At 46.2% G+C, this 115,343-nt stretch carries 104 protein-coding genes (1 of these 104 cut by a window edge); 58 read left to right on the forward strand and 46 right to left on the reverse strand.

All coding sequences use genetic code 11. The features are described from left to right. The first annotated feature begins 21 nt into the window (after positions 1-21). Positions 22-996, forward strand: a complete 975-nt coding sequence (locus tag ICN23_RS02520; protein ID WP_216230777.1) for a homoserine kinase — start codon at positions 22-24, stop codon at positions 994-996. Next, entirely contained in the window at positions 993-1,772 is a 780-nt protein-coding gene (locus tag ICN23_RS02525) for a BPSS1780 family membrane protein (protein ID WP_216230778.1), read from the forward strand. The genes ICN23_RS02520 and ICN23_RS02525 overlap by 4 nt, the downstream gene beginning before the upstream one ends. Positions 1,773-1,781: 9 nt before the next feature. Here ICN23_RS02525 and ICN23_RS02530 read toward each other — a convergent pair whose 3' ends face one another. Further along, complete coding sequence (locus tag ICN23_RS02530; protein WP_216230779.1) at positions 1,782-4,148, reverse strand: UvrD-helicase domain-containing protein; 2,367 nt, start codon at positions 4,146-4,148, stop codon at positions 1,782-1,784. Positions 4,149-4,172: 24 nt separating this feature from the next. Between ICN23_RS02530 and ICN23_RS02535 the strand changes: the two genes are divergently transcribed. Both ICN23_RS02535 and galU read left to right on the forward strand, forming a co-directional pair. Beyond that, positions 4,173-7,064: a valine--tRNA ligase gene (locus tag ICN23_RS02535; RefSeq protein ID WP_216230780.1), complete on the forward strand. Its 2,892-nt coding sequence runs from the start codon at positions 4,173-4,175 to the stop codon at positions 7,062-7,064. 31 nt (positions 7,065-7,095) lie between these two features. Continuing rightward, entirely contained in the window at positions 7,096-7,980 is an 885-nt protein-coding gene (galU, locus tag ICN23_RS02540; protein ID WP_216230781.1) for a UTP--glucose-1-phosphate uridylyltransferase GalU, read from the forward strand. Positions 7,981-8,044: 64 nt separating this feature from the next. Here the strand turns inward: galU and ICN23_RS02545 are convergent, their stop codons facing one another. Next, positions 8,045-8,272 carry a sulfurtransferase TusA family protein gene (locus ICN23_RS02545; protein ID WP_216231882.1) on the reverse strand — a complete coding sequence of 76 codons (228 nt, stop codon included), beginning with the start codon at positions 8,270-8,272 and terminating at the stop codon, positions 8,045-8,047. Between the two features lie 14 nt (positions 8,273-8,286). Continuing rightward, positions 8,287-10,911 carry an alanine--tRNA ligase gene (alaS, locus tag ICN23_RS02550; RefSeq protein ID WP_216230782.1) on the reverse strand — a complete coding sequence of 875 codons (2,625 nt, stop codon included), beginning with the start codon at positions 10,909-10,911 and terminating at the stop codon, positions 8,287-8,289. Positions 10,912-11,033: 122 nt separating this feature from the next. On the opposite strand from alaS, the gene ICN23_RS02555 reads away from it, so the two are divergent. The 3 genes from ICN23_RS02555 to ICN23_RS02565 all read left to right on the forward strand — a co-directional run bounded on the left by ICN23_RS02555 (position 11,034) and on the right by ICN23_RS02565 (position 14,874). After that, positions 11,034-11,495: a tripartite tricarboxylate transporter TctB family protein gene (locus ICN23_RS02555; protein WP_216212359.1), complete on the forward strand. Its 462-nt coding sequence runs from the start codon at positions 11,034-11,036 to the stop codon at positions 11,493-11,495. A 19-nt stretch (positions 11,496-11,514) separates the two neighbouring features. Further along, on the forward strand, positions 11,515-13,017 hold the full coding sequence (locus tag ICN23_RS02560; RefSeq protein WP_216230783.1) for a tripartite tricarboxylate transporter permease: 1,503 nt from the start codon (positions 11,515-11,517) through the stop codon (positions 13,015-13,017). 84 nt (positions 13,018-13,101) lie between these two features. Next, entirely contained in the window at positions 13,102-14,874 is a 1,773-nt protein-coding gene (locus ICN23_RS02565; protein WP_216230784.1) for a glutamine--tRNA ligase/YqeY domain fusion protein, read from the forward strand. Here ICN23_RS02565 and ICN23_RS02570 read toward each other — a convergent pair. Further along, positions 14,855-15,751 (reverse strand): SDR family oxidoreductase, encoded by an 897-nt coding sequence (locus tag ICN23_RS02570; RefSeq protein ID WP_370624747.1) that lies wholly within the window; start codon positions 15,749-15,751, stop codon positions 14,855-14,857. The genes ICN23_RS02565 and ICN23_RS02570 overlap by 20 nt on opposite strands. Before the next feature lie 27 nt (positions 15,752-15,778). Here ICN23_RS02570 and ICN23_RS02575 point away from each other — a divergent pair, with 27 nt between their 5' ends. Continuing rightward, positions 15,779-16,819: a 2Fe-2S iron-sulfur cluster-binding protein gene (locus tag ICN23_RS02575; RefSeq protein ID WP_216230785.1), complete on the forward strand. Its 1,041-nt coding sequence runs from the start codon at positions 15,779-15,781 to the stop codon at positions 16,817-16,819. A gap of 72 nt (positions 16,820-16,891) precedes the next feature. After that, positions 16,892-18,085, forward strand: coding sequence for an acetylornithine transaminase (locus ICN23_RS02580; protein WP_216230786.1), 1,194 nt, complete (start codon positions 16,892-16,894; stop codon positions 18,083-18,085). 25 nt (positions 18,086-18,110) lie between these two features. Here ICN23_RS02580 and ICN23_RS02585 read toward each other — a convergent pair whose 3' ends face one another. From ICN23_RS02585 to ICN23_RS02615, 7 genes are all read right to left on the reverse strand, one after another. Beyond that, positions 18,111-18,827, reverse strand: coding sequence for an ABC transporter ATP-binding protein (locus ICN23_RS02585; protein ID WP_216230787.1), 717 nt, complete (start codon positions 18,825-18,827; stop codon positions 18,111-18,113). Further along, on the reverse strand, positions 18,824-19,603 hold the full coding sequence (locus ICN23_RS02590) for an ABC transporter ATP-binding protein (protein ID WP_216230788.1): 780 nt from the start codon (positions 19,601-19,603) through the stop codon (positions 18,824-18,826). Before ICN23_RS02590 ends, ICN23_RS02585 begins: the two co-directional genes overlap by 4 nt. Continuing rightward, positions 19,603-20,691, reverse strand: coding sequence for an ABC transporter ATP-binding protein (locus ICN23_RS02595; RefSeq protein ID WP_216230789.1), 1,089 nt, complete (start codon positions 20,689-20,691; stop codon positions 19,603-19,605). Before ICN23_RS02595 ends, ICN23_RS02590 begins: the two co-directional genes overlap by 1 nt. Next, entirely contained in the window at positions 20,684-21,619 is a 936-nt protein-coding gene (locus tag ICN23_RS02600) for a branched-chain amino acid ABC transporter permease (protein WP_216230790.1), read from the reverse strand. Before ICN23_RS02600 ends, ICN23_RS02595 begins: the two co-directional genes overlap by 8 nt. Positions 21,620-21,694: 75 nt before the next feature. Continuing rightward, a complete protein-coding gene (locus ICN23_RS02605; RefSeq protein WP_216230791.1) occupies positions 21,695-22,873 on the reverse strand; it encodes a branched-chain amino acid ABC transporter substrate-binding protein in 1,179 nt (392 codons plus the stop codon). 29 nt (positions 22,874-22,902) lie between these two features. After that, positions 22,903-23,844, reverse strand: a complete 942-nt coding sequence (ispH, locus tag ICN23_RS02610; protein WP_216230792.1) for a 4-hydroxy-3-methylbut-2-enyl diphosphate reductase — start codon at positions 23,842-23,844, stop codon at positions 22,903-22,905. A 3-nt stretch (positions 23,845-23,847) separates the two neighbouring features. Then, positions 23,848-24,294, reverse strand: a complete 447-nt coding sequence (locus ICN23_RS02615) for a peptidylprolyl isomerase (RefSeq protein WP_216230793.1) — start codon at positions 24,292-24,294, stop codon at positions 23,848-23,850. A 30-nt stretch (positions 24,295-24,324) separates the two neighbouring features. Between ICN23_RS02615 and radC the strand changes: the two genes are divergently transcribed. From radC to rpmG, 3 genes are all read left to right on the forward strand, one after another. Then, positions 24,325-25,020 carry a DNA repair protein RadC gene (gene radC, locus ICN23_RS02620; RefSeq protein ID WP_370624748.1) on the forward strand — a complete coding sequence of 232 codons (696 nt, stop codon included), beginning with the start codon at positions 24,325-24,327 and terminating at the stop codon, positions 25,018-25,020. Between the two features lie 144 nt (positions 25,021-25,164). After that, positions 25,165-25,398 (forward strand): 50S ribosomal protein L28, encoded by a 234-nt coding sequence (rpmB, locus tag ICN23_RS02625; RefSeq protein WP_011903570.1) that lies wholly within the window; start codon positions 25,165-25,167, stop codon positions 25,396-25,398. Positions 25,399-25,409: 11 nt separating this feature from the next. Further along, complete coding sequence (gene rpmG, locus ICN23_RS02630) at positions 25,410-25,577, forward strand: 50S ribosomal protein L33 (protein WP_015421876.1); 168 nt, start codon at positions 25,410-25,412, stop codon at positions 25,575-25,577. A 63-nt stretch (positions 25,578-25,640) separates the two neighbouring features. On the opposite strand, the gene ICN23_RS02635 is transcribed toward rpmG, so the two are convergent. Genes ICN23_RS02635 through purN form a run of 3 tightly spaced genes read right to left on the reverse strand, consistent with a single transcriptional unit; the run spans position 25,641 to position 29,048 of the window. Beyond that, positions 25,641-26,834, reverse strand: a complete 1,194-nt coding sequence (locus ICN23_RS02635; protein WP_216230795.1) for an acyl-CoA desaturase — start codon at positions 26,832-26,834, stop codon at positions 25,641-25,643. 28 nt (positions 26,835-26,862) lie between these two features. Continuing rightward, positions 26,863-28,422 carry an RsmB/NOP family class I SAM-dependent RNA methyltransferase gene (locus ICN23_RS02640; protein WP_216230796.1) on the reverse strand — a complete coding sequence of 520 codons (1,560 nt, stop codon included), beginning with the start codon at positions 28,420-28,422 and terminating at the stop codon, positions 26,863-26,865. Beyond that, on the reverse strand, positions 28,419-29,048 hold the full coding sequence (gene purN / locus ICN23_RS02645) for a phosphoribosylglycinamide formyltransferase (RefSeq protein ID WP_216230797.1): 630 nt from the start codon (positions 29,046-29,048) through the stop codon (positions 28,419-28,421). The genes ICN23_RS02640 and purN overlap by 4 nt, the downstream gene beginning before the upstream one ends. A gap of 39 nt (positions 29,049-29,087) precedes the next feature. On the opposite strand from purN, the gene ICN23_RS02650 reads away from it, so the two are divergent. From ICN23_RS02650 to ICN23_RS02675, 6 genes are read left to right on the forward strand one after another with little or no spacing between them, the layout of a single operon-like run. Continuing rightward, the gene (locus ICN23_RS02650; protein ID WP_216230798.1) at positions 29,088-30,038 is read left to right on the forward strand and encodes a bifunctional riboflavin kinase/FAD synthetase; all 951 of its coding nucleotides are present in this window, start codon (positions 29,088-29,090) and stop codon (positions 30,036-30,038) included. Continuing rightward, complete coding sequence (gene ileS / locus ICN23_RS02655; RefSeq protein ID WP_370624775.1) at positions 30,013-32,892, forward strand: isoleucine--tRNA ligase; 2,880 nt, start codon at positions 30,013-30,015, stop codon at positions 32,890-32,892. The genes ICN23_RS02650 and ileS overlap by 26 nt, the downstream gene beginning before the upstream one ends. An 11-nt stretch (positions 32,893-32,903) precedes the next feature. Next, positions 32,904-33,395 (forward strand): signal peptidase II, encoded by a 492-nt coding sequence (gene lspA, locus ICN23_RS02660; protein ID WP_216230800.1) that lies wholly within the window; start codon positions 32,904-32,906, stop codon positions 33,393-33,395. A 9-nt stretch (positions 33,396-33,404) separates the two neighbouring features. Continuing rightward, positions 33,405-34,616 (forward strand): bifunctional phosphopantothenoylcysteine decarboxylase/phosphopantothenate--cysteine ligase CoaBC, encoded by a 1,212-nt coding sequence (gene coaBC, locus ICN23_RS02665; protein WP_216230801.1) that lies wholly within the window; start codon positions 33,405-33,407, stop codon positions 34,614-34,616. A gap of 47 nt (positions 34,617-34,663) precedes the next feature. Beyond that, positions 34,664-35,113, forward strand: a complete 450-nt coding sequence (gene dut / locus ICN23_RS02670; RefSeq protein ID WP_216230802.1) for a dUTP diphosphatase — start codon at positions 34,664-34,666, stop codon at positions 35,111-35,113. A 4-nt stretch (positions 35,114-35,117) separates the two neighbouring features. Continuing rightward, entirely contained in the window at positions 35,118-35,663 is a 546-nt protein-coding gene (locus ICN23_RS02675; RefSeq protein ID WP_216230803.1) for a nucleoside deaminase, read from the forward strand. A gap of 58 nt (positions 35,664-35,721) precedes the next feature. Here ICN23_RS02675 and ICN23_RS02680 read toward each other — a convergent pair whose 3' ends face one another. Genes ICN23_RS02680 through clpS form a run of 3 tightly spaced genes read right to left on the reverse strand, consistent with a single transcriptional unit; the run spans position 35,722 to position 38,654 of the window. Then, positions 35,722-35,955 carry a hypothetical protein gene (locus ICN23_RS02680; RefSeq protein ID WP_068320954.1) on the reverse strand — a complete coding sequence of 78 codons (234 nt, stop codon included), beginning with the start codon at positions 35,953-35,955 and terminating at the stop codon, positions 35,722-35,724. Between the two features lie 39 nt (positions 35,956-35,994). Then, complete coding sequence (gene clpA, locus ICN23_RS02685; protein ID WP_216230804.1) at positions 35,995-38,301, reverse strand: ATP-dependent Clp protease ATP-binding subunit ClpA; 2,307 nt, start codon at positions 38,299-38,301, stop codon at positions 35,995-35,997. After that, a complete protein-coding gene (gene clpS / locus ICN23_RS02690; protein ID WP_216860565.1) occupies positions 38,298-38,654 on the reverse strand; it encodes an ATP-dependent Clp protease adapter ClpS in 357 nt (118 codons plus the stop codon). Before clpS ends, clpA begins: the two co-directional genes overlap by 4 nt. Before the next feature lie 276 nt (positions 38,655-38,930). Here clpS and ICN23_RS02695 point away from each other — a divergent pair, with 276 nt between their 5' ends. Both ICN23_RS02695 and ICN23_RS02700 read left to right on the forward strand, forming a co-directional pair. Continuing rightward, the gene (locus ICN23_RS02695; RefSeq protein WP_011903586.1) at positions 38,931-39,134 is read left to right on the forward strand and encodes a cold-shock protein; all 204 of its coding nucleotides are present in this window, start codon (positions 38,931-38,933) and stop codon (positions 39,132-39,134) included. Positions 39,135-39,218: 84 nt separating this feature from the next. Beyond that, positions 39,219-39,671: a DUF192 domain-containing protein gene (locus tag ICN23_RS02700; protein WP_216230805.1), complete on the forward strand. Its 453-nt coding sequence runs from the start codon at positions 39,219-39,221 to the stop codon at positions 39,669-39,671. 64 nt (positions 39,672-39,735) lie between these two features. On the opposite strand, the gene ICN23_RS02705 is transcribed toward ICN23_RS02700, so the two are convergent. From ICN23_RS02705 to argF, 3 genes are all read right to left on the reverse strand, one after another. Beyond that, positions 39,736-40,041 (reverse strand): pyrimidine/purine nucleoside phosphorylase, encoded by a 306-nt coding sequence (locus ICN23_RS02705; protein ID WP_216230806.1) that lies wholly within the window; start codon positions 40,039-40,041, stop codon positions 39,736-39,738. 54 nt (positions 40,042-40,095) lie between these two features. Continuing rightward, positions 40,096-41,328: an argininosuccinate synthase gene (locus ICN23_RS02710; protein WP_216230807.1), complete on the reverse strand. Its 1,233-nt coding sequence runs from the start codon at positions 41,326-41,328 to the stop codon at positions 40,096-40,098. Between the two features lie 100 nt (positions 41,329-41,428). Further along, a complete protein-coding gene (gene argF / locus ICN23_RS02715; RefSeq protein WP_216230808.1) occupies positions 41,429-42,376 on the reverse strand; it encodes an ornithine carbamoyltransferase in 948 nt (315 codons plus the stop codon). Between the two features lie 152 nt (positions 42,377-42,528). Between argF and ICN23_RS02720 the strand changes: the two genes are divergently transcribed. Beyond that, on the forward strand, positions 42,529-42,843 hold the full coding sequence (locus ICN23_RS02720; RefSeq protein ID WP_068320842.1) for a DUF3579 domain-containing protein: 315 nt from the start codon (positions 42,529-42,531) through the stop codon (positions 42,841-42,843). A 73-nt stretch (positions 42,844-42,916) separates the two neighbouring features. On the opposite strand, the gene rpsT is transcribed toward ICN23_RS02720, so the two are convergent. Then, a complete protein-coding gene (gene rpsT, locus ICN23_RS02725; protein WP_062310407.1) occupies positions 42,917-43,183 on the reverse strand; it encodes a 30S ribosomal protein S20 in 267 nt (88 codons plus the stop codon). 151 nt (positions 43,184-43,334) lie between these two features. Here rpsT and murJ point away from each other — a divergent pair, with 151 nt between their 5' ends. Together murJ and ICN23_RS02735 are read left to right on the forward strand one after the other, a co-directional pair. Further along, a complete protein-coding gene (gene murJ, locus ICN23_RS02730; RefSeq protein ID WP_216230809.1) occupies positions 43,335-44,888 on the forward strand; it encodes a murein biosynthesis integral membrane protein MurJ in 1,554 nt (517 codons plus the stop codon). 5 nt (positions 44,889-44,893) lie between these two features. After that, positions 44,894-45,736 carry a SirB1 family protein gene (locus tag ICN23_RS02735; protein ID WP_216230810.1) on the forward strand — a complete coding sequence of 281 codons (843 nt, stop codon included), beginning with the start codon at positions 44,894-44,896 and terminating at the stop codon, positions 45,734-45,736. 8 nt (positions 45,737-45,744) lie between these two features. Here ICN23_RS02735 and ICN23_RS02740 read toward each other — a convergent pair whose 3' ends face one another. Next, positions 45,745-46,389 (reverse strand): VTT domain-containing protein, encoded by a 645-nt coding sequence (locus tag ICN23_RS02740; RefSeq protein ID WP_216230811.1) that lies wholly within the window; start codon positions 46,387-46,389, stop codon positions 45,745-45,747. Positions 46,390-46,447: 58 nt separating this feature from the next. On the opposite strand from ICN23_RS02740, the gene miaA reads away from it, so the two are divergent. Beyond that, positions 46,448-47,452: a tRNA (adenosine(37)-N6)-dimethylallyltransferase MiaA gene (miaA, locus tag ICN23_RS02745; RefSeq protein ID WP_216230812.1), complete on the forward strand. Its 1,005-nt coding sequence runs from the start codon at positions 46,448-46,450 to the stop codon at positions 47,450-47,452. Positions 47,453-47,469: 17 nt separating this feature from the next. On the opposite strand, the gene purM is transcribed toward miaA, so the two are convergent. Continuing rightward, entirely contained in the window at positions 47,470-48,522 is a 1,053-nt protein-coding gene (purM, locus tag ICN23_RS02750) for a phosphoribosylformylglycinamidine cyclo-ligase (RefSeq protein ID WP_216230813.1), read from the reverse strand. A gap of 73 nt (positions 48,523-48,595) precedes the next feature. On the opposite strand from purM, the gene ICN23_RS02755 reads away from it, so the two are divergent. The 6 genes from ICN23_RS02755 to panB are packed head-to-tail and all read left to right on the forward strand — an operon-like array spanning position 48,596 to position 53,864. Continuing rightward, the gene (locus ICN23_RS02755) at positions 48,596-49,585 is read left to right on the forward strand and encodes an AI-2E family transporter (protein ID WP_216230814.1); all 990 of its coding nucleotides are present in this window, start codon (positions 48,596-48,598) and stop codon (positions 49,583-49,585) included. 11 nt (positions 49,586-49,596) lie between these two features. Further along, positions 49,597-50,352 carry a DnaA regulatory inactivator Hda gene (gene hda / locus ICN23_RS02760; RefSeq protein ID WP_216230815.1) on the forward strand — a complete coding sequence of 252 codons (756 nt, stop codon included), beginning with the start codon at positions 49,597-49,599 and terminating at the stop codon, positions 50,350-50,352. A gap of 18 nt (positions 50,353-50,370) precedes the next feature. Next, complete coding sequence (locus tag ICN23_RS02765; protein ID WP_216230816.1) at positions 50,371-51,051, forward strand: HAD-IB family hydrolase; 681 nt, start codon at positions 50,371-50,373, stop codon at positions 51,049-51,051. Then, positions 51,048-52,448, forward strand: coding sequence for a polynucleotide adenylyltransferase PcnB (pcnB, locus tag ICN23_RS02770; RefSeq protein ID WP_216230817.1), 1,401 nt, complete (start codon positions 51,048-51,050; stop codon positions 52,446-52,448). The genes ICN23_RS02765 and pcnB overlap by 4 nt, the downstream gene beginning before the upstream one ends. Before the next feature lie 52 nt (positions 52,449-52,500). Beyond that, positions 52,501-53,028, forward strand: coding sequence for a 2-amino-4-hydroxy-6-hydroxymethyldihydropteridine diphosphokinase (folK, locus tag ICN23_RS02775; RefSeq protein WP_216230818.1), 528 nt, complete (start codon positions 52,501-52,503; stop codon positions 53,026-53,028). A gap of 17 nt (positions 53,029-53,045) precedes the next feature. After that, on the forward strand, positions 53,046-53,864 hold the full coding sequence (panB, locus tag ICN23_RS02780) for a 3-methyl-2-oxobutanoate hydroxymethyltransferase (RefSeq protein ID WP_216230819.1): 819 nt from the start codon (positions 53,046-53,048) through the stop codon (positions 53,862-53,864). A 26-nt stretch (positions 53,865-53,890) separates the two neighbouring features. Here the strand turns inward: panB and dnaJ are convergent, their stop codons facing one another. The 5 genes from dnaJ to hrcA form a co-directional block, all read right to left on the reverse strand. Beyond that, positions 53,891-55,027 (reverse strand): molecular chaperone DnaJ, encoded by a 1,137-nt coding sequence (dnaJ, locus tag ICN23_RS02785; RefSeq protein ID WP_216230820.1) that lies wholly within the window; start codon positions 55,025-55,027, stop codon positions 53,891-53,893. A 100-nt stretch (positions 55,028-55,127) separates the two neighbouring features. Further along, positions 55,128-57,065 (reverse strand): molecular chaperone DnaK, encoded by a 1,938-nt coding sequence (gene dnaK, locus ICN23_RS02790; protein WP_216230821.1) that lies wholly within the window; start codon positions 57,063-57,065, stop codon positions 55,128-55,130. Between the two features lie 156 nt (positions 57,066-57,221). Further along, on the reverse strand, positions 57,222-57,770 hold the full coding sequence (gene grpE / locus ICN23_RS02795; RefSeq protein ID WP_216230822.1) for a nucleotide exchange factor GrpE: 549 nt from the start codon (positions 57,768-57,770) through the stop codon (positions 57,222-57,224). A gap of 66 nt (positions 57,771-57,836) precedes the next feature. Then, positions 57,837-58,931 (reverse strand): ferrochelatase, encoded by a 1,095-nt coding sequence (hemH, locus tag ICN23_RS02800; protein ID WP_216230823.1) that lies wholly within the window; start codon positions 58,929-58,931, stop codon positions 57,837-57,839. A gap of 40 nt (positions 58,932-58,971) precedes the next feature. Then, positions 58,972-59,982, reverse strand: a complete 1,011-nt coding sequence (hrcA, locus tag ICN23_RS02805; protein ID WP_216230824.1) for a heat-inducible transcriptional repressor HrcA — start codon at positions 59,980-59,982, stop codon at positions 58,972-58,974. A gap of 37 nt (positions 59,983-60,019) precedes the next feature. On the opposite strand from hrcA, the gene ICN23_RS02810 reads away from it, so the two are divergent. Beyond that, positions 60,020-60,925, forward strand: coding sequence for an NAD kinase (locus tag ICN23_RS02810; protein ID WP_216230825.1), 906 nt, complete (start codon positions 60,020-60,022; stop codon positions 60,923-60,925). Between the two features lie 26 nt (positions 60,926-60,951). After that, positions 60,952-62,622, forward strand: coding sequence for a DNA repair protein RecN (recN, locus tag ICN23_RS02815; protein ID WP_216230826.1), 1,671 nt, complete (start codon positions 60,952-60,954; stop codon positions 62,620-62,622). A gap of 27 nt (positions 62,623-62,649) precedes the next feature. Here the strand turns inward: recN and glnE are convergent, their stop codons facing one another. Further along, entirely contained in the window at positions 62,650-65,463 is a 2,814-nt protein-coding gene (glnE, locus tag ICN23_RS02820) for a bifunctional [glutamate--ammonia ligase]-adenylyl-L-tyrosine phosphorylase/[glutamate--ammonia-ligase] adenylyltransferase (protein WP_216230827.1), read from the reverse strand. A 79-nt stretch (positions 65,464-65,542) separates the two neighbouring features. Here glnE and ICN23_RS02825 point away from each other — a divergent pair, with 79 nt between their 5' ends. The 4 genes from ICN23_RS02825 to ICN23_RS02840 are packed head-to-tail and all read left to right on the forward strand — an operon-like array spanning position 65,543 to position 73,203. Continuing rightward, complete coding sequence (locus ICN23_RS02825) at positions 65,543-69,697, forward strand: YhdP family protein (protein ID WP_216860533.1); 4,155 nt, start codon at positions 65,543-65,545, stop codon at positions 69,695-69,697. Positions 69,698-69,703: 6 nt separating this feature from the next. Beyond that, positions 69,704-70,537, forward strand: a complete 834-nt coding sequence (locus ICN23_RS02830; protein ID WP_216230828.1) for a carbon-nitrogen hydrolase family protein — start codon at positions 69,704-69,706, stop codon at positions 70,535-70,537. A 20-nt stretch (positions 70,538-70,557) separates the two neighbouring features. Next, positions 70,558-72,048 (forward strand): metalloprotease TldD, encoded by a 1,491-nt coding sequence (gene tldD / locus ICN23_RS02835; RefSeq protein ID WP_255532682.1) that lies wholly within the window; start codon positions 70,558-70,560, stop codon positions 72,046-72,048. 30 nt (positions 72,049-72,078) lie between these two features. Beyond that, complete coding sequence (locus ICN23_RS02840) at positions 72,079-73,203, forward strand: 3-deoxy-7-phosphoheptulonate synthase (RefSeq protein WP_216230829.1); 1,125 nt, start codon at positions 72,079-72,081, stop codon at positions 73,201-73,203. A gap of 42 nt (positions 73,204-73,245) precedes the next feature. On the opposite strand, the gene ICN23_RS02845 is transcribed toward ICN23_RS02840, so the two are convergent. Next, on the reverse strand, positions 73,246-73,815 hold the full coding sequence (locus ICN23_RS02845) for a cob(I)yrinic acid a,c-diamide adenosyltransferase (protein WP_068320888.1): 570 nt from the start codon (positions 73,813-73,815) through the stop codon (positions 73,246-73,248). 42 nt (positions 73,816-73,857) lie between these two features. Here ICN23_RS02845 and ICN23_RS02850 point away from each other — a divergent pair, with 42 nt between their 5' ends. From ICN23_RS02850 to proC, 5 genes are read left to right on the forward strand one after another with little or no spacing between them, the layout of a single operon-like run. Beyond that, on the forward strand, positions 73,858-75,348 hold the full coding sequence (locus tag ICN23_RS02850; protein WP_216231887.1) for an FAD-linked oxidase C-terminal domain-containing protein: 1,491 nt from the start codon (positions 73,858-73,860) through the stop codon (positions 75,346-75,348). Beyond that, the gene (glcE, locus tag ICN23_RS02855) at positions 75,348-76,493 is read left to right on the forward strand and encodes a glycolate oxidase subunit GlcE (RefSeq protein ID WP_216230830.1); all 1,146 of its coding nucleotides are present in this window, start codon (positions 75,348-75,350) and stop codon (positions 76,491-76,493) included. Before ICN23_RS02850 ends, glcE begins: the two co-directional genes overlap by 1 nt. A gap of 8 nt (positions 76,494-76,501) precedes the next feature. Beyond that, positions 76,502-77,779 carry a glycolate oxidase subunit GlcF gene (gene glcF, locus ICN23_RS02860; RefSeq protein WP_216230831.1) on the forward strand — a complete coding sequence of 426 codons (1,278 nt, stop codon included), beginning with the start codon at positions 76,502-76,504 and terminating at the stop codon, positions 77,777-77,779. Continuing rightward, positions 77,776-78,501, forward strand: a complete 726-nt coding sequence (locus ICN23_RS02865) for a YggS family pyridoxal phosphate-dependent enzyme (RefSeq protein WP_216230832.1) — start codon at positions 77,776-77,778, stop codon at positions 78,499-78,501. Before glcF ends, ICN23_RS02865 begins: the two co-directional genes overlap by 4 nt. Beyond that, positions 78,498-79,367, forward strand: a complete 870-nt coding sequence (gene proC / locus ICN23_RS02870) for a pyrroline-5-carboxylate reductase (protein ID WP_216230833.1) — start codon at positions 78,498-78,500, stop codon at positions 79,365-79,367. The genes ICN23_RS02865 and proC overlap by 4 nt, the downstream gene beginning before the upstream one ends. On the opposite strand, the gene ubiA is transcribed toward proC, so the two are convergent. Beyond that, positions 79,364-80,227, reverse strand: coding sequence for a 4-hydroxybenzoate octaprenyltransferase (gene ubiA, locus ICN23_RS02875; RefSeq protein WP_216230834.1), 864 nt, complete (start codon positions 80,225-80,227; stop codon positions 79,364-79,366). The genes proC and ubiA overlap by 4 nt on opposite strands. Positions 80,228-80,237: 10 nt before the next feature. After that, entirely contained in the window at positions 80,238-82,325 is a 2,088-nt protein-coding gene (gene recG, locus ICN23_RS02880; protein WP_216230835.1) for an ATP-dependent DNA helicase RecG, read from the reverse strand. 30 nt (positions 82,326-82,355) lie between these two features. Between recG and queA the strand changes: the two genes are divergently transcribed. The 5 genes from queA (at position 82,356) to secF (ending at position 87,893) form a co-directional block, all read left to right on the forward strand. After that, on the forward strand, positions 82,356-83,402 hold the full coding sequence (gene queA / locus ICN23_RS02885; RefSeq protein ID WP_216230836.1) for a tRNA preQ1(34) S-adenosylmethionine ribosyltransferase-isomerase QueA: 1,047 nt from the start codon (positions 82,356-82,358) through the stop codon (positions 83,400-83,402). After that, complete coding sequence (tgt, locus tag ICN23_RS02890; RefSeq protein WP_216230837.1) at positions 83,399-84,556, forward strand: tRNA guanosine(34) transglycosylase Tgt; 1,158 nt, start codon at positions 83,399-83,401, stop codon at positions 84,554-84,556. Before queA ends, tgt begins: the two co-directional genes overlap by 4 nt. 134 nt (positions 84,557-84,690) lie before the next feature. Then, the gene (gene yajC, locus ICN23_RS02895) at positions 84,691-85,017 is read left to right on the forward strand and encodes a preprotein translocase subunit YajC (RefSeq protein WP_068320905.1); all 327 of its coding nucleotides are present in this window, start codon (positions 84,691-84,693) and stop codon (positions 85,015-85,017) included. Positions 85,018-85,055: 38 nt separating this feature from the next. Further along, the gene (secD, locus tag ICN23_RS02900) at positions 85,056-86,915 is read left to right on the forward strand and encodes a protein translocase subunit SecD (RefSeq protein ID WP_216230838.1); all 1,860 of its coding nucleotides are present in this window, start codon (positions 85,056-85,058) and stop codon (positions 86,913-86,915) included. Positions 86,916-86,918: 3 nt separating this feature from the next. Further along, a complete protein-coding gene (gene secF / locus ICN23_RS02905; protein ID WP_216230839.1) occupies positions 86,919-87,893 on the forward strand; it encodes a protein translocase subunit SecF in 975 nt (324 codons plus the stop codon). On the opposite strand, the gene ICN23_RS02910 is transcribed toward secF, so the two are convergent. Both ICN23_RS02910 and purB read right to left on the reverse strand, forming a co-directional pair. Next, positions 87,890-89,251: a 3-deoxy-D-manno-octulosonic acid transferase gene (locus ICN23_RS02910; protein ID WP_370624749.1), complete on the reverse strand. Its 1,362-nt coding sequence runs from the start codon at positions 89,249-89,251 to the stop codon at positions 87,890-87,892. The genes secF and ICN23_RS02910 overlap by 4 nt on opposite strands. After that, the gene (gene purB / locus ICN23_RS02915) at positions 89,248-90,627 is read right to left on the reverse strand and encodes an adenylosuccinate lyase (protein ID WP_215347678.1); all 1,380 of its coding nucleotides are present in this window, start codon (positions 90,625-90,627) and stop codon (positions 89,248-89,250) included. Before purB ends, ICN23_RS02910 begins: the two co-directional genes overlap by 4 nt. A gap of 95 nt (positions 90,628-90,722) precedes the next feature. Here purB and ICN23_RS02920 point away from each other — a divergent pair, with 95 nt between their 5' ends. Next, positions 90,723-91,337: a glutathione S-transferase N-terminal domain-containing protein gene (locus tag ICN23_RS02920; RefSeq protein ID WP_216230840.1), complete on the forward strand. Its 615-nt coding sequence runs from the start codon at positions 90,723-90,725 to the stop codon at positions 91,335-91,337. 66 nt (positions 91,338-91,403) lie between these two features. Here the strand turns inward: ICN23_RS02920 and mnmA are convergent, their stop codons facing one another. Next, on the reverse strand, positions 91,404-92,516 hold the full coding sequence (gene mnmA, locus ICN23_RS02925; RefSeq protein ID WP_216230841.1) for a tRNA 2-thiouridine(34) synthase MnmA: 1,113 nt from the start codon (positions 92,514-92,516) through the stop codon (positions 91,404-91,406). 178 nt (positions 92,517-92,694) lie between these two features. Here mnmA and ICN23_RS02930 point away from each other — a divergent pair, with 178 nt between their 5' ends. From ICN23_RS02930 to ICN23_RS02945, 4 genes are all read left to right on the forward strand, one after another. Beyond that, positions 92,695-93,825: a Re/Si-specific NAD(P)(+) transhydrogenase subunit alpha gene (locus tag ICN23_RS02930; RefSeq protein ID WP_216230842.1), complete on the forward strand. Its 1,131-nt coding sequence runs from the start codon at positions 92,695-92,697 to the stop codon at positions 93,823-93,825. 25 nt (positions 93,826-93,850) lie between these two features. Next, positions 93,851-94,189, forward strand: a complete 339-nt coding sequence (locus ICN23_RS02935) for a proton-translocating transhydrogenase family protein (protein WP_011903634.1) — start codon at positions 93,851-93,853, stop codon at positions 94,187-94,189. Positions 94,190-94,222: 33 nt separating this feature from the next. Then, entirely contained in the window at positions 94,223-95,590 is a 1,368-nt protein-coding gene (locus ICN23_RS02940; protein WP_216230843.1) for an NAD(P)(+) transhydrogenase (Re/Si-specific) subunit beta, read from the forward strand. A 342-nt stretch (positions 95,591-95,932) separates the two neighbouring features. After that, entirely contained in the window at positions 95,933-96,487 is a 555-nt protein-coding gene (locus ICN23_RS02945; protein ID WP_216230844.1) for a hypothetical protein, read from the forward strand. Positions 96,488-96,502: 15 nt separating this feature from the next. On the opposite strand, the gene ICN23_RS02950 is transcribed toward ICN23_RS02945, so the two are convergent. Next, on the reverse strand, positions 96,503-97,216 hold the full coding sequence (locus ICN23_RS02950; protein WP_216230845.1) for a hypothetical protein: 714 nt from the start codon (positions 97,214-97,216) through the stop codon (positions 96,503-96,505). A 388-nt stretch (positions 97,217-97,604) separates the two neighbouring features. Between ICN23_RS02950 and ICN23_RS02955 the strand changes: the two genes are divergently transcribed. Next, positions 97,605-98,066, forward strand: coding sequence for a DUF5672 family protein (locus ICN23_RS02955; protein WP_216230846.1), 462 nt, complete (start codon positions 97,605-97,607; stop codon positions 98,064-98,066). Positions 98,067-98,416: 350 nt separating this feature from the next. On the opposite strand, the gene ICN23_RS02960 is transcribed toward ICN23_RS02955, so the two are convergent. Next, positions 98,417-99,256, reverse strand: a complete 840-nt coding sequence (locus ICN23_RS02960) for an alpha-1,2-fucosyltransferase (protein WP_216230847.1) — start codon at positions 99,254-99,256, stop codon at positions 98,417-98,419. A gap of 88 nt (positions 99,257-99,344) precedes the next feature. On the opposite strand from ICN23_RS02960, the gene ICN23_RS02965 reads away from it, so the two are divergent. Both ICN23_RS02965 and ICN23_RS02970 read left to right on the forward strand, forming a co-directional pair. Further along, positions 99,345-100,178 (forward strand): hypothetical protein, encoded by an 834-nt coding sequence (locus ICN23_RS02965; protein WP_216230848.1) that lies wholly within the window; start codon positions 99,345-99,347, stop codon positions 100,176-100,178. Positions 100,179-100,191: 13 nt separating this feature from the next. Continuing rightward, a complete protein-coding gene (locus ICN23_RS02970) occupies positions 100,192-100,995 on the forward strand; it encodes a DUF5672 family protein (protein WP_216230849.1) in 804 nt (267 codons plus the stop codon). 83 nt (positions 100,996-101,078) lie between these two features. On the opposite strand, the gene groL is transcribed toward ICN23_RS02970, so the two are convergent. Both groL and ICN23_RS02980 read right to left on the reverse strand, forming a co-directional pair. Then, positions 101,079-102,731: a chaperonin GroEL gene (gene groL, locus ICN23_RS02975; RefSeq protein ID WP_216212525.1), complete on the reverse strand. Its 1,653-nt coding sequence runs from the start codon at positions 102,729-102,731 to the stop codon at positions 101,079-101,081. A 28-nt stretch (positions 102,732-102,759) separates the two neighbouring features. Further along, positions 102,760-103,050 carry a co-chaperone GroES gene (locus tag ICN23_RS02980; RefSeq protein ID WP_072582790.1) on the reverse strand — a complete coding sequence of 97 codons (291 nt, stop codon included), beginning with the start codon at positions 103,048-103,050 and terminating at the stop codon, positions 102,760-102,762. A gap of 316 nt (positions 103,051-103,366) precedes the next feature. On the opposite strand from ICN23_RS02980, the gene ICN23_RS02985 reads away from it, so the two are divergent. Genes ICN23_RS02985 through dacB form a run of 4 tightly spaced genes read left to right on the forward strand, consistent with a single transcriptional unit; the run spans position 103,367 to position 108,826 of the window. Beyond that, on the forward strand, positions 103,367-104,209 hold the full coding sequence (locus ICN23_RS02985) for a diguanylate phosphodiesterase (protein ID WP_216230850.1): 843 nt from the start codon (positions 103,367-103,369) through the stop codon (positions 104,207-104,209). Beyond that, a complete protein-coding gene (locus ICN23_RS02990) occupies positions 104,209-104,832 on the forward strand; it encodes a response regulator transcription factor (RefSeq protein ID WP_215347694.1) in 624 nt (207 codons plus the stop codon). Before ICN23_RS02985 ends, ICN23_RS02990 begins: the two co-directional genes overlap by 1 nt. Before the next feature lie 6 nt (positions 104,833-104,838). Further along, a complete protein-coding gene (locus ICN23_RS02995; RefSeq protein WP_255532683.1) occupies positions 104,839-107,271 on the forward strand; it encodes an ATP-binding protein in 2,433 nt (810 codons plus the stop codon). A gap of 25 nt (positions 107,272-107,296) precedes the next feature. Further along, on the forward strand, positions 107,297-108,826 hold the full coding sequence (dacB, locus tag ICN23_RS03000) for a D-alanyl-D-alanine carboxypeptidase/D-alanyl-D-alanine-endopeptidase (protein WP_216230851.1): 1,530 nt from the start codon (positions 107,297-107,299) through the stop codon (positions 108,824-108,826). On the opposite strand, the gene ICN23_RS03005 is transcribed toward dacB, so the two are convergent. The 7 genes in view from ICN23_RS03005 to ICN23_RS03035 are tightly spaced (at most 60 nt apart) and all read right to left on the reverse strand, a layout consistent with a single transcriptional unit that may run on beyond the window. After that, positions 108,772-109,860, reverse strand: coding sequence for an L-threonylcarbamoyladenylate synthase (locus tag ICN23_RS03005; RefSeq protein WP_216230852.1), 1,089 nt, complete (start codon positions 109,858-109,860; stop codon positions 108,772-108,774). The genes dacB and ICN23_RS03005 overlap by 55 nt on opposite strands. Before the next feature lie 2 nt (positions 109,861-109,862). Then, complete coding sequence (locus ICN23_RS03010) at positions 109,863-111,047, reverse strand: 5-(carboxyamino)imidazole ribonucleotide synthase (RefSeq protein WP_216230853.1); 1,185 nt, start codon at positions 111,045-111,047, stop codon at positions 109,863-109,865. Positions 111,048-111,051: 4 nt separating this feature from the next. Further along, positions 111,052-111,546, reverse strand: coding sequence for a 5-(carboxyamino)imidazole ribonucleotide mutase (gene purE / locus ICN23_RS03015; RefSeq protein WP_216230854.1), 495 nt, complete (start codon positions 111,544-111,546; stop codon positions 111,052-111,054). 41 nt (positions 111,547-111,587) lie between these two features. Then, positions 111,588-112,484, reverse strand: a complete 897-nt coding sequence (locus ICN23_RS03020; RefSeq protein WP_216230855.1) for a phosphoribosylaminoimidazolesuccinocarboxamide synthase — start codon at positions 112,482-112,484, stop codon at positions 111,588-111,590. A 7-nt stretch (positions 112,485-112,491) separates the two neighbouring features. Beyond that, a complete protein-coding gene (fba, locus tag ICN23_RS03025; protein WP_215347708.1) occupies positions 112,492-113,556 on the reverse strand; it encodes a class II fructose-bisphosphate aldolase in 1,065 nt (354 codons plus the stop codon). 60 nt (positions 113,557-113,616) lie between these two features. Then, positions 113,617-115,053 carry a pyruvate kinase gene (gene pyk / locus ICN23_RS03030; protein ID WP_216230856.1) on the reverse strand — a complete coding sequence of 479 codons (1,437 nt, stop codon included), beginning with the start codon at positions 115,051-115,053 and terminating at the stop codon, positions 113,617-113,619. Positions 115,054-115,055: 2 nt separating this feature from the next. Further along, positions 115,056-115,343: the end of a phosphoglycerate kinase gene (locus ICN23_RS03035; protein WP_068319438.1), read on the reverse strand. 924 nt of this gene lie beyond the right edge of the window; 288 of the gene's 1,212 nt are visible here — the last part of the coding sequence; its start codon lies beyond the right edge, outside the window; its stop codon occupies positions 115,056-115,058.

Below are 115,343 nucleotides of genomic sequence, written 5' to 3' on the forward strand. Positions count from 1 at the left end.
CTTAGTTAATTAATCTAGTTTATGGCCGTATTTACTCCAATCGCGCTTGAGGATATTTCTCAATGGATTGATCAAGATTTCGATATTGGCCAAGCCACTGAAATACGCGGTATTCATGGCGGTATTGAGAACTCAAATTTTTTCCTAGACACCACCAAAGATGGTAAGAAGCAAGAATATGTTTTAACCATCTTTGAGAGATTGTCAGCAGAGCAGCTTCCTTTTTACTTGGAGCTCATGCGCCACCTGGCAAACAAAAACGTCCCGGTTCCTAAGCCGATTGAAAACAATCAGGGCAACATCCTCTTTGCCTTAAAAGGTAAGCCAGCAGCCATTGTTACCAAGCTTCCAGGTCTTTCCAGACTGCAACCCGAAGCCAATCATTGCGCGCTAGTAGGTGAGATGTTGGCAAAGATGCATCTTGCTGGAAAAGATTTTCCAAAGAGCCAAGAAAATCTTCGTAGTCTTGCTTGGTGGCAAAAAACCATCCCTTCAGTACTGCCCCATTTAAATACTTCTCAAAAAGAATTGATTATTCATGAGCTCAAAACTCAAGAAGAATTCTTTTCTTCAGGCGCCTATGATGGTTTGCCACAAGGCGCCAGTCATTGCGACCTCTTTCGTGACAATGTTCTCTTTGATCCTAAGGGATCAAATGCATCTCAAGATCAATTGGGCGGCTTTTTTGATTTTTACTTTGCTGGCACTGATAAATGGTTATTTGATATTGCCGTCACCGCCAACGATTGGTGTCTTGCCGACAACAAACAAGATTTGGATCCTGCACGCTTAGATGCATTTATGAAGGCCTACCAATCTGTTCGCCCTCTGACTAAAGAAGAGCAAACGAGCTGGCCTCTCATGCTACGTGCAGCAGCATTACGCTTCTGGGTTTCTAGATTGTGGGATTTCTATTTACCTCGCGACGCTCAAATGCTGACACCACATGATCCCATGCACTTTGAACGCATTCTTTTAAGTCGTCGATCCCTATGAAACTAAATTATGTAGCTCCAAAAGAAGGCTATACCTGGATTAGACAGGGTATTTGGCTTTTCAAACAGAACCCTTTGGGATTCTTAATGCTCGTATTTATGTATGTATTCGCCGCTCAGCTGGCAGTCATCATCCCAGTCATTGGTGTGTTTGCAGTGTTACTGCTGACGCCGACCTTATCAGTAGGATTCATGACAGCTTGCCGCCAAGCCATTCAAAAAGAGCGCATTAAACCTTCGGTTTACATAGTCGCCTTAAAGTCAGGGCAAATGATTCGTAAAAGAATTTTGCAACTAGGCTTAGTGTATGCAGCCATGATTGTTTTACTGAGCTTTATCTTAAGCCTCTTAGTTGACTTTGAGCTGCTACTTCCACTGATGACTACTGATAAACCCATTACTCCAGAAGCACTCCGTCAGGTTTACTTAGTGCTCTTCTTTGGCGCGATGCTATATGTACCAGTGGCAATGCTAATGTGGTTTTCACCAGTGCTAGTTGCGTGGGAGGATATGTCAGTGCCTCAAGCCCTATTCTCAAGCGCCCTAGCGTGCTGGTCCAATAAAGCCGCATTCTTTTTGTACCTGTCGATTTGGAGCGCAATTCTGATTGCCATCCCATTAACTATTGGCATGATCTTTGATGCCATTAATTTGGGGCAAGTAGCCTCGTACATCATTGCGCCCATCTCTATGGCGGGACTCACCATGATGCACTGCTCTTTTTATGCGACCTGGAAAGCTTGCTTCACTGACAATGAAGTCGTGATGCCTGTTTAACTAAATTCTTTAGTCAATCGCAGCAAGCTTCGCAATACTCAACTGTAGCCATTTAATGCCGTGACGCTTGAAATTCACTTGCGCTCTTGCATCAGCATCAACACCTTCTAAGCCCGTAACACGCCCCTCACCAAACTTAGTGTGGAACACATTTTGTCCGATAGTGAATGGGTAATTTCCACGCGGAGGTGAGGCTAATCTTTTCACTTCCATTGAAGCAGAGCCAACACGCTTAGCAGGTCTCTGACGTTCAGACCCAGAATCAAAGAAGTCATTGGATTCGTATTCGCGCTGACGGGTATATCCATCTTGCCAAGTAGATCCAGTTCTGGAATTGCCTCCACCCCAGCGAGCGTCTCTTGCCTTAGGGGTGAGCCACTTCAATGAATCAGAAGGAAGCTCTTCAAGGAAGCGAGAAGGCATGTTGTAGCGAACCTGCCCATGCAACATACGTGATTGGGTATGTGACAAGTACAGACGCTCTTTGGCACGGGTAATTGCCACATACATCAAGCGACGCTCTTCCTCTAAGCCATTTTGTTCGTTTACGCTGTTCTCGTGGGGAAATAAACCCTCTTCTAGGCCGGTAATAAAGACAGAGGTGAACTCTAAGCCTTTAGCTGAATGCACAGTCATCAGCTGGACTGCATCCTGACCTGCTTGAGCCTGGTTATCCCCAGCCTCTAATGAGGCATGGGATAGGAACGCAGCCAGTGGAGAGACCTCCACAACGCCAGGAGCATTCTCACCTGGCAACATTGCAGCAGCCGCATCTTGGCCATAGCCTTCTTCGGCAATAAATGCCGTTGCTGCATTGATCAATTCCTGCAAGTTTTCTACACGGTCTTGGCCTTCGCGCTCTGAAAGGTAGTGCTGAATCAAGCCGCTATGCTGAATCACAAATTCAACAGTTTCTGGCAGGGTATTGTGACGCGTTGCTTCACGCATGTGATCCACTAAGCGTACAAAACCACCAAGCGCTGCACCCGCCTTACCTTCTAGAGAGGAGGCTGCTAAGTACAAGGAGCATTGCTGTGCTCTGGCAGCATCTTGTAAGGCCTCAATTGAGCGCGCACCAATTCCACGGGTTGGGAAATTCACCACTCGTGAGAAAGAGGTATCGTCATTTGGATTCTCAAGCAAACGGAGATAGGCAAGCGCATGTTTAATTTCAGCACGCTCGAAGAAGCGTAAACCACCGTACACACGATACGGAATACCTGCAGAAAATAAAGCGTGCTCAATGATGCGTGACTGAGCGTTACTACGATAGAGCAAAGCTACTTCAGTACGTTTAATGCCGCTATTTACTAAAGTCTTGATCTCATCTACCAACCAAGCAGCCTCGGCATGATCGCTAGGGGCCTCATAAATTCGGACCGGCTCGCCATGACCAGCATCGGTGCGTAGGTTTTTGCCAAGACGCTCTGAGTTATTGGCAATTAGATGGTTTGCAGTGTCCAGAATATGGCCGTGTGATCGATAGTTCTGCTCAAGTTTCACCATTAGTGGGTGATATTGCTTTTCATAAAGACGCATGTTTTCCACATCTGCGCCGCGGAAAGCATAAATACTTTGATCATCATCACCTACAGCAAATACGGAGCTGCTGCCCATACCACTGACATTGATACGGCTAGCATCATGACCTGACAATAATTTAAGCCATGCATATTGCAAGGCATTGGTATCTTGGAACTCATCAATCAGAATATGACGGAAGCGCTCTTGGTAATGCGTACGAATAGCTTCACTATGTTTAAGCAATTCATAACTACGTAGTAGGAGTTCAGCAAAATCAACGACGCCTTCGCGTTGACATTGCTCATCATAAGCAGCATAGAGTTGCGCCATCTTGGCTTGAAAGTCATCCCCCACCGATAAATCTTTTGCACGTTGACCGCGCTCTTTGGCATGAGCAATAAAGTATTGCAATTGCTTTGCAGGATATTTTTCATCATCAACCTTTAGGCCCTTTAAAAGGCGCTTAATTGCCGAGAGTTGATCTTGGGTATCTAGAATCTGAAAAGTGGATGGTAAGCCTGCTTCTTTATGATGCGCCCTTAATAATCGGTTACACAGGCCATGAAAGGTGCCAATCCACATCCCGCGAGTATTAATAGGCAACATGGCGCTAAGACGCAGCAGCATCTCTTTAGCAGCCTTATTGGTAAAGGTCACCGCTAAGACGCCAATAGGGGATACCTGGCCAGTCTGTATCAACCAGGCTATACGGGTGGTGAGTACGCGGGTCTTACCGCTCCCTGCCCCAGCCAAAATCAAGGCAGATTGGGCTTGGCCATTTTCATTTACGGGCGGGAGGGTCACTGCCTCGCGCTGTTCTGGATTGAGGTTCGCGAGCAAGTCTGAGTACATCAGCCCAATTATAATTTGCCTCTTATGCCAAACGCCTCAAATACCCCTAATTCACCAGCGGCCAGCTCTGCGGACGAGCTCGCTAAATCCTATGAACCCGCCCCGATAGAGGCCTACTGGGGTCCAGAGTGGGAGCGTCGCGGTATTGCCGATGCCACGATGGATGAGGGTAAGGGTGATTTCTCCATTCAACTCCCCCCACCAAATGTCACAGGTACCCTGCACATGGGTCATGCCTTTAACCAAACCATCATGGATGGCCTGGTGCGCCATGCTCGAATGTCTGGCAAAAATACCCTCTGGGTGCCTGGCACCGACCACGCTGGCATTGCTACTCAAATTGTTGTTGAACGCCAACTCGACGCCCAAAAAGTATCTCGTCATGATTTAGGCCGTGAGAAATTTTTAGAAAAAGTATGGGAGTGGAAAGAAACTTCTGGCAATACGATTACTAGACAAATTCGTCGTCTCGGGGCGTCGATTGATTGGGGTAAAGAATATTTCACGATGGACAGCAAAATGTCCAAGGCAGTAGTTGAAGTATTTGTCCGCCTACACGAACAAGGCTTGATTTATCGCGGCAAACGTTTGGTGAACTGGGATCCAGTTTTAGGCACCGCAGTTTCCGATCTGGAAGTGGTGAGCGAAGAAGAAGATGGCTCAATGTGGCATATCCGCTACCCATTGACCGACGGCTCAGGCCATCTCACTGTTGCTACCACTCGCCCTGAAACCTTGCTGGGCGACGTTGCCGTCATGGTGAACCCAGAAGACGAGCGTTATAAACACCTCATTGGCAAGTCCGTTAACCTGCCATTGTGTGATCGTGAAATTCCGATCATTGCAGATGACTATGTTGATTTGAACTTTGGCACTGGCGTTGTAAAGGTGACTCCTGCGCATGACTTTAATGACTATGCAGTAGGTCAACGTCATCAACTACCAATGATTAACATCCTCACATTGGATGCCAAGATTAATGAGAATGCTCCTGCTGCCTATCAAGGCATGGAACGTTTTGCAGCACGCAAACAAGTAGTTGCTGATTTGGAGTCTGCTGGCTTATTAGAAAAAGTGCAGCCGCATAAGTTGATGGTGCCACGTGGTGACCGCACCCAAACCATCATTGAGCCAATGTTGACTGACCAATGGTTTGTGGCAATGTCCAAACCAAGTCCAGACAATAAATATCAACCAGGCTCATCAATCGCTGGCGCTGCTTTAGATGCTGTAACTAAGGGCGACATCAAACTTGTGCCAGAAAATTGGATTAATACCTATACCCAGTGGTTAGCTAATATTCAAGACTGGTGTATCTCTCGTCAACTCTGGTGGGGCCATCAAATCCCCGCTTGGTATGGCGATGACGGGCAGATTTTTGTAGGACGTTCTGAGGAAGAGGCTAAGGCTAAGGCTGCAGCAGCGGGCTACACCGGCAAACTCAGCCGCGATCCCGATGTTCTGGATACCTGGTTTAGCTCTGCGCTTGTGCCATTTAGCTCTTTAGGCTGGCCCGATGAAACACCTGCTTTAAATCACTTCCTACCTTCATCTGTCCTGGTTACCGGCTTTGACATCATCTTCTTCTGGGTGGCGCGCATGGTCATGATGACCTGCCACTTCACCGGAAAGGTACCGTTCCATACCGTCTATGTTCATGGCTTGGTTCGTGATGCTGAAGGTCAGAAAATGAGTAAGTCCAAAGGCAATACTTTGGATCCAATTGATTTGATTGACGGTATTCAGATTGAAGAGTTGGTAGGCAAGAGAACTACCGGACTCATGAATCCTAAGCAAGCTGAGAGCATCAGCAAGAAGACTAAGAAAGAATTTCCGGATGGTATTCCGGCATTTGGTACAGACGCCTTACGCTTTACATTTGCTTCTTTAGCCTCGCTGGGTCGAAATATCAACTTCGATCAAAAGCGTTGCGAAGGCTATCGCAATTTCTGCAACAAACTTTGGAATGCCACGCGCTTTGTTCTCATGAACTGCTCCGGCAATGATGAGGACAACGGTCTAGCGCCTTGTGACAACCAATGCGGCCCAGAGGGGTATCTAGATTTTTCAGCCGCCGATAAATGGATTGTTTCCCAACTCCAAAGAACTGAGGCCGATGTAGCCAAGGGCTTTGAAAACTATCGCTTTGACAATATTGCGAGCAGCATTTACCAATTCGTATGGGATGAGTACTGCGATTGGTACTTGGAACTCGCCAAGGTGCAGCTACAAACGGGTACGCCCGCTCAGCAGCGCGCTACGCGTCGCACCCTATTGCGCGTTCTGGAAACGATCTTGCGCATGGCGCATCCATTGATCCCATTTATCACCGAGACACTTTGGCAAACCGTTGGGCCGAAGTCCGGTAAAGAATTGGCCAAGCAAGCTAAGCAGACCATTGCACTCCAGCCTTACCCCGTTTCTCAACCAGAAAAGATTGATGAGCAAAGCGAAGCTTGGGTAGCGCAGGTTAAAGCGATTGTGGATGCGTGTCGAAATCTTCGTGGCGAGATGCAAGTTCCACCAGGTCAAAAAGTGCCGCTTTGGATATATGGACCACAAGCATTCCTAGAAAAAGCCACGCCTTATTTAACAGCGCTAGCAAAGTTAGCTGAAGTCAAAATCTACAGCGATGAATCCGCCTTAGAAAAAGACGCTCCAGGAGCGCCTATTGCGCTAGTTGGTGATATTAAGCTCTTGCTAAAGATTGAAGTAGATGTTGCCGCTGAGCGCACTCGCCTTGGCAAAGAGATTGAGCGCTTAGCCAATGAGATTAATAAAGCCAAGGGCAAACTAAGCAATGAAAGCTTTGTCGCTCGCGCACCAGCTGACGTGGTTGCTCAGGAAAAGCAACGTCTTGCTGGTTTTGAACAAAATCACGAGAAACTTGTAGCACAATTAGAGCGTCTGAAATAATCAGCAGCCAAATAAAGCGATTGGAAGCCATATGCCGTTAAGCACCAAAGCCGTCACCAAAGCAGTCTTTCCTGTTGCGGGCTTGGGTACCCGATTTTTACCAGCAACGAAAGCTAGCCCGAAAGAAATGTTGAATGTGGTGGATAAGCCCCTCATTCAATATGCCGTGGAAGAGGCAATTGCTGCCGGCATTACTGAAATGATTTTCGTGACTGGTCGCAGCAAACGTGCCATTGAAGATCACTTTGACAAAGCATATGAGCTCGAAGCTGAATTAGAGGCTAAAAATAAGCAGGCTCTTCTCGATATCGTTCGTAGTGTTAAGCCTAGCCACGTAGATTGCGTATATGTTCGCCAACCTGAAGCGCTTGGATTAGGTCATGCGGTTTTGTGTGCAGAGAAGTTGGTGCGTGATGAGCCATTTGCCATCATCTTGGCGGACGACTTGTTAGATGGTCAACCTCCGGTTCTCAAGCAAATGCTAAAAGTTTTTGAAGAGCAAAATGGATCTGTAGTAGCGGTTGAAAAGATTGATCCTGCCAAGAGCAGCTCTTATGGAATCGTTTCTGGCGCCGAAGTCGCCAAAGGCATCTATCGCCTGAACGGCATTGTGGAAAAGCCACAACCAAAGGACGCGCCTTCTAATTTGGCAGTAGTAGGACGTTATGTTCTCTCATCCGATATCTTTACTCATATTCGCAATCTCAAGCCTGGTGCAGGTGGAGAGATTCAGCTGACCGATGCGATTGCCTCTTTACTCAAAGAAGAGCCAGTATTTGCTTATGAATACGATGGCGTACGCTATGACTGCGGCAGCAAGCTGGGCTACCTCAAAGCATCTGTCGAGTTTGCCCTGCGCCACCCCGAAGTCTCTGCTGACTTTGCTGCTTACCTTAAGAGCCGTTCATTGACTTAAATTTTTATTGGCGGAATAAAAAAGGCAGAGATCTCTCTGCCTTTTTTATTGTGATTGAAAGCTACTACCTGCGCTTCATGAAAAATACCAATACATCGCCCTCAGTAGTGCTGGCAATTAGCTCGTTTCCAGTTTGTTTAGCAAAAGCCGGAAAGTCGTGAGCAGCACCAGCATCGGTTGCCTTGATCTTTAAGACTTCACCAGACTGCATGGTTGCCAAAGCTTTCTTGGTGCGCAGGATAGGCAATGGACAGTTCATGCCAATGGCATCTACTTCTGCATTAAAGGCAATGTTCACTGATTCATTCATTTACTTGCTACCCAATCTTTAACGCCTGCCAAAGCAGCGCCTAACTTACTTGGATCAGTGCCGCCGGCCATTGCCATTTCTGGTTTGCCGCCACCTTTACCACCCACTTGCTGCGCAACGAAGTTCACGAGATCACCTGCCTTCACTTTGCCAATCGAGTCAGCGGTTACGCCAGCAATCAAGCTCACTTTACCCCCTTGAACTGATGCCAACACAATGGCGGCAGTCTTGAGCTTAGCTTTGAGAGCATCCATAGTTTCACGAAGCACACCCGCATCTGCGCCATCCAGACGAGCAGCAAGCACTTTGATGCCATTGACGTCAATTGCTTGTCCAGCCAACTCATCACCCTGGCTTGCGGCTAGTTTGGAGTTCACTTTTTCTAACTCACGCTCAGCTTGGCGCAGGCTTTCTTGGAGCTGTGCCACACGATTCACTAAATCACCCGGATGGGTTTTCAGAATCGCTGCAGCTTCATTAATTTTGTCTTCCAAGCCTTGCAAGAACTGCAATGCATTATTACCAGTCACTGCCTCAACGCGACGAATGCCAGCAGCAACACCGCCTTCAGAAACAATCTTTAAGCTACCAATATCTCCGGTACGTGATACGTGCGTGCCACCACAGAGCTCTTTAGAAGAGCCGATCTCGAGCACGCGCACCTCATCACCGTACTTCTCCCCAAAGAGCATCATGGCGCCTGTCTTTTGCGCATCATCCAAAGACATAACCTTGCCTGAAGTTGCTGTATTTTCCAAAATCTCTTGGTTAACAATATCTTCAATGCGGCGGATTTGCTCCGCAGTTATCGGTGCGTTGTGCGTAAAGTCAAAACGGGTCTTATTGGCATCCACTAAAGAACCTTTTTGCTGAACATGATCGCCCAATACTTCACGCAATGCTTTATGCAAGATATGCGTCGCGCTGTGATTGCGCATCGTATCGGTTCTTTGTTGGGTATCCACGATTGCATTGAGTACATCACCCACTTTGAGCTCGCCCTCAAGTACTTCGCCCTGATGACCAAATACATCCGCTTGAATCTTGAAAGTATCCTCTACGGCAAAACGGATACTTTCATTACGGAGTTCGCCTTTGTCGCCAACCTGACCACCAGATTCTGCGTAAAAAGGAGTGTTATCTAAAACAATCACGGCCGCATCACCCGCTTTAACGGATGACACTGCTGAACCATCCACATAAAGGGCAGTCACTTGAGCACCCTCATGTTTTAAGGTGTCGTAGCCATGAAACTGGGTAGGTGTACCCTTGTAATCTAAGCCTTGGGCCACTTTGAACTTACCAGCTGCCCTAGCTTGATCGCGTTGCTTTTGCATCGCTACTTCAAAGCCCTCGCCATCCACTGTCACGCCACGCTCACGACAAACGTCAGCCGTTAAATCCAACGGGAAGCCAAAAGTGTCATGCAAGCGGAATGCAGTTTCACCATCAACTACTTTTGCACCGCCAGCTAGAGCACCATCCAAAATTTCCATGCCGTTAGCAATCGTTTGGAAGAAGCGCTCCTCTTCTTGCTTGATAACTTCACTGACTTTATCTTGCGCAGCACGCAACTCTGGATAGGCATCACCCATCTCTTTAACAAGCGCTGGAACCAACTGATAGAAAAATGGTTTACGAGCACCGAGTTTATAACCGTGACGAATTGCACGACGCGCGATACGACGCAGAACATACCCACGCCCAGCATTACCCGGAATCACGCCATCCACTACGATGAAGCTACATGCGCGAATATGGTCAGCGATTACTTTAAGTGAGGGACTGTTCGCATCACAATTTTCACCCCCAGCAGCGTCTACAGCTTCCTTAGAAGCCTTGAGTAGATTGACGAAGAGGTCGATTTCATAATTGGAGTGAACATGCTGCAAGACTGCCGCAATACGCTCAAGACCCATGCCCGTATCAACACTTGGCTTAGGCAGCGGATGCATCACGCCTGCTTCATCTCGGTTGAACTGCATGAACACGTTATTCCAAATTTCGATATAACGATCACCATCTTCATCTGGGCTTCCAGGAGGGCCGCCAGCAATATGATCGCCATGATCGTAAAAAATTTCAGTACAAGGTCCACATGGGCCTGTATCACCCATCATCCAAAAATTGTCTGATGCGTAACGCCCACCCTTGTTGTCACCAATGCGAATGATGCGATCGACTGGAATGCCAATCTGCTTATTCCAAATCTCAAAAGCTTCATCGTCTTCTGCGTAGACGGTAACCAAGAGTTTTTCTTTGGGCAATTTAAAAGTCTGAGTCAATAAGTCCCAGGCAAATTGAATGGCTTCCTTCTTGAAATAGTCCCCAAAAGAGAAATTTCCGAGCATTTCAAAAAAGGTGTGATGGCGGGCGGTATAGCCCACGTTATCTAAGTCATTGTGTTTTCCACCTGCCCGGATGCACTTTTGGGCAGTCGTGGCACGGTTATAGGGGCGCTTATCAAAACCTAAAAACACGTCCTTAAACTGGTTCATACCTGCATTGGTAAATAGCAGGGTTGGATCATCCCCCGGAACTACCGGGCTGGACGGGACGATTTGGTGGCCTTTTTGGGCGAAGAAATCCAGGTAAGCCTGGCGAATTTGGGAGACTTTCATGCCGATAATTATCGCATTGGCACTAGCCTAGGGCAAACGCTAGGTAAGAAGCCCCAAACCTGCCTTACAATCCCACAACATCAATAAAAATCGGCAGTTAAGTCGACAACAAGGAGAGCAACTTGAAAATTCGCAATCAACGGGATTTTGGGGCCGGGATCATGTATATGGTCATTGGCCTCTTCTTCGCCATCATGGCCACAAACTACCCAATGGGAACTGCTGCCAAAATGGGTCCAGGCTATTTCCCGTTCTATTTAGGCATCTTAATGTTCCTATTAGGCCTTTTAGTGGCAGTTAAGGCCTTTGGTGCCAAAGCAGCGATTGAATCCATCCCTAAATTTAATTGGCGCATCATGGCGCAAATTACTGGCGCAGTAGTGCTTTATGGCTTATTGCTTCCACGCATGGGATTCTTGGTTGCCATAGTCGTATTGGTTTTTGTTGCCGCTAGCGCCAGCAGAGAATTTACCTGGAAAGGTACTGCTATTAATGCAGCCTTCTTAGTGACATTTACTTATTCAGTTTTTGTGTTGGGCCTGAAACTTCAGTTCCCACTCCTGCCTGTATTCCTACAACAATAACGAACCGGGACTCTGAAAAATGGATTTATTTGCTAACTTAGCTCTCGGTTTTGATACCGCGTTCACGCTACAAAATCTTCTGTACTGCCTGATCGGCTGTATCTTGGGAACATTGATTGGCGTACTGCCAGGCCTTGGCCCAATTGCAACGATTGCGATGCTGTTGCCTGCCACCTATGCGCTGCCTCCAATTGCCGCCTTAATTATGTTGGCTGGTATTTACTATGGCTCACAATATGGTGGATCGACCACTGCGATTTTGCTCAACATTCCGGGGGAGACGTCGTCGGTGGTAACTGCGATCGATGGCTACCAAATGGCCCGCAATGGCCGAGCCGGTGTTGCCTTGTTTACCGCGGGTACCGCCTCCTTCTTTGCAGGTTGCGTAGCTACTTTGGTATTGGCAGCTTTTGCAGCGCCGCTTTCCCAACTCGCATTTAAGTTCGGTCCCGCCGAGTACTTCTCGTTAATGGTCTTGGGCTTAATTGGTGCAGTGGTATTGGCATCCGGCTCCTTGATCAAAGCGATTGGCATGATCATCTTGGGTCTCTTAATGGGCTTGATTGGTACCGACGTGAACTCTGGTGTGTCACGCTACGCATTTGATATTCCTGAGCTCAGCGATGGTATCGGCTTCGTTGCAGTTGCCATGGGCGTATTTGGCTTTGCAGAAATCATGGGTAACCTTGAGAAGACCGGTGACGACGAGGGTTTCCTCAATAAGCTCACCAGCATGGTACCCAGCAAGAACGATTTGAAGCGCATGGTTCCATCGATTTTGCGCGGCACAACGATTGGTTCTGTTTTGGGAATTCTGCCAGGCGGTGGCGCTGCATTAGCCGCATTTGGCGCCTACTCTGTTGAGAAGAAAACCTCCAAGTACAGCAATGAATTCGGCAAAGGTGCGATTGAGGGTGTTGCCGGTCCTGAAGCAGCAAACAATGCTGCTGCTCAAACCTCATTCATTCCATTGCTCACATTGGGTATCCCACCAAATGCGGTGATGGCTTTGATGGTTGGCGCAATGACCATTCATAACATTCAACCAGGTCCACAGGTAATGACCAGCAACCCAGCTTTGTTCTGGGGCCTGATCGCCTCCATGTGGATTGGTAACGTGATGTTGATTCTCTTGAACTTGCCTTTGATTGGTATTTGGGTAAAGCTCTTGAAGATTCCTTATCGCTTCCTCTACCCAGCAATTTTGGTGTTCTGCTGTATCGGCGTGTACACCGTAAATAACACTGTGTTTGATGTTTATGTAACCGCAGGCTTTGGCTTGATTGGTTACCTGTTCTTCAAATTGGGTTGCGAACCACCTCCATTGTTGTTGGGCTTCGTACTTGGACCAATGATGGAAGAGAACTTCCGTCGCGCCCTACTGTTATCCCGTGGTGACTTCTCCACTTTTGTAACCCGCCCACTTTCCTTAGGTCTACTCATTGCAGCAGCCCTTCTGGTAGTGATCGTGGCTCTGCCAGCAGTGAAGAAGACTCGCGAAGAGGCGTTTGTGGAAGATTAATTCCCGCCACCTCTCCAGAAACAGGCCCGCAGCAGTTTGCGGGCTTTTTCTTTATGGGCCAAGGGTTTTCTCTACAATGTGGCTATGTCACAAGATAGCAAACCCTCTAAAGCCAATGCCGGCGCTGTAGCCGAACCGTCTAACTTCTTACGTCAGATCATTGATCATGACTTAGCAAGCGGCGCTTTTTCACAGCGTACTAATTTAGCTGGTGAGGCTATCCCTTCAATCATCACTCGTTTCCCGCCTGAGCCAAATGGCTACCTACATATTGGCCACGCCAAAAGTATTTGCCTGAACTTTGGCTTGGCTGCTGATTACAACAATCAATCTGGCGGTGCGCGCTGCAATATGCGTTTGGACGATACCAACCCAGTCAAAGAAGATGTTGAGTACGCTGATAGCATTTTGGATGCAGTGAAGTGGCTAGGATTTGATTGGGGAACTCACCTCTATCATGCAAGCGATTACTTTGATCGCCTCTATGAGTTTGCCGAAATCTTGATTGAAAATGGCAAAGCGTATGTTGATAGTCAGAGTGCTGATGATATCCACACCAATCGCGGCAACTTTGGGCAAGTAGGTAAAAATAGTCCTTTTCGCGATCGTAGCCCAGAAGAAAATCTCAAGCTATTCCGCGAGATGCGCGATGGAAAATTCAAAGATGGTGAGCATGTTCTTCGCCTAAAGATTGATATGGCGCATCCGAATATCGTGATGCGTGACCCTGTGGTTTATCGCATCCGCCATACCGATCACCACCGTACCGGCAGCAAGTGGTGCATCTACCCCTTATACGACTTTACCCATTGCATCTCTGATGCGCTAGAGAACGTCTCCCATTCCATATGCACACTGGAGTTTGAGAACAATCGTCCGCTTTATGACTGGATTGTGAATTCTCTAAAAGAATTAGGCGTATTTAAAGATCCAGTGCCACATCAATACGAATTCGCTCGCCTCAATCTGACTTATACGATCACCAGCAAACGCAAGTTATTGCAGCTAGTTGAAGAAAAGCATGTTGAGGGCTGGGATGATCCGCGTATGCCAACCATCGTAGGTATCCGTCGTCGCGGCTATACCCCTGAAAGTATTCGTTTGTTCTGTGAGCGAATTGGCGTTTCTAAGGCAGACAGCTGGATTGATATGAGCACTCTTGATCAAGCGCTTCGCGATGATCTTGAAGTCAGAGCACCACGCGCTACTGCAGTACTGAAACCACTCAAGCTTGTAGTGGAAAACTTTGATGCCTCAGCAAAAGAGGCATGCTCTGCACCACGTCACCCCAATCATCCAGAATGGGGTAATCGTGAGTTTAATTTCACACGCGAGTTGTGGATTGAAGCAGATGACTTTATGCAAGAACCAATCAAGGGCTTCTTTAGACTGTATCCACCAATTGGTGATCAGTCTGGCAGTCGTGTGCGCTTACGCCATGGCTTTGTAGTCGAGTGCACAGGCTTTGAAACTGATGCTCAAGGCAATGTGACGCAAGTAAACGTTACCCACTTCCCAGACAGCAAGAGCGGGACGCCAGGCTCCAATAATTACAAGGTCAAAGGTAATATTCATTGGATTAGCGCTGCCGAGGCTATACCTGCAGAAGTGCGTCTTTATGACCACCTCTTTAGCGACCCTCATCCAGACAGCGGTGATAAGAATTTCCTGGATGCAATCAACTCAAACTCCAAGCAAACCATTGCTGCTTATTTAGAGCCCTGCATGAAAGATGCTAAGCCTGAAGATCGCTTTCAGTTTGAGCGCCACGGTTACTTTGTTGCCGATCAAAAAGATTGCCAACCTGGCAAGCCAGTATTTAACCGTACGGTTGGCCTTAAGGATTCTTGGAAATAGTTTTTAGAAAATGTCCTACGCTTGGATAGCGTAGTGGTGTTTTTAACTCAGGTAAGCGAGCGTTAGTTACTCTACGAGACTCGCGCATAAATGACCACAGCATTGGGCTAACGATTTTCTGCAATTCATTACCAGGCAATCGAGTCGGTCTTTCTAGCCCAAAGGCATCTGCGACTTCATCAAAGTAATCGCCCATCTTCGTTTCGCCACCATCGCAGGCATTAATGATGCGCTGAGGTTTTCCGTGATACACCGCCGCACACACCAATCTAGCTAAATCATCGCTGTGAATATGATTGGAGTAAGCATCTTCCTCAGGTAGCAACGCCGGAGTTTGAGATTCCAAGCGCTCTATTGGCAAACGATCAGCGGCATAAATACCAGGGACACGCAAAATCGTTACCGCTACACCATTTGCAGGCCCCCACAAGCGAATTGCTTGCTCAGCATCCACCCTTCTTTTGGCACGCTCGCTTTGGGGGTTTACCGGAGTAATTTCACTCACCTTTGCACCCCGATGATCCCCATAGACACCTGTAGTACTGATATAGATCAGGCGCCTGACGGCATTAGAGCCTTGGGCTAAAATTCGAATTAGGTTGCGGGTTCGGCAATCGCGATTTCCACTATTTTGAGGTGGTGCCAAATGAATCACGGTTTGCGCTAAACCGGCCAGGCGCCATAAAGACTCTGGTTTATCCAGGTTACCCAAAATAGGAGTCGCGCCTACCTCCCTCAACTCCTGAAAGCGACCCTGCTGAGAAGTAAGTGCAAAAACACGATGGCTTCGCGATAGCTGCTTGGCTACCCGAAGACCAATATCTCCGCAGCCAATAATCAGGATTGAAGGTTTACCAAAAGATTGCATAAGTGACATCGTAACGATTTATTGAAAGGAATGAGAGTGTCTTATCAAGTCACGCTCAAAACGAGCGGCAAACAATTTACCGTCAATCCAGATGAGAATGTCCTGGAGGCCGCTCTACGTCAAGGAATCAATTTACCCTATGGCTGTAAAAATGGTGCCTGTGGCTCCTGCAAAGGCAAAGTCGTAGAGGGTCAAGTGACCCACGGACAGCATAGCGAAAGTGCTCTTAGCAAGGCTGACGAAACCGCTGGTGGGATTTTGTTTTGCTGCTCCCACCCTCAATCCGATCTCCTCATTGAAGCCCGTGAAGTTCAAGGGGCTGGTGATATTGCTATTCGTAAAGTACCTTGTCGCGTTAATACCATTAGCAAACCAAGCGACGATGTCGCCATTCTGAAGCTGCAGTTGCCTGCCGCCGAACGCTTTCAGTTTCTAGCCGGTCAGTATCTTGAGTTTCTTCTAAAAGATGGTCAGCGTCGCGCTTACTCTATTGCCAATGCACCCGAACAAGAGGGTCCGCTTGAGTTGCATATTCGCCATTTACCTGGCGGTTTATTTACTGACTTTGTATTTGGCGCCGCTATGCCTGCTTTAAAAGAAAAAGATATCTTGCGCTTTGAAGGGCCCCTGGGAAGTTTCTTTTTAAGAGAAGACTCTAAGAAACCCATCATCTTTGTCGCTGCTGGCACCGGCTTTGCGCCCATCAAATCCATCATCGAACAAATGCGAGCCAAGAAGATTCATCGACCAATTCATCTTTACTGGGGTGGACGTCGCCCTGGTGATTTGTATTTGAGCGACTTATGCCAATCCTGGGAAAAAGAGATAGCCGACTTTAAATACATACCGGTAATTTCAGATGCACTCGCAGAAGATGGCTGGCAAGGTAGATCGGGTTTTGTACATCAAGCTGTGATGGCTGATCATCCCGATATGAAGGGCTTTCAAGTCTATGCTTGTGGTGCCCCGGTCATGGTCAATGCCGCCAGAAATGACTTCTCAGCCAAGTGTCAACTGCCGGAGGAAGAGTTCTTCGCAGACTCCTTCACTAGCGCAGCAGATTTAGCAACGGCTTAGGAACCACAAAGTCAAATCAGCGGGATAATAGATACCTTATTTACCCTTATTAACTTATCCACCCATACCAGCATGAATAAGCCACTTCAGACTATTGATACCCACTCAGTCATGTTTATTACCCCACGTCCAGAGGTAGTAATGGTTGAAGGTGAGGGCTCATGGCTAACAGATAACAATGGCAAACGCTACTTGGACTTCCTGCAAGGCTGGGCGGTGAACTGCTTGGGCCATGGAAATCCAGGAATGATTGAAGCGCTGAATGCACAAGCAAAGAAGTTGATCAATCCAAGTCCTGCGTTCTATAACGAGCCCATGATTGGTTTATCAAACCTACTTACAGAAAATAGTTGCTTTAACAAAGTATTCTTTGCTAATAGCGGAGCTGAGGCTAATGAAGGCGCTATTAAATTAGCCCGCAAGTGGGGTCAGCTTCATAAAGCTGGTGCCTTTGAAATCATCACCTTTGATCATAGTTTCCACGGACGCACATTAGCGACGATGAGCGCTTCCGGTAAGCCAAACTGGGATACGATGTTTGCGCCACAGGTCGCAGGCTTTCCAAAGGCAGACTTAAATGATTTGGAGTCTGTGAAAAAACTGGTAACCGATAAAACAGTTGCAGTCATGCTCGAGCCAGTACAGGGTGAAGGTGGCGTTATTCCCGCCACGAAAGAATTTATGCGTGAACTGCGTAAGTTCACCAAAGAAAACAACATTCTTTTAATTGCTGATGAAGTGCAAGCGGGCTGTGGCCGTACCGGCACCCTCTTTGCCTACCAGCACTATGGCATCGAGCCAGACATTATGACTTTGGGTAAAGGTATTGGTGGAGGAGTTCCATTGGCAGCCTTATTGGCTACCGATGCTGTGGCTTGCTTTGTACCTGGCGATCAAGGCGGGACCTATAACGGCAACCCCTTAATGACCGCTGTAGGGATTAGCGTCATTGAGCAACTTTTAGCCCCAGGATTTTTGGATAGCGTTAAAGCCAAAGGTGAATTGCTTAAATCTGAATTGCTCAAGCTGGTAACCGAGTTCAATCTGGAAGGTGAGCGTGGTGAAGGATTATTAAGGGCCTTAATGCTTGGAAAAGACATTGGTCCAAAGCTAGTTGAACTTGCGCGTGATCGTAACCCTGAAGGTCTGTTGATCAACTCCCCAAGACCTAACTTATTACGCTTTATGCCGGCTTTGAATGTGCCTGATGATGAGATTCGTCAGATGTGCAATATGCTGCGTGAGTTACTGAAAGAGGTAGCTTAAAACCAGCCGTAATATAGCTGCCTATTTATTCACCAAGGTAGGCAGTTTTTACTCTTGAGTCTTCTAGCAATTCCTTGCCAGACCCATCGAGAGTAATCAAACCACTCTCCATCACATAAGCACGATCTGCCATCTGTAGAGCTAAGCGTGCATTTTGCTCTACTAGCAAAATAGTCATCCCGCTCGCGGATAGACTGCGAACAACATCAAAAATTGTCTCGACCATGATGGGTGACAAGCCCATAGATGGCTCATCCAACAGCAATAACTGAGGCTCGGCCATCATTGCCCTGCCCATTGCTACCATCTGCTGCTCACCACCAGACAGCGTGCCTGCCAACTGAGATAAGCGCTCTTTGAGCCTTGGAAAATACGAGTACACCTCTTCTAGTTTGAGATCGATATCTTTAGGGTTTGTCTTTAAATAGGCGCCCATCTGGAGATTCTCCAAAATCGTCATGCGCTTAAAGACACCTCGCCCTTCCGGCACCATACCCAGACCTAGGCGAACCAATTCATAGGCAGGCAACTTTTTAGTTTCTTGGTTTACAAAATGAATCTCACCAGCCGATGGAGTTAGCAAACCAGAAATTGCTTTTAGGGTTGAACTTTTTCCTGCACCATTCGCTCCAATCAAGGCAACAAGTTCGCCTTGATTGACATGCAGATCAATTCCTTTAACAGCATTGATGCCGCCATAGGATACCTTGAGATCTTTTACATTCAACAAAGTACTCATCATGCAGCTCCTTGCCCAAGATAAGCCTTAATGACTTCAGGATGTGTGCGCACGTCGGCAGGTTTTCCTGAGGCAATCACTTTGCCGTAATCGAGGACGGTCAGACTATCGCAAATGCCCATTACCAAACTAACGTCATGCTCAATCAGTAAAATGGTTTTGCCATCAGCGCGAATGCGCAGCAATAACTCACGCAACTCAAGTTTTTCAGTGGCATTCATGCCGGCAGCAGGCTCATCCAGAGCTAGGAGCTTAGGCTCAGTGGCCAGAGCCCTAGCGATCTCCAAACGACGCTGATGCCCATATGAAAGGTTGCGCGCCTGCATATTGGCAAACTCACCAAGGCCAACATAATCTAGAAGTTTTCGAGCCTTTTCTCTGATTGAGCGCTCTTCACGCTTGGTCGATGGAAAACGAAAGATCGCGCCTAGCAAACCAGCTTTAGTGCGGCAATGGCAACCTACCATCACATTTTCTAAAACAGACATTTCACCGAACAGGCGAATGTTTTGGAATGTTCGAGCCAGACCAGATTTAGTGACTTCAGATACAGACTCTGGAAAATAGGATTGGCCATCGAATAAAAAGATTCCTGAGTCTGCAGGATACAAACCAGTGATGACATTAAAAAAGGTTGTCTTACCAGCACCATTGGGACCGATCAATCCGACGATTGAATCATGCGCCACCTGCAAGCCAACAGAGTCCAGCGCTTGTACACCCCCAAAGCGCTTTGAAACATCCGTGACATCAAGAAGCAAGTGATCGGAACTCGTCATTACCTTGCCCCACTCTTTTGCCAAATGCCGCCTGGACGATAGAGCATGATCAAAATTAAAGCCAAGCCATAAATGAGTTGGCGAATGATTTCTACATCAACAATCACGTGACCAAATAAAAACTGCTGAACCGGCTGAGCAATGCCGCGTAATACTTCCGGAAATACCGCCAATAGTATGGCGCCCAAAATCACTCCTGGAATATGTCCGATACCCCCTAAAACCACCATAGCCAAGACTACGATGGACTCCCAAAGAGTGAATGACTCCGGAGAAACAAATCCCTGAAAAGCTGAAAACAGCACTCCTGCCACACCAGCAAAAGAAGCGCCGATAGCAAAAGCGAGTAATTTCATATTACGAGTATTAATACCCATCGCTTTAGCGGCAATCTCGTCTTCACGAATCGCAATCCAAGCGCGCCCAATACGGGAATCCTGTAGATGTAAACAAACAATGGCTACTGCAATTGCCAGCGCAAGAAATAAGTAAAACACTAAATACAAACCGGGGATTTGTATAAAACCTAAATCCAAGGGCTTTGTAAATGAAATGCCAAATAATTGAATCGGATCAATTCCAGAAATTCCCTTAGGACCGTTGGTGAGATTTAAAGGGCGGTCTAAGTTATTCATAAAGATGCGAATAATTTCACCAAAACCCAAAGTAACAATCGCCAAGTAATCTCCGCGCAATTGCAAAGTAGGTAGACCTAGGATCAATCCAAATAGGGCTGCCAAAATAATCGAGAACACGGCAACCATCCAAGGTGAAAAGTGCATACCCTCCGGAAAGCTCGCCGCAATACTTACAAACTGAGTTGGCAGATGGGGAGACGCCAATAAAGCAAAGCTATAGGCGCCTAATGCATAAAAGGCGATGTAACCTAAATCCAAAAGACCTGCAAAACCAACAACTACGTTTAAGCCTAAAGCAAGAACGATATAAAGCAAGGCAAAGTCGAGCACCCGAACCCAATAGTTACCACCACCTGCACCTACCACCCAAGGCAGGAGCAGTAAAGCAATGGCTCCGAGCCATAGATAGGCAGAACGACTCAAGCGATTGGTAAAAAGGTTTTTAAGCACGATCCGAAACCTTCTCGCCCAATAAACCAGTCGGTCGCAAAACCAAAACCAAGATTAATACCAAGAAAGCAAAAATATCCTGATAGTTGGATCCAAATACTCCACCAGTAAGCTCGCCAATATATCCGGCGCCTAATGATTCAATCAGGCCTAAGAGCAGACCACCCAACATGGCACCCTGTAAATTTCCGATGCCACCCAGAACGGCAGCAGTAAATGCTTTAAGCCCTGGAATGAACCCCATGTAAAAATGGACATTGCCATAGTTGCTGGCAATCATAACTCCCGCTAAACCTGCTAATGCGCCACCCAACATAAAGGTAATGGAGATCACGCGATTGGGATTGACGCCCATGAGCGCAGCAATTTGGGTTTGCTCGGCAGTAGCGCGCATTGCCCTACCAAGCTTTGTTTTTTCTACCAAGAACAATAAGCCAGCCATCACCGCCAAAGCAACTATGATGATCACGATTTCTTTTCCAGTAATCGTCGCGCCACTGCCCCATAAATCAATGGGAGCTGACGGTAGTAATTGTGGATAGGTCATAGGATTGCGTGACCAAATCATCATCGCAATCGTTTGCAACAAAATAGACATACCAATAGCAGATATCAGTGGTGCCAAGCGCGGTGCATTACGCAGAGGTCGATAAGCAATTCGCTCAATCCAATAGCTCAATCCAGCGCAGACCGCCATCGTCACAGGCAAAACAATCAGAAGCGTGAGCCAGCCGGGCAAGTCACTGGTCAAGCTCAAGATCAAACGCAATAAGGAAAGCGAAACCATTGCGCCAATCATCAATACTTCGCCATGGGCAAAATTGATAATCCCCAGCACCCCATAGACCATGGTGTACCCCAAGGCGATCAAGGCATAGATGCTGCCAAGCACCAAGCCATTGATGATCTGCTGAAGAAGGATATCCATTAGGTATGTAAATTTATTGGGGCTTGATAAAAAAATAGCACCGCAGAAGCGGCGCCATTTTTTATTGGGGTGTCATTACATCTTAATGACATCAAGAACATTTTTCTTCTTATCTTTGAAGTCGTATAAGGTGATCACGCCTTCTTTCATATCACCCTTATTATCAAAAGCAATATTACCTACTAAGCCCTGCATTTTCGTATCAGGCATAGCAGCCAAAATCTTTGCAGGATCAGTTGAGTTTGAGCGCTTCATAGAATCTACCAAGACATAGACGGCATCATAAGTAAATGGCGCATAAATCTGTACATCTGAATTAAAGCGCTCTTTGTAACGCTTCTGGAAGTCAGCTCCTTGAGCCATCTTTGACAAGGCCATACCCGCTTCAGAACAAGTCACATTCACCACTGCATCACCAGCCAACTCAGCAAGCTTCTCGGTGCACATGCCATCACCACCAACAACCTTTGCCTTAATACCAAGCTCAGCAGCCTGTTTTGTTAGTGGGCCACCGGTCGCATCCATACCGCCATACATGATGACATCTGGTTTGCTACCCTTAATCTTCGTCAAGATGGCCTTGAAATCAGTTGCCTTGTTATTACTTGCTTCGCGAGTAACGACTTTTATGCCCGCCGCTTTGATGGTTTTCTCAAATTCATCAGCCAGGCCTTTGCCGTACTGAGTAGAGTCATCAATGATGGCTACCGTTTTTGCCTTCAAGGTATTCGCAACATAATTAGCCAAGGCTGGGCCTTGTTGTGCGTCGGTTGCTACTAAGCGATAAGTCGTCTTAAATCCTTGTTTGGTGTAATCAGGATTCGTTGCTGATGGTGATACCTGGGTAATACCTGCATCGCTATAAATGCGTGAGGCAGGAATACTGGTCCCAGAATTTAAGTGTCCTACTACGCCAACTACTTTGGCATCCACCAGCTTTTGAGCGACTTGAGTAGCAGTCTTTGGATCTTCAGCATCATCTTCAGGCACTAAAGTCAGCACTACTTTTTTTCCATCAATCGTTAAGCCTGCCTTATTAATTTCTTCGAGAGCTAAGCGCGCGCCATTCTCATTATCTTTACCCAAGTGCGCAATAGGCCCAGTCAAAGGAGCGACATGCCCAATCTTCACTTCGATACCATCCGCGGGAGCTGCCGCAGACTTCTCGCCACCTTTGCCGCAAGCGGCCAATAGGAACGCTGAAACCGCTAAAGCAATAGCACTTCTTGTAAAGCCAATTTTAGGTTTGTTCATGTACAGCTCCTCTGTTATGAATAGATACTTCAATCAACTAAATTTTTGGGTAAAGAAAAGGTGACATCTTCGACTACGCCATCAAGTGCGCGGACATGTCGCGGACCAAACTCCTGAATGCGACTCACAATAGACTGCGCCAAACTTTCTGGGGCAGAAGCGCCCGCCGTCAAACCAACTCGCTTTTTGCCAGCAAACCATTCTGGTTTAAGTTGCTCTGGGGAATCCACCATGTAGGAGGGAACGCCAAGCTTTTCAGCCAGCTCTCGCAAGCGATTAGAGTTCGAGCTTGAGGTGCTACCCACCACAATAACAACCTCAACTTGAGGTGCCATAAATTTCACAGCATCTTGACGATTCTGAGTGGCATAACAAATATCTTGTTTGCGAGGTTGGACAATATTGGGAAACTTTGTCGTTAAGGCCTCAACAATTTCTTTGGTCTCATCAACGGAAAGTGTTGTTTGGGTAACAAAAGCCATTTTCTCATTTGCTGAAAATGGTAACGCGCCCACATCGTCGAGCTTCTCAACCAAAAATACGCCTTCTTTTACTTGACCCATGGTTCCCTCAACCTCTGGGTGCCCAGCATGACCGATCATCAAAACGGTATAGCCCTCTTTACACATTTTGACGACCTCAAGATGGACCTTGGTGACCAAAGGACATGTGGCGTCGTAGACCTGCAAACCTCTTGCTTCAGCATCTTTGCGCACTTCTTGAGAAACACCGTGAGCGCTAAATACAACAATGCCACCCTTGGGAACTTCATGCAATTCATCTACGAATACCGCGCCCTTATCGCGCAGCTCATTAACTACATATGCGTTATGCACAATTTCATGACGCACATAAATTGGCGCACCAAAACGATTAAGAGCCTCATTGACAATATTGATTGCACGATCGACGCCCGCGCAAAAACCACGCGGTTGCGCCATCAAAATTTCTGCGTTATTGGAATCACTCATCTTTTACAGAATTGCCACAATCTCAGCTTCAAAAGTTACTGGCCTACCCGCGAGAGGATGATTGAAATCAAACCATGCGCCCTCATCATCAATCGATTGCAAAACACCTGCATATTGAGCGCCCCCTGGGGCGTTGAACTCGATTACATCCCCAGGATTAAATTCCACGTCGTCATCGCGACCTTCCTTTAGCGCCTTAAGAGAAACCCATTGCACTAAATCCTCTTTGCGCTCGCCAAAACTTTCTTCAGGAGCAAGTAGCGCACTTTTTTTCTCGCCAACACTCAAACCAAGTAAAACTTTTTCGAAACAAGGAGCAAATTGTCCAGACCCCATCAAAACCGTCGCAGGTCGATCGACAAAAGTATTGATGTAATCCTCCCCACTAGGCAAAGTGAGTCGATAGTTGAGAGTCAAGTAGGAGTTAGGCAAAACAGTAAGCTTAGTCATAAGGTGATTGTATCTAGGCCGGCGCTAGCTGTGCACTCCCCCATCACGGGCTGGCCCAAAAATGAGCAGCCCAGAGAAAAGCTTCGCGCAAATGGAGCTGCGGCACTTTCTGATGCCGAACTGCTGGCTATTTTTCTACGAGTGGGCGTCAGGGGGAAAAGTGCTGTAGCCCTCGCTAAGGACCTACTACATCACTTTGGGAGCCTTCCACGGCTACTGGCCAGCAGCCCTCAAGAATTAACCCAAATTCACGGCATGGGTCTATCTAAGTGGTCTCAAATTCAGGCGGCTTATGAGCTTGTGAAGCGAAGCTTGGAGGATGGTCTTACCCAGGACCCCATCTTTTCATCACCCAACCATGTTAGAGAGTTCTTGCAGGCCAAAATTGGCCGCCTCCCCCACGAGGTCTTTCTCTGTCTTTACTTAGATTCCCGCCTGCACCTTATTGAATGTCAGGAGCTTTTTAGGGGCTCCATTGCCCAAACTGCTATTTACCCCCGAGAGATCCTCAAAGAGGCCCTAGCAAAAAACGCCAGCGCCCTGATCGTGGCTCATAACCACCCTAGCGGCAATCCATTGCCTAGCGGAGCAGATCAAGAACTGACAAAGTTGCTCGCAGATGCACTCCAATTGGTAGATATTCAACTCTTGGATCACTGCATTGTGAGTGGTAGCGGTTTTTTCTCTTTTTCTGATGCAGGCCTTATGGAAAAAGCTAATAAATGATAGTAAACACTAACTTATTGGCTTATTTTAGATATTTGAGTGTCTTGGAAACGTAAATCCCGTGCACTCAAGACAATTAGAGCTAGCCCAAAATAGGCTGGGACTGATACAATCTTCTTTTTTCGCAATTAATGGAGTTATGTCATGGCAAAAGTTTGCCAAGTCACTGGGAAGAAGCCGATGGTTGGCAACAATGTATCCCATGCAAACAATAAAACGAAGCGTCGCTTTTTGCCGAATTTGCAAAACCGTCGTTTCTGGGTTGAATCTGAAAACCGTTGGATTAGCTTGCGCTTAACCAATGCTGGTTTGCGCGTTATCGACAAGAACGGCATCGATGCTGTGTTGTCTGATCTCCGTGCACGTGGCGAAATTTAAGGAGCGCACAAATGGCTAAAGGCGGCAGAGAAAAAATTAAGTTAGAGTCATCAGCAGGTACTGGTCACTTCTACACTACTTCAAAAAACAAGCGTACAAAGCCTGAGAAAATGGAGATCATGAAGTTCGATCCAACCATTCGCAAGCACGTTGCTTACAAAGAAACAAAGTTGAAGTAATTACTACTTCAGCAAATAAAAAACCCGCTACATCAGCGGGTTTTTTATTGTCTACAAATTCACTTAAGCGTAACGACGCAATCTCAAAGAGAACTCACGTAAGCTAGTTAAGCCACTCTCTTCTGCACGCTGACACCAAGCGTGCAACTGAGAAAGTAATTGCTCTTTGGTAGATGAAGAGCGACTCCAGATAGCTTGCAACTCACGACGCATTTCAATCATCTTACGCAATTGGGCGTTGCTTGCCATTAACTCTTCCAGCTTTAATTTCTCTTGCTCAGTTAAACGAGACTCATCTTTAGCCAGCCAGATGCGAGCATCACTTAAGTGTGCCGCTAAGACCTGCATGTGTTGAACTTCATTGCTAAAGAAACTACGCAATGTCTTGCTATAGCGAGCCATGATTTCATAGCGATTTGCAATGATGGCTTCGAGCGTATGTTGGTCGGCAGGACGCAAATCACTCAGCACCGGTTTAGGGGGAGTCTTTTTCACGGTCGCCAAACCAACAGCACTCATGATCTGGATATACATCCAACCGATGTCGAACTCATACCATTTATTCGATAGCTTTGCGCTGGTTGCAAAAGTGTGATGATTGTTGTGCAGTTCTTCACCACCAATCAGAATTCCCCAAGGAATAATATTTGTGGAGGCATCTTCGCAATCGAAGTTGCGATAGCCCCAGTAGTGACCAATGCCATTAATCACACCAGCAGCAGTGATTGGAATCCACAACATTTGGACTGCCCAAACTGTTAGGCCAATCGCGCCAAATAAAAATACATCGACGATGAGCATGATCGCAACGCCCTGCCAAGAAAACTTAGAGTAGATATTGCGCTCAATCCAGTCATTTGGAGTGCCATGCCCAAACTTATCGAGAGTCTCTTGATTGGCGGCTTCTTTTTTATACAGCTCGGCGCCACGAGAAAGTACTGTGTTGATTCCCAAAACCTGAGGGCTATGTGGATCATCTACAGTTTCACATTTCGCATGATGCTTACGATGAATCGCAGCCCACTCTTTGGTCACCATACCGGTTGTTAACCAGAGCCATAAACGGAAGAAATGAGAAACAATGGGGTGAAGATCTAAAGCACGGTGCGCTTGGCAACGGTGCAAGAAAATAGTGACAGCAGCAATCGTGATGTGAGTGGCTATCAGGGTGAAAACAACAATCTTCCACCAAGACCAATCCAAATATCCACTGGCAAGCCAGTGGAGGAGTAAATCAAAACCTGAAACTGTATTCAAAAGGGATTCCCTAAAGAGGTCTAAACCTTTATTTTAGTTCTTTAGGGGCCTTCTTGGTTTTGACCTTAGTCTCTTTTTGCTCGTCTTTTTCGGATTCAGGGGTTGGCACGGCAGCTTTCTTTTGGAAAACTGCACCAAAAAAGCCGTCTGTTCCATGAATATGTGGCCATAGCTGCCACCACGGGTTGTCTGGGCTGCACCCTAAAGGCAATTTTTCCTTTGGAAACAATGGCTTAAGAACTTCTGCAGCAGGAACGACCTCAAATTGCGGGTGTTTTGCCAGAAAATCCTCAGCAATCGCCTGATTCTCTTGAGGTAATAGGCTGCAGGTTGCATAAACTAGTCGTCCACCTGGCTTTAATAGCCGGGCAGCCGAGTGCAAGATGCTCATTTGCTTTTGATTTAATTCCAAAACGCCCTCTGGGGTTTGGCGCCATTTCAAATCCGGATTTCTTCGTAGAGTACCCATACCACTGCAAGGGGCATCTACTAGAACCCTATCAATCTTTCCGGCAAGGCGCTTGATCTTGGCGTCGTTCTCACTATCAATCCACACTGGATGCACATTAGAAAGGCCGCTACGGGCTTGTCTTGGCTTCAAGTTCGCCAAACGGCGCTCGGATGTATCTAAAGCGTACAAACGCCCTGTAGAGCGCATGATGGCTCCAATTGCCAAAGTCTTACCCCCAGCACCAGCGCAAAAGTCCACAACCATTTCACCACGCTTTGGTGCAAGCAGATAAGCCAAGAGTTGACTGCCTTCATCTTGCACTTCAAACATGCCTGCTTTAAACCCAGCTGTATTCTGCAATGCAGGCTTACCCATAATGCGCACACCATCGGGCGCATACGGTGTTGGAATTGCTTGATAGCGCCCACCCAATGCATTCATCTGCGCGAGCAATTCCTCGCGATTGGTTTTCATAGTATTCGCACGCAAATCTAACAGCGCTGAATGCATTAAAGATTTCGCAAGTTCTTCACGAGTATCTTCACCAGGATATTTACCAAATGCATCCCATAACCACTCTGGTAAATTATTGCGCACGAGTGGATTTAAAGCGGCGGGATCAACCGTTGCAAAACGTTGCAACCATTCATACTCACCCGCTTTTAATACATGGGCTAAATCGGCAATAGCGCTCTCAGCACGGTTGGCAGAACCCAAACCACCTTCAGACAAAGCGGACAGCAAACCTAATAGGGCTAAGCGTCTAGCCTGCGAGCCTTCACCGCTTGAGGCAAATTGTGAGAACTCATTTTTACGACGCAGAATCGCAAATGCACTTTCCGCAATCAAAGCACGGTCACGATTTCCAAGCTGTTTCTCTTCTCTGAAATAACGACTGACTACTCGGTCGGCCGGCTGCTCAAAACTGAGCAACTCTGGAAGCAAGCGCTCCAGATGAATTGCATGTTGTGGCAATGCTTTTGCATTGGAAAAATTCTTTTGACCTTCGGGCGCAATTAAATTACCACTAGCATTGCGACGCTCAGGGCGCCGCAATGGATCTTTCGATTTCGCTGCGTAACTTTTGTGGGGGGCTAGTCTGCTACCAGATCTACGGGGTGGACGTTCTGCACTCATAATTTAAAAAATTGCGACTCCGGGGGTTGTAACTTCACTTGATTACCTTCAATTCGCAATCGTCCATCAAGGAACCATTTTACGGCTCGCGGGTAAATTTGATGCTCAGCAGTCAAAACTCGAGCTGCCAAGGTATCTGCATTGTCCCCCTTAAGCACTGGAACTGAGGCCTGACAAATAATCGGCCCCTCATCTACGCCCTCATTCACAAAGTGGACAGTAGCGCCATGCTCCTTGACTCCAGCCTCTAAGGCCCGCTCATGGGTATGTAAACCTGGGAAGGCGGGCAGCAGGGCTGGGTGGATATTGATTAAGCGACCCTCAAAATGACGGATAAATCCAGGGGTCAAAATTCTCATAAATCCGGCAAGAACCACTAAATCTGCCCCCAAGGCATCGATCTTCTGAATGAGGGCTGCATCGAAAGACTCACGGCTAGCGTGTTCTTTGTGCTCGATTGCAAATGCTGGGATGCCCTGCGAGCGAGCAAAATCAAGGCCCTTAGCCGCTGAGTGATTCGCTATCACCCCGGCAAAAGTGACTGGCCATTGCTCTTTTTGAGCGGTTTTGACGATGGCCTCGAAATTAGATCCGCGGCCCGAGATTAAGGTAACGATAGAAGGCATGCCCACAATATAATTGATGGCTACCCTGAAAGCGATTTTGTGAACGTATTCCGTGGCCCCACCCAGTTTTCTGCAGGACCTGCTTGTGCCCTAACCATCGGTAATTTCGATGGCGTGCACAGGGGTCATCGCGCCCTGCTAAAGGAACTTGTCGATGGCGCCAAGAATCGAGGCTTGGTCAGCTGCGTCATGACCTTTGAGCCGCATCCAAAAGAATTTTTCTCCCCAGAACAAGCACCACCCCGCATTCTGAATTTACGTGACAAATTGGCAGCGCTTGCTGATCTCGAAATTGATCGGGTGGTTGTTGAGCATTTCAATGCCGCTTTTGCGAAGCTCACCCCAGAAGAATTTGTTTCTGAAATTATTGTTAAACGCCTGAATGCCAAATGGATTTTGATTGGCGATGATTTTTGCTATGGCGCTAAACGCGCAGGCAACTTTGCCAGCTTAAAAGCTGCTGGTGAAAAATATGGTTTTGAAGTGTCTAGCATTCAAACGATTCAAGAAGATGGTGAGCGTATTTCTAGCTCTGCTCTACGTGCCGCCCTTGCAAGTGGCGACATGCAGCTTGCTGAAAAATTATTGGGTCGCCCCTACGGAATCTCTGGTCACGTTATTCATGGACAACAGCTCGGTCGTCAATTAGGGTTTCCAACTTTAAACTTAGCTGTTGCCAATCACTTGCATCATCGCAAACCAGCAACAACAGGAATCTTCACTGCACAAGTTTTAGGCTTGAGCGATAAGCCTCTGCCAGCAGTGGCTAGCCTGGGCGTTAGGCCTACAGTCGAAGATGAAGGCAGGGTATTACTAGAAACCCATATTTTTGATTACAACGAGGATGTATACGGAAAAATCATTACCGTAGAACTCTTAGAAAAAATCCGCGATGAGGCGAAGTACCCAGACCTCGAAACCCTTACACAAGCGATTGCAGCAGATGCAGCGCATGCCAGAAATTATTTCCAGAAAAAAGCTTATGTCTGAAAAAGAAAACTCTTATCCCGTCAATCTATTAGATACCTCCTTTCCAATGCGAGGAGATCTAGCTAAGCGCGAACCACAGTGGGTAGCTGGCTGGCAAAAAAATAAGCTCTACGAAAAAATTCGTGCGGCACACGCCAATCAACAGAAGTTCATCTTGCATGATGGCCCTCCATATGCAAACGGCGATATTCATATTGGTCATGCTGTTAATAAGATTCTGAAAGACATGATCGTGAAATCTCGCTGGCTCATGGGATTTGATTCTGTATATGTACCAGGCTGGGATTGCCACGGCATGCCAATTGAAATTCAGATAGAAAAAGAATTTGGTAAAAATTTACCAACTGCTGAGGTTCAATCTAAGGCGCGCGCCTACGCGCATGTCCAGGTTGAGAAACAGAAAAAAGATTTTGAGCGCTTAGGCGTTCTGGGGGATTGGAATAACCCCTACCTCACCATGAACTTCCGTAACGAAGCTGATGAAATCCGCGCTCTTGGGAAGATCTGGGAAAAGGGCTATGTCTTCCGTGGATTAAAGCCGGTGAACTGGTGTTTTGATTGCGGCTCTGCACTCGCAGAGGCTGAAGTGGAATATCAAGATAAAACTGATCCAACGGTTGATGTTGGCTTTGCATTTGATGATGCACAACGTCCACAACTAGCAAAAGCCTTTGGACTTAGTGAGCTACCTAATAAGCCAGGTCAGATCGTTATTTGGACAACAACACCTTGGACAATTCCTGCCAACCAAGCAATGAATGTTCACCCAGAGCTCACTTATGCGCTGGTCGATGTTGGGGATAAATTATTAATCCTCGCAAAAGATCGCGTTGAAACTTGTTTGCAAGACTATGGCCTTGAAGGCAACGTGATAGCTACTTGTCAAGGCGCTCAGTTAGCAAATATTTCTTTCTGGCACCCATTAGCACCTTTGCATGAAGGCTACAAGCGCCTATCCCCAATCTATACAGCTGAATATGTCACACTCGATACGGGTACCGGCATTGTTCACTCCGCACCCGCATACGGCGAGGAAGACTTTAAATCCTGCAAAGCCAATAAGCTTGCTGACAAAGATATCCTGAATCCTGTCATGGGCAATGGTGTGTATGCATCTTGGTTGCCGCTATTTGCAAATGAATATATTTGGAAAGCGAATCCCAAGATTGTTGAAGCCATGCGTGAAGCAGGCAGTCTCTTACGCGATAAAACGTATACGCACTCATACATGCATTGCTGGCGCCATAAGTCTCCCATTATTTATCGCGCTACCTCACAGTGGTTTGCGAGCATGGATAAGAAACCCTCTGATGGCAAAGCCAGCTTGCGTGAGACTGCACTAGCAGGTATTGAGAACACTGAGTTCTTCCCTGCCTGGGGCAAGCAACGCTTAAACAGCATGATTGCTAATCGTCCTGACTGGACTTTGTCACGTCAGCGCCAATGGGGCGTACCAATGGCTTTCTTTGTACACAAGGAAAGTGGTGAGCCACATCCGCGTACCGTTGAACTACTTGAAGAAATCGCTAAGCGTGTAGAAAAAGAAGGTATAGAAGCTTGGCAGAAACTAGAAGTTGCCGAGTTATTGGGTGAAGAAGCGGCTCAATACGAAAAAAACCGTGACACCTTAGACGTATGGTTTGATTCCGGCACAACGCATTGGCATGTCATTCGTGGCTCACACCGTGATGAGCTGTTAACTACTGACGCTGAAACACCAAATGGTCGATTGGCTGACTTATACCTTGAGGGCTCTGACCAACATCGCGGCTGGTTCCACTCCTCTTTGCTTACTGGCGCCATGCTTGATGGCAAACCGCCATACAAAGCGCTCTTGACTCACGGCTTCACTGTGGATGGTCAAGGACGCAAGATGAGTAAGTCTGTGGGCAATGTGATCGCACCTCAACAAGTAGCGGATAAGCTTGGTGCAGAAATTATTCGTCTTTGGGTGGCTTCTACCGACTACTCAGGCGAGATGACCATTTCAGATGAAATTCTCAAACGCGTGACTGAGAGCTATCGTCGCATTCGAAACACCTTACGCTTCTTGTTGGCTAACCTGTCAGATTTTGATCCTAGCAAGCACACCATGCCTGCAGGCCAATGGCTCGAGATTGACCGCTATGCTGTTGCGCTTGCCAATGCATTGCAGAATGATGTGGAAGCCCATTACAAGGCATATGAATTCCAGCCTGCAGTTGCACGCATGCTGACTTTCTGCTCTGAAGATTTAGGTGGCTTCTACTTAGATATTCTGAAGGATCGTCTCTACACCAGCGCGCCAGATTCTCCAGATCGTCGCGCCGCACAGAACGCTTTATTTCATATCACTCGCAATCTCTTGAAGTGGCTATCTCCATTCCTATCCTTCACTGCAGAAGAAGCATGGAAAGATTTCCCACATGGTTCTGGTAGCAAACCTTCTGAATCGATCTTTATGGAAGAATTTGGCCAGTTCCCGCAAATTTCTCACGCCGATGAATTGCTAGCAAAATGGAGTCGCATTCGCGAAATTCGCTCCGAGGTCACCAAAGCAATTGAAGTTGAGCGCGAGGCTGGCAATGTGGGCTCATCTTTGCAGGCCGAACTGACAATCAAAGTGGGTGATGTCGACTTTGCGATTTTGCATTCGCTTGAAGATGACTTACGCTTTGTCACCATCACCTCTAGTGCCAATATTGAGTTGAGTAATGCAGGCTTAGAGGTATTGGTACGTGGCAGCCAATATAAAAAGTGTGGTCGTTGCTGGCATCACACCAAAGACGTAGGAAGCAGCTCTGATCATCCAGAATTATGTGGTCGCTGTATTAGCAACCTATTTGGCGATGGCGATCACCGCCTCTTTGCTTAAGATCTATTCATATGAAAAGCCTTGCTCTTCTTCGCTATCTAGCAATCGCCGTTATCGTGCTCTTGCTGGACCAATTGAGCAAGTGGTCGGCGCTAAGTAATCTACAAATGGGCGTTCCTGAACCAGTTCTGCCTTTTATGAACTGGCTACTACTCTTTAATCCAGGCGCAGCGTTTTCATTTCTAGCAGAGGGTTCAGGCTGGCAACGCTGGTTTTTTACCATTCTTGGTTTAGCGGCATCGATTTACATTATTTGGCTGCTATATCAAAGCCAAAGCGACAAACTGCTTTGCATAGCCCTGAGCCTCATCTTGGGCGGAGCTTTAGGCAACGTCTTAGATCGGGTCATGTATGGCGCTGTAGTGGACTTTATTGACCTGTATTACGCTAATTGGCATTGGCCAGCATTCAATATCGCTGATAGTGCTATCTGTATTGGTGCCGCCCTCATCATATGGGGCGAATTACGCAAGTCATTTGGCAAATCCCCTCAATCCCATTAAGCTGGCGCCATGCAATCACTTTTAAATAAGAAGATCGTCCTCGGAATCTCTGGCGGCATTGCAGCCTATAAGGCTCCAGAGCTTGCACGCCAATTAATGCAAGAAGGCGCATCAGTACAAGTTGTGATGACTGAAGCCGCACAACAATTTGTAACGCCAGTGACCATGCAAGCGCTCACTGGCAATCCGGTGTATCTGAGTCAATGGGATAGCACCATTCCCAATAATATGGCTCACATTGAGTTATCACGTTCAGCAGATGCGATTTTGATTGCGCCAGCTAGTGCTGATCTAATGGCCAAGCTTTCTTTGGGTTTGGCTGACGACTTATTAACTACTCTATGCCTCGCGAGAGATTGCCCGCTTCTGCTAACCCCCGCAATGAATAAGCAGATGTGGGATCATGCAGCTACCCAAAGAAGCGCGCAAAGACTGGCGGCCGATGGCGTTACCTTGTTGGGGCCAGCTAGTGGCTTTCAGGCGTGCGGTGAAGTCGGTATGGGTCGCATGCTCGAGCCTGCAGAAATTACCGAACAAGTCATTGCCTTCTTCCAGAAAAAATCTTTAGCTGGCAAAAAAGTATTGATTACTGCTGGCCCTACTTTTGAAGCGATTGATCCAGTACGTGGCATTACCAATCACAGCTCAGGAAAGATGGGTTTTGCAATTGCAAGGGCCGCTGTTGAGGCTGGCGCTCAAGTGCACCTTATTGCTGGCCCCTGCGATCTCGAGACGCCACTATTGGCAACGGGTCAAATTATCCGCACTAACGTAGTTAGCGCAAAAGAAATGCATGCGGCCACAATCAATGCAACTGACTGCGATGTCTTCTTTGCAGTCGCCGCTGTTGCTGACTGGGGAATCGCAAAACCAGCCAAAGAGAAAATAAAACGTCAAGGCAATCAAGCGCCAAACCTAGAGTTTGTAGCAAACCCTGACATTCTGCTAGATATTGCCAAATCGGTGAAGAGTAAGAGTGGCAAGCCTTACCCTTATTGCGTTGGCTTTGCTGCCGAATCAAATGACCTAGAGAAGCATGCTGATGAAAAGCGTAAGCGTAAAGGCATCCCAATGATTGTTGGCAATATCGGCCCGGACACCTTTGGCAGCGACCTCAATCAATTAATTGTTATTGACGCTAGTGGCAGCAAGAAAATTGCCAAAGCAGAAAAACTGCAATTAGCGCGCCAACTCATTCAGTTAGTTGCCAAGAAAATTTAAGTAGCACCCCCACTTTTTTACTTACATTCCCCGTTTTAGGAAATTCCATGCAATCCCTCCAAGTCAAAATTCTCGATGAACGTATGCGCGATCAGCTGCCAACTTATGGCACACCTGGCAGTGCTGGACTCGATCTGCGCGCTTGTATTGATGAGGCAATCGAAATTGCCCCAGGTCAAACAGTTCTTGTACCAACTGGCTTGGCAATATATGTAGAAGATCCAGGCTATGCAGCCTTCATTCTCCCGCGCTCAGGCTTAGGTCATAAACACGGCATCGTACTAGGCAACCTAGTGGGCCTAATCGATTCTGACTACCAGGGTCAACTGATGGTGAGCACCTGGAATCGCGGATCAACCCCATTCAAATTGGAGCCGATGGAGCGCTTAGCTCAATTGGTGGTGATGCCGGTACAACAGGTAGAGCTCAAAATAGTTGAAGAGTTCACTGAAAGCAGTCGTGGTGCTGGCAGCTTTGGAAGTACCGGCAGAGCTTAATCACATGAATCGCCGTGGCGCATTAATTTGCTTATGTGGCATTGGCTTAGCTGGCCTCACACGAGGCGCACTAGCAAAGGCCGATCTTTCTTCAATTCCAATGAGGAGTCATGAAGTTGCAATGCGTGCCGCGATCGCTATGGCAGCACAAAATCAAGCCTACCCATTTGGGGCCGTCATTACTGATGCGAAGACTGGCGCGATACTTGCTAAAGGCGTTAATCAAACTTTTGACAATCCACTGCTCCACGGTGAAATATCTTGCATCAATAATTACATCGCTCAGAACGGTAATAAAAATTGGGCGGATATAGTTTTATATACAACCGGAGAGCCTTGCCCTATGTGCATGAGCGCCCTTATCTGGGCAGGTATTGGTGGCGTTGCCTACGGAAGCTCAGCTGCCACAATTAAAAAATCAGGCATTGATATTTTTACCTTTAGTGCTAAAGACATCAATCAAGGAAACGGCTTTAGCCGGACGCAATTACTGGGCGGCATTCTTGAGCCAGAATGTAATGCATTATTTCTTAACCGAAAACGGTCTTAAGTAAATTAATCAATAAGAAAGCCACCCGTAGGTGGCTTTTCTTTTAAGCATCAATTGCTTACTTGCGAATATGCGCTTTACGAGCTGCATCTTGCGACATGCCTGCACCAGCGCCTTCACGAGATTCTTTTTCAGCAGTAATTTCTTTGCGGCGCTCTTTGCATGAGCCTGCAATTTCTTGCAGTGCTTTGCGAGCACGTGCAGCAGAAGCTTTAATGCCTTTACCTTGAAACTTTTCATTTTCAGCTTTATAAGTTTCAAAAGCTTCTAGTAATTTATCGTGATGAGACATATTTTCCTTTTTTGGTTTTGTATTTATTAAATTGGTTAATTAAATTTCTTCAGCCGGTGCTACATCAGCTTTAGTGCGCTTTCCTGGTAATACTGGTGCATCAAAGTTCAGCAGAACCTTGCCATCAGAATCAATATCTACATCCACATGCCCGCCTTGAGCCAACTTGCCAAAGAGCAATTCATCGGCAAGCGCTTTACGCACAGTATCCTGAATAATGCGCTGCATTGGGCGAGCACCCATTAACGGATCGAAGCCATGCTTAGCCAAATGTGCACGCAACGCTGGGCTGAAAGTCGCGTCCACCTTCTTCTCATGCAGCTGCTCTTCAAGCTGCATTAAGAACTTATCGACCACGCGCATGATGATGGACTCATCCAACGCTTTGAAAGAAACGATGGCATCCAAACGATTGCGGAACTCCGGTGTAAAGAACTTCTTGATATCCGCCATCTCGTCACCAGACTCACGGGCATTGGTAAAGCCGATGGTAGATTTCTGCATCGCCTCAGCACCAGCATTGGTAGTCATGATGATGATCACATTACGGAAGTCAGTCTTGCGACCATTGTTATCTGTCAGGGTTCCATGATCCATTACCTGCAAGAGAATATTAAAGATATCAGGATGAGCTTTTTCAATTTCATCAAGCAAGAGAACGCAATGAGGCTTCTTATTGACAGCCTCAGTTAGCAAGCCGCCTTGATCAAAGCCAACATAACCTGGGGGCGCACCAATCAAGCGACTTACTGCATGGCGCTCCATATACTCAGACATATCAAAGCGCAGCAGCTCAATACCAAGGATGTAAGCGAGCTGTTTAGCCACCTCGGTCTTACCAACCCCAGTAGGGCCAGAGAACAAAAATGATCCAATTGGGCGGTCGATCTTTCCAAGACCTGCGCGCGTCATCTTAATGGCGCTAGCTAAGGCCTCGATTGCAGGGTCTTGACCAAACACTACGCTCTTAATGTCGCGATCCAATGTCTGCAGCTTGCTGCGGTCATCCACAGTAACTGACTGTGGCGGTATGCGCGCAATCTTCGCTACGATCTCTTCAATCTCCGGACGACCAATCGTTTTCTTCTGCTTGGACTTTGGCAAGATACGCTGCGCTGCTCCGGCTTCATCGATGACATCAATCGCTTTGTCCGGCAAATGCCGATCATTGATGTAGCGAGCGGAAAGCTCTGCAGCAGCAACCAAAGCGCCAGCAGCATACTTCACGCTGTGATGCTCTTCAAATCGCGACTTCAACCCGCGCAGAATTTGTACAGTTTGATCTACGGTTGGCTCTACTACATCCACCTTTTGGAAGCGACGTGAAAGGGCAGCATCTTTTTCAAAAATACCGCGGTACTCAGTAAAGGTGGTTGCGCCGATACATTTGAGCTGGCCATTAGACAGTGCAGGCTTTAATAAATTACTTGCATCCAGAGTTCCACCAGATGCCGCGCCTGCGCCGATCAGCGTATGAATCTCATCGATAAACAAAATACCGTGGGCATGATCTTTAAGAGACTTGAGAACGCTCTTCAATCGCTGCTCAAAATCACCACGGTATTTAGTGCCCGCTAAAAGCGCGCCCATATCTAAGGAGTAAACCGTTGCATCGGCCAAAATATCAGGGACATCACCCTTCACAATTCTCCAAGCCAATCCCTCAGCAATCGCTGTTTTGCCTACACCGGCCTCACCAACCAACAATGGGTTGTTCTTACGGCGACGGCATAAAACTTGAATGACACGCTCTACCTCGCTCTCGCGCCCAATTAATGGGTCAATCTTGCCTTGACGAGCCATCACGTTGAGATTCTGCGTGTACTGTTCCAGGGGGCTTTCTTTACCAGAGGAACCGGCATCCTCAGTCTCCTGAGAAGGCTCAACCGGTTTTACATGCTCAGATTGATCCTTACGCACGCCATGACTAATGAAGTTCACTACGTCTAATCGCGTGACACCTTGCTGTTGCAAGAAATACACCGCGTGCGAATCTTTTTCACCAAAGATGGCAACTAATACATTTGCACCAGTCACTTCTTTCTTGCCATTGGACGTGGACTGCACATGCATGATGGCACGCTGAATAACACGCTGAAAACCTAATGTAGGTTGCGTATCCACCTCATCATTGCCGGGCACGACAGGCGTGTTGTCATTGATAAAGTTTTTGAGTTGCGCGCGTAGCTCTGCAATATTGACCGCACAAGCCTTTAAAACCTCAACAGCAGTGGCGTTATCTAATAAGGCCGCCAGCAAATGCTCGACCGTAATGAACTCATGTCGCGATGCCCTTGCGTCAACAAACGCCATGTGCAAACTCACTTCTAATTCTTGGGCAATCATGCTTCCTCCATAGTGCACTGTAGTGGGTGACCCGCTTCACGGGAGAGTTCAATTACTTGATGCACTTTCGTGGCAGCGACATCGCGGGTAAATACTCCGCAAACGCCCTTGCCTACTAAATGCACTTGCAACATGATGCGTGTAGCTGTTTCATGATCTTTATTAAAATACTCCTGAATCACCATCACCACAAATTCCATTGGCGTGTAATCGTCATTCAATAGTAAAACTTTATACATTGAAGGCGCTTTAACTTGCTCGACCTGCTTTTCGAGAAGAATAGTGTCTTCAATATATGGATTACTGGGGTTACCAGTAGTGGGATTTTTTGGTGCGCGACTCATGAGAAACATTCTAAACACAGATATTGAAACTTTAATTTCCTAGGGTCTTGTTGCGAAAACCACGCAAAAACCCCTCTTAAACCCATATTGGGGCATTTTTCGATAAAAAAAGGGGTATTAACTGGGGGGTATGGGCATATAACTCCTTGACACCCCTCCAAAAAGGGCAAACAATCAGGGGGTAGGCTTCAAGAGAGGTTCTATTTAGGCGTGTTGTGGATTGAGACTGATTAAAAAGTATTTACCCTCATCACGGTTGTTTTAAGTTTATGTAATGGAGTTCGCATGGCGACCGGAATTGTTAAGTGGTTCAATGATGCAAAAGGTTTTGGCTTTATCAAACCTGATGATGGTGAAGAAGAGTTGTTCGCGCATTTCAGCGCAATTACTATGCCTGGGTTCAAAACCCTTAAGGAAAACCAAAAGGTAACGTTTGACATTACCCAAGGCCCTAAAGGCAAGCAAGCTACCAATATCCAAGCGGCTTAATAGTCCTTAGATCATTATTAAAAACCCAGGATTCGTTCCTGGGTTTTTTTTCGTCTGCAATTTGCCTCACTTAAAATGCACAACATGCCTATTCCAAAAAACAATTTCATCAAACTATTTACCGCGCTCATTTTCTTTTGTTCTAGCTTTGCGTTAGCTCAAGTCAACACAGGCCTGCCCACTATTGAACTCAAGGCTGGCATATACCGCATTCAGGCTGAGTTAGCCGATACTCCTAAGACAAGAGAAGTGGGGCTAATGAACCGCACTAGCATGCCAACCAATTCTGGAATGCTGTTTGTGTTTGAACAAAAAGCAGGTCATTGTTTCTGGATGAACAACACCAAGATCCCACTATCTATTGCATTCATTGCGGATGATGGAAAGATTGTGAACATTGAAGAGATGCAAGCAGAGACAACCAATAACCACTGCCCTAAAGTAGCAGTGCGTTTCGCATTAGAAATGAATAAACAGTGGTTCTCAGAAAGAGTGATTGTGCCGGGAACGATAGTGACTGGCTTGCCGAAGAGGTAAAGGTAATAGTGGGTAATAAAAAACGCAGACCGAGGTCTGCGTTTTGTTTTTCGGCAATGCTTATTTATTCAAAGTGACAAACATAGTGCACAGGTTGCTCAGCACGAATAATGAAATAACCGCCTTTTTCCACTTCCCAACTTTGACCCGCCTTGAATTCTTGCTCCGGAGCGCCATTGATGCTGACAAAAGCGGTGCCATCAACCACTTCCATCACTTCTTTAGTGCTTAAGTCAAAACGCAAAGTGCTTGGCAATACAACGCCAACTGACTTACGCACACCATTTGGCAATGTCACGGTATGAGAAACACATTTACCATCGAAAAATACATTGGCTTTTTTGCCGACTGAAACTTGATCAAATTGCATGCTGATTCTTTCTATTCTGTTTAGCTCTAATCGTTTATTTGAATTTTCTTTTCGTTATTTCTTAGCGCGCTTGCGCTTTGCTGTTTCAGCAATACGCATACGCAAGGCATTTAGCTTGATAAAGCCGCCAGCATCCGCCTGGTTATATGCGCCGCCATCATCATCAAAAGTCGCAATATTTTGATCAAACAAGGTATTGGCTGAATCACGCGAGATCACAGATACAGAACCTTTGTAAAGTTTCAAGCGAACAACGCCATTGACAGCTTGTTGAGTATGGTCAATCAACGTTTGCAAAGCTAAGCGCTCTGGCGCCCACCACAAGCCGTTATAAATCAAGCTTGCATAGCGTGGCATCAAATCGTCCTTCAAGTGAGCTACCTCACGATCCAGGGTGATACTTTCAATACCACGATGGGCCTTGAGAAGAATGGTGCCACCAGGAGTTTCGTAGCAGCCACGACTCTTCATGCCAACAAAACGGTTTTCCACCAAATCCAGACGGCCAATGCCATGCATACCACCAATACGGTTTAATTCAGCGAGCAACTCGTGTGGCTTATAGGCTTTGCCATTAATTGCGACAGGATCACCTGCTTTAAATTCAATTTCAATAATTTCTGAGGCATCTGGCGCTTTCTCAGGAGAAACCGTCCAACGCCACATAGATTCTTCCGCTTCAGCATTCGGGTTTTCTAGATGACGGCCTTCATAGCTGATATGTAATAAGTTGGCATCCATAGAGTATGGTGAGCCGCCTTGCTTATGCTTCATCTCAACTGGAATGCCATGCTTTTCAGCATAGGCCATTAACTTCTCGCGCGAGAGAAGATCCCATTCGCGCCAAGGAGCAATCACTTTAATTCCTGGCTCTAAGGCGTAGTAGCCCAACTCAAAACGTACTTGGTCATTACCTTTACCAGTAGCGCCGTGAGATACAGAATCAGCACCTGTTAAACGAGCGATTTCAATTTGACGTTTTGCGATCAATGGGCGGGCAATTGAAGTGCCTAATAAATATTCGCCTTCGTAAATCGTATTTGCACGGAACATTGGAAAAACAAAGTCGCGCACAAACTCTTCACGCAAGTCATCGATAAAAATATTTTCTGGCTTGATGCCGAATTGCAAAGCCTTGGCACGTGCCGGCTCCAGTTCTTCGCCCTGACCCAAGTCAGCCGTAAAGGTAACAATCTCACAGCCGTAGGTATCTTGAAGCCATTTCAAAATCACGCTGGTATCTAGGCCACCGGAATACGCTAAGACTGCTTTTTTAATATCGGACATTTTTTATTCAATCAAAAATTAACTAAAACTTACTGAGACAACACCGAGACAAATTACTTCGTATTTTATTGCTTACGTTTTCTTACTTATGCTTTATTGCTTAATCCAAACGACCGCAGAGCAGATACTCCATCAATGCCTTTTGGACATGCAGACGATTTTCCGCCTCTTCCCACACAATACTTTGCGGGCCGTCAATGACTCCAGCCGAAACCTCTTCGCCACGATGGGCTGGCAAGCAGTGCATAAATAAAGCATCTGGCTTAGCTAAAGACATTAACTCCTCATCCACCATCCAGTCTTGGAAAGCATTCATGCGGGATGTGTTTTCATCTTCGTAACCCATGCTGGTCCAAACATCGGTAGAAACGAGATCGGCATCTTTACAGGCATCTTTAGGATCAGCGCAAATTGTTAAATGCTTTGCTGCGTTCGGTGTCAAGCGCGCTGGATCCAACTGATAACCATCAGGTGCAGAGAAGCGCAATTGAAAATCCAAGCACTCAGCAGCCTGCAACCAGGTGTAGGCCATGTTGTTAGCATCGCCCACCCAAGCCACGGTTTTTCCTTGAATTGGCCCACGCGCTTCAACAAAGGTAAAGATGTCAGCCAAAACTTGGCATGGATGAAATTCATTTGTGAGGCCGTTAATGACTGGAACGCGCGAATTCGAGGCAAAGCGCTCAATAATCTCCTGACCAAAGGTACGAATCATGATGATGTCAGTCATTCGTGAAATGACCTGTGCAGCGTCCTCTACAGGCTCGCCACGACCTAACTGAGTATCGCGGGTGTTCAGGTATACGGCATGCCCACCAAGCTGGTGAATACCCGCCTCAAAGGACAGGCGTGTACGGGTGGAATGCTTCTCAAAAATCATCGCCAAGGTACGGTCATGCAGTGGGTGCCAAGTTTCATAACTTTTGAATTTAGCTTTGAGCCATGCGGAACGCTTGAGCAAATAGTCGTATTCCTCACGAGTGAGGTCAGAAAACTGCAGGTAGTGCTTTACCTGACCGGGCACTTGCGGCTTTGCCAAGGATGTCATAGTTGAGCTTTCTACTAAAGTTTTGGCTTGCATTTTTTTCTTCAAACATTCGGCTGCACGAAAATAGTTCCTAAAGTCATATTACGGCCAACTCAGGCTGTTAAGCTAGAGGGCTTAGTAATACTATTTTCTACAACCATCATTACGCGAACTTGAACCACAAAAAGCTTTTCATTCAAGGCATTACCACTTCTGGCAAACCATTTCGGCCCAGCGATTGGGCGGAGCGTCTGTGCGGGGTGATGGCTACTTTTCGCCCTCCCGGTGACTCCGGGGACCCTCGCTTCACTTATTCGCCCTACGTCAGACCAGTGCTTATTGCTAAAGTGAAATGCGTTGTTATTGATACCAGACTGGGGGACCTAGATCCTAGAGCGCTAGACTTTGTCATGAACTTTGCCAAAGACAATAGCCTACCGATCGAAGAGGCATGTGAATTCAACCCAGCAGCCCCGACCCAGCCTTAAAAACAAAAACCCGCTCTGATGAGGAGCGGGCTTAGGTCGAAACTACTTCGACCAGCCTAAAACTAAAACTGTATTACGCTGCCATCGCCTTGATGGCTGCAGACAAACGTGACTTCTGACGAGCAGCAGTATTTTTGTGAGCAATCTTTTTGTCAGCAATCTTGTCGATTGTTGATTGAGTTGCTGCGAATACTTTTGCAGCAGCCGCTTTATCACCAGTTTCAATCGCTTTACGAACTGCCTTAATGGAAGTGCGGAGTTTTGAACGCAAACTGGAGTTATGTTCGTTTTGTTTTACTGCTTGGCGTGCACGCTTGCGCGCTTGTGCTGTATTGGCCATCTTTAAACCTTGCCTCTATAAATTGCAAAATGCGATTAGTTAAAAATCTTGCGGACTTGCCAGATTCATAAGCAAGCTCGCCAAAACCCAAGATTTTACCTTAAAGGGGCAAAAAAGCCCAGTCGACCAATAAATAGGTGAAAATCGGCTCATGAATCTGCTTTCTGCCGCTGCCAAGGTTAGCTCCCTGACCATGCTGTCCCGAATTACGGGCCTGCTTCGGGAAACCCTGATTGCCCGTAGTTTCGGGGCTTCCGAGTGGACAGACGCCTTTAATGTGGCTTTTCGACTACCCAATCTACTGCGCCGGCTATTTGCTGAAGGGGCCTTTTCCCAGGCTTTTGTGCCAATTTTGGGGGAAATTTCGACAAATGAGGACCAAAACAAGGCCAAAATCCTCATTAATGCGGTCGCCACGCTCTTATTTTGGGCTTTGCTCCTCACGGTATTGCTGGGCGTAATTGGCGCCCCATTGCTCATTTTGGTCATTGCTACAGGCTTTAAAGGGGGTCAGGCTTATGACGCTAGCGTTGTCATGACCCGCATCATGTTCCCTTATATCGGGCTGATTTCCATGGTCTCACTCTCAGCCGGCATTCTGAACACCTATCACCGGTTCGCAATTCCGGCTTTTACCCCTGTTTTGCTGAATCTCGCTTTAATCGGTAGCGCCATCTTTTTGGCACCACATTTAGATCAACCTATTTATGCCTTAAGCATTGGTGTCTTATGCGGTGGCGTTTTGCAATTGGCCATTCAGGTTCCGGCACTCTCTCGTATTGGGCTTTTACCTCGCATTGGTTTGCTGCCTGGGGCGATCAAAGCAGCCTTCTCTAATCCGGATGCAAGACGCGTACTCAAGCTAATGGGGCCCGCAGTATTTGCTGTATCCGTTGCGCAAATCTCCCTCATCATTAATACCAATATCGCTTCACGCTTACAAGCAGGTAGCGTGTCATGGCTCTCCTATGCAGACCGTTTAATGGAATTTCCAACTGCACTATTGGGTGTAGCCCTTGGCACAGTTCTGTTACCCAGCCTCAGCAAAGCGAATGCCAAAAACGATCTAGTGCACGCCGGTGAACTTTTGATTTGGGGCTTGCAGCTTACCTTCCTGCTAGCAGCGCCTGCAGCAATTGCTCTATTTATTTTTGGCGAACCTTTGGCTGCAGTTTTGTATCACTACGGCAAATTCAATGCGCTAGATGTGTTGATGACGCAACGTGCACTCGCGGCCTATGGCGTCGGACTCATTGGCTTAATCCTGGTCAAGATTTTGGCGCCTGGTTTTTATTCGCGCCAAGATATCCGAACACCCGTCAAAATTGGACTGCTTGTTTTGGTAGCAACCCAATTAGCTAATCTGGTTTTTGTTCCCTGGTTTGGCCATGCAGGCCTTGCACTTTCAGTTGGGATGGGCGCCTGCCTGAACGCCGCCCTACTTTGGATTGGCCTACATCGCCGCGGAGCCCTTCCTAGTTCAGCCTGGACTAAATACCTGGGACAACTGCTATTTGCCCTTATTCCCTTCGCGGCAGTACTTTTTTACGCTGCAGGGGCACACAATTGGATCGCCCTGCAGGCTGAACCGTGGCTGCGCATTGGTCTATTGTCCGCATGGTTAGCTGCTGCAGCAATTGTTTACTTTGTATCCCTGGGCTTAGTTGGAATTCGCTGGCAAAAATTCTTGCGTCATGCAAAATAGGATTTATGCCAACACAACAACTCGACTATTTCACCTCCTTAGTTGCCGAAGACGAACACTTCCCTTTAACTGAGGCCGCAATTGCTGTTGCACAGCATGCTTATCCCGATTTGGATGTACAAGGGCTGCTAGATAAGCTCGATCAATTGGGTAATAAATTAAAGTCGCGCGTCACACCCGATACATCACCGATTCAGCGCCTACAAATTCTGAAGCATTTCTTTTATACCGAGCTGGGTTTTGGACCCAACCCCAATGATTTTTATGCGCCCGAAAATTCGTACTTGCATTACGTACTCGAAAATCGTCGAGGGATTCCAATCTCCTTAGCCATTCTCATGATGGAGTTAGGAAATCAAATTGGTTTAAAGATTCGAGGGGTTTCATTTCCGAATCACTTCATGATGCGTATTTCCCTGCAACAAGGCGAAGTGATTATGGACCCCTTAACCGGCGAATCCTTCTCAAAAACTCAACTACAAGAAATGTTAGATCCTTATTTGGATGCCAAAGGATATCGAGGCGAACTCAGTCTCCCGCTCAATATCTTCCTGCGTGCGTCTAGTTCTAGGGAAATTCTGTCGCGCTACCTAAGAAACCTGAAAATGATTTACTCAGAGCATGAACGCTGGGAACGTCTACTGGGAATTCAAGAGCGGCTGGTGATTCTGCTTCCAGACTCTGTCGAAGAGATTCGTGACCGCGGCTTAATCTTTGCTCAGCTGGAGTATTTGCGTCCAGCCTTGGAGGATATGCATCGTTATCTCAGCGAAGCTCCTGAAGCTGAAGATGCAAACGATATTCGCGAGCATATTGCTACGCTCGAAAGCCAAACCAAACTGCATTAAGAAAGCATTTAGTTTTTCTTGCGCTGAAAAATTTTATAGAGAGCAGCCAGTACCACTGGTATCGCTGCCGCACCAATACCAATCAATACAATCACATTCAGGTTTTGGCGAATCACTGGAATATTTCCAAAGAAATAACCGGCAATCACCAAGCTAAATACCCAGAGTAAAGCGCCAGTAATATTAAATAGCTGAAAGCGTGAGAAGTTCATTTCTGAAACGCCAGCAACAAACGGCGCAAAGGTTCTGATGATGGGTAAAAAACGCGCAACAATGATGGTCTTACCACCATGCTTTTCATAAAAAGCGTGTGTTTTTAATAACGCGCCCTGGTCAATCCAGCGAGATCGACTACTAAAGACCCTTTTACCAATCCAGCGACCAATGAAATAGTTCACGGTATTGCCCGCAATGGCTGCAATTAATAAGCCGATACATAAAGTCCAAATATTGAAATGCTCAGTAGCGCAATAAGCACCAGCAATAAATAAGAGTGAATCGCCAGGTAGAAATGGTGCAATCACCAAACCCGTCTCTGCAAAAACAATCGCAAACAATAGGCCGTAAGCCCAAGGACCATATTGCTGAATGACCACATCAAGATGTTTATCAATATGCAGCAATAAATCGCCTAATTGCAAAAGGGTATCCATTCACTCGCTCTCTAATTTATGGGTTGTTGCGGATATTAACAGGCTCTTATAATCAGGTATGCCAACTGAACCTTACATTCAGCCTATGCATGCTCTAAATGAAGCCCCCATTCTTTGCATTGTTGGGCCAACTGGTGCAGGCAAAACCCATCTCGCCATGTCTTTGGCTGAGTATGCCAAATCCATTGGTTTAACGATTGAACTCATCAGCATGGATTCTGCGCTGGTCTATCGAGGTTTAGATATCGGTAGTGCTAAACCTACCAAGACTGAACAAGCAGCAGTGATTCACCATCTAATTGACATCATCGACCCAACTGAAGTGTATTCAGCAGCGCGCTTTGCCAAGGATGCAAATCGTCTCTGCGACGAAATTCGTGAGCGCGGAAATATTCCTGTGGTTGTTGGTGGAACAATGCTGTATTGGCGCGCTTGGGCACATGGTCTTTCCTCACTGCCGCCAGCCAATCCAGAAATTCGCGCCCGCTTAGATGAAGAGGGAAAAACTATCGGCTGGCCTGCGATGCACGACAAGCTAGCAACAGTCGATCCCAACACTGCAGCTCGCTTGAAACCCAATGACTCTCAACGTGTTCAACGTGCGCTAGAAGTTTTTGAAATTACAGGCAAGCCCATGTCAGAACTGCTGGCTGACTCACCAAGTGAAGATGGTAGAGAAGGCTCCGCAATTCCATCATGGATTGATTTAGTTTCACTAGAGCCTAGTGATCGCAAACGATTGCATCTCAATTTAGAAAAACGCTTTGATGAGATGCTCACTGCTGGATTTATAGATGAAGTCAAAGCTCTACATGCCAATCCTGGATTACATGCTGATCTTCCGGCAATACGATCTGTCGGCTATCGCCAAGCATGGGAATTTCTGAATGGCGAAATTGATGCTGAACAAATGCGTTATAAGGCATTGGCAGCAACCAGGCAGCTAGGAAAGCGTCAGCTTACTTGGCTACGCGCGATTGAGGGAAGAAAAACATTTGACCCCTTCAACGCCGAGGAAATGAAGGCGGCCGTAGACTACTGCAAGAAAAACCTAAAGAAGTAAGTGGGCAGTAATTGCTCTTAAATAACAATCGTTTGCGGAGCATCTTTTGGACGCTCAACTACTTCACCTACCGTCCAAGCTTTTAGACCTTGCGCAGTCAATGACTTGATCGCAGCATCCGCTTGATCAGGAGCAACAATAACCACCATGCCGATGCCGCAGTTAAATACGCGTACCATTTCTGCATCAGCTACGCCACCCTTCATTTGCAACCAACGGAAGAGCTCTGGCATTTGCCAACTATCGCGATGCAAAACAGCTTGAGTATTTTCTGGTAGCACACGCGGTACGTTATCAACCAAACCACCTCCAGTAATGTGGGCCATACCTTTTACATTAATTTCAGAAATTAACTTCAGGAGGGGCTTCACATAAATTTCAGTAGGCGCCATCACTACATCACCCAATGGGCGACCACCTAAATCATCGCTTGGCTTTGCGCCAGCGCGCTCAATAATTTTGCGTACCAATGAGTAACCATTGGAGTGAGCACCACTAGATCCAATTGCTAATACAACGTCACCTGGAACAATCGTCGCACCAGTAATGATTTTGGATTTCTCAACTGCGCCGACTGCAAATCCAGCGAGATCATATTCACCTGGTGGGTACATTCCCGGCATTTCCGCAGTCTCTCCACCAATCAATGCACAACCCGATAATTCGCAACCTTTAGCAATACCACCCACAACCGTTGCCGCCGTATCGACAGTCAACTTGCCGCAAGCAAAATAATCTAAGAAAAAGAGGGGTTCAGCACCCTGGACAAGAATGTCATTCACACTCATGGCTACCAAGTCTTGACCAATGGTTTCATGACGATTCCACTCAAAAGCCAGCCTGAGCTTAGTGCCTACGCCATCTGTTCCTGACACCAATACCGGCTCTTTATAGCGCTTAGGCACCTCAAACAGCGCTCCAAAGCCGCCAATTCCAGCCAATACACCCTCGCGCATGGTCTTTTTAGCCAACGGCTTAATCCGATCAACTAAAGCGTCCCCAGCGTCAATATCAACGCCAGCGTCACGGTAAGAAAGGCCATTTGAGGAGGAATTAGTAGGTGAAGTCATATCGGAGCCGGAATATTAGTCAAAAATGCTACTTCGTCAGTAGAATCATTGAATTCTAGAGGATTGAAGCAAGATGGCCGAAATTTTTACCCCTTTTCTCACTGCATTCATTCTTGCGTACGCCCTACGCCCTGTTTGCCTGTGGCTTGAGCAGCATCGCCTGCCTCGCGCGCTAGCCGCTGCGACCAGCATGCTGATAGGGCTTTGTCTCGTTTTTTTCATCTTGAGCCTTTTAATCAGCCTTCTCAAGTATGAAATTCCTCTCATTAAGGCCCAACTACCGGATTGGATTGCCAATACTCAAGCCTGGCTGGGCCCAAAACTCAGTGATTTGCATATTAATCCCGACTGGGGAACCCTCAAAACCAGTGCTACACAAAAAATCACCGAGCACATTAATGACAATGCCGACAGCTTGATGACTTCTGTCGTCAGCACCGTACTGATGTCCGGCAGCTCAGTCATTGCAGGCTTTGTAAATGCAGTGCTGATCATTTTTGTAATGTTCTATTTACTAATGGACTGGAACCACTTTTTCAGTCTCATTAAAGGACTAGTTCCTGTGCGTGCACAAGAAACAGTTCATCACTTAGCCATGCATACCGATGGATTACTTTCGCAATACTTGCGCGGTATGTTGATTGTTATTTCTATCATGGCGATTTATTACAGTGCGGGCTTGAGCTTCATTGGCGTCAAAGGTGCGGCAGCACTTGGTGTATTTACTGCACTCATGATTGTGATCCCGTATATCGGCATCACCGTAGGCCTTACGCTTGCAGTTTTATCAGCGCTTCTCCAATTTGGTCCAGGCACTGAAATTGTTGGGGTACTGATCTTGTTTGGCATCGGGCAATTTTTAGAAGGCTTTTTCTTAACGCCTCGCTTAGTGGGTGAGCGCATTGGTTTGCACCCTGTTGCAGTCTTGTTTGCCTTGCTGTTGTTCGGCAAGCTCTTCGGCTTCTTTGGTGTCTTGCTGGCATTACCTATCAGCGCTGTCAGCTTAGTCCTAGTCAAGTATCTTTGGTCTATCTATACGCAAAGCTCTTGGTATCAAAAATAAGTTTGGTAGTAATGAATACACCTTCGCTTCCAAAACAATTTGCACTGGATATTAGTCACTCACCTAAAGCGAGTCTGGAAAACTATCTCCCCGGAAAAGATCTCGCACTGATTTCTGCGTTAAAAAATATCGCGCACTCTTGGGGAAAATCGAGTAGCGAAGTTTCTAGCAACCCATTAAATCAACGTTGGATTTATTGGTGGGGGCCTGAGGGCTCTGGGCGCACACACTTGCTAGAGGCCATCGAAAATGCTGCCAAAAATGCTGGTCTTGAACATGTTGCTCTTACGCCATCAGAACCCACATCCTGGGTTCGACTCGAAGAAAATATGAGTTCACTGGCACAAAGTAATACGCCCTCAGTCATTACAGTGGATGACGTTGATCAATTAGATGAGCGCCTCGTGGGATCGTTATTTCGGATTCTGAATACGGTGCAAGCGAGCAAAGCGCTGCACATTTTTATGGCTGGTTCAGCCGCCCCCGCCGCCCTAGAGCTTCGAGAAGACCTGCGAACCCGTCTGGGCTGGGGTTTGGTGTTTCAGACACAGCTTTTGGATGATGATGAGAAAATACAGGCATTAGGTGAGGCAGCCAAAGCGCGAGGACTGGTTTTATCGCCCGATGTATTGCCTTGGTTATTAAGCCGCTTCTATCGGGATATGCCCAGCTTAATGGCCTTAATTGATGCCTTAGATGCTTACTCTTTAGAAACAAAACGTGCTGTAACCTTGCCGCTTGTCCGCGAGCTCTTGCAGCCTAAATAATTTATTACATATTCATTCGTGACCCAGCTAGCCCTTTTCGATTTAGACCACACCCTGTTGCCCTGCGATAGTGATTATGAATGGGGCCAATTTTTGGCTCGTATTGGTGTTGTTGACAGCGAATACTACGCTCGGCAAAACGAACGTTTTTATCAAGACTATAAAGAGGGCAAACTTGATATTCATGAATTTCTACGCTTCGCCTTAAAGCCACTATCCGAACACTCGCGCGCTCAACTCAAAGAATGGCATGACGCTTTTATGAAAGAGGTGATTAACGGTCAACTTCGGCAAGAAGCACTTGATTTAGTTAAGCGACACCAAGATGCTGGTGATCTTTGCTGCGTGATAACGGCTACTAATAGTTTTGTGACTCGCCCAATCGTAGAAAGTTTTGGCATTGAACATCTGATTGCTACAGAGCCAGCTACCGCCGATAACCAGCCTTTGGCCAACTATACCGGCGAAGTGAAGGGTACCCCTAATTTTCGCGAAGGCAAAATTCAGAACCTACATAACTGGTTGGCTAATCAAAAGCTTTCATTAGATCGCTTGCCCTACAGTTATTTTTACTCCGACTCGATGAACGATCTACCTTTACTTGAAAAAGTGAGTCATCCAGTTGCTACTAACCCAGATGATCGCCTTCGCAATGAAGCCAAGCAGCGCAACTGGCCCATTCTTGAATTGTTTGCATGATCACTAAATTTATCAAACGTATTTTGCGGCGTGACCCGATGGTCAAGCACACCCAGGCAAACAATACTGGTGCGCCGAAACGTATTCCCAAAAAATCGCATCGTATTGACCCTCACCTGCTTTCCAAAAATGCAGTCAAGGTGACTCACACTTTGCAACAAGCAGGTTATGAAGCATTTATCGTTGGTGGCGCTGTACGCGATCTTGCGCTTGGCATTAGCCCTAAAGATTTTGACGTTGCAACCAATGCAACACCAGATCAAGTACAAAGACTATTTCGTAAAGCCCGTCTTATTGGGCGCCGCTTTCAGATTGTTCACGTAACCTTTTTTGGTAAGGGTCATCCTGAAATCATTGAGGTATCGACCTTCCGCGCCTTGCTGGATAACGCTGGAGATCATGTCGCAGAAAGCGGTCGCATTCTGCGCGATAACGTCTGGGGCTCACAGGGTGAAGATGCGGCGAGACGTGATTTCACGATCAATGCCATGTATTACGACCCATCCTCTGAGACCGTACTTGACTATCACGGCGGTATGGCGGACATGCAAAAGAAAACGTTGCGCATGATTGGTGATCCAGCCAAACGCTATCGCGAGGATCCTGTGCGCATGCTCAGAGCAGTTCGATTTGCTGCCAAAACTGGCTTTGAATTAGACAGCGCTACGCGCGCACCAATTGCCAAACTTGGCAAGCTACTAAATGATGTTCCTTCTGCCCGACTCTTTGATGAAATCCTCAAGCTCCTGATGTCAGGCTACTCTTGGCGCGCTATACAAGGCTTAAAGGAGGCCGGACTCCATCATGGCTTACTGCCATTACTGGATCACATTCTGGATGAGGGTGAAGACTCCAAAGGTGCTAATGATTTTGTAAAGCTTGCATTAGCCAACACGGATGAACGAATCCAATCCGGCAAAAGTGTTTCAGCTGGCTTTTTATTTGCCACCTTACTTTGGCCGGATCTTTTGAAGAATTGGAAAGCCAATTCTAGTAAAGGTATGGCGAATATCCCAGCCCTGCATGATGCTATGGATGACACGATTGCCACCCAAAGCAGTGGTATGACTATTCAAAGACGCTTTGAGAGTGATATGCGGGAGATTTGGTCTATGCAGCCGCGCTTTGAAAGACGCGTAGGTCGCTATCCTTACCGCCTCATAGAATCCCCTCGCTTTCGTGCGGGTTATGACTTTATGTTGCTTCGCTGCGCCACTGGCGAACTAAATCCCGCTATCGGCCAATGGTGGACAGACTTCATTGCGGCAGATCCGGCGGGGCAAGACGAGCTCATGGCTAGCGCTAAAAATGAATCCGGGAACAGCCCTACCCCAGCCAAAAGACGCCGCCGCAGAAAGCCAAAATCAGCGCTGCCACCAGAGGGTGCAGCAAGCTAAGCAGACTTAGAGAAATTTCAGTAAAGTAGTTTCATCTCTAGTTTGGAATTCTATGGCACGGGCATATATCGGATTTGGCGGGAATATTGGTGACACGCGTCAGCTTATTACTGATGCCATTGTTTGCCTGGCATTGCGCTCCGAACTCCAAATTCTGGCAAAAAGCTGTTTTTATCAAAGTGCTCCGGTAGAAGCGACTGGCGGTGATTACATTAATGCCGTCATTGAAGTCGAAACTGAATTAACGCCTTATGGCCTATTGCATGTATGCCAAACGATTGAACAAGAGTTTGGTCGCGAGCGGCCCTACGCAAATGCCCCTCGCACTCTTGATCTCGACATTCTCTCGTTTGAAGGGGTGACCCAGAATGAAACGGAGTTAATGCTTCCTCACCCCAAGATCATTGAGCGTTCGTTTGTACTTCTACCCCTCCTTGAAATAGCCCCCGAAATCTTTTTGCCGCAGTGGGGAGAACTCAAAGCCTATTTACCCAATGTTGCCCACCAAAGAATCGAAAAACTCCCCTGCAGGAACTGTAATTGCGGGGAAAAAGACGTTTATAGCCAATCGGCGCATTAATTCATTAAACTCTCGCCATGGGTTACTTACAAGGCGATAAGCCAATCACAATTACTAAGCTCCTCGCAATGCATGCTGAGGGTGAAAAAATTTCTATGCTCACTGCATATGATTCAACCATGTCCGCACTCCTGAATCGTTGTGGAGTGGAAACCATTTTGGTTGGCGACTCTCTAGGCAATGTGATTCAGGGGCACTCCAGTACAACACCCGTTACCGTAGGGCAGGTGGCTTATCACACCGAGTGTGTGGCTCGCGCAAATACCCATGCGTTTTTGATTGCCGACCTCCCATTTGCGAGCTACGGTGATCCAGTACAAGCTTTGGAGTCTTCTGCTGAGCTGATGCGTGCCGGTGCAGATATGGTGAAACTTGAGGGTGGCGGTGACTGGCAGGTAGATATCATCCGTCACTTAGTAGAGCGTAGTGTGCCTGTGTGTGCACACTTAGGCCTATTGCCACAATCCGTTCATGTATTGGGTGGCTATAAGGTACAAGGTAAATCAAAAGATGCGGCTAGTGTGATGCTCGAACAAGCACTTGCTTGCCAAGCAGCAGGAGCACAAATGGTAGTACTTGAAGCTATTCCTTCATCGCTAGGCGAAAGAATTACTGCCGAATTACATATCCCCACGATTGGAATTGGCGCTGGCCCAGATTGCTCTGGTCAAGTGTTGGTACTGCAGGATATGTTGGGTATCAGCCCAGGCAAACCACCGAAGTTTGTCAAAAACTTCATGGATGGCCATCACTCAGTCGAAGCTGCTATTAAGGCTTACGTACGTGAAGTGAAGTCCGGGAAATTCCCCGGACCTGAACATGGCTTTGCAGGCTAATTGCCTGCCAGCCTACACACTAGTTATTAACTAAAGAAACTCTTTACGCCGTCAAACCAACCCTTTTGCTGAGGGCTATGTTTGTCACCGCCGGATTTCAGGCTGTCATCAAACTTCTGCAGCAATTTCTTCTGCTCATCGGTCAGCTTGACTGGAGTCTCCACCAATACATGAACAAAAAGATCACCTACCAAGGTTGAGCGCAAGCCTTTAATGCCTTTGTTACGCAAACGGAATGTCTTACCAGTTTGGGTACCTTCGGGAATTGGAAACTCAACGCGCCCTGCAAGCGTAGGCACTTCTATTTCTCCGCCGATGGTTGCGGTTGCAAAGGAGATAGGCATTTGTACGTGCAAATCACTACCATCACGTTCAAAAACCTTATGGGGTTTGACTCGCACTTCTACATATAGATCGCCAGAAGGTCCGCCGTTAATGCCTGGCTCGCCGTTACCAACAGAACGCACACGCATGCCATCATCGATACCTGCTGGTATTTTGATTTCGAGTGTTTTTTGTTCTTTGTGTTTTCCAGTGCCATGACAAGTTTTGCAGGGCTTCGGAATGTACTCGCCTGTGCCGCGGCACTTAGGGCAAGTTTGTTGCATAGAGAAGAAGCCTTGTTGAACGCGCACCTGACCATGCCCACCGCAGGTTGTGCATGTTTCTGCTTTCGTTCCTGGCTCAGCGCCAGTGCCATGACATGGCTTGCAATTGCTCCAGCTTGGAACGCGAATTTGGGTTGTATACCCCTCAGCTGCTTGCTCAAGGGTAATGTCCATGTTGTAGCGCAGATCAGCGCCTTTATAGACTTGTGGACCAGACTGGCGACCGCCGCCTTGCCCAAAGATATCTCCAAAGATATCTCCAAACGCATCAGCAAAACCGCCACCACCAAATCCGCCGCCGCCAAAACCACCGCCCATAGAAGGATCAACACCAGCATGACCATATTGGTCATAAGCAGCGCGCTTATTGGGATCGGTTAAGGTTTCATATGCTTCCTTAACTTCTTTAAATTGGGCTTCAGCCGTTTTGCTATCGGGATTGCGATCTGGATGATGCTTCATCGCCATCTTTCGATAAGCCTTTTTCAGCTCATCATCACTGGCACCTTTTGCTACACCAAGCACTTCATAAAAATCGCGTTTACTTTTAGGCACGGCCTATTCCTCTCAACAACCTGAATGGCACAAGTCGGCACGAGGCCGACTTGTTATTTAAGTACATCAAAACTACGTCAATGAATGTCTGATTTCAGAATTACTTCTTGTCATCAACCTCTTTGAAATCCGCATCAACAACATCTGCATCAGGAGCTTGGCCAGGAGCTGCGCCGCCTGGAGCTGCACCAGCAGCAGCGCCACCCGCTTTAGCTTGCTCAGCAGCCATAACCTTTTCGCCCAACTTCTGACTTGCTTTACCCAATGCTTCTGTTTTTGCTTCAATCGCTTCTTTGTCACTACCTTTAATAGCTTCATCCAAGTCCTTGAGGGCTGCTTCAATCGCTTCTTTCTCAGCAGCTTCTAAGCTGGCGCCATGCTCTTCCAAGGCCTTCTTGGTTGAGTGAGCCAATGCATCGGCAGTATTGCGGGCAGTAACCAGCTCTAATGCTTTCTTATCTTCAGCGGCATTGGCTTCAGCATCTTTCACCATGCGTTGAATCTCTTCCTCGGTCAAGCCAGAGTTTGCCTTGATGGTGATCTTGTTCTCTTTACCAGTCGTTTTATCTTTTGCAGTTACGTGCAAGATACCGTTGGCATCGATGTCAAAGGTCACTTCAATTTGTGGCATACCGCGTTGTGCCGGAGCAATGCCTTCAAGATTAAATTCACCAAGCAATTTGTTAGCTGCAGCCATCTCACGCTCACCTTGGAAGCACTTAATGGTTACAGCAGGCTGGTTATCTTCTGCAGTGGAGTAAACCTGTGAATGCTTAGTAGGAATGGTTGTGTTCTTCGGAATCATCTTGGTCATTACGCCGCCAAGAGTTTCGATACCCAATGACAATGGGGTAACGTCCAAGAGCAATACGTCTTTACGATCGCCAGACAATACGGAACCTTGAATTGCCGCACCAACAGCAACTGCTTCATCTGGGTTAACGTCTTTACGAGGCTCTTTACCAAAGATTTCTTTTACCTTGTCCTGAACTGCAGGCATACGGGTTTGACCGCCGACCAAAATAACATCGTCGATATCTGCTACGTTTACACCAGCGTCTTTAATGGCAGTCAAGCAAGGACCAGCTGTTCGCTTGATCAACTCTTCTACCAAAGACTCCAGCTTGGCGCGGGTCAACTTCAAGTTCAAATGCTTAGGACCGCTAGCGTCAGCTGTCACGTATGGCAAATTGATTTCTGTTTGTTGTGCAGATGACAATTCGATCTTGGCCTTTTCAGCCGCATCTTTTAAGCGCTGTAATGCCAATACGTCTTTACTCAAATCAACGCCTTGTTCTTTCTTGAACTCCGCAATGATCCAGTCAATGATGCGTTGGTCAAAGTCTTCGCCACCCAAGAATGTGTCGCCGTTGGTTGAGAGCACTTCAAATTGCTTCTCGCCGTCAACGTTGGCAATCTCGATAATGGATACGTCGAATGTACCGCCACCCAAGTCATACACAGCGATCTTGCGATCTACTTTGTCTTGCTTATCCAAGCCAAAAGCCAATGCAGCAGCAGTAGGCTCGTTGATGATGCGCTTTACGTCCAAGCCAGCAATACGGCCAGCATCTTTAGTAGCCTGGCGCTGGCTATCGTTAAAGTAAGCAGGAACAGTAATAACCGCCTCTGTCACTTCTTCGCCGAGATAGTCTTCGGCAGTTTTTTTCATCTTGCGCAAAATTTCGGCGGACACTTGTTGTGGTGCCATTTTCTTGTCGCGCGCTTCAACCCAAGCATCACCGTTATCAGCGGCAATAATTGAATAAGGCATCAAGCTAATGTCTTTTTGCACTTCAGGATCTGTAAATTTACGACCCATCAAACGCTTCACTGCGTAGATGGTGTTTTTAGGATTCGTCACTGATTGACGTTTTGCAGGCGCACCAACCAATACTTCGCCATCCTCAACATAAGCGATGATGGATGGAGTTGTGCGAGCGCCTTCTGCGTTTTCGACAACCTTAGGTGCATTGTTTTCAACGACTGAAACACATGAATTTGTGGTTCCTAAGTCGATACCGATAATCTTTCCCATAATTGCTCCAAAAAATTAAATTGTTTGTTGTACTAATGAATATTTCGATAAGCAGTAAGTGGGGTCTAAAAAAGCGATTTCAAGGGCCTGAATAGCAAAAAAGGCAGAAATCTGCCTTTTTTATGCCTTTTTTGGGGTTTTACCCCGATTTTCTATTTATTTAGGGGCGCTAACCGTCACCAAAGCAGGTCTGAGGACCCGATCTGCCACGGTATAGCCACGCTGCAGAACTGAAACCACGGTATTTGGCTCTTGCTCAGATGGCACCGAAGCGATAGCCTGGTGGTGATGGGGGTCAAATTTATCCCCAACCGCAGGGTTAATTTCGGTCATACGACCTTTTTCAAAGGCTGAGAGCAATTGCTTAAGAGTGATCTCTAGACCTTCTTTAAATGCCTTGGCGTCACCAGCATCAGTACTCAATGCTGCATAGAGACTATCGGTCACTGGCACTAAATGCTCAGCAAAACTTTCGATGGCAAATTTATGGGCCTTGGCAATATCCTCTACAGCGCGACGACGAATATTTTCACCCTCTGCTTTTGCACGTAAAAAATTATCTTGAAGCTCGCCAATCTTTTGATTGAGATCTGCAATTTCTTGCTCAGGCGTTTTTACGGCTGGCGTTTCTGCTGCAGTTTCGGCAGCTGGCTCAGCTGCTAGATTCTCTTGTTCTGGAGATGGGTTTTGATTTTCTTGTGTCATGGACGCTATTTTACTTTTCTTTAAAGATGGCTATTACTTTGTAATATGGGGTCGATTAATATAATTTCAAGACTTTGCTCTTTCGGCCAACTCGGCTCTTTCAGCGCGCTTAGCTAATTCAGCCTCTGACTCCGTTCCCAAAGACCAACCCTGCAAATGATGGTGGGCAATATCGCTCAAGGCATTAATCCACTTGGGGTTGCTGTTCAAGCAGGGAATGTAGCGATAATCCTTACCGCCATGCTCCAAGAAGATTTCCCGAGCTTCCATAGCAATCTCCTCAAGCGTCTCCAAACAATCCGCCGGAAATCCTGGGCAAAAAATATCCATGCGTTGACAACCTTCTTTAGCCAGCTTTTCAATCGTTGGAGCTGTGTAAGGTTTCAACCACTCGGCTTTACCAAAGCGAGATTGGAAAGTAACAAGGTATTGACCTGGCTCTAAACCAAGAGACTCCCCAAGCAGACGTCCAGTTTTTAGACACTCACAATGGTAAGGGTCACCCTTCATCAAATTGCGTTTTGGTAATCCGTGAAATGACATCACAAAGCGATCGCCTTTAGCAAAGTCAGGGCGCCCATCTTTATCCCAGCTACTCAACACTTGATCGCGCAACGCAGCAATATAGGAAGGGTTGTCGTGATAGTGCTTTACCAAGCGCAATTCAGGTTGATCTCGCCAAGTACTCAAAACACGAAAGACTTCATCGAAGCTAGATGCTGTAGTGGTAGCTGAATATTGAGGATACAAAGGTAGCACTAATAAACGCTCCATGCCTTGCGCCTTAAGGCCCTCAAGGGCAGACTGGGTAGAGGGTTGCCCATAACGCATCGCCAAATCAACTAAGACCGCGTGACCCTCATTTGCAAATTTATCACCCAGTTCTTTTGCCTGAAGACGGGAGTAATGCATTAAAGGCGAACCCAATTTTGGCAACCAGATAGAAGCATATTTTTTTGCTGAGGCACTACTACGAATTGGCAAAATAATGCCATTCAAAATGCACCACCAAATAATGCGCGGAATCTCCACTACACGCGGATCAGAAAGAAATTCTTTTAAATAAGCGCGTACTGCTTTTGCTGTTGGGGCTGACGGCGTTCCCAAGTTCAATACTAAGACTGCAGTTTTAGATGCGCGTAGATGCGGGTTTGGATTCAAGATGTTTGTCTCTAGTTAATTAATAGGTATAGATCGAGGATTAGGAACTCAGCGCCCCGGACAATAATTTTGAGGTGATATCGACAATGGGAATCACTCTGTCATAAGCCATACGCGTTGGCCCAATGACACCAAGCGTACCCACTATCTGCCCATCAACGCTATATGGGGCGCTGATCACAGCTAGATCCTCGTATGGCAATAAGTCGCTCTCACCCCCAATAAAGATCTGAATGCCGTCGGCATGACTGGATACATCAAGCAATTGCATCAGCACTGATTTTTGCTCCAACATGTCAAACATCTTGCGTAACTTATCTAAGTTAGAACTTAAATCTCCGACATTTAACAAGCGGCGCTCTCCAGACAAAACCATATCACCACGACCCATGTCGTAATCAGCAACACCACTTTGAAGAGCTAACGCCATTAATCCAGAAATATCTGTGCGCAAATTATCCAAGTCGGATTTCAAATGCAGTCGCACTTGATCAAAACTTTTACCGGCAAAATGGGTGTTGATAAAGTTGCCTGCCTCAATGAGTTGACTTGGCGTGTAATCTTGTGTGGTCGGCAATATGCGATTCTGCACATCACCTTCTGGCGTCACCATAATTAATAAGATCTTGCCTTCGCCTAAGCGCAAAAACTCAATATGCTTAAAAACCTGGGCACGCTTCGGGGTCATCACTACCCCAGCGAAATGGGTCAAGTTCGACAAAATCTGTGCCGCTGAGGTCATGACTCGCTGCGGGGAATCCGGCAAGAGGCCTTTTTCAACCTCGCGGGCAGCTACTTCCTCCAAAGGACGCACTGTCACCATGGTATCCACGAATAAACGATAGCCTCTTGGCGTAGGAATTCGGCCAGCAGAGGTATGAGGGCTGGTCACTAGGCCCATATCCTCCAAATCCGCCATGACATTACGGATGGTGGCTGCTGAGAGATCTAAGCCCGAATACCTAGACAGAGTGCGGGAGCCTATAGGCTGACCCTCCTCGATATAGCGCTCGATGAGGGTTTTGAGAAGGGCGCGGGAACGTTCATCCATGGTGGAAGGGATTTTATGCCTATGGTTTAATCGTTATATGTTAAGCCCATCCCCAAATTCCACCAAGAAGGCATTTAGCCGGGTTGCACTTGTCGGCAAATTCCATGCTGAGGGCATTGATGAGCACCTCAAGGACCTCGCTGCACTGGTTAAAGGCCTGGGTTGCCAGGTATTTCTGGAGGCGGCTACAGCCCAGCACTTGGGTCTCAAAGAATTCCCCACTAAAACTGCAGAAGCCTTTGCTGGAGCAATTGATTTGGTCGTAGTTCTTGGGGGTGATGGCACGATGCTAGGAATTGGTCGTCAGCTGGCGGGAAGCAATGTGCCGCTGGTTGGCATCAATATGGGGCGTCTGGGATATATGACCGATATTCCTATTCAGTCGGTACAAGATACTCTGCCAAAAATTATTGCTGGTGAATACGAAGCGGATGCTCGCACATTGCTTGATGCGGTTGTATTACGTAAAGGCAAAGAAATTAATCGTGCATTAGCGCTAAATGATGTGGTCGTAAATCGCTCCGGAATTTCCGGGATGGTGGAATTAGCGGTTCACGTCAATGGCTCTTTTATGTACAACCAACGATCCGATGGTTTAATTGTGTCGACCCCAACCGGCTCGACCGCTTACGCCCTCTCAGCTGGCGGACCCATTTTGCATCCCCGTGTTGCTGGCATTTTGCTAGCGCCGATTGCGCCTCACTCACTCTCCAACCGTCCAATTGTTTTGCCACAAGACTCTGTCACCGTAATTGAGGTAGTTGACGGACGAGAAGTTATTGTCAATTTTGATATGCAATCACAAACGGATTTACAAACAGGTGACAAGATTGAGGTTCGCCAATCTGAAAAAACGATTACTCTTTTGCACCCGCGCAGTCATAGCGACTACAAAACCTTGCGCGAGAAGCTGCACTGGAATGAGTACCCATCGACATTCTGATGTCGAGTTTTTTGCTACGCTAATACATGCTTCAAACCATCTCACTTCGTGACTTCGTCATCGTTGATCAGCTAGAGCTAGATCTCACCAACGGATTTACTGTACTTACAGGCGAAACGGGTGCTGGTAAATCCATCCTCTTAGATGCCCTTAGCTTGGCACTTGGTGAGCGCGCCGATAGCAGCCAAATACGAGAGGGCTGTAACCGAGCAGAAATCTCCGCCCTCTTTCGCATTGAGCTAGACCAGTCTAAAGAGTTGGGTAAATGGCTTGATGAGCAAGGCTTTCCACAAGAGGATGATGGTCAAAGCTTGGTACTCAAGAGAACTGTCGAAGCCAATGGTCGTAGTCGCGCCTTTATTAATGGCAGTGTTGCTACTTTGACGCAACTACGTGAAGCCGGCGATCAATTAGTAGATATTCATGGTCAGCATGCTCATCAACTCTTACTCAAGGGTGGTGCTCAAAGAGAGCTCCTCGATAGTCATGCAGGATTAATTCCCATTGCTGCCGATGTAGCAAAAGCATTCAAAACGCTTGCAGATTCTCGTCGTCGACTAGAGCAGGCAGAAAATGCAGGGCAAGATGTTGAGCGCGAACGTGAGCGTCTTCAGTGGCAATTGGAAGAACTCACTGAGCTTTCCCCGCAAGAAGGTGAATGGGCAACTATTCAAAGTGAGCACGCTCGCTTAGCGAATGGAGCAAAACTCATTGGCGGCTGTCAAGAAGCAGTTGACCTGTTGAGTGAAGCTGATAATTCCCTAGAAACTACCCTATCTAAGGTGTGCGGAAATATCAGCGCACTTGCAGAGCACGACTCCAGCCTTAGCGACATTAGCCAATCGCTTGAGTCAGCAAGTATTCAGCTAGATGAGGCGATTCATGGACTAAATCGCTACTTACAAAAAATAGACCTAGACCCGGCTCGACTTGCACAAGTGGAAGAGCGCATGCAAGCATTACATAGTGCAGCTCGTAAATACCGCACTGAAACTGATGAGCTACCAAAGCTTCTTCTGGATACAGCAGAAAGGCTTGATGCCCTAACAGCCTCTCAAAATATTGAGGTGCTGCGCGATCAAGTAAAGCAAGAAGAAGGGGCTTACTTAAAACTAGCAAAACAACTGACTCAGAAGCGTAGCAAGGCCGCAAAAGAGCTGGGTGATTTAGTAACAAGCGCCATGCAAGATTTATCCATGGCAGGCGGTCGTTTGGAGATTGCCCTGATACCACTGAATGAAGGTGGATCACATGGCTTAGAACAAATTGAATTCCTAGTGGCAGGCCATGCCGGCAGCACACCTCGCTCACTTGCAAAAGTAGCTTCCGGCGGTGAGTTAGCTCGTATTAGTTTAGCCATCAGCGTTATCACCAGCAAAGCCTCATTCACTCCGACCCTCATATTTGACGAGGTTGATGCTGGCATTGGTGGAGCGGTTGCTGAAACCGTGGGTAAGTTATTACATCAACTGGGCCAATCCCACCAAATCCTATGTGTGACCCATTTACCGCAGGTGGCTGCCCAAGGCAATCATCACTTCAAAATCAGCAAATCACAAAGTGGTGAGAAGACGGTTTCCCAAGTGCAAGTCTTGGGTAGAGCAGAGCGAGTTGAAGAAGTCGCCAGAATGCTTGGCGGCGCGACTATTACTGATACCACCCGCCGTCATGCTCGTGAGTTGTTAGAGCAAAACTAAAGTAACTACATCCAGTCACAAGGTCTTCTAGCTCACATTAGAGGGCGCTTTAAATATTTCCATCCAAAGGGCTTGCACAGCATCTCTAGCTGCGATGAATTCAGATTCCTGTTCAAGGTCGACGCGCGTTTTTTCAGCGCCATCCAAACGCAATCGATGTTGGCGTGCCCTCAATAAGCGATAAGCATTGCCAACAGATTGCGCAGCTTCTGGAGTAATTAAACCCATCTCACCAGCAATCTGCAATAAGGCAATATTGCCGAGATTACCAACCAATTTTGGATGTTGATGGGCATAGGCAAGAACCAAGAACTGCACAATAAATTCAATATCCACCATCCCGCCAGCATCATGCTTTAAATCAAATACAGGGTTGGCATTAGGATGGCCTGCATGAACTTTGCGGCGCATTTCTAAAATTTCGGAGCGGAGCTGCTCAATATTTCTTGACTGACTTAATACTTCAGAGCGAACAGCGTCAAAGAATGAACCCACTATTGGATTGCCAGCTGAGAAGCGTGCCCGAGTCAGAGCCTGATGCTCCCAAACCCAAGCAGCATTATCACCTTCGCGAAGTTGATACTTTTTAAAGGCCTCTGCATTCGTCACTAAAAAGCCGGCAGACCCATTAGGGCGAAGACGAGTATCAATCTCAAATAAGCTGCCAGTAGAGGTAAATGCAGTAAGCCAATTAATCATTCGCTTTGCTAAAAGAGCATAGATTTCTTGTGCCGCATAATCAGCCTCATCTGCCTGGTACAAAAAAATAATGTCCAAGTCCGAGGCATACCCCAGCTCTTTACCGCCTAGCTTTCCATAAGAAATAATGGCGAATGGTGGGTTGGTATCGGCAGGTAAATCGAACTTCTTTACTACGCTAGGCCAGATACGCTCAAAGGTGGTCTGCAGAATTAAATCTGCGAGCGCCGATAAATGATCACTTACCCGCTCCACCGGCAGCGCTTGCTGAACACCAATCCCGAGATCGGTTAAGAGCGTAATAAAAGTTTCGTTGTGATGAGTCACGCGCAAAATATCCATTGCTTGCTCAGAACCATCGCCCTCGGCCATCACATCATCAAGCTGCATATTGAGATTGGATCGAACTTCACTCCAATACTTTGCCGGATCCTCGATTAAAGCCCTCTCAGCCTGAGAATTCAGTAAGTAATCCAGAAGATGTGGATGGCGTGTCAAATATTGAGCACCCCATTGGGATGACTTCAGCAAATCCAATACATTTGACAGAGCCCTTGGGTACTCAGCCAGAATGGAAAGATAGGCACTGCGCCTAGCGATCGCTTCAAGTAAGTCAAAAAAACGTAACAGCGTTTGATCGGCGTGCGCTGAGATGGATCCATCCCCCTGAAGGCGCTCCGCAGCCTTACACATTAAATTATCAAAAATTAAGCGGCTTTTTTCTGGCAACAATTTTTGTTTTGGACTATCCACCCAAGCCTGCCAGCGAACACATGAGTTAGGGAAAAATGTTTGATCAGGGACCCAACCTAAAGCTAATGGCGCGATTTCGAGGCGGGCGCCATCATCCAGTAAAAAAGCTTTTTCAAATAACTGCGCAACATGATTTTGGTGACGATCTAATTCAGTCATGAATGCATTGACTTGCGCATTCTGCTCTTGCATCGATATTGCTAAGCGTGAGCGTGCATCCTCATCATCCGGAAGGTAATGGGTTTGCTGGTCATCCCAAACTTGAATGCGATGTTCTAAACGTCTTAAGAAAATATAAGCTTCTTGCAATGACTTCACTTCATCAGCAGGCAGGATGCCGCAATTCTTGATCAGCTCGAGCACCTCTAAACTAGGGCGCACTCTAAAGCGCGGGTCTGTGCCGCCTCTCATTAATTGGAACATTTGCGCTAGAAATTCAATTTCCCGAATGCCGCCGCGCCCTAATTTAATATCGCGTGAACGCCCCTGATGACCTGAGGATCTTTTTTCAGCCTCAGCCTGAATTTGTGCATGAAGATCACGAATAGAGGCAATCACACCGTAGTCCAAATGCCTGCGATACACAAAGGGGCGAATCAGTTGATCAAGCTCTTTCTGGCAATGCGCAAAGTCTGGAGACCCTGGGAGCGGGGCAATCAATCTACCTTTAATCCAGGCATAGCGCTCCCACTCCCTACCTTGGACAAATAGATATTCCTCGAGCATGTCCAAGCTGCACACCAAAGGTCCCGAATCTCCATTGGGACGAAGACGCATATCAACCCGGAACACAAACCCATTGGCATCGTGCTCAGCAAGCAACTTGATTAAGCGCTTACCCATACGAGTAAACCACTCGTGATTAGACAAACTCTTAGGTCCGCCAGTAGTGTCACCTTCATGCTCGTATAAAAATATTAAATCGATATCCGAAGAGAGGTTTAGCTCAAGACCACCTAGCTTGCCCATACCAACAACCATGAGAGGCATTTCAGATTGGGTCGTATTGCTCCAAGGTATTCCAAAACGATTTTTGAGATCTTCCCGAACAAAAGCAATTGAAGCAGAGACTGCTAACTCAGCAAAATGACTCAGCGCATGGGTAACCTCATGCAAGTCAGCAAAACCATTTAAATCCCGAAAAGCCACCCACAGCATCAAACGCTGCCTTGCTAAGCGCAAATTAGCCATCCACTCAGCCTCGTCCTGCTCAACCGATGAAGGTCTTACATGGCACTCTTCTAGCAGCTGCCTAATGCCTTGCAAATCAACCTTTTTTTGCCCCTGTAAGCGGAGCCACTCCATCCACTCAGGACGCGCGCTTAGCCAGCGTCGCGCATAAGTCGAATGCTGCTCCAAAAAATCGATTTGATAGGAAAAATCATTCATCCCCTCATCTTAATCTGACCTTGAAAACCCCAGTCCAGAAGCTTGGCGATCAAGCCAAGGCTGACGGATAATAGAGGGCATGCTGCAAAACATTATTCCGCCTCGCCTCAAGAGCGCAATAGCCAAACGTACTGAAGGTTCGAGTCGGGCTTGGCGTAAGCGTGCCCTGATTTTGGCTGGCATTGTTTTGGCCATTTTTGTACTTGGGCATGTAGGCGTTCGTTTTGTTCTTTGGCCGCAAATTGAGAAATCCAAAGAATCGGTTGAAAGACTGATTAGCGCTCGAATCGGCACCGATGTTTCGATGGATTCTCTACGTGTTTCCTGGACTGGCATTAGACCTAATTTTGAAATCGATGGCCTGCGCTTTAATGGTCCAGAAAAAACAAAACCACTTTTATTCATACAAAAGATTAATGGTCAATTAAGTTGGTCCTCTTTTTATCATCTTGCGCCCTACTTTCATGAGTTAAATTTTGAAGGCGCTGAAATTCATGCGCAACGCAACACTAAAGGCGTTGTCACCATTGCTGGAATCTCAATTGATGGCAAACCCAATGACTATTCAGCTGAGAATTGGCTCTTTGCTCAAAATGAAATTCGTGTGAATGACGTCAAGTTTTTTTGGGATGATCAATTTAAAAAGAAGGCGAGCACTTCGGTAGACATTCAAAGTCTCACACTTAGCAATGGCATCCGTAGTCACAAAGGCTCACTGAGTACGACGACTCCATGGAATAAAGGGCCGCTCTTAATTGATATTGACTTAGTTCATCACATCGGCGGCCAAGCGGGTAATTGGCGAGATTGGATTGGAACCATCTCTTGGAATTTAAACGCGCTTCAACTTGGCCAAATTGGCAATGATTTTTCTCTACCATTAAGCACTTTAGAAGGTGTGCTCAGCTCTAATGGGAAATTAAAAATTGATAATGGCAAGCCAGATGGTGGAGACATTTATCTTGCTGCTGACAACTTAACAGTGCAACTTTCCAAGAATGAGGATGCAATTGCCCTCGGAAGATTGGAAACCAACCTCACCCAAGAGACGGTCGATGGGCTTATCGCAGTGACTACTAAGACTTTTGCGTGGCGAGATATTGATAGTCCAAAAACTACTCCACTAGATCATCTCAGTCCGATGACTTTCCGGTGGAGACCGCCGGCTGCAGATGGAGAAATTAAGGAATTTGGATTTTCATCGCCCAAGATTTTGGTAGAGGATGTTGCGCTTTTTGCAATGAATTTACCGCTGTCAAAAAAAGTTCACCAATGGATCAAAGCATCACAAGCAGATGGTGAGCTACAAGATCTAGATATCAAATGGTCTGAGAGTAAATCTGCGTTATCGGCACTCAATATTCCTGGTGGATGGTTTAAATCAAATAAGCTAGACTTTTCTGTCAGCGGAAAATTAGTGAACGTTGGTTTTGTTGGCTTTAATAAATCGATGCCTTCCGTTTCCAATTTATCGGGATTTCTTACTGCAGACCAAAGCAAGGGCACTTTCTCGATAGAATCCGCCAATTTAGGAGTGGAAATCAGCAACCTACTGGTTGATCCCAAAATAAATCTAAATAAAGCTGCTGGCCAAATTTCCTGGTCAAAACAAAAAGGGAATTGGGTGATTAATGCTAAGCAGTTGGCGCTTAGCAACCCCGAGATTTCGACAACACTCAATTTGAATTACATTATTGGCGAAGCTAAAAAACCTGACTTCATGACCTTAGATATGGACTTTGCACAAGCCAATCTAAAAACAGCTTATCGCTATTTACCAGTCGGCATGGGCGTCGAGGCTAAAACTTATTTAAGCAAGGCCTTTGATGCAGGAACTATCAATAAAGGAAGTTTGCACATTAAGGGTGATCCCAATGAAGTGCCCTTCTCTAAAGTAGGCTCAGGAGAGTTCACTCTCAACCTGCCTATTAATGGCGCTACCTTTAGCCCAGTACCCTCTACCGCAACAGCGCAGGGTGTTTGGCCTGCATTCAATAAAGTCAATGGCGCTATTAATATGCAGAATGCCAACTTTACCGTTGACATTGATCAAGCGAGTTATAAACAAGTTGCGCTGAGTAAGTTTCATGCCGAAATTCCAAGCGTTAGCGCAAAGCAACTAATGCTGACAGTAAACGGCGAGGCGCAAGGCGAAGCATCACAACTATTGGACTACCTCTTTGCCTCGCCAGTAGGTAAAAAACAGGTTGAGCTTGAGCGTAACTTAAAAATAGCAGGCCCTACCAAGCTCAATCTTGGCATGAAAATTCCACTGTCCGGAGGTCTTGAGACCAACACAGATGTTCAATTAAGCTTTCCTGGTAACCGAGTGCAATGGGCTGACATGCCCCCTTTTGAGAATCTCAAGGGCAAAATTCGGATTACCGAAGTGAATCCAGAATTTGAAGATATTACCGCTCAGTTCCTTGGTGGTGATGTCAAGATCTCAAGCGCGACCTCAAATCAGGTCAATCAAAGCTACAACATTTCCGGCAATATTTCGGCAAACTTTATCAAAAATTACTTTGCAAAAGATAGTTCAATGCAGGCATTTCCAATCCTGCAGGCGATGAGTGGCGTAGCTAGATATGACGGCATCATTAAATTTACTAAGGGCAATAGTGAAACTAACCTAAAGATTGATATGCGCGACTGGGGTAGCTCGGCCCCTGCCCCCTTGAAAAAACAGGCTGGGGCTTTAATGTTTGGCCAAATCAATCTCAAAACATTTGCTAAAACAAAAGCAAATTCACGCCGCCTTACTTGGGATGGGAAAATCGGAGACGCCTATTTCATTCAAGGTGAAATTACTGATGACGATACCCTTCGTCATACTGTAGGCATAGGAGCTCCTGCTACACCCCCTCAGCAAGGCTTTGCCCTAAACCTCGTCAGTAATGAGTTGAATTTAGATGCTTGGAAAGAATTCTTGGGAAGTCAAACCAACAATAAATCCACGCCTAACTCCACTGCTACAAACAGCATCCAAGTTTCTGCCCAGATTAAGCAGCTGACCTTATTTGATCGTATCTGGCAGGACTTAAACTTGGCGGCAACCAGTAAAAATTCTTCCTGGCAACTACGTTTGCGGGGATCCCCTCAAATTGCCGGCAATATTCAATACCAGCCTGCCAATCAAGCTCAGGGCAGCGACTTGATTAGTGGAAAACTTGTGCGTCTGAAGATTCCTGAAGCAGTAATTGCTGCCCCCACTTCAACCCCAATAAAGCAAACTCAAAAAACTCCGGCGCCTAAAAATAAGATTGAGCCAGAATCTATTCCCAGTATTGATTTAACCATTGATGATTTTGATTGGGATAAAGCTCAGCTTGGTCAGGTAAGAATTAAAACCAGAACCACGGGCAACACCCTCAATATTGACTCCATTCAATTTAACAACCCACAAGGTAGCTCAACTACAACTGGTCGTTGGGTTGGCGCTTCGCAAAATACCCCTGCACACACCAACTTAAATATTGATTTGGATATTAAGGATGCAGGCCAGATTATTGGTCACTGGACCAATCAAAAGTCAGTAGAGGGCGGGCAAGGAAAGTTGACAATCAATGCAGATTGGGATGGATCTCCATTTAACCCTCAATATGAGACCCTGGCAGGTAAGGCAAATTTAAATCTGGAAAAAGGTCGCCTTATAGAGGTTAACACTAGCGGAGCAAAACTCCTTGACGTTCTTAGTTTGCAGAGTTTATTTAAGTTTGCCACCTTGGATCTTAAAGGCAGTCTAGGTAACATTGTTACTAAAGGCACTCCGTTTAATACTATTGACGCCTCTTTTGATATCAATGCTGGAGTGGCACAAACCAAGCAATTCACGATGGGTCTAGATCAAGCAAGAGTTGCCATGACTGGACAAATCGATATCCCCAAGAAAACACAGGATCTGCGCGTCACAATCTTTCCAACGATTGATGCCACAGCCGGCTCTTTAGCTGCATTTGCTATCAACCCTATCGTAGGGCTTGGTGCGCTGGTTGGACAGTATCTGATTACCAGCCAAATTAACAGAAATCTACAGTCCGACTATTTAGTACAAGGCTCCTGGGATAACCCAGAGGTAATTCCGCTTGACCAGAAGGGTCAACCCATTGATTCCAAAACCTTGAATACTATTCGCAGTAAAGATTTACTTAAAGAACAAACTAAACCGGACAATCCCTCAGGGCCACAAAGCAATCCAAGTAATCCTGGTAATCCCAATAAAACTTCCAATTAGATTGTTATGAGCACATCAGCAAACTCTGCAAACCTCAAAGTTGCATCTATTCAAATGGTGTCAACCCCAAACTTGCAAGAGAACCTTTCTACTGCAAGTCGACTAATAGCGGCCGCAGCAGTAGATGGCGCAAAATTAGCCGTTCTTCCAGAATACTTTTGTCTCATGGGGCTCAAAGACACTGATAAGGTATCTGCTCGTGAACGTTTTGGCAGCGGCCCCATTCAAGAGCAACTCTCGCAGATTGCAAAAGAGAATAACCTTCACTTGGTGGCTGGCACTATTCCTCTAGAAGCAAAAGAACCTAACAAGGTTCTCAACACAACTTTAGTGTTTTGTCCTACCGGCAAACAAATTGCTCGTTACGACAAAATCCATTTGTTTGGTTTTCAAACAGCAACTGAGCGCTATCAAGAATCGGAAACAATTGAAGCTGGTAATGAACCTGGACTCCTCAAGATTTCAAGCAATGGTAATGAGTGGATTTTTGGTTTAAGTATTTGCTATGACCTGCGTTTTCCAGAGCTCTACCGAACTCTGGGCCAAGTAGATTGTCATATCATCCCCGCTGCATTCACATACACCACCGGGAAAGATCATTGGGAAATACTATTGCGCGCTCGAGCGATTGAAAACCAATGTTATGTATTGGCTTCCGCCCAAGGGGGTAAGCATCAAAATCAACGGCGCACTTGGGGCAATAGCATGTTGATTGATCCTTGGGGTGAAATCTTGACCAATCTCCCTGAAGGGGAGGGCTTTATTTCCGGGGTCTTGTGCAAAGATAAATTAAACGAGGTACGCTCTAAGTTACCTGCACTTGCACATCGCAAGCTTTAAAGAAAGATCTGCCCAATCACATGAATGCACCAGAAGCACTATTTCCTGCAAATTGGACTAAAGCCAAAAAACAAGCAGACCTCATTAAATTAGCTAAATCCATTCTGCTTGAGCCAACAGGTTTATCGGAACAAGATTTGCATCACACCTTTGGCCATTTATTTACCCATCGCCTTGATGACGCTGATCTCTACTTTCAGCATACTCGTAGCGAAAGCTGGAGTCTGGAAGAAGGCATTGTTAAATCAGGTAGTTTCAATATTGATCAAGGCGTTGGTGTCCGTGCAATCTATGGCGATAGGACTGCGTTTGCCTATTCAGATGAAATTAATTTAGACGCCTTAAGCAAGGCGGCAAAAGCAACTCGGGTAATTGGCCCAGCGGGTGGTAAACAAGCAGTTGCAAGTAAATTATTTAATCCTGTATCCAATAAGTTGTATTCAGACATTAACCCCCTTGATTCACTGCAACCTAAAGAAAAAATTGCGTTACTGGAAAGTATTGAGCGTCGAGCTAAAGCGCGTGACCCACGCATCATTCAGGTGATGGCCAGTCTTGCTGGAGAGTTTGATGTGGTTCTAGTTGTTCGTGCCGACGGCCTATTGGCTGCCGATGTTCGACCTTTAGTTCGCGTTTCCGTTCACGTTATTGCCGAACAAAATGGTCGCCGTGAATCTGGATCTTCTGGTGGTGGCGCACGTCATGACTATCTTTACTTTGATCAAGCGCTGATTAACCGCTATGTTGATGAAGCGGTTGATGGCGCTTTAGTGAACCTAGAATCTCGCCCTGCGCCCGCAGGCCCAATGACCGTAGTGATGGGACCAGGCTGGCCCGGTGTTCTGTTGCATGAAGCAGTTGGCCATGGCCTTGAGGGTGACTTTAATCGCAAAGGGTCCTCTGCCTTTGCTGGTCGCATCGGCCAACGCGTTGCCGCCAAGGGTGTTACCGTAGTTGATGACGGCACCTTGTCTGGACGGAGAGGCTCTTTGAATATCGACGATGAAGGTACGCCTACTCAATGCACCACATTAATTGAGGATGGCATTTTGAAGGGCTACATTCAGGACAGCTTAAATGCCCGTCTGATGAATATGCCCCTCACCGGCAATGGACGCCGTGAAAGTTTTGCTTCATTGCCAATGCCACGTATGACGAACACCTACATGCTGGCCGGCAAAGATGATCCCCAAGAGATCGTGGCCAGCATTAAGCGCGGCTTATATGCAGTCAATTTTGGTGGTGGTCAAGTGGATATCACCAGCGGAAAATTTGTTTTTTCAGCCTCGGAAGCCTATTGGGTTGAGAACGGCAAAATCCAATACCCCGTCAAAGGTGCCACCATTATTGGCAGCGGTCCAGAGTCTCTAAAACAGGTTTCTATGATTGGAAATGACCTCAAGCTCGATGGCGGGGTAGGGGTTTGCGGCAAGGAAGGGCAAAGCGTTCCGGTCGGAGTTGGGCAACCTACCCTCAGGATTGATAGCCTGACCGTGGGCGGCACTGCCTAATATTGGCTAATTACGGCTTAAAATAGCCGCATGAGCCAACAAAATACAAATCCCGCTAATTGGTACTCCGCTGTTGATAAGACTTCGGATACTGACGATCAACGCATCGACAATATTTCTGTTCTGCCACCGCCAGAGCATCTCATTCGCTTCTTTCCAATTTCTGGAACACCAACTGAAGCGCTGATCAGTAAAACTCGCAAAAAGATTCGCGACATTATTCACGGTAAAGATGACCGCTTACTCGTCATTATTGGACCATGTTCTATTCATGATCCACGTGCAGCACTGGAATACTGTCAACGTCTTTTAAGTGAACGCGAACGTTTTGCTGGCGAACTAGAAATTGTGATGCGTGTGTATTTTGAAAAGCCACGCACTACTGTTGGCTGGAAAGGTTTGATCAACGACCCGTACCTTGATGAAAGTTATCGCATCGAAGAGGGATTACGTCTTGCCCGCCAAGTGCTCATGGAAATTAATCGCCTCGGCATGCCTGCAGGTAGCGAATTCTTAGATGTCATCTCTCCGCAATATATTGCTGATCTGATTTCATGGGGAGCAATCGGTGCACGTACAACTGAAAGCCAAGTTCATCGCGAACTCGCCTCAGGACTCTCTGCACCGATCGGCTTCAAGAATGGCACTGATGGCAACATTAAGATTGCTACCGATGCTATTCAAGCAGCAGGTCGCCCACATCACTTCTTGTCTGTTCATAAAAATGGTCAAGTTTCTGTGGTGGAAACTAAAGGTAATAAAGATTGCCACGTCATTTTGCGTGGTGGTAAAGAGCCGAACTACGAAGCGAAGTTTGTACAGGCTGCCTGCTCTGAGCTAGAAGCAGCCAAGCTTCCAGCTAGTTTGATGGTTGACTTGTCTCATGCTAATTCAAGCAAGAAACATGAGCGTCAAATCGTGGTTGCTGATGATGTTGCACAGCAAATTGAATCTGGCTCACATCAGATTTTTGGTGTGATGGTAGAAAGTCACTTAAATGATGGCGCTCAGAAATTTACACCAGGCAAAGATGACCCAAGTAAATTAGAGTACGGTCGCAGTATTACTGATGCGTGTATTAACTGGGATGATTCGGTGCAAGTATTAGAGCGTCTTGCTACTGCTGTTAAAACACGTAGAAGCAAGAAAAAATAATACAGAAGTAATTTTGTAAGAAACAAAACTAAAGAGACTAAATTACTTAGTCTCTTTTTTTTCGTGCTTCCAAAGTACGTCAGATCCGCCGGCTGCACGATTTAAGATGCGAGCAAGTACAAAGAGCAAGTCTGATAAACGATTCACATATTGTCTAGGGGAATCATACAAAGGCTCTTCCCAGCCTAAGCGAACAATCGAACGCTCTGCTCTACGGCAAACCGTACGGCACACATGCGCCTGTGCAGCAGCGCGAGTACCACCTGGCAAAATGAATTCAGTCAAAGGCGGTAGTTGTTGATTGTATTTTTCAAGCCAAACATCTAACTGAGCCACATGCTCAGGATTGAGTAACTTGTAGTTGGGGATGCAAAGCTCACCCCCCAAATCAAATAAATCATGTTGCACCTGCAGGAAAAGCTCATGCAATTCAGCAGAAATGCCTTCAGGAATCTGCTCAGTCATCAAAACCCCGATTTCTGAGTTCAATTCATCGATATCGCCCATAGCGCAAATACGCAGATGATCCTTCTCCACGCGACTGCCGTCACCCAAGCCAGTCATCCCGGCGTCACCTGTTCTGGTGGCGATTTTTGATAGTCGATTTCCCATAAGCTTAATTATAGGTAAATGGCTAAAATGATTCTTATGAATATGGTGACCCCACCCCCCGAATTAGCCGCTATTAGCGCCCTTCAGTCCAAATTGGTTTCGGCTTTGCGCCCAATCCTTCCGGAACATGCCCTTCTATGGGAACCAGAAGACACTATTCCTTATGAATGTGATGGTCTGGCCGCCTATAGAAGAATGCCTTTGGCAGTAGCTTTGCCAGAAACTGAGGAGCAAGTAGCCCAGATTTTGAAGATTTGCTATGCAATGCAAATTCCTGTTGTGCCTCGTGGATCTGGAACTGGTCTCTCGGGCGGAGCAATGCCCCTTTCACAAGGATTGGTGCTGTCATTAGCCAAGCTTAAGAAAATTATCAGCATTGATCCATTTACTCGCACTGCAGTTGTTCAGCCTGGTGTTCGCAATCTTGCCATTTCTGAAGCGGTTGCACATCTTGGTTTGTATTACGCACCAGACCCTTCTTCGCAAATTGCCTGCTCTATTGGCGGCAACGTGAATGAAAACTCCGGCGGTGTGCACTGTCTCAAATATGGCCTCACCTTGCATAACGTTCTGCGCGTCCGCGGAATACTAATGAATGGTGAGATCGTAGAATTTGGCGGCTTAGCCCCAGATGCACCCGGCCTTGATTTGCTAGCAATCATGATGGGCAGCGAAGGTATGCTCGCGGTTGTGACTGAAGTAACAGTTAAATTAGTTGCCAAACCAAAGTTGGCTCGCGTGATCATGGCAAGTTTTGATGACATCGAAAAAGGTGGTAACGCAGTAGCTGCCATCATTGCTGCCGGCATTATTCCTGCTGGCTTGGAAATGATGGATAAAGCCACCACTCGCGCTGTTGAGGAATTTGTCCACGCAGGCTATGACTTGGAAGCGGCAGCTATTTTGTTATGCGAATCCGATGGCACTCCAGAAGAAGTTGCTGAAGAAATTGAGCGCATGACTAAAGTACTCGAACAAGCAGGCGCGAGTGGCATTCAGATCTCTAAAGATGAAAGTGAGCGCTTGAAATTTTGGAGCGGTCGTAAGAATGCATTCCCAGCGGCAGGCCGCTTAGCCCCTGATTACTACTGCATGGACGGCACCATCCCCCGCCGTCATATCGCCACCTTACTCAAGCGTATCCAAGGCATGGAAGAGAAATATGGGCTTGGTTGCTTAAACGTTTTTCATGCTGGTGACGGCAACATGCATCCTCTGATTTTGTTTAACGGCGCCGATCAGGAAGAGTGGCATCGCGCAGAAGAATTCGGTACTGAAATTTTAGAAGCTTGCGTTGAGCTTGGCGGCACCATCACTGGTGAACACGGCGTTGGTATTGAAAAGATTAATTCAATGTGCGTACAGTTTGGTGAAGGGGAGCGTGAATCTTTCTGGGGCGTGAAGAGCGCTTTCGATCCAGAGAAACTACTCAACCCAGATAAAGCGATTCCAACACTCAACCGCTGCGCTGAATATGGCCGTATGCGCATTAGCGGTGGTCAGCTACCCCATCCAGAATTGGAGCGCTTCTAATGAGTCACTCCAATCTACAAGTTGACGCATTTCGTGAACAAATTCTGAATGCAGCAAAGAATAAAACCTCTCTCTCCATTGAAGGCGGGGGTACAAAGTCCTGGTACGGCAATCCCAATAACTATGCCAAGCTTGATACTCGCTCTTACTCGGGCATTTTGGAATACCAACCAGAAGAGCTAGTGATTACTGCTTGTGCAGGTACACCACTAAAAGAAATTGAAGCAGCCCTCAAAGAAAAAAATCAGGTGCTTGCGTTTGAGCCTCCACACTTTGGTGAAAATGCAACCTTTGGTGGTGCCATTGCCGCTGGTCTAGCCGGCCCTGGCCGTATCACCGTTGGTAATTTCCGCGACTTCGTATTGGGTGCTCGCATCCTGGATGGCAAGGGACAGGATCTTTCCTTTGGTGGGAAGGTCATGAAGAACGTTGCTGGCTATGATGTTTCCCGCTTACTACCAGGCTCCTTGGGCACGCTATCCCTCCTATTAGAGGCCTCAGTAAAAGTATTACCAAAGCATGCTGCAACTGCAACCTTACGCTGCCAACTCTCTCAAGAGAAAGTACTAAAAGCATTAAATGAATGGGCGGGCCAGCCACTGCCACTTTCTGCTAGCTGTTGGATTGGGTCGACTAAAGGCGGGGATGGAGAGCTCACCTTCCGTCTTGCGGGCGCAGCAGCGGCTGTTAAAGCGGCGATTCCACTCATGAGTTCTTTGGTTAATGCGACTGAACTCAATGAACAAGTTGCCGAAGACTTTTGGAATAATTTGCGCGAGCAAAAACTTTCTGCTTTTGGCAATCTTGGCGCAGATCAAACTTTGTATCGTCTAGCATTGCCTGCAGCTTGTGGACCAATTGCAATTTCTGGCGCTAATGATGAAATTATTCTTGAGTGGCATGGACAGCAACGCTGGATAAAGGCACCGGGTGATGAAGCTACCTTTGCAGCCATCAAAGCCATTGCCAATTCTCATGGTGGTCATGCAACTCGCTTTAGACAGGGCGCAAACGTAGACCCTTCCTATCAGCGCTTTACCTTACTCACAGAGCAAGCTCATTCCAAAGCTCTTGAAGCCGTACAAGAACGCTTGAGATCCGCCTTTGATCCTGCTGGCGTATTTGCCACTAAACGTCTTCCATAAGTATTTCTATGCAAACTCAACTCGCCCCTCAATTTGCCAACACACCGGAAGGTATCGAGGCAGCCCATATTCTGGGCAAATGCGTTCACTGCGGATTTTGTACCGCCACTTGTCCAACCTATCAAATCCTTGGCGATGAATTAGATGGTCCACGCGGACGTATTTATCTCATCAAGCAAATCGCTGAGGGCCAAGTACCAACAGAAAAGACACGTCTGCATTTGGATCGCTGCTTAACCTGTCGCAATTGCGAAAGCACCTGCCCAAGTGGCGTGCAATACGGCAACCTGATTGATATTGGCCGTAAATGGGCAGAAGAAAATACACCTGAGCGTCCCATTGCTCAACGCTTAACTCGTTGGGCCCTAAAAGAAGGTTTAACCAATCCAGCTTTATTCAATACTGCAATGACCTTGGGTCGCTTGGTACGCCCATTAATGCCTAGCGGTATTAAACGCAAGATCCCATTGACCCTCAATAAGGCATTGGCGAACTCAACCGATCCATACGCAAGACCTGCAACTACACATCAGCGCAAAATGGTTTTGCTAGAAGGCTGCGTTCAGCCAGGAATGTTGCCAAATATCAATTCAGCAACAGCACGTGTACTGAATGCACTGAAGATCCAATTGATTAGCGCGCCCAGCGCGACTTGCTGTGGAGCTTTGCGCTATCACCTCAATGATCAAACTGGCGGTCTCGATAATGCCAAGCAAAATATTGATGCTTGGTGGCCTTTAGTAGAGAGTGGCGTAGAAGCGATTGTGATGACAGCATCCGGTTGTGGTGTGATGGTGAAAGACTATGGACATCTGTTTGCAAATGATCCTACTTACGCTGCCAAAGCTAAAAAGATCTCTGATTTAACTAAGGATATTTCTGAGATTCTTCCTGCGTTACAAAATGAGCTTGTGCAACTGGTAGGCACCGATCCCAAATCTGGCGTGGTGTATCACCCACCCTGCACCTTGCAACACGGCCAACAAATCCGTGGCAAGGTTGAGGGACTACTTTCAAGTATTGGTATTGGTGTGCGTTTATGTGCGGATAGCCATCTTTGCTGTGGATCTGCAGGCACCTACTCCGTAACCCAGCCAGAACTTTCTGAACAGCTACGTAAAAACAAACTCACCCATCTCAATGCTGCATGCGAAGAGTCTGGAGCAGAGGTGATTGTTTCCGGAAATATTGGCTGCATTACCCATCTCCAGCAAGACGATACTCCGGTACTGCATTGGATCGAGATCGTCGATCAGTTGGTTACTAAATCTTCTAAGGCCTCATGAATTCGATTGTTGTTAATTTGATGCAAGTTAGGGAGCGGATTGAACTTGCCGCTCTAGCAGCAAAACGTGAGCCTGAAGAAATTGAACTCTTAGCCGTCAGCAAAACCTTTTCGGCTTCAGCAGTAGAAGAAGCCATGCATGCTGGTCAATCTGCCTTTGGAGAAAACTATGTCCAAGAGGCTGTTGAAAAAATCCAGAAGCTTGCCAAATTACGCCCTTGGTTGGTATGGCATTTCATTGGGCCACTACAGAGCAATAAAACCCGAGAGGTTGCGGAGCATTTTGACTGGGTTCATAGTGTTGATCGTCTCAAAATCGCAGAGCGCCTTTCTGCCCAACGCGGCGAATTTCCTGATCTAGCCCCATTACAAGTTTGCGCACAAATCAATGTAAGCGAAGAAGACAGTAAAAGTGGTGTCTCACTGGCGGAAGTTGAAGCACTTTGTAATGCCATCACCTCGCTACCTAATTTAGTTCTCAGGGGCTTGATGGCCATTCCTGCGCCCAGTCCAAACATAGAGCAGCAACGTCAAGCGTTTGCCGCTGTGCGCGATTGTTTTACGCAGATTCAGGCAGCCCACGCTGGTGAACTGGGATACCAGTTTTTTGACACCCTCTCTATGGGCATGTCCGATGATTTAGAAGCGGCAGTCCTAGAGGGAAGTACGATGGTTCGTGTTGGCACAGCCATTTTTGGGAAGCGCGATAAGATTAACAAATGAGCACAAATAAAACTGCACAAAACAATAGCAACGCCCACATCACATTTATTGGTGGTGGCAATATGGGGCGCGCCTTGATTAGCGGCCTCCTTGCGAACGGATTTGAGCCAAATCAAATTTCCGTTGTTGAAGCGAACGCCGTAACGGCTTTAAAGTTGCATGAAGACTATGGCGTTCAGGGTATTGGCGCTTTAGAGCAAATTGCTTTTGACTTCTCTAAAAATAATGTCGTTGTTATGGCAATCAAGCCCCAGGACTTTAATGTTGTTGCAAAGGGGTTGGCTGTAAAACTGAAACATGCAAGCACACCTGGCCCACTGATCCTTAGTATCGCTGCGGGCATTCGCTTAAAAGACATGAGTCGTTGGCTGGATCACACACGCTGTGTTCGCGCCATGCCTAATACCCCTGCTTTAATTGGCAAAGGTATCACTGGACTCTTTGCAGATACAGCAGTTGATCAAGCTGATCGTGCTTTAGCCGAAACCATTTGCAATGCAGTAGGTCAAGCAGTATGGGTGTCTGAAGAAAAACTGATGGATGCAGTCACCGCCGTATCTGGAAGTGGCCCTGCCTATGTTTTTGCATTTCTTGAAGCGATGCAATCTGCTGGCGAGAAGCTCGGCCTTGATACAGCAACTGCACGCAAACTAGCCTATGCAACCCTTGAGGGCGCTACACAGTTGGCTCATAACTCTGATGAGCATGCCGGTGTTTTGCGCGAGAGAGTTACCTCTAAGGGTGGCACCACTGCAGCAGCCTTAGATGTGATGAAGCAACAAGGCTGGCACGAGATTTTGGAAAAAGCAATTGATGCAGCAAGTCAACGTGGCAAAGCTATGGGTGACGAGTTGGGTCAGAGCTAGTTAATAGCCAAACCCAGCACAATTCCGAGAAATAAAAATCCACCAAGCCAGTTGTTATGGCGGAATGCCTTAAAACAATCTTCTCTATTGCGAGTAGAAACTAGTTTTAGGTGATAGATTGCACAAGCTAAGGCTGCGAACCAGCCTAGTAAAAAATAATTACTAAGGTTGGCTAATTGCGCTACCCACACTTGGCTGATAAATAGCACTCCATAGCTCATAGCAATGGCGATAACATCGTAGCGACCAAAAGTGATGGCTGAAGTTCTTAAACCCAGACGCAAATCATCGTCGCGATCGACCATGGCATAGGCTGTGTCATAAGCAATAGTCCAGAAAATATTCCCCACAAACAAGATCCAAGCCTCTAGCGGAATGAAATCCAGAATCGCTGCATACGCCATTGGGATACCAAAGCCAAAAGCTATTCCCAAGACCGCCTGGGGCATCGCAAAGAAGCGCTTGGTGAAGGGATAAATAAAGGCAACCAGTAGCGCAAGAACTGACAGCTGCTTTGTAAATGTATTTAGGGGCTGGATCAGTAAAAAAGCAATGAAGGCTAGCACACCTGCTACAGCCACCGCCTCTTTCCCAGAAATTTTTCCACTTGTAACAGGACGTCCTTGGGTTCTTTTGACATGACGATCAAAGTCACGATCGGCGTAGTCGTTAATGGCACAACCTGCGCTACGCATGAGAAACGTGCCTAGAGTAAAGATCAACAAGATAGATAAATCAGGAGTACCGCTACTGGCCAACCAGAGAGCCCAGAGCGTAGGCCACAACAGCAATAGCGTGCCAATAGGTTTGTCTAACCTAATTAAATACCCATAAGAAATGAAACGCTCTTTTAAGCTCATGAAGTAATTATCAAGCTTTTAGAAACTCCGCACGAGATCCAAGCCAGCGCTCTAGGTGGCGCTCTACCAGATCTGCGTGCTCGGCAAGTAATCGGCCAGCCGCCTGCTGCGCAAGCTCAATTAACCAGGCGTCGCGTTGGAGGTCTACAAAGCGCAACATGGCATCGCCTGACTGCTTGGCGCCGAGCAACTCGCCGGGGCCACGTAGCGATAAATCACGTTCGGCAATCACAAATCCATCTGAGGTCTCGCGCAAAGTTTGCAAGCGCTCTTTGGCAGCCATTGAAAGCGGCTCTGCATACATCAAGATGCAGACTGAATCTGCGGACCCCCTACCAACGCGCCCGCGTAATTGATGAATCTGGGCATAACCAAAACGCTCCGCATGCTCAATGACCATTAATGCGGCGTTAGGCACATCAACCCCCACCTCAATCACCGTAGTGGCGACCAGTAGTTGAATTTCATTTGCTTTGAAGGCAGCCATCACTGCCGCCTTTTCTTCTGCTTTTAATCTGCCATGCACCAAGCCCACCTTAAAGTCAGGCAAAGCTTGAGTCAGCTGTTCAAAACTTTCTGTTGCTGTTTGTAATTGCAGCGCTTCAGACTCTTCGATGAGTGGGCAGACCCAGTAGGCCTGAAGTCCTTTTGATAACCAACTTTGCAAACCACCGATCACTTCATCACGGCGACTAGCTTTGACGACTTTGGTGGCAATCGGTTTGCGGCCAGGAGGTAATTCATCAATAACAGAAACATCCAGGTCGGCGTAATACGTCATTGCTAATGTTCTAGGTATGGGAGTGGCAGACATCATTAACTGATGACAGTAAAACAGCTCTGATCCAACACGTTGCTGAATCTCTAAACGTTGCCTTACCCCAAAGCGATGTTGCTCATCAATGACTGCTAAGCCAAGTTTGGCAAAGCTCACACTTTCTTGAATGAGTGCATGCGTACCAATAATGAGTTGAGCTTGCCCATTCTCAATCACCTCTTGCGCCAATCGTTTCTCTTTAGCTTTTAGACTACCTGATAACCAAGCGATTTTTACTCCTAAGGGCTCAAACCATTCCTTCATCTTTAGATAATGTTGCTCAGCCAAAATCTCTGTAGGCGCCATGATGGCAGCTTGATAGCCGTGATCCATGACCCGCGCTGCAGCCAAGGCAGCGACTACCGTCTTACCACTACCGACATCGCCTTGGAGTAGGCGATTCATAGGAAAAGACTTAGAGAGATCCTTGCTAATTTCCGACCAAACGCGATCTTGCGCATTCGTTAATTTAAAAGGCAATACTTTCAGCAAGCCCTCTTCAAAAGATTGCTCTCTAGTTTTATCTTTACCTGCATCCTGAACTTTTGCAAAGCTTGGCGCATTTCGTTCGCGACGAATCGCATGCGCTCGCTTTAAAGAAATTTGCTGAGCCAGCAACTCTTCAAACTGCACCCTGCGCCAGGCGGGATGCGTACGCTCTAACAATGATTGGGTATTGGCGTCAGCGGGAGGCTGATGCAAATAGGTAATTGCAGATTGCAAACTGGGCCAATCATTACTGGGCAATAGCTCTGCCATCAGTTCTTTAGGCAAGAACTCTGCCAAGCTCTCTTGCAAACTGGGGTCACGCAAAGCTTGTGTAACTGCTTTACGAATAACGGTCTGTGAAACGCCAACGCTTGCTGGATAGACTGGAGTAAGGCTATTTGGTAACGGCGCATCTGGAGCTACCGCGCGTACATTCGGATGAACCATCTCCGAGCCTTGGAAACCATCTCGCGCCTCGCCACGCACTCGAACATGAACGCCGACCGCCATCTGTTTTTGCTGGCTGGGATAGAAATTGAGAAAGCGCAGATTCAGAGTCTCGGTCTCATCCTCAATAGTGACAATCATCTGCCTTCTTGGTCGAAATAAGACTTGGTTGCGAATCACGACACCCTGGGTCTGGGCTGAGGCGAACCTACCCTGGGCAATGGCTTCTTCAATGGTGAGTAACTCTGTCTCATCCTCATAACGGGATGGCAAGTGCAAAGCAAGGGCCATAGGGCTGTCTAAACCCATTTTTTGGAGTGTGCTTGGCGCTTGTTTAGTAGTCATCGTTAAAATCTAATACCTGATGGTAATGCTATGCAACTTTCCGACTTCAATTACGAACTTCCTGCCGAGCTAATCGCCCAACATCCCTTGGCGAATAGAACCGATAGCCGCCTCTTAGAGGTCAGGGCTGATGGGCCAAATCACGTTCAATTGGTAGATCGACAGTTTAAGGACATTCTTAGCCTTGTTCAGCCTGGGGACTTATTAGTCTTCAATGACACCAAGGTCATTCCGGCTCGATTACACGGTAAAAAGGAGACTGGTGGCAATGTTGAACTCCTGATTGAACGCATTAGCGGTGAAATGCAAGCTTGGGTACAAATTAGAGCTTCTAAGGTGCCAAAGACTGGCAGCATTGTTCATATTCACAATAAAGCAGGCGAAACATTTCCAGTAGAGATGATTGGATATGACGGGCGCTTCTATGAAGTCCGCTTTCCTGAGAATGTCTTCTCTTTACTTGAGCGCTTTGGTGAGCTCCCTCTGCCCCCTTACATCGAACATCAACCAGATGGTGAGGATGCGCAACGCTATCAAACGGTAGTAGCTAAAAACCCAGGCGCAGTTGCAGCCCCAACAGCGGGCCTACATTTTGATGAAGCGATTTTGCAAAAGATCAAAGATTTGGGAGTCAATCAAGCAACCGTTACATTGCATGTTGGTGCGGGAACCTTTACTCCGGTGCGCGAAGAAGATCTCTCAAAACACAAGATGCACTATGAGTGGTACTCCATTCCAAAGGAAACTTTAGAGGCAATTGAGACAACCAAGAGCAATGGTGGCCGAGTGATCGCTGTAGGCACCACTAGCCTTAGAGCCCTTGAGAGTCAATCAGCAAGTGGGCAAACCAGTGGGGAAACCAATCTCTTTATTACCCCGGGCTATCAATTTAAAACAGTGGATTGTTTGCTAACTAACTTTCATCTGCCAAAATCTACTTTATTAATGTTAGTTAGTGCTTTAGCGGGAGTGGATAACATTCGCGCCGCCTATCAACATGCCATTTCACAGAAGTATCGTTTCTTTAGCTATGGAGATGCGATGTTTCTTTGCCGACTCGAGAATACAAAAATATGACCAAACCAGTTCACTTCAATATCTTGGCGCGCGACTCCCAGAGCCCAGCGCGACTTGGTCAGCTTGATCTTCCGCATGGTAGCGTGCAAACGCCGATCTTCATGCCTGTTGGTACGTACGGCACGGTAAAGGCCATGACGCCTCGCGATTTGAATGAAGCTAAAGCACAAATCATTTTGGGAAATACTTTTCACCTTTGGTTGAGACCGGGGTTAGATGTCATCAAAAAACATGACGGCCTTCATCGCTTCATGGGATGGGACAAACCAATCCTGACTGACTCCGGCGGCTTTCAGGTATTTAGCTTGGGTGCATTACGCAAGATTTCTGAAGAGGGCGTGACTTTTGCTTCACCGATTAATGGTGACAAATTATTTATGTCCCCAGAAGTATCGATGGAAATTCAAGCGGTGCTAAATAGCGATATCGCTATGCAGTTTGATGAATGCACTCCTTATGAGATTAAGGGTCAACCTACTTCTGAAAAAACTGCACGTGCCTCACTAGAAATGTCACTTCGTTGGGGTGACCGCTCGCTCAAACGCTTTCGCGAACTAGAGACTGGCAACGGTCTCTTTGGCATTGTCCAAGGCGGCATGTTTGAGAATCTGCGTGAATTTTCTCTGGACGCCGTTAGCCAGCAAGGGTTTGATGGAATTGCAATTGGTGGACTCTCAGTTGGTGAGCCAAAACCTGAGTTTGAGCGCATTCTCAATTTCACCGCTCCCAAACTGCCAGAACATATGCCTCACTATTTAATGGGCGTGGGCACTCCAGAAGACCTGATTTTGGGTGTCAGCTTGGGCATTGATATGTTCGATTGCGTGATGCCTACCCGCAACGCTCGTAATGGCTGGCTTTTCACCCGTTTTGGAGACCTAAAACTACGTAATTCTGGGTACAAGGACGATGATCGCCCTGTAGACCCAACCTGTGCCTGCTATACCTGCCAAAACTTCACTAGATCCTACTTAAATCACCTCCAAAAGGCGAATGAGATCCTGGGGTCCCAACTCAATACCATCCACAACCTGTCCTACTACCTGCAACTTATGACTGAGGTCCGCGAGGCACTCAGCAAGGACCGCTTTAGCGCCTATCGTGAGGAATTTCACAGTAATCGCCAGCGCGGCGTAGAGCCTGGACAGGACTAATAGCCCTACAGGGGGCTCAACCCCCTTCAAATCACCTCCAAAGCCCCACACAGTTTAGAATTGCGGGTTACGGCCTCAGATTTAAAGGTCGAAAAACTCAGCAGTTTTTAATTGGTAATTAATGGAGGTTTTGTATGTGGATTAGTAACGCTTTTGCCCAAGCTCCTGCAGCGGGCGCAGATTCCGGTGGCTTGATGAGCTTCCTCCCTTTGATTTTGATGTTTGCAGTTTTGTACTTCATCATGATTCGCCCACAAATGAAGCGTCAAAAAGAAACTAAGGCAATGCTTGAGTCATTAGGCGTTGGCGATGAAGTAGTTACTGTTGGCGGCATTATGGGCAAAGTAACAGCGCTCAAGGACCAAGTAGTGACTGTTGAAATTTCTGCTGGTACTGAAGTGCAAATGCAAAAAGGTGCCATCACTACAGTATTGCCAAAAGGCACGCTGAAGTCTGCTTAATGCATCCGCTTAATTTGTTTGTTTAAAAGTATCTCAATATGAATCGCTACCCTCTCTGGAAATATCTAGTTATCGCCATTGCATTACTGATTGGCGGACTATATTCATTACCCAATTTCTATGGTGAGGCTCCAGCGGTTCAAGTCTCGTCTGCCAAACCAACCATCAAGGTTGATTTGGCAACACAGGCTCGAGTTGAAAAAATCCTGACTGAAGCGAATATTGGCAACACCGGCATCTTCTTTGAAGTCGCCGGCAATGTAGGCTCAATCAAGGTTCGCTTTAATAACACCGATATTCAATTGCGTGCACGCGATCTCTTGCAACAAAAATTGAATAATGATCAAAATGATCCTAACTACACCGTTGCATTAAATTTACTATCCAATACACCAGGATGGCTTAATGCAATCAATGCATTGCCAATGCCTTTAGGACTTGACTTACGTGGTGGCGTGTACTTCCTTCTACAGGTAGACATGAAAGGCGCCGTTCAGAAGAAGGTTACTTCTTTAGCAACGGATATTCGCAGTCAATTACGCGACAAAAATATTCGTCATCAAGGCATCGAGCGTGGTGCTGACTTCATTTCTATCAGCTTTGGTAGCACTGCTGATGCTGAGGCGGCTCGCTCTATATTAATGACAGCGCAACCGGAATTAATTTGGCAGGTCAAGCCTACCGGGCTATCACCAAAAGTTATTGGTGAATTTAAGCCTACCGCATTAAAAGAAATTCAAGATAACGCCGTTAAGCAAAACATCATCACATTGAATAAACGTGTGAATGAACTCGCGGTTAAAGAGCCCGTCATTCAGCAACAAGGTGCTGAGCGTATTGTGGTGCAACTACCAGGCGTACAAGATACAGCGCGTGCTAAAGACATTATTGGCCGTACAGCCACACTCGAATCACGCTTAGCTGATCCAGTCGTATCCACCATCGCTCTCGGCGAAACTCCTCCTCCAGGTATGGATACTTTCCGCTTCGGTGAAAACCGTTTGGGTGTATTCAAAAAATCAGTGATCTTTAGTGGTGATCGCATTACTGATGCAAGCGCAGGCTTTGATCAAAATCAACGCCCTGCCGTCAACATCTCCTTAGATGCTGCTGGTGGTCGCGTGATGCAAGAAGTGACTCGTGAAAACATTGGCAAACCAATGGGCATGATCTTGTTTGAAAAAGGCAAAGGTGAAGTACTCACGATTGCTACCATTCAAAGTGAATTTGGTTCCAAGTTCCAGATCACTGGTCAACCTACAACCGAGAGCGCTAACGACTTAGCCCTCCTGTTGCGTGCCGGCTCATTGGCGGCCCCAATGGAAATTATTGAAGAACGCACCATCGGACCAAGCTTGGGCGCAGAAAACATTGAGAAGGGCTTTAAGTCTCTCTTAATTGGTTTTGGTGCAATTGCTATTTTTATGATGTCTTACTATCTCTTGTTTGGCACCTTCTCCGTTGTGGCATTGGCAGTGAATTTACTTTTGCTTATCTCGGTGTTATCGATGCTACAAGCCACACTCACATTGCCAGGTATCGCGGCGATGGCATTGGCCCTCGGTATGGCGATTGACTCTAACGTATTGATTAATGAACGTATTCGAGAAGAGTTACGCAATGGTGCTTCTCCACAAACGGCCATCTCTGTAGGCTTCGATAAAGCCTGGGCAACCATTCTGGACTCGAACGTAACCACCTTGATTGCTGGTTTAGCCCTATTAGCTTTTGGCTCAGGCCCTATCAAAGGATTCGCAGTAGTTCACTGCTTAGGTATTCTGACTTCAATGTTCTCGGCTGTCTTCTTCTCGCGTGGCCTTGTCAACCTTTGGTACGGCAGACATAAGAAGATTCAAAAACTCGCTATCGGCCAAGTTTGGCGCCCACAGGAGAAATAAGCCATGGAATTTTTCCGCATTAAAAAAGATATTCCTTTTATGCGCCATGCATTGGCGCTCAATGCAATTTCTTTAATTACCTTTTTAGCAGCAGTCTTTTTCCTCTGGCATAACGGCCTACACCTCTCCATCGAATTTACTGGTGGTACGGTCATGGAAGTCAGCTATCCACAAACTGCACCGCTAGATTCGATTCGCTCTAAAGTTGAGAAACTTGGCTACGCAGATACGCAGATTCAGAACTTTGGTAGCTCGCGCGATGTCATGATTCGCCTACCATTGCAAAAAGATGCTGAAGGTAAGGTAATCTCATCAGCCGATCAAAGTAATGCGGTGATGCAGGTATTAGATCCCGCCACTACTGGCGTGAAACTTCAACGCGTCGAATTTGTTGGTCCGCAAGTGGGTCAAGAGCTCGCATTTGATGGCATTAAGGCTTTGATCTTTGTGATCATTGGCATTGTTGTGTACCTATCCTTCCGCTTTGAGTGGAAGTTTGCGCTTGCAGGCATCATTGCAAACTTGCATGACATTGTCATCATCTTGGGTTTCTTTGCCTTCTTCCAGTGGGAGTTTTCTCTGTCGGTATTGGCAGCAGTCCTAGCGGTTCTCGGCTACTCAGTAAACGAATCTGTGGTGATCTTTGACCGTATCCGGGAAAACTTCCGCAAATACCGCAAGATGAACACCCGCGAGATTATTGATAATGCAATTACTAGCACGATCAGCCGTACTGTTATTACCCACGGCAGTACTGAGATGATGGTTTTGGCAATGCTCATTTTCGGCGGTCCAACGCTCTTTTACTTTGCCTTGGCACTGACAATTGGTATTTTGTTCGGCATTTACTCTTCAGTCTTCGTTGCCGCAGCACTAGCAATGTGGCTTGGTGTTACTCGTGAAGATTTGGTGAAAGGCGATAAAAAGCCAGATGACGAAGCTCGTAAAGACGACCCTAACTACGGGGCGCGGGTTTAAGTCAGTAATTGAGTTTGTTGATCAAGTGCGGCTAAGATTTTCTTAGTTGCACCTTGATGTTTCACTGAGTATGCCTTCGCCGCTTCGCTCATTCTTCTAAGCTCAGCCGTATTTAAGAGCAACTCTTTCAAAGATTCCATTAGGGCAATTGGTTCGGTTAATAGTAACTCGCCCTTGACTCGCTTAGCTGCCCCACTATCAATCGCATCTAAGGCGGCCTGCTGAAAGTTATAAGTGTGCTCACCCAATAAAACAGGACACCCAGCGGCACAGGCTTCAATAAGATTTTGACCTCCAAAAGGAAGTAGGCTTCCGCCCATCAATACCAAGTCCGAGGCACTGTAATACATCGGCATCTCACCCATGGTGTCGCCCAGAACAACATCTAAAACATCACACTCACTCGGAATACCTGACCACTCGCTACGTTTACGAAACTTTAAGCCAGCGCTATTAATCTGATCAGCTACTTCAGTAAAGCGTTCCGGATGGCGTGGCACTAGACATAACAAGGGAGTTATAGGGAAGGTGTTGCTTAACAGCAAATCATTCCAAGCTTTAAGAATGATGGCCTCCTCGCCATCACGGGTACTTGCGGCGCATACCATTAAGCGATTATCTGCGTGTATGCCCTGTTGCCAAACCTTACCTTGCTCTACAAGAAAAGAATCCAATGGGACATCAAACTTCAGATTGCCCACAATCTGCACATTTTGAACACCCAAGCTGCGATAACGCTGTGCATCAAATTCAGTCTGAGCCAAGATACCTGCAAAGGCTTGAAACAACGCGCGCCCCGCTTTGCCAAAACGATTCACACGACGCGCGCTACGCTCTGATAAACGGGCATTAACCAAAAATAGAGGTAAACCAATTTCTTTACAACGAAAAACGACTGTTGGCCATGCTTCGGTTTCCATAAATAGGCCGAGCTTTGGCTTAAAGGTCTTCAAGAAGTGTTCTACAGCCCAACATATGTCATATGGCAAATAGACTTGTCGAATTTGTCCAGAGGCGATCTCTTTCGCAAATAATTGCTTACCAGTGCGGCGTCCATTCAATGTCATGTGGGTAAGGAGAATTGATTCGCCTCTAGCCAAATAAGCATCAATCAGCGGCTGTGCAGCTCGGGTTTCGCCTACTGATACCGCATGAATCCAAATAGACCTTTGAGTAATGGGCTTGCTGTAGCCAAAACCCAGTCGCTCCGGAATGTGATGCAGATAAGAAAAGGCATGACGTGCGCGCCAAGCCAATCGAACAAATGCTAACGGCAATAAGAGATGCCATAACAATTGATAAACAGCAAACCAGATCCGGGGACGTACCCCGTATTCTGAATTGGTAGTCAAACTCACTTTTTCAGACGTTCGGTCAATTCGACCGCCTTACCTAGATAAGAAGAGGGGGTCATCTCCAACAAGCGTGCTTTTGCATCCTCAGGAATCTTCAAGCCACGAATAAAGGTTTGCAAATCAGCTTGATTAATACCTTTGCCACGAGTCAATTCTTTTAACTGCTCGTAGGGGTTCTCAATGCCATAACGGCGCATGACGGTTTGTACTGGCTCAGCCAATACTTCCCAACATGCATCTAAGTCAGCGGCAATTGCTGCAAGATTGACTTCCAGCTTACCAAGTCCACGCAGGGCGCTGTCATAAGCTAATACGCTATGACCAAAGGCTGGGCCCAAGTTACGCAATACGGTGGAATCAGTAAGGTCACGTTGCCAACGAGAGATTGGTAATTTTTCAGCAAGGTGACGCAGTAAGGCATTGGCAACACCTAAGTTACCTTCAGAATTTTCAAAGTCAATGGGGTTTACTTTGTGCGGCATAGTTGATGAGCCAATCTCACCCGCTTTAGTGCGCTGCTTGAAATACCCAACAGAGATATATGCCCAGAAGTCACGATCCATATCCAAGAGAATCGTATTGGCGCGAGCAATCGCATCAAAGAGTTGCGCCATACCATCGTGTGGCTCAATTTGAATAGTGTAAGGATTGAAGGTCAAACCTAAACGCTTCTCTACTACGTTCTTGGAGAAATTTTCCCAATCAAAATCAGGGTAAGCAGATAAGTGGGCGTTGTAGTTGCCAACTGCACCATTCATCTTACCTAGCAAAGGCACTGCTGCAATTGCATCGATCGCACGCTCTAAACGCTTAGCAATATTCGCAATTTCTTTTCCAAGAGTACTTGGTGAAGCAGGTTGTCCATGGGTACGCGAAAGAAGTGGAACCTTAGCGTGCTCAAGAGCTAAGTCAGTCAGAACAGAAAGTACTTTGCGAAGTTGCGGCAAAAGTACTTCATCGCGTGCGCCACGCAACATCAAACCATGTGAGGTGTTATTGATATCTTCAGAGGTGCAAGCAAAATGAATGAACTCACTAGCTTTAAGCAAATCAGGACGACCAGCAACTTTTTCTTTTAAGAAATACTCAACCGCTTTGACATCATGATTAGTAACCGCTTCAATATCTTTAATCCTCTGCGCATCCGCATCGGAAAAATTCTCAGGAAGAGATAGCAAGAAAGCTTCGTCAGCAGCATTAATTTTTGGCACATCAGGCAAACCAGCTGCAGCCAAAGCCAAAAGCCAATGGATTTCCACAAACACACGCTGGCGCATAAAAGCCGCCTCTGAAAGCCAGGGACGCAAAGCATCTAGTTTTCCGGCATAACGGCCGTCTAGAGGGGAAAGGGCATTAAGGGTAGAAAGCGGCTGACTCACGAATATTGCCTTTGCATTGAAGATGTCAATAAAAGCTAATTTTAATGCGTTTGGGAGTCCAGCAAACCTCAAATAGGATGGCTATACTTGATCCCATGAAACTTATCGGATCCCTCACCAGCCCCTATGTACGTAAAGTACGCATTGTTTTTAACGAGAAAAAGGTCGATGTTGACCTCGAATTAGAGAATGTTTGGGCCGCAGACACCAAAATAGGTGCCACAAACCCCCTAGGGAAGGTTCCTTGCCTTATTTCTGACGATGGGGATGCTATCTACGACTCCCGTGTAATCGCCGAGTACGCAGATGGCCTAAGCCCAGTCAGCAAGCTTATCCCTACTGACAACCGGGAGCGTGCCGCCGTTAAAACCTGGGAAGCCCTGGCTGACGGAATTATGGATGCCGGTATTTTGGCTCGTTTAGAGCGTACCTTGCGCCCGGCAGAGCAGCAAAGCCAATCTTGGTATGACCGCCAAATGGGCAAGATCGATGCCGCCCTTAGCGAGATGTCCGAGCAACTCGGTGAAAACCCATGGTGTCATGGCAATCAAATGACCTTAGCGGATATCGCCGTCGGTTGCGCCATTGGTTATTTATTGTTTCGCTTTCCTGAAGTGAAATGGCAAACGCAGCATCCAAACTTAGATCGCTTGTATCAGAAATTATTGCAGCGACCTTCGTTTATGGAAACTGTGCCGCCTGCTGCTTAATCAACTTTCAACTCAAATAAAAAGCCAATCAAAACTGATTGGCTTTTTTGTATCTGATGATCAAATTTATGCGGAGATAATTCCACCGCCTAAACAAATTTCACCGTCATAGAGAACAGCTGATTGTCCGGGTGTTACTGCCCACTGCGCATCCGGAAAGCTTAATTCAAAACTTTGCGCATCATTACCAGCAATTAAGGTGCAATCTGAATCAGCTTGACGATAACGCGTCTTAGCGGAATAGCTTCCAGGTATTGGTGCTGCACCAGATACCCAGCTAGCGTCCATTGCAGAAAGCTTGTGAGCCAATAGCCATGGGTGCTCGTGGCCTTGAGCTACATATAGAGTGTTATTCGGGATATCTTTACGGGCAACATACCAAGCATCACCATTACCATCCTGACTGCCGCCCAAACCAATGCCTTTGCGCTGACCTAAGGTGAAGAATGCTAAGCCCATATGCTCACCAACAGTCTTGCCCTCTGGCGTTTTAATGGGACCAGGTATACGAGGTAAATAGCGGTTTAAAAATTCTCTAAAAGGACGTTCACCAATAAAACAAATTCCAGTGGAATCTTTTTTCTTGGCGTTATGCAAACCAATTTTCTCGGCAATTTTTCTAACTTCCGTTTTAGGGATTTCTCCCAGCGGAAACATGACGTTTGCTAATTGCTGCTGCGTTAAACGATGCAAGAAATAACTTTGGTCTTTGCTCGCATCGACTGCTTTTAATAGCTGGACTTTTCCGCCCTCGTGATGCACGCGCGCATAGTGGCCTGTGGCAATCGCGTCAGCCCCCAAGCTCATGGCGTGATCTAAAAAAGCTTTGAACTTAATTTCAGCATTGCACAACACATCGGGATTAGGTGTTCGCCCTGCAGCGTATTCGCGCAAAAAATCAGCAAATACACGTTCACGGTACTCAGCAGCGAAATTGACGGCCTCAACGTCTATGCCGATCATATCGGCCACAGAAACCACGTCTAGCCAGTCCTGGCGAGCAGAACAGTACTCGTCGTTGTCATCGTCCTCCCAATTCTTCATAAAAAGGCCAATAACTTCAAAGCCTTGTTCCTTGAGCATCCAGGCGGCAACCGACGAATCTACCCCTCCAGACATGCCAATAACGACTTTCTTGGTCTGGGGCGATGGGATTGCGGAAGAATTGAGCGGGATCATCAAAAAATGCGAGAATTCAATATAAGCTGATAAACCCCATTGTAGAAGCCTTAAAGAAAATTAGTGCAATTCTAAGTGGGTCTGAAGGGCTTTATGTATAAGGGTATCTATATATACGCAATTGCGTATATATACATAAAATAGATTTTTTGAAAAATTTTGCTTTTGGAGACATGCCATGCGCATAGGAGTGCCACTGGAAACAAGGCCCGGGGAAACTCGAGTAGCCGCTACACCAGAAACCGTTAAAAAACTCATTGGCCAAGGTCATAGCGTCGTCATTCAAAAAGATGCCGGAGTAAAAGCCAGTCAACCCGATTCTGCGTATGAAGCTGTTGGTGCGACTATTGGTAGCGCAGCTGACGCATTTGGTGCTGAGATTGTTCTTAAGGTGCGCGCGCCTGAGGCGGCTGAGCTTAAACAAATTAAGTCTGGCGCAGTCCTCTTGGGCATGCTCGATCCATTTGATAACGACATGATTGCTGCGATGGCGGCTCAAGGCGTTACCGCATTCTCATTAGAAGCTGCACCACGTACAACACGTGCACAAAGCATGGACGTCTTGTCTTCTCAAGCCAATATTGCTGGATATAAAGCAGTGATGGTTGCTGCTAATGAATATCAACGCTTTATGCCAATGTTGATGACCGCTGCGGGAACTGTTAAAGCAGCTCGCGTTTTGATCTTGGGTGCAGGTGTTGCTGGTTTGCAAGCAATCGCCACTGCAAAGCGCCTCGGTGCTGTGATTGAAGCATCAGATGTTCGTCCTGCAGCTAAAGAACAAATTGAATCTTTAGGCGCTAAGTTTGTTGACGTTCCGTACGAAACCGATGAAGAACGTGAAATTGCTCAAGGCGTTGGTGGTTATGCCCGTCCAATGCCTGAAGCTTGGATGAAGCGCCAAGCAGCATTAGTTGCTGAACGCGCACAACAAGCAGACATCGTCATCACTACTGCATTAATCCCTGGACGTAAACCTCCGGTTCTATTGCACAGTGACACTGTGGCTAACATGAAACCAGGATCAATCGTGATTGACTTGGCTGCAGGCAAAGGTGAGAACGGTTCTGGTAACTGCCCTTTAACTCAGGCAGATAAAGTGATTGATGTGAATGGCGTGAAGATTGTGGGCTATACCAATTTAGCTAGCATGGTTGCAGCAGATGCATCCGCTCTCTACTCACGTAACTTGCTCGACTTTATGAAGCTCATCGTAGATAAAGAAGCGAAGTTGGTAATTCCAACCGATGACGACATTGTCACTGCTTGCTTAATGTGCCGTGATGGCCAAGCCATTCGCAAGAATTAATAGTAAAAAATACTAAGGAAATATTATGGATCTCGCTGCCTTTCAAAGCATCCTCACCGTTCAGAACATCACTGTGTTTGTGTTGGCTATTTTTGTTGGCTATCACGTAGTTTGGAACGTTACCCCTGCACTTCATACACCTCTTATGGCGGTAACCAATGCCATCTCCGGCATCATCATCGTTGGCGCATTGCTTCAAACTGAAGTCATCGGTGGCGATGAAATTACCCTCACCAGCATCATTGGTGCAGTTGCTGTATTTCTCGCATCTATCAATATTTTTGGTGGATTTATGGTCACCCGTCGCATGCTTGAAATGTTCAAGAAAAAAGCCCCTAAGGCTGATGCGGCTGGAACTAAATAAACCTAGAACAAGACCTATATAGAGACCAAAACTATGTCAAACATAACCGCTATTTCTTATCTCATCTCATCGGTGTTGTTCATCCTCGCTTTGCGTGGCCTGTCTTCACCAACCACTTCACGCCAAGGTAATACCTTCGGCATGATTGGCATGCTGCTTGCAGTGATCACAACATTCATGATTCCAGACTTCAAGCCTGTATTTTCATTAATCATTGTTGCAATCGTTGGCGGCGCTGTTATTGGCATCATTGCTGCCAAGCGTGTGCAAATGACCAAGATGCCTGAGCTGGTGGCCTTAATGCACTCCTTCGTTGGTTTGTCAGCTGTATTGATCGCGATTGCTGCGGTATTTAATCCTGCACACGACCATACTGGCGCACAAAAGATTGAACTCTTTATTGGCGCGTTTATCGGTGCCATTACCTTTACTGCATCTGTTATTGCATTCGGTAAGTTATCTGGTAAGGTCAGCGGCAAACCCGTGAGCTTTGCTGGCCAACATTTGCTCAATCTACTTTTAGCCGTCTCAATGGTTGGCGCTGGTATTGCCTACTATATGGGTGATAGCCATGCAGCATTCTTGGCAATGTGTGCGATCGCTTTGGTATTGGGGGTGACCTTGATTATCCCTATCGGCGGCGCCGATATGCCAGTGGTTGTATCGATGCTCAATAGTTATTCTGGTTGGGCAGCTGCAGGTATTGGCTTTACTTTAAACAACCCCGTATTGATTATTGCAGGTGCCTGCGTAGGCTCATCTGGTGCAATTCTGTCTTACATTATGTGTAAGGCGATGAACCGCTCTATTTTGGCTGTATTGCTTGGGGGCTTTGGCGCAGAAGCTGCTACAGGTGGCGGCGATGATGGCGGCCCTAAGAATTACAAAACAGGTTCGCCTGAAGATGCCGCATTCCTCATGGAGAACGCCGACACAGTCATCATTGTTCCTGGATATGGTTTAGCAGTTGCGCGTGCTCAACACGCTTTGAAAGAATTAACTGAAAAGTTAACTCACCATGGCGTTACCGTGAAATACGCTATTCACCCAGTTGCCGGTCGTATGCCTGGTCATATGAACGTTTTATTGGCTGAAGCTGAGGTTCCTTACGATCAAGTATTCGAGATGGAAGATATCAATAGTGATTTTGGTCAAGCCGACGTAGTCTTGGTGCTTGGTGCTAACGACGTAGTTAACCCAGCAGCTCGCACTCCAGGCAGCCCAATCTTTGGTATGCCAATCTTAGAGGCCTTTAAAGCCAAAACCATCATCGTTAACAAGCGCTCTATGGCTGCCGGTTATGCTGGCCTAGATAACGAACTTTTCTACATGGATAAAACCATGATGGTCTTTGGTGATGCGAAGAAGGTTGTTGAGGAGATGGTTAAGGCTGTTGAATAAACCAAGCTTCAGACTATTCTATTAAATAAAAAACCGCCTTCTGGCGGTTTTTTATTACACTTAACAAACTCCTCAATTTAGCTGTACTACCTTACGAGAATTTGCCATGCCGAATTTTATTGGGAATCATCTCAACATTGTTAAATATGCGCCCCTCATATTTTTTGCCTCTATCCTAATATTCTTATTGATAGGCTGGATTTTTGGGAAATATCGACTGCATACCTCAAATCAAGTAATCGTTCGAGATTCTTTGGCAGCCGCTATCTTTGGATTATCAGCCCTAGTTTTCGGCTTTGCATTTCGGGTGCAAATGATCATTTCGATCAACGTGTTAGTCTCATGCGCGCACAAGCGGATGCCATTACCCAAATCTACCAATCTAGTAAATACCTCGCTCCAAAAGACCAAATTGAGGTACGCAACTCCCTGAAAGAAATTCTTGAAGATCGTCTTGAGCTCTATATGGAGGTCAAGACATTCGCTGACCTAAATGTCAATATTGCTCGCCTAGGTAATCAGTTAAATGAATTTAATGAATTAATGGTATTGAGCATTCCTCGCGCACCAATTGGCACTAGAGAGTTGGCCGATAAGATCTTAAGGCCTCAAGCCGACCATCTAATGGAGGTTTTACGTGATGGCATGTTGAACGCTAGACATCATCCTCCACCGGTTCTTGAGCGCTTTCTATTTACCCTACTATCAATTGGCGCACTTTTAAGTGGCTATGCTATGGCCATTCAAAATGAAGAGGATTGGTTCTTAACCGCTCTTTACCTGGGGCTGATGGGATTTGCACTTTATGTGATTTTTGCCCTAGAGTTTCCAAATCAACTTTTTCCATATGAATCATTTAATGCAGACTTATTACGAGCACAAAAGCTACTGCAATAATCTCCTGATGGAAATCTATCTTCTTTGGTAGCTATTAGATAAATTGTCCTGCAATACGTAGGCAATACCATTAGCTACTAAAGAAAGATCTTGATCCAGTACGCGGCTTCGATAAGTCCAGCCAGCAGGCAACTTCAACTGCTCACTTAGTACGGGTAAGTCTTTCATATTCAAGTTGGGATTCACTATTTGTGCATATGACTGCATCACATAAACCTCGTCTACCGGTGAAGTGAGCTCATAAATAGTGCTACCGGCCCTATAAATAAAGTTGGTAGTGCGGGCAACTTCATTGGCCGTGTAGTTCTTGCTACCCATCAACTGTTTTAGCAAACTTAATTTTACTGTTGCTCGTAAATTCATCTCAATGCCGCCAAACATTTTTTTGACATCATTCACCGTATTTCCCGATGCTTGAATTTCATCCATCATCCAATAACGTGGACCATTGAGCAGAACAAATGAGGCATCATAAGAGTTGGCAATTGACTCTTTAGTTAATGCCTTCCACTGCGCCTCAGGACAAAGATTAAGGCCCTGAGTATTAAATACTCTCACTTCAAGCTTGAGCCAATCTCGCTTACCTATCAAAACCTCACAGTACCGCTGATTACGCAAGTTCGCTATAGTTTTTTCATAGGTTGGTGTTCCTTGGGTAGGAGTTTGAGCGCAAGCCTCGCCTATTGTCAGCAGAAGAGAGATTGCCAGAAATGCAAATGATTTTTTCATGGACTTACTGTACCAAATAAAAAACGCTCGGTCTTTTGAATCAGGCGTTTTGTTTCTACTGCAAACCAGCCGGAGAGGCGGGGTCATTACATCACGCCACCCATACCACGCGTGCCACCCTCAGATGATCTGAAAAATCTTGGATTTCCTGCAATCCTACACACCCAAATGCAATAGGCATTAGCCCCCCCATATAAAAGCGCTAAAGAATTAACCTTTCTTATGCATCATTCAAACAGCCTTAATTTATGTTAATTTCATCACAACAAAGCAGCTGCCTATTCATCGCATTAAGCCTGTAAAATTCTCACACTCTTCAAACTCTTTATTTCTTTGAATTATGGTAAAAATTTCTGCAGTGATTATTGACACTTACCCCGACAAAAAAATGTCGAATATTGCGATTAAGATGGTACAAAGACTAGAAAATCTAGAGACGATTCAAGTGTTTTCAGATGAGCAGCCCGACACTAATGAAAAGATTAATTTCATCAAAATTGATCCATTTTCAACTGCGAACGAGTATGGGCATATTCTATTTACACAAGTTCCAGCATTAATTAAAACCAGCCATTTTCTAGTATTTCAATGGGATGGCTTTCCATTGAATCCGCCATCATGGTCAGATGAGTTTCTGAAATACGACTATATTGGTGCGCCCAAGGGCTCATGGGTTGGAAATGGTGGATTTAGTCTACGTTCAGTGCGGTTAGCTAATAAAATTAATGAATTAGGCATCAAGATCAATCTTCAAAATCCTTACGATCAGCTAGAGGACCAATATATTTGCACTCATTATCGATCCCTACTTGAACAGCACGATATTCAGTTTGCTTTGTGGGCTAGCTAGTGATTTTGCATACGATGCTGGAAGCCATGGGCAATTTAAACCCAATGTATTTGGGTTTCATTACCCAGCAACATTTCCAATATTTTTCCAAGAATCTCAATTAATTGAGTTAATAGGGCCCATCCTAGCTAGAATGGGCTCGCCTCCAGCATTGCGAGATTTAATCCATAGTATTAGAGATCATGGCATGCAAAATTTATTGAAAGATATTTATACGAAACATATTTCTCATCCTAATATGGTCAAACTAAATCTTGTAGCCGAGGCTCATGATCCTTTAGGATCCCTAATTCAACTAAGGGAGAAATATGCTTTTCCAAAATAAAAGATTGGTGCTAAAAGCTGATCTTTTAATAAGGGAATTTGGAGTAGCTAAGACCAAGCGCATTCACCTCATCTACACACTCACTTGAGGTATAAAGCTTTCCATCCTGACTCATATAAAAAAATCCTTTTGTAATGCTCTCACCGGGCGCCCACCAACCATTACTTTGGTTATGCCTCATCCAATACTTGGGTGCAATTACAGTTTTGCAGTTTTTATTTAACCATGCGCCCCACCAGGAAAATGTAGAGTTTGCAATGATTAAGTATTTGGCATGGGTAATTAATAAAAAGTCTTCAGAAACACTAAAGTGATGTACAAGAAATTCAGGGAATAATTTGGCCGCCGCATCTACATCATCAGTAACAACAATAAATTTCAAATTACCATGCAACTTTTTCATTTTCTCAACTGAATTTTTCCAATAGTCCGGACCTAAGTAGACGTCTGGAATATCTTTATAGTCCCCGCCTCTAAAATTAATTACGCATACCTCATCAGCAAGGTTCAACTTTTCAATCAATTCAAGATTAGGATTTTTTAGGGAGAACCATTTTTGAATATTTGATTTATTTTCAAGGATATATCTTTCCGACTGAAAGAATCCAACTAGTTTTGTGAAATCTTGTAAGTGAATAATATTCGGGTTGTAAAACTGCGCCATAAAACTATTATGCATATAGCTATCGGTATATTGCATCTGTGTTTTATCATTCTCGACGCCAAGAGAACAGTCAAATATTTCTGACCCCAAAAAAGATCTGGGGATATGAAAGTCATATCCATTCTTCTCAGCAAGAGTACGACATACAGCATATTGCCACATATGATTTCCAAGGCGACCTATCATTTCCACGCTAATCATTACAATGTATCCCTAACTCAACCTATAATCATTGATAGCTTATCATTTACTTTCAAATCTTGTGATTTATGAAACCCATTAAACTCATATGAAAATAATAGACGCATTTATATTTTTCAATGAAATTGATACATTAAAGATTCGACTGAATCTTCTTTATGACAAAGTAGACCAGTTTGTTATATGCGAATCTAATACTACTCACAGCGGTCAAACTAAACCTTATAATTTTCTGGACCATCAAGGCGAATTCCTGCCATGGGCTAAAAAAATTACGTACCTCCAATATGAGCCCGATTTAACTCAATTTGATTTCTCTAAAAAAGAAAAATCTTATGATCCATCTTCAGCCTCTTGGCAAATCGAAACAGGACAAAGAAATTATCTTAGCCACTTTATCGACAACTTAGATTCTGCAGACATAGTCATTGTTTGCGACGTAGATGAAATATGGAATCCTACTTTTGCAGACTTTATTAGATCAGGCCAATACGATTTAGAAGCCGCCAGACTGGAAATGCAATTTCATCACTATTATTTAAATTGTGTTGGTATTAGCCAAAGTAACTCAAAATGGATTCATGCTTTTTGTGCTAAAGCTGCCTATCTCAAAAAAAATCCAAATATTTCCCAAATTAGGGTGGGAGAGCAGCTCCCTATTATTGCTGGCGTTGGCTGGCATTTCTCCTACTTAGGTGGAGCCCAAAAAGTATCTGAAAAAATTAGCGCTTTTGCGCATCAAGAAACTAACACTGCAGAAATAAATAACTTACTCCATCTAGAAAGTTGCATCAACCTTGGGGTGGATCACCTCGGAAGATCAGACCATGAGTGGGCCTTTCACCCAATCGGCTATTACCCGCCTGAAATTAAAGCAGAAATGGAAAAGTTTCCGCATTTAATCAAAAAAAGTTTGATTTAACTCATCCCTTTCAATGTCTGACTACTCATCACTTACGGTTACATCCATCTTTGGTCATAATGATGGCGCAGCTGCAATACCAGCAATCCTAAGATCAATGAAGGAACTTCCAGGAAGCAAGGGCCTCCTTCTATCACCCCAAAAACCAATAAATCTCCCATCCCAAATCGACTGGACTGAAATACTCCCTTTGGACTATCGCCAATACAGTCTATTTGTGATGTTCTCATTGCATAATTTTATTCTGACTGAATTTTGTTTAATTGTTCAGGATGATGGCTGGGTGATTAATGGAAAAAGTTGGAAAAAAGACTATTTTGACTATGACTATATAGGCGGGCCATGCCATGCTGCATTTGTTGGCAGCGAACTAGTTCCGGCTTATCAATGGGTTGGAACATCCAACCCAACTCCAATCGTGATTCAAAACGGTGGCTTAAGCTTACGCAGTAAAAAATTTCTCAAGGTCCCTAGCTGCCATGGTGCTTTATATTATTTTTCGGAGGAGCAAATTCTTCAAAATGAAGATGTACAGCTCACTGGAATTTACAGGCTTCAATTAGAAAAACTAGGAATTAGGTTTGCCCCAAATCACCTGGCTAAACAATTCTCTGTTGAGTATTTGGGGCCGATATTCCATGATGACCTTGATTTATCTAACCTCTTAGGGATGCACGGTCAAACTCGTAAACTCATTGATGAAAATACCATTCAAATCACCATCCCGAAAGATCAACTACAAAGCATACATAGGGAAGATGAGCTATTAAATTATCTATCGTCTGAGCTTAATTACAATATCAGCTATTCATCTTGAATTTACGACCAAATAAAAAACGCCCGGTCTTTTGAACCAGGCGTTTTTGTTTCTACAGCAAGCTAGCTGGAGAGGTAGAGCTATTACATCATACCGCCCATGCCACCCATACCGCCCATGCCACCCATATCAGGCATACCACCAGCACCAGATTCATCTTTCGGCGCTTCGGAGATTGCGCAATCAGTAGTCAACAATAGGCCAGCAACAGAAGCTGCATTTACCAATGCAGTTTTAGTTACCTTTGTTGGGTCAATAACGCCTTGGGCTACGAGGTCGCCGTATTCACCGGTAGCTGCGTTGTAGCCATTATTGCCTTTACTTGCCTGTACAGCATTAACAACCACACCTGCGTCTTCGCCAGCGTTGCTAACGATAGTGCGCAATGGCTCTTGCATAGCACGCAATACGATGCTGATACCAGCGTCTTGATCAGCATTGTCGCCTTTCAAGCCCTTGATTCCTTGCATTGCACGAATCAACGCTACGCCACCGCCAGGAACAATACCTTCTTCAACAGCTGCACGAGTTGCATGCAATGCATCATCAACACGAGCTTTCTTCTCTTTCATCTCTACTTCAGTAGCAGCGCCAACACGAATCACCGCAACACCGCCAGCCAACTTGGCTACACGCTCTTGCAATTTTTCTTTATCGTAGTCGCTAGTCGCTTCTTCGATCTGAACACGAATATTCTTCACGCGAGCTTCAATCGCTTTAGCATCGCCAGCACCGTCAATGATGATGGTGTTTTCTTTGCCTACTTCGATACGTTTAGCTTGGCCCAAGTGCTCAAGAGTTGTTTTCTCGAGTGTGAGGCCAATTTCTTCAGCAATCACTGTGCCGCCAGTCAAAATTGCGATGTCTTCCAACATTGCTTTGCGACGATCACCGAAACCAGGAGCCTTAACAGCACAGGTTTTGATAATGCCGCGGATGTTATTCACAACCAAAGTTGCCAAGGCTTCGCCTTCAACATCTTCTGCAATGATCAACAATGGACGGCCAGATTTGGCTACTTGCTCGAGTACTGGGAGCAAATCACGGATGTTGGCAATCTTCTTGTCAAACAAAAGAACATATGGGCTTTCCAGTACGGCAACTTGTTTTTCTGGTTGGTTAATGAAGTATGGAGAAAGGTAGCCACGGTCAAACTGCATACCTTCAACTACTTCGAGCTCGTCTTCCAAAGACTTGCCATCTTCAACAGTAATAACACCTTCTTTACCTACTTTTTCCATTGCTTCAGCAATACGCTGACCAATACTGTGGTCACTATTTGCAGAGATTGAACCTACTTGAGCAATTTCTTTAGTGGTTGTGCAAGGCTTGCTAATTTTGGCGAGCTCTTCGATTGCAGCTGTAACAGCCTTATCGATACCGCGCTTCAAGTCCATTGGGTTATGACCTGAAACTACATATTTCATACCCTCGCGGACGATGGATTGAGCCAAAACAGTAGCGGTAGTTGTACCGTCACCAGCGATGTCAGCAGTTTTAGAAGCAACTTCCTTCACCATCTGCGCACCCATGTTCTGGAGCTTGTCTTTGAGTTCGATTTCTTTTGCTACGGATACACCGTCTTTAGTAATCGTTGGTCCACCGAATGAACGCTCAATTACCACGTTGCGACCTTTTGGTCCCAAAGTTGTTTTCACTGCATTAGCAAGAATGTTTACGCCTTCGACCATCTTGGTGCGGGCGCTATCTCCAAATACAACGTCTTTTGCTGCCATGATTAAATTCCTCTCTTAGATGCCGAAATTACTTCTGTACAACAGCCATGATGTCGTCTTCACGCATCACGATGAGTTCTTCGCTGTCAACTTTTACTGTTTGACCTGCATATTTACCAAACAAAACGCGATCGCCTACCTTGACGTCAGGCGCGTTTAATTTGCCGCTGTCATCACGTTTGCCTGGACCTACTGCCAAAACTTCACCTTGATCAGGTTTTTCTGCAGCAGCGTCAGGAATGATGATTCCGGAAGCAGTTTTTGATTCTTGATCTAAACGCTTGATGATTACGCGATCATGTAAGGGACGCAAATTCATCTCTTCTCCTATGTTAGTAAGTGTTAACTATTTAAATAAACTATATAAATCAAAGCTTTAAAATCTCATTACACGGAGTTTTGGGGTAATTTAAGATTAAATGACCTTTTTAGCACTCGCGTGTAGGGAGTGCTGATTATATAGGTCTCATTCTCAGTATTTCAAGGGTGGATCACCATAAATTCTTTAAGGATTTAGCCCCTTTTTATAATTGGGAAAGGCTAGTAGGTCATTTCCTACAGATAAATCAGCCTAAAGCCCTTACCGCTCCAATCTGTCCTGCCTAGACTGGACAGTCACCGATTGGAGAATGCTGATGAGCCTGAAATCCCGGCTGTACACGCTTGTAAAGGCATGGAAGAACAAACCCTTCCACGAAGTACGAGACGCCTATGGCGACCCCTGGCTTGGCCTTAGCAGCCAAGCCCTCGAAGAACACCAATCCTGGTCTAAACGACAAGCGATTAGTCATGAACCCATTTTTAACTGCAAGGGAACAAAACTGACAGGATCTTTATTTAGACCGCTGCTGAATGCCTCAGACATGCAGCTATTACGCCTTTTTATGGAAGGTCTAGACACCGTTGCCTATTGGTATCGCAGTGGTCGCTTTATCCCCGGAATTCTGCCAATACCAACCCATGCCATAGCTTCAAGTGGCTATGTAGATGTAATGAGTGAATTGATTTTGAACTCCCGCTTACCGGTTGGCTTGTTGGCGATTGGTCTTCAATCCATTCCAGACTCCGCAAATGTTGATTCCTTTAAAGAAGGTTTGCTTCGCTTACGAAGACTTGGAGTCTTGCTGCATTTCTTAAATTTCTGCGGAAGTTCTGAGGAGTTGCATTGGATTGCTGAGATGCAATTGGACGGGGTTCATATTGATATGAGCAAAGTACGTGAACACGATCTAGAAAGTAATGCGCTCTCTCTGCTAAGGCAGTCACCTTACTCGCTAACACAAATTTACGCAAGGAATGTTGGCTTAGTCAAAGATTTGGAGAGAGCCTCAACCCTCATTGCTGACCACGCATATGGCGGAATCATGATGGCGCCAGTCAGCCGCCACCAAATGCTTCAAATAAATGATAGCCGTATCGCTAAAGCCATTTTTTCGCTGCACCCTCATCAACACCTAAACCCTAATGGAGACAAGTAATGAGAAAACGCGTGATGTTGGTAGACGACCATCCAGCAATGTTGATGGCGCTTAAAAGTATGTTGCAGGACCAGTTGTTATTTGAAATTGCGGGACAAGCTCAGAACGGCGAAGAGTGCCTTAGATCTATGAAGGAAGTAAATCCCAACATGGTGATTCTGGATTTGGATATGCCCAAGACCGATGGATTTGATGTTATTCGTCGCATCGGGCTGATGTATCCCGACGTTCGTATGCTGGTACTTTCCAGTATGGATGAGGCTGTATATGGCGGTAGAGTGCGCTCATTAGGCGGTCACGGCTTTGTTAATAAAACTGCAGGGGCAGATGTCATTTTGGCTGCCTGCGTTGCCATTTCTCAAGGCTATAACTTTTTTACTCATGGCAAAAATGGAAATAGCTCATTAAGTGACAACGATAAGCTCGCACTAATTTCTGATCGTGAATTACAGGTCATGAAATATCTAGGTAAGGGCAACACCAATCAACAGATATCCGATATGTTGCATATCAGCAATAAGACGGTGGCCACTTACAAGACTAGAGTCTTTGACAAACTTGGCATAAACAATATTGCCGACCTCATTTTATTTTGCCGCATGAACAACATTATCGAAAGCTAAACCAGCATGCGTCGATCTATCGCCCGTATTGCTTTTTTTATTCTCTTTAATGGGTTAATGAGCAACGCCAATGCCAAATTGCTGAATTCGGCTGAGCAAAGGTGGGTCGATGCACATCCTGTAGTACGTTTTAGCATTCATGAAAAGTACGCTCCTTATTTAGGACCTAATGAAAAAGGTGAGGTTGGTATTTTTCATAGTCTTTTGAGTAAGCTCAGTGAATTTACTAAGCAAGAATTTCTACCTAAATGGCGCAAGAGCGATCAGGAGGGTTTGCAACATCTCGCCAGCGGGGAAGTCGACTTCATTATTGATCCGCCAGCCCTGGATGACGAATATCTGAGGTTCGGCTCTCTATCAGAGGCAATCTTTTGGGGTCATGATGCCATTCTGACTAAGCGTTCAAAAAGCGATATGTCTATTGAACCCATCAATATTGCTTACTTCGATCGTGGCTATGAAAACCCACCATTACCCGCACACCCACAAGCCAAGATTTCTAGTTATGCGGATAACCTAATATTGGCCCTACTTAAAAATGATATTGAAGCGCTTGTCTTACCAATTCGACTTGCACAACGACTGATTCAAAGCGCATATGGTCAGCAATTGCAATTAAATGGTCTATATAGCCGCGAACCATTTGCATATCGCTGGCTTATTACCCATCAGAACGAGGCCTTACATGGAGTTCTTGAGAATTTTCTTAATCACTTGGATCCTATAGAGTCGCGCAATCTCTTTGCAATTCACTCAAGTGAAGATTTTGATCAAAATACAGACTCCATCCACTCAAAACTTGCCTGGGTGTCTGCCTTGACAGCTTTAATTGGCGGGATGATGTTGCTTTGGCATATGAAGAGAAAAAATCAACTGCATACACAAGAAACTAAAAGCCTCATGAACTCTAAAGAGCTTGCAGAAAAAGCAAATGCGGCGAAATCGTCATTTCTAGCTACGATGAGCCATGAAATTCGTACACCCATGAATGCTATCTTAGGAGTACAAGAGCTATTGCTCAATAGCCCACTCCCTAAAAATGAAAAAGCATTACTCAAAAGTGCCCATTCATCAGCCGAGTCACTCTTAGGTATCTTAAATCAGGTTTTAGATCTTTCCAAAATAGAAGCAGGAAAGCTGACTCTAAATTTAGAGCCCTGTTGTCTCAACACTTTAATTGACGATATTGATTCAGCATTCTCAGCCGTTGCCAAAATTCAAAATCTTACGCTTCACACATCAAAAGATTCTCGAATTGCACAAGTGCTGATGATTGACGCACTTCGGCTTCGGCAAATCCTGCAAAACCTCATTAGCAATGCCATTAAATTCACCGAGCATGGAGAAATTTATTTCTCCATTAGCGTTTTAGCAGATGACCATGCAGGGCAATTAATTGAATTTCGGGTAATTGATACTGGTGTTGGTATGGGATCTGAGGATATCGAGCTTGCTTTACAGGCATTTGAGCAAATTCCAGGTACTACTGAGCAACATAATGGAACCGGTCTTGGGCTCACTATCACCAATCACTTGGTTCACTCCATGGGCAGTCAGCTGTTTTTTGATAGTGCACCAGGATTTGGTAGCAATATTCATTTCTCAATAGCATTACCTCGCACCAGCATAGCCTCATCCAGACAGGAGTTAACAAGCAATCACACCCCTCCCTCCAAAAAACTAGTCTTTAGATCCCAGAATAAATCCAACCTCTCCCTACGTGCCCTAGTGGTAGAGGATCATCCCGCCAGTAGGCAAATTATTTCCTTGCAGCTAGAAGCCCTAGGTATTGAGGCCGTGGTTTGCGATAACGCACATACCGCCTTAGATTTAATTACTCAATCCAATTTCGACCTTTTACTTACAGATCAATCTATACCTGGCATGCAGGGCTCAGAACTGGCTAAGCGCATCCGCAATCTTGGACATCGCGATCTGGTGATCATCGGCGTGACCGCAGATATTTACGCGCTGGATTCACGCCATCAGTTCTTTGCTGCCGGCATGAATAGCGTCCTCATTAAGCCATTGAGTTTAATGATGCTAGAAAATGAATTAACACGCCACTTCTCAGTACAAGAAGTTTTTGAGGAGGATGTGCTAGACAGTCCTGACGGGGAATATTCATTTAATGTATTTGCAAACCTACTCAAACAAAATCCAGATCATATATTGGTCATTTTGAATGAGTTTAAAAAGGTTCATGATGAAGCTCTTGAAATATTACGAGGCAATCAATGTGATGAAGCGACTTTCACTGGCCTGGTTCATAAGGTAAAAGGCGGTGCCCACCTACTGCAGGCTAAATCGTTTATTCAGGCCTGTGCCGGGCTTGAGCAAAAGGGTAATTTACACCTCAGGATCGAAGAATTTACTCAATTACTGATGCAGCAAAATCAAATTATTGCGGGGTATCAATCTAAATACTCGGAATCCTAAATAAGGTGGGTTTATCCTATGAGGAATGCGCTCTTATTTTCTTTATTACCCCGCTTTAATAGCAGCCCTATTCTGGCTTGCCAGTTCCAGCGCTGCTGCAAATAATGCTGCTCCAATTGATATTCCTAAAGCAGTAACTAGCAGTCTTGAGCGTAACCAGATCCCCAAAGATGCCATCAGCATCTCAGTAATAGAGATTGAGACTGGACGCTCAGGAAAGCATATTTCTAAAAATATTCTAGGCTGGCGTTCGGAAGCGGTCATGAACCCCGCCTCAACGATGAAGCTGCTGACCACTTTGAGCGGCTTAGATATTTTGGGGCCTCATTATCGTTGGCGCACTAATATTTATACCGATGGAATTATTCGCCAAGGCACATTAAGAGGTAATTTGTATCTGCAAGGTACAGGCGATCCTAAGCTTATTCCTGAAGAGCTTGCTAAGATGATGAAGGAGCTACAAGGTCTTGGTATTCAAAAAATAGACGGTAATTTATTTTTTGACCGTAGCGCCTATGCACCGAGTGTCATGGAGCACAACACGATTGATGGCGAAGCCTTACGCGCCTATAACGTTCCGCCAGATCCACTGCTATACGCTTTCCGCACTCTCTCGTTTCAATTGAGTAAGTCACGCACCGCAGACTTCATTGATATCAGCTATACCCCCGCGCTCTCACAACTAAAGGTTGTGAATCAAATGCAGTTAGTAGATCGTGCCTGCGATAGCTGGAAAAGCAATATTCGCTTTAACTTAGAGCCTGAGGGAGCTAGCAGTACCGATCAAACTTTAATGGCCCAGTTCTCCGGAGCCTTTCCAAGCTCTTGCAAGGGCGTGAACTTCAACATTGTTGCTTTAGATGCCAACACTTTCTTAACCCAAGGCTTTGCGGCCGCCTGGGAGTTAGCGGGTGGCACTTGGACTAAACCTCCTATTGGCAAGGATGGCAGCGTACCACTGGCAGCTCGTCTATTACTGCAGTTCGAAGGCATTAAGCTGGCCGATGATGTTGTAGACATCAATAAATACTCCAACAATGTCATGGCACGCCAAGTTCTGCTCACACTTGCTCTCGAGAAAATGGGTAAGCCCGCAACAACTGCTAATGGCGATCAAGTCATTCAGAGTTGGCTCAAGCAAAACGGCTTAAATTTTACGGACTTGATTATCGAAAATGGGTCCGGTCTATCTCGCACTGAGGCTATCTCCGCGGAGCAAATGAACCAACTGCTCTTAACCGCTCGTAATCTTCCTGTAGCAGAAGTGTTTTATAACAGCCTCCCGATTGCAGGAACTGATGGCACCATGCGCAATCGTTTAATGGGTCAACTTCGTAAGTTTTTACATCTAAAGAAAAAGCCTGAAGCGAGAATTAAGACTGGCTCTCTAGTAGATGTGCGCGCAATCTCGGGCTATGTTTTAAGTAAATCCGGAAAGATGTACGCCGTGACTTCCTTTATTAACCACCCCAATGCCTGGAGAGGTCTTGAAGCACACGATCAGTTGCTAACTTGGTTACTGGAAGATGGGCCAGAACCAAAGCAAGCACGCTGAAGTCGGTCTCTAACACCGTCCCACTCCTCACCCGCTGGCGGCTCAGGGAATAAAATTAAGTCCCAGCCCTGTTGATCCAAATCACGCAATGAGCGATACAGACGACTAGCAAAAGAAGCGCTATCACTCGGAACTTCAACCTCTTCAAAGTGAGCAGAAGGATGCCCATCGTCACCCAAGGAAGAGTCAGAATCCCATACTGCTACAGCAACACGAGATTTAATGTCGGGAAATTCGCTTAAGGCATCCAAGACTCGACCGGGAGCATATAAACGCAAAGGTGTCGTTGGTGCGTAATGGGCTTTGAGACTTCCGGATACCTTAGGAAGCTCTTGCGCTGAATCTTGTAGTTCTCCAGGCAGATATACTTTTACACCCGTCTTGGCGAAGATCTCGCTTGGCGTAATTGCACCAGGCCTGAGCAACACTGCTTTATCGCCTGAAGACAAATCAATAATGGTTGACTCAATACCTACCTCACAATCACCGCCATCTAAAACCATCAAATCGAGCATGCCCTCAAATTCATGGCGAACATCTGCAGCACTGGTTGGCGACACTTTACCGAAGCGATTGGCTGATGGCGCTACAACGCCGCCCTTAAATTTACGCAATAGCTCTTTGGCAATAGGGTGTGATGGTGCACGAATTGCTACCGTATCTTGACCGCCAGTTAAAGCCGTTAAAACACTTTTATCTTTTTTGAAGACCAGCGTTAGAGGTCCTGGCCAAAATGCATTGATCAGCTTTAAAGCTTCTTCTGATACATCTCTTGCCCAAGGCGCCAATATCGGCACCCAATCTATCTGTGCCTGATCGAATTTATCTGGTGCAGCTAAGTGGACAATCAGCGGATGATTCGAAGGGCGGCCCTTGGCAGTAAAAATCTTCTTTATGGCTTCAGTATTTTTAGCATCTGCACCCAATCCATAAACAGTCTCAGTCGGAAAGGCGACTAGACCACCATCACGCAAAGTTTGCACTGCTTCGCTCATGACTGCGGAAGATTGCAGTGGCGTACTGTCGCTGGACATTTCTAGGGCTCGATCCCTAATTCGGTAGCAACGGCTGAGCAATTTTGGCGGGCTTCATTTAGAGCTTCGCCCAGGCAATTGATGTGACCCATTTTTCTGCCCATGCGAGGCTCAGACTTTCCATACAAATGCAACTTAGCATCAGGATGAGAGAGCACTTTATTCCAAGCGGGTTCCTTTGGTTGATCCTCGCTACCCTCGTACCAAAGATCGCCTAATAAGTTCAACATCGAGACTGGCGCTAGTTGACGTGTATCACCCAAAGGTAGGCGGGCCATTGCTCTCACTTGTTGCTCAAATTGACTGCTAACACAAGCGTCCATCGTGTAGTGTCCGGAGTTATGTGGGCGAGGAGCGATTTCATTAGCGACGATATCGCCATTCTTGAGAACAAAAAACTCAACACAGAGAACACCAACATAATCAATTTTGCGAATAAGCGCTTTTGCTGCTTCCACAATCTTTTTTTCTTGTGCGGGCTTTAATGATGGCGCTGGCACAGTAGAGGTGTGCAAAATACCATCACGGTGAATATTTTGTGAAACTGGATAAGCAACCACTGAATCATCGTATCCACGCACAACTAAGGCAGATACTTCAAAATCCAAATCCATGCGCTTTTCTAATACACAAGGAACCTTGCCTAATTCCGCCCAGGCAGCCGGCAAATCCGCTGCCGTATAAACAGTAATTTGACCTTTACCGTCATAACCCATACGAGCTGTCTTTAATATTCCTGGAAATAAATCGGCTGGAATATGGGCAATATCAGCATCATGTTCAACAACAGCATAAGGTGCTGGGCCAATATTTGTTTCTGACTTCCAGGTAGCTAGAAACTTTTTCTCAGCCACCCTGTTCTGCGCCAAGGAGACACAGCTGCTTCGTGGTGCGACAAATACACCCAAAGCCTCTAACTCATCTAAAGCTTGGGCAGGTACATTCTCAAACTCTGTGCTAACCGAGGGACAAAGAGCAGCCATTTCTTTTAAGGCAGCAGAATCTGTGTAATCAGCTCGAATGAATTTTTCTGCAATAGAGCCTGCTGGGCTATCAGCACCGGGATCTAAAACACAAACCTTATAGCCCATCGCTTGAGCCGCTTGTGTGAACATCCGACCCAATTGACCGCCACCTAATATTCCTAAATATGAACCCGGCAAAATGGGTTCCATGCGATCTGCCATGTAATTAATATCCTGGCAAATTCATAGCGCGCGCGGTATCAGACTGCTTCGCACGGAAATCTTCTAAACGCTTAGCCAAATCTGCATCATGCAATGCCAAGCCAGCAATCACATGCAAGGCGGCATTGGCTGCACCAGCCTCACCAATCGCAAAGGTGGCGACCGGAATGCCTTTGGGCATTTGCACAATTGAATATAAAGAATCTTCGCCACGCAAATATTTGCTAGCTACTGGCACACCATAAACCGGAACGATTGTTTTGGATGCCAGCATGCCCGGCAAATGCGCAGCACCGCCCGCACCAGCAATGATGGCCTGTAAGCCGTTAGCTTGGGCTTTTTCAGCATACTGAAACATATCATCAGGCATACGATGCGCAGAGAGTACTTTTGCTTCGTGAGCGATACCAAATTGCTCAAGCATTTGAGCGGCGTGTTGCATGGTATCCCAATCTGAATTGGATCCCATCACTATTCCGACAATTGGTTTCTTGCTCATTTACCTCTCCAAATACCTTCAATATTCCTCTAGGGACCCTATTATCCCTGAGTTAACCTAGTAAGGGCTTCACGATACTTTTGAGCCGTCTTTTCAATCACATCAGCCGGCAACTGCGGTGCAGGGGCTGTTTTGGGCCATAACTTGCCATCCACCATCGCTGTTTCAAGCCAATCACGGACAAACTGTTTGTCATAAGAAGGTGGATTGGAGCCCACATAGTAGGTCTCAGCAGGCCAGAAACGGGAAGAGTCGGCCGTCAGAATCTCATCCATCAATACCAATTGATTATTGGCATCTAAGCCAAACTCAAACTTAGTATCCGCAATGATGATGCCGCGAGTGGCTGCAAATTCGGAAGCTTCTTTATATAGACGAATACTGACTTCACGAATTTGATTGGCTAACTTTTCACCAATCAGCTCAACCACTTTTTCAAATGAAATATTTTCATCGTGTTGACCAAATTCAGCCTTAGCTGCTGGAGTGAAAATAGGCTCGGGTAATTTCTGAGCGTTTTCCAAACCAGCTGGCAATGCAATTCCACATACCTTGCCAGTTTCTTTGTAATCCTTCCAGCCGCTGCCAGCTAAATAACCACGCACTACCGCCTCAACCAAAATGGGCTTCAAGCGTTTAGCCACAACAGCGCGACCCTTAACCTGATCTACCTCATTTGCTGCCACAACAGTCGCCGGATCAATTCCAGTCAAGTGATTGGGGATAACGGAAGCTAATTTATCAAACCAAAAATTAGCCATTTGATTGAGAACCACACCCTTTTCAGGGATGGGCTCGCCCATGACCACATCAAATGCAGAGAGGCGGTCAGTCGTAATCATTAATAGCTTGTCATTGTCTAGCGCATAGACATCTCGCACCTTGCCTTTAGAAAGCAAGGGCAATGACTTAATGGAGGTTGCGTACAAGGCGGCCATGTTTAAATCACTTCACAATTTGAGTTAATTTGCCGCTCTTGTAAAGCTCGGCCATCTTCTCTAAAGAAATCGGTTTAATTTTGGATGCTTGACCAGCAGAACCAAAAGCTTGGAAACGAGCGATACACACTTTTTTAGCAGCTTCACGAGCTGGCTTCAAATAATCACGTGGATCAAACTTAGATGGGTTCTCGATAAAGTAACGACGAATTGCACCAGTCATTGCTAGACGTATGTCTGTATCAATGTTGATCTTGCGAACACCATTCTTAATGCCCTCCTGAATTTCTTCAACAGGAACGCCATAAGTCTCTTTCATATCTCCGCCGAACTCACGAATCTCAGCAAGTAACTCTTGTGGAACGCTAGAAGAGCCGTGCATCACTAAATGAGTATTCGGAATGCGTGCATGAATTTCTTTAATGCGATCGATTGCCAAAATATCACCCGTAGGTTTCTTGCTGAACTTATAGGCGCCATGGCTTGTGCCAATCGCAATAGCCAAAGCATCGCACTGAGTAGCCTTAACAAAATCAGCGGCTTGCTCAACATCAGTCAGCAACTGTTCACGAGTCATTTTGCCGTCAGCGCCATGACCATCTTCTTTGTCACCTTGCATAGTTTCTAGTGAGCCCAATACGCCCAATTCCGCCTCAACCGTAACTCCAATGGAATGAGAAAACTTCACCACCTCTTTAGAGACATCTACGTTGTATTCATAGCTAGCAACTGTTTTGCCGTCAGCTTCTAATGAACCATCCATCATCACGCTCGTAAAGCCACTCTTAATTGCTGCCATACAAACCGCAGGGCTTTGACCGTGGTCTTGATGCATCACCACTGGAATATGTGGGTAAGCTTCAACCGCAGCAGAAATCAGGTGACGCAAGAATGCTTCGCCGGCATATTTACGCGCGCCTGCAGATGCTTGCATGATGACTGGAGAATCAGCCTCATTTGCCGCCTCCATAATCGCCGTCACTTGCTCTAAGTTATTGACGTTAAATGCTGGTAGGCCGTAACCATTTTCAGCAGCATGATCCAAGAGTTGTCTTAAAGATACTAAAGCCATGATGTTCTCTTAATAAATAGTAATAAGGTTTGTAAAAAATTAGTTAGTTAAAGACGCAAACTACTTCACATGAATAATCTTGAGGGTATTAGTGCCGCCAGGCTCACCCATCGGTTCGCCAGAAGTCAGCACAACGGTATCGCCTTTTTTGACCGCGCCCACCTTTTTCAAGCATGCTTCCACTTCCTGTAGCGCAGTGTCACGATCCTTGGTGTAATCCAAGCCAATTGGAGTGACGTTGCGATAAGTACTCAATGCCCGCTGTGTAGCGATCTTAGATGTCAATGCAAAGATAGGAACATGAATATTATGTCGACTCATCCAAATTGCTGTTGAGCCTGAGTCTGTTAGGGCTGCAATAGCATTAGCATTTAAATGATGTGCCGTGAAAAGGGCTCCAAGGGCAATCGTTTGATCAATACGAGTAAAAGTTTGATCTAAGAAATCGGTATCAAGCTTCACTCGATCTGATTTTTCAGCCTCAACACAAATCTCTGCCATTGCTTTGATAGTTTGCACTGGATACATACCTGCAGCAGATTCGGCAGAGAGCATCACAGCATCGGTACCGTCTAATACCGCGTTAGCAACGTCGCTCACTTCTGCGCGCGTTGGAACTGGAGCATTGATCATTGACTCCATCATTTGCGTAGCTGTAATGGTAAATTTATCTGCTTCAAGGGCCCATGCAATCATGCGTTTTTGCAACGCAGGCACAGCAGCATTACCTACCTCAATCGCCAGATCACCACGGGCAACCATGATTCCATCGCTCTCAGCAATAATGCTTTTCAGCGCAGCTGGCTCAATGGCTTCTGCACGCTCTACTTTAGCAATTGTTCTCACCTTACCAACGCCATACTTGGCGCTAGCAGCATCCGCCAGCTTACGCGCGTAAGCCATATCGGCACCATCTTTTGGAAAGCTAATTGCCAAGAAATCAACGCCCATCGCAATCGCTGCATCTAAATCAGCAATGTCTTTTTCAGTTAAAGCAGGCGCAGTTAAACCGCCGCCGGCACGATTAATACCCTTGTTATTAGAAAGTGGTCCACCTTGCTCAACAACGGTAAAAATCTCTCCGCCTTTAACACTCTCAACGGTAAGAACAACTAAGCCGTCGTTCAACAAAAGGCGATCGCCTGGCTTTACATCGCCTGGTAATTCTTTGTAATCAAGACCAACTTTAGTTTGATCACCAAGCTCACAAGCTACATCGAGGGTAAATTTGTCACCCTCTTTGAGCAAAATTTTGTTTTCTGCAAACTTTCCAACACGGATTTTTGGGCCTTGTAAGTCAGCCATGATGCCGACTTCTTTGCCGGCTTCCGCAGAGATGGTTCGCACTAAATCATGGCGCGCTTTATGGTCTGCCACAGTACCGTGAGAGAAATTCATCCGCACCACATCCACTCCGGCACGAATCATGTCACGCAACACTTCAGGCTTTTCTGAAGCAGGCCCAAGGGTTGCAATGATCTTTGTTGCTCTCAACATATTTAGTCTTTCGCTCTTTCAGCAAGTACTGCAAAGGCTGGCAAGGTTTTGCCTTCAAGGAACTCCAAGAAGGCGCCGCCGCCAGTAGAGATGTAATCCACTTGATTCTCAATACCGTACTTCGCGATAGCTGCCAAAGTATCGCCACCGCCAGCAATAGAGAAAGCTGGTGAATGTGCAATAGCTGCTGCCAACATTTTGGTGCCGCCACCAAACTGATCGATTTCAAAAACGCCTAATGGGCCATTCCAAACAATCGTGCCAGCATGAGCAAGCATGATTGATAAACG

The sequence above is a fragment of the Polynucleobacter sp. MWH-Jannik1A5 genome (genome assembly GCF_018881795.1).
In the GTDB taxonomy this organism is placed as follows: Bacteria; Pseudomonadota; Gammaproteobacteria; order Burkholderiales; family Burkholderiaceae; genus Polynucleobacter.

Bases quoted from the DNA above. Each gene is read 5' to 3' on its own strand.
- ICN23_RS02580 (WP_216230786.1), top strand. From the start codon at position 16,892: ATGAATAAGCCACTTCAGACTATTGATACCCACTCAGTCATGTTTATT.
- hrcA (WP_216230824.1), bottom strand. From the start codon at position 59,982: ATGGATGAACGTTCCCGCGCCCTTCTCAAAACCCTCATCGAGCGCTAT.
- pcnB (WP_216230817.1), top strand. From the start codon at position 51,048: ATGATCACTAAATTTATCAAACGTATTTTGCGGCGTGACCCGATGGTC.
- ubiA (WP_216230834.1), bottom strand. From the start codon at position 80,227: ATGAGCTTAAAAGAGCGTTTCATTTCTTATGGGTATTTAATTAGGTTA.
- ICN23_RS02740 (WP_216230811.1), bottom strand. From the start codon at position 46,389: ATGGATACCCTTTTGCAATTAGGCGATTTATTGCTGCATATTGATAAA.
- tgt (WP_216230837.1), top strand. From the start codon at position 83,399: ATGACCAAACCAGTTCACTTCAATATCTTGGCGCGCGACTCCCAGAGC.
- ICN23_RS03010 (WP_216230853.1), bottom strand. From the start codon at position 111,047: ATGGCAGATCGCATGGAACCCATTTTGCCGGGTTCATATTTAGGAATA.
- ICN23_RS02965 (WP_216230848.1), top strand. From the start codon at position 99,345: ATGAAAATAATAGACGCATTTATATTTTTCAATGAAATTGATACATTA.
- ICN23_RS02830 (WP_216230828.1), top strand. From the start codon at position 69,704: ATGAGCACATCAGCAAACTCTGCAAACCTCAAAGTTGCATCTATTCAA.
- ICN23_RS02640 (WP_216230796.1), bottom strand. From the start codon at position 28,422: ATGAGTGCAGAACGTCCACCCCGTAGATCTGGTAGCAGACTAGCCCCC.
- ICN23_RS02565 (WP_216230784.1), top strand. From the start codon at position 13,102: ATGTCACAAGATAGCAAACCCTCTAAAGCCAATGCCGGCGCTGTAGCC.
- ICN23_RS02810 (WP_216230825.1), top strand. From the start codon at position 60,020: ATGTTAAGCCCATCCCCAAATTCCACCAAGAAGGCATTTAGCCGGGTT.
- glnE (WP_216230827.1), bottom strand. From the start codon at position 65,463: ATGAATGATTTTTCCTATCAAATCGATTTTTTGGAGCAGCATTCGACT.
- rpmG (WP_015421876.1), top strand. From the start codon at position 25,410: ATGGCTAAAGGCGGCAGAGAAAAAATTAAGTTAGAGTCATCAGCAGGT.
- ICN23_RS02615 (WP_216230793.1), bottom strand. From the start codon at position 24,294: ATGACTAAGCTTACTGTTTTGCCTAACTCCTACTTGACTCTCAACTAT.
- coaBC (WP_216230801.1), top strand. From the start codon at position 33,405: ATGCAATCACTTTTAAATAAGAAGATCGTCCTCGGAATCTCTGGCGGC.
- groL (WP_216212525.1), bottom strand. From the start codon at position 102,731: ATGGCAGCAAAAGACGTTGTATTTGGAGATAGCGCCCGCACCAAGATG.
- ICN23_RS02695 (WP_011903586.1), top strand. From the start codon at position 38,931: ATGGCGACCGGAATTGTTAAGTGGTTCAATGATGCAAAAGGTTTTGGC.
- recG (WP_216230835.1), bottom strand. From the start codon at position 82,325: ATGACTACTAAACAAGCGCCAAGCACACTCCAAAAAATGGGTTTAGAC.
- ICN23_RS02600 (WP_216230790.1), bottom strand. From the start codon at position 21,619: ATGGATATCCTTCTTCAGCAGATCATCAATGGCTTGGTGCTTGGCAGC.
- clpS (WP_216860565.1), bottom strand. From the start codon at position 38,654: ATGTTTCTCATGAGTCGCGCACCAAAAAATCCCACTACTGGTAACCCC.
- ICN23_RS02525 (WP_216230778.1), top strand. From the start codon at position 993: ATGAAACTAAATTATGTAGCTCCAAAAGAAGGCTATACCTGGATTAGA.
- ICN23_RS02585 (WP_216230787.1), bottom strand. From the start codon at position 18,827: ATGATGAGTACTTTGTTGAATGTAAAAGATCTCAAGGTATCCTATGGC.
- ICN23_RS02980 (WP_072582790.1), bottom strand. From the start codon at position 103,050: ATGAATTTGCGTCCCTTACATGATCGCGTAATCATCAAGCGTTTAGAT.
- ICN23_RS02570 (WP_370624747.1), bottom strand. From the start codon at position 15,751: ATGTCACTTATGCAATCTTTTGGTAAACCTTCAATCCTGATTATTGGC.
- ICN23_RS02955 (WP_216230846.1), top strand. From the start codon at position 97,605: ATGTCGAATATTGCGATTAAGATGGTACAAAGACTAGAAAATCTAGAG.
- ispH (WP_216230792.1), bottom strand. From the start codon at position 23,844: ATGAGTGATTCCAATAACGCAGAAATTTTGATGGCGCAACCGCGTGGT.
- pyk (WP_216230856.1), bottom strand. From the start codon at position 115,053: ATGTTGAGAGCAACAAAGATCATTGCAACCCTTGGGCCTGCTTCAGAA.
- secF (WP_216230839.1), top strand. From the start codon at position 86,919: ATGGAATTTTTCCGCATTAAAAAAGATATTCCTTTTATGCGCCATGCA.
- galU (WP_216230781.1), top strand. From the start codon at position 7,096: ATGCCGTTAAGCACCAAAGCCGTCACCAAAGCAGTCTTTCCTGTTGCG.
- ICN23_RS02535 (WP_216230780.1), top strand. From the start codon at position 4,173: ATGCCAAACGCCTCAAATACCCCTAATTCACCAGCGGCCAGCTCTGCG.
- ICN23_RS02605 (WP_216230791.1), bottom strand. From the start codon at position 22,873: ATGAACAAACCTAAAATTGGCTTTACAAGAAGTGCTATTGCTTTAGCG.
- ICN23_RS02825 (WP_216860533.1), top strand. From the start codon at position 65,543: ATGCTGCAAAACATTATTCCGCCTCGCCTCAAGAGCGCAATAGCCAAA.
- miaA (WP_216230812.1), top strand. From the start codon at position 46,448: ATGCCAACTGAACCTTACATTCAGCCTATGCATGCTCTAAATGAAGCC.
- purM (WP_216230813.1), bottom strand. From the start codon at position 48,522: ATGACTTCACCTACTAATTCCTCCTCAAATGGCCTTTCTTACCGTGAC.
- hda (WP_216230815.1), top strand. From the start codon at position 49,597: ATGAATACACCTTCGCTTCCAAAACAATTTGCACTGGATATTAGTCAC.
- rpmB (WP_011903570.1), top strand. From the start codon at position 25,165: ATGGCAAAAGTTTGCCAAGTCACTGGGAAGAAGCCGATGGTTGGCAAC.
- ICN23_RS02850 (WP_216231887.1), top strand. From the start codon at position 73,858: ATGGTGACCCCACCCCCCGAATTAGCCGCTATTAGCGCCCTTCAGTCC.
- ICN23_RS02590 (WP_216230788.1), bottom strand. From the start codon at position 19,603: ATGACGAGTTCCGATCACTTGCTTCTTGATGTCACGGATGTTTCAAAG.
- folK (WP_216230818.1), top strand. From the start codon at position 52,501: ATGGCACGGGCATATATCGGATTTGGCGGGAATATTGGTGACACGCGT.
- ICN23_RS02840 (WP_216230829.1), top strand. From the start codon at position 72,079: ATGAGCCAACAAAATACAAATCCCGCTAATTGGTACTCCGCTGTTGAT.
- ICN23_RS02985 (WP_216230850.1), top strand. From the start codon at position 103,367: ATGAGCCTGAAATCCCGGCTGTACACGCTTGTAAAGGCATGGAAGAAC.
- panB (WP_216230819.1), top strand. From the start codon at position 53,046: ATGGGTTACTTACAAGGCGATAAGCCAATCACAATTACTAAGCTCCTC.
- ICN23_RS02710 (WP_216230807.1), bottom strand. From the start codon at position 41,328: ATGTCCGATATTAAAAAAGCAGTCTTAGCGTATTCCGGTGGCCTAGAT.
- ICN23_RS02950 (WP_216230845.1), bottom strand. From the start codon at position 97,216: ATGAAAAAATCATTTGCATTTCTGGCAATCTCTCTTCTGCTGACAATA.
- alaS (WP_216230782.1), bottom strand. From the start codon at position 10,911: ATGAAAGTCTCCCAAATTCGCCAGGCTTACCTGGATTTCTTCGCCCAA.
- ICN23_RS02920 (WP_216230840.1), top strand. From the start codon at position 90,723: ATGAAACTTATCGGATCCCTCACCAGCCCCTATGTACGTAAAGTACGC.
- proC (WP_216230833.1), top strand. From the start codon at position 78,498: ATGAGCACAAATAAAACTGCACAAAACAATAGCAACGCCCACATCACA.
- recN (WP_216230826.1), top strand. From the start codon at position 60,952: ATGCTTCAAACCATCTCACTTCGTGACTTCGTCATCGTTGATCAGCTA.
- ICN23_RS02865 (WP_216230832.1), top strand. From the start codon at position 77,776: ATGAATTCGATTGTTGTTAATTTGATGCAAGTTAGGGAGCGGATTGAA.
- mnmA (WP_216230841.1), bottom strand. From the start codon at position 92,516: ATGATCCCGCTCAATTCTTCCGCAATCCCATCGCCCCAGACCAAGAAA.
- fba (WP_215347708.1), bottom strand. From the start codon at position 113,556: ATGGCTTTAGTATCTTTAAGACAACTCTTGGATCATGCTGCTGAAAAT.
- dacB (WP_216230851.1), top strand. From the start codon at position 107,297: ATGCGCTCTTATTTTCTTTATTACCCCGCTTTAATAGCAGCCCTATTC.
- purN (WP_216230797.1), bottom strand. From the start codon at position 29,048: ATGCCTTCTATCGTTACCTTAATCTCGGGCCGCGGATCTAATTTCGAG.
- ICN23_RS02935 (WP_011903634.1), top strand. From the start codon at position 93,851: ATGGATCTCGCTGCCTTTCAAAGCATCCTCACCGTTCAGAACATCACT.
- dnaK (WP_216230821.1), bottom strand. From the start codon at position 57,065: ATGGGAAAGATTATCGGTATCGACTTAGGAACCACAAATTCATGTGTT.
- ICN23_RS02940 (WP_216230843.1), top strand. From the start codon at position 94,223: ATGTCAAACATAACCGCTATTTCTTATCTCATCTCATCGGTGTTGTTC.
- ICN23_RS02930 (WP_216230842.1), top strand. From the start codon at position 92,695: ATGCGCATAGGAGTGCCACTGGAAACAAGGCCCGGGGAAACTCGAGTA.
- clpA (WP_216230804.1), bottom strand. From the start codon at position 38,301: ATGATTGCCCAAGAATTAGAAGTGAGTTTGCACATGGCGTTTGTTGAC.
- ICN23_RS03020 (WP_216230855.1), bottom strand. From the start codon at position 112,484: ATGGCCGCCTTGTACGCAACCTCCATTAAGTCATTGCCCTTGCTTTCT.
- grpE (WP_216230822.1), bottom strand. From the start codon at position 57,770: ATGACACAAGAAAATCAAAACCCATCTCCAGAACAAGAGAATCTAGCA.
- murJ (WP_216230809.1), top strand. From the start codon at position 43,335: ATGAATCTGCTTTCTGCCGCTGCCAAGGTTAGCTCCCTGACCATGCTG.
- ICN23_RS02845 (WP_068320888.1), bottom strand. From the start codon at position 73,815: ATGGGAAATCGACTATCAAAAATCGCCACCAGAACAGGTGACGCCGGG.
- ICN23_RS02755 (WP_216230814.1), top strand. From the start codon at position 48,596: ATGGCCGAAATTTTTACCCCTTTTCTCACTGCATTCATTCTTGCGTAC.
- ICN23_RS02990 (WP_215347694.1), top strand. From the start codon at position 104,209: ATGAGAAAACGCGTGATGTTGGTAGACGACCATCCAGCAATGTTGATG.
- ICN23_RS02560 (WP_216230783.1), top strand. From the start codon at position 11,515: ATGGATTTATTTGCTAACTTAGCTCTCGGTTTTGATACCGCGTTCACG.
- lspA (WP_216230800.1), top strand. From the start codon at position 32,904: ATGAAAAGCCTTGCTCTTCTTCGCTATCTAGCAATCGCCGTTATCGTG.
- ICN23_RS02970 (WP_216230849.1), top strand. From the start codon at position 100,192: ATGTCTGACTACTCATCACTTACGGTTACATCCATCTTTGGTCATAAT.
- ICN23_RS02700 (WP_216230805.1), top strand. From the start codon at position 39,219: ATGCCTATTCCAAAAAACAATTTCATCAAACTATTTACCGCGCTCATT.
- yajC (WP_068320905.1), top strand. From the start codon at position 84,691: ATGTGGATTAGTAACGCTTTTGCCCAAGCTCCTGCAGCGGGCGCAGAT.
- ICN23_RS02705 (WP_216230806.1), bottom strand. From the start codon at position 40,041: ATGCAATTTGATCAAGTTTCAGTCGGCAAAAAAGCCAATGTATTTTTC.
- ICN23_RS02680 (WP_068320954.1), bottom strand. From the start codon at position 35,955: ATGTCTCATCACGATAAATTACTAGAAGCTTTTGAAACTTATAAAGCT.
- ICN23_RS02675 (WP_216230803.1), top strand. From the start codon at position 35,118: ATGAATCGCCGTGGCGCATTAATTTGCTTATGTGGCATTGGCTTAGCT.
- ICN23_RS02960 (WP_216230847.1), bottom strand. From the start codon at position 99,256: ATGATTAGCGTGGAAATGATAGGTCGCCTTGGAAATCATATGTGGCAA.
- queA (WP_216230836.1), top strand. From the start codon at position 82,356: ATGCAACTTTCCGACTTCAATTACGAACTTCCTGCCGAGCTAATCGCC.
- ICN23_RS03005 (WP_216230852.1), bottom strand. From the start codon at position 109,860: ATGTCCAGCGACAGTACGCCACTGCAATCTTCCGCAGTCATGAGCGAA.
- ICN23_RS02530 (WP_216230779.1), bottom strand. From the start codon at position 4,148: ATGTACTCAGACTTGCTCGCGAACCTCAATCCAGAACAGCGCGAGGCA.
- purE (WP_216230854.1), bottom strand. From the start codon at position 111,546: ATGAGCAAGAAACCAATTGTCGGAATAGTGATGGGATCCAATTCAGAT.
- ICN23_RS02945 (WP_216230844.1), top strand. From the start codon at position 95,933: ATGCGCGCACAAGCGGATGCCATTACCCAAATCTACCAATCTAGTAAA.
- glcF (WP_216230831.1), top strand. From the start codon at position 76,502: ATGCAAACTCAACTCGCCCCTCAATTTGCCAACACACCGGAAGGTATC.
- rpsT (WP_062310407.1), bottom strand. From the start codon at position 43,183: ATGGCCAATACAGCACAAGCGCGCAAGCGTGCACGCCAAGCAGTAAAA.
- glcE (WP_216230830.1), top strand. From the start codon at position 75,348: ATGAGTCACTCCAATCTACAAGTTGACGCATTTCGTGAACAAATTCTG.
- dut (WP_216230802.1), top strand. From the start codon at position 34,664: ATGCAATCCCTCCAAGTCAAAATTCTCGATGAACGTATGCGCGATCAG.
- ICN23_RS02735 (WP_216230810.1), top strand. From the start codon at position 44,894: ATGCCAACACAACAACTCGACTATTTCACCTCCTTAGTTGCCGAAGAC.
- ICN23_RS02995 (WP_255532683.1), top strand. From the start codon at position 104,839: ATGCGTCGATCTATCGCCCGTATTGCTTTTTTTATTCTCTTTAATGGG.
- secD (WP_216230838.1), top strand. From the start codon at position 85,056: ATGAATCGCTACCCTCTCTGGAAATATCTAGTTATCGCCATTGCATTA.
- argF (WP_216230808.1), bottom strand. From the start codon at position 42,376: ATGACATCCTTGGCAAAGCCGCAAGTGCCCGGTCAGGTAAAGCACTAC.
- ICN23_RS02520 (WP_216230777.1), top strand. From the start codon at position 22: ATGGCCGTATTTACTCCAATCGCGCTTGAGGATATTTCTCAATGGATT.
- tldD (WP_255532682.1), top strand. From the start codon at position 70,558: ATGAATGCACCAGAAGCACTATTTCCTGCAAATTGGACTAAAGCCAAA.